Genomic DNA, 115,032 nt, shown 5'->3' with positions numbered 1-115,032 from the left:
CGGGACGATGTCTTGCCAAAGCTGCACGATCGCGGCGCTAGGTGAAACGACGTGCGCGGCGACAGTTCGGACGCGTCCAGGTCGAGCATGCGCGCAGACGTTTCTTCATGGCGATAGCGTGGCAGTCGTTCCGCTGCTTCTTTTCGCCGAGCGGCTTTGTTCGTCACGCGCCGCGTTCTGCAGACGGCCACGCTGAGTATCGGAGAGGGACCAGGGAATGTCTGGAAGCCAAACAACCGCCATCAAGCGACAAGCTTGGAATGCTGAAAGAGCCGCATCCGGCTCCCTCCGGCGTCTTTGGCTGGCTTTGCTGCCAAAGAACATTTACCAAGGCGCTCTCATGATCGACTCTGATCGGCACGGCCAATAACGCAGACGCGCGGCTTGTCAGCCTGATCCTTTCAGCTCGCAACGAACTCGAACGACCATGTAACGGACAACGCACCCGCCGCCGACGAGCGCCGCGAGGGGAACCAGGAGCATTTCGAGTGAACGGACCCGGCCGAACATCGCTTCGATGCCGTGCCCGAAAAGATAGCCCAACGTGACGAAGCACGTACCCCATAGCAAGGCCGCGGCTGCATTGATTATCATAAAGCGGGATGCGCGAAGCGTGGTCGTGCCTATTGCGAGAGGACTGACGGTGCGCAGGCCGTAAAGAAAACGGAAAACGAAAACGAAGCCCACCGGATGCTGCTCGAATACCACTAAGGCGCGCCGGAAGGCCGGCTTTGCACTGACCCTGCGGACGAACCCGGCGTCGCGGAAATGACGCCCTATGGCGAAGAAGGTCTGATCGGCCAGGAACGAACCCAGCGAAGCGGCGAGCACAGCAGGCAGGAACGGGAAGAGCCCATGATGGGCCATGATCCCGCCGAGGACCGTGGCCGTCTCCCCCTCAAGACCCGCGCCGATGCCGAGGGCCCAAAGGCCATATCGGGCAAGGAATTCCTCTAGGTACAACTGCGCCACCCGCTGGACGCAAGCGAACGCGTGCCTGCGTTTGAGACAGTTTTGACGACGTGCGAGGTTTGCCGGCGATCGGAACCGACCGGTTTGCCAAACAGTGCAGTGCCGACTTCTGACCTGGCAGCCAGCACGTCTGCGGCGGCAGTCCTCGCATTGCGACAGCTCATGCGCGAGAGAGACCATATCCGATCACCGCCCGCAATCAGCATGTGCTCCCGCTGATGACGCCAAATGGTCGTGGCTGGCCGCCAGGCCCGGCATGTGGATAGATCAGTCCGGACGAGATCACGTTCAGCCATGGGAGGGATTTCTATCCCGGCTTCGTCGAAGCGCCGCTTGATCTGTTCAAGCAGATCATATTCGACCGATTTGCAAGTTGCCGCGTCCGTACACCAGGCGCGAAGCGAGAGGTCGACGCCCGATCCGCTCAGGCTGGTGACCTGGCAACCGACAACTTCCGCGATGTCCTGCCGGGCTTGTACCAGTTCGAGCAGGATGGCGCGTGCTTTGTCGATGTCGGACGTGTAGCCGATCGAGACCGTCAGCGACATCATGCCCCTGAGATCGGCAGTCGAGAGGTTGATCATGATCTGGTTCGCGATCGTGCCGTTGGATAGGACGATCCGGCGATTATCGGAGGTGCGCAGCACAGTGTAACCAAGCGACAACTCCTCCACGATACCCGTCTCCAGCCCTGCCGGCGTCGTCAGTTGCAGACGGTCGCCGCGACGAAATGGCTTGTAGATTACCAGACTGATGCCGGCGACTAGGTTACCCAGCGTAGACTGGGCAGCAAAGCCGATCACGATCGATACGATGCTGACCCCAGCGAGCAGCGATGTGGTCAGCTTATTGAGCGAAGGCACGGCATGGCAGAATAGGAGCGCAAGGACGACCCACATGATGAAGGTAGCCAGATGCTGGATGAAGCCGATCGTCATGCGGTCGATACGTTCGTTCGGATCATGATCGATCAACGCTGACAGTGCGCGCCGGAGCAGCCAGCTCAACGCGAGGCCGAACAGCAGGAAAATCATGCCGAGCGCGAACGCGCCCCAGAAATGGCTCGGATCGAAATAGGCGATCAGATCGGCCAGCGCCCTTGCCGAACCCGATCCCACCGGCGCGGGGGAAACTGACTCAGCCGGGAGGTTGTGGGTCGATGTCGCTAGCACGGTCATGTCACGATCCAATATCCGTAAGAGGCGCCAGCGCCAACCTGTTCCGACTATACCCGTGCTATCGACACGGGTCGGAACGTGCCTGCCCGCCCCCGAAGCGGCGGTACAGGTCCAAGACCAGCTTTCTCGCAAAACCGATTCAGAACACTGCCCCGATTATTGACAGCAGATTGTCAAAGAGGCGCCGGGGTATCGGGCGACTGGTGGCTTCGCGCCGGTCAATCTCGACGGCATCCCTGAGCCAGCGCCTCTGAAGATCATGCAACTGCGCCGCAAGTAGTTGCGACTCGAACAGGATGTTGTTCTCGAAATTCAGATCGAGGCTGCGGCGGTCCATATTGGACGATCCGATCAATGCCAGGAGATCATCTACCACGATCGTCTTGGCGTGAAGCAGTCCGCCGCCATATTCGAAGATGCGAACCCCTGCTCGTGCGAGTATCGGATAATAGGCTCGGCTAATCGCGCCGACGATCCGACTGTCATTGCGACGGGGAAAGATGATCTGGACCTCAACTCCGCGCCGCGCTGCCGCAACGAGCGCGCCGATCAGCGGCGGATCGGGCGCGAAATATGGCGTCGTAATCGTCATGCTGGTCTGCGCTGCTGCGATTATGGACACGAACATGTCGGTCATCGTACCGCGCGGCGAGAGAGGCCCCGTTCCGGCAGCGATTGCGGCGAAACCATCGTCGGAGGGCCGTGGCGGATCCACGGCCATGACGAAGCGCAAATCCTCGCCCGTCTCATGCGTCCATGCCGAAGCGAAGATAATGTCGGCCTGGCGTGCCACGGGCCCTTCAAAGCGGATGAGGATATCGATCCACGGCGCGAAGCGATGTTTGACGAGAAATGCTGGATCGGCGCAATTCTGGCTGCCGCCATAGGCGATCCGTCCGTCGATGACGGCGATCTTGCGATGATTGCGCAGGTCGGTTCGATGGCCCACGAGAAAGCCTAGCCCCAGCGGCGCCTTTAACAGGCTGCATAGCCTGGCACCGGCTTCGCACATCGCTATCCAGTGTACGGATCGGATCAGCGCGCGCGATCCGATCGCGTCGGCGGCGATACGGCAGGTCACCCCGCGCCGAGCGGCCCGGCATACAGCCTCAATGACCTTCGTGCCATTATTGTCACTCAGCCAGATGTAGAAGGACAGGTGAACTGAGTGCTGTGCAGCGTCGATATCCGCCACGAGCATCGCAATTGCGGTATTGGAATCAGGCGCGATACGGCCCAGGTTCCCGATCGAGACCGGCCAGCGCGATGCCGCCTCGAATGTCCGGAAGGCGTTGGCGATCAGGCCAGCGGGCTCCATGTGTTGATCCGGGCGAGACGCGAATGGACGCAACTCTTCAAGGATGCGGCGTTCTCGCGCCTTAAAGCCGTTCGAAATCCAGGGTTCGCCGAACAGGAGGTACAGAATTACGCCGATCACGGGCAGCGCGATCAACAAAAGCAACCATGCCGCCCGCGCATTTGAATCGCGCCCGTCCAGGAGAATCGCCCGGATGATGATGGCAAGGTGTAGCGACGCGACGATCAGCCATGTGGCCGTCTTGAGATCGATCAATTGACCTTCTACCTTGCAGCCTTAATTCTCATCACAATGCCTCTTTCGCAGCTCAGTGGTCAAACCCCCATGCTTGGCGACGACGACGCCATCAGCCCCATCGCTGTCACAGATTATGAACGAACCAGACGACGCTGACCGGCCCCCACTGAGTGGTCCGGTTTGATCGTTAGTGCATTGTTGCCTCCGGTGCCATGGTTGTTCGCAGGCGTCGCACTGCCCACTCAGCTGAATCCACCTGAACAGGCGCACTCACGACTCGAACCATCGTATCTGAGGACGTCCGCCCGTCTCCAGGAACCCGGATCGTGCTATTCATGCCCGTGACGACTTCATAATTCTATGATTTAGCGGAGAACTCAATCACTTAGGTCGCCCGCGGAAAGCTCTTCTGAACCCGCGTTCATCTGTCAACGGCGGTCAGATTCCAGGCCATCGGGGCGGAGTAAAAGCAGGCCACTGCGATGCGGGCCTGACGATATGAAGAGGGCTCCGATCGGGGCCCTCTTCATATCATTGTCGTCATTGATCAGGTGGCGGTGATCTCGCCAGTGTCGCGGTCGACGACCGGAGTGGCCTGGTTTTGCTCCACCCCCGCAGCACGGCAACGGGCGGACTGCTTAAGGCGGTAGCTATCGCCGTTCATGGCCAGAATGCTGACGTGGTGCGTGAGCCGATCGAGCAGCGCGCCGGTGCGCCGCTCGGATCCCAGGACCTGCGTCCAGTTCGGCATTTACTGCGATGGGAAAATGATCGCTTTGGTCTGCGACGGACCAGCTATTCGTCAAGCCCATGGTTGGCGGGCGGTTATTGGCTTCAGGTGCGGCAGAAGCCTCTCCCTATCCCGGTGCAAAGCCCTGTCTACTGATCGACGCGGAAAATGGGAAGACCGTGAGGGGCTTGCCCAGATAGTCCGTATCACATCAGAGGAATTGCCGGCTTCCAAGGTCAGGGCCAAGCGCAAATCCGGTTGATGCAACGCCTGGCAAAGGTCCGTGTTCGCTAAACGAATATTCGTCGTGGGGACGTGCAGGTGGATCGTTGAATGTCCAGAAAGGATAGGATTTAAAAATTCACCCATTCACGATTGTCCCGCCATTTGGATGCAACACCTGGCCTGACATGTAGCTGGCATCCTCGCAGGCGAGGAACAGGAAGGCCGGTGCGACCTCATTGGGCTGGCCGGGGCGGCCCATCGGTGTTCCTTCGCCAAAATTCTCCAGTTTTTCAGGGCTGGCGCCACCGCAAGGGTTGAGCGGAGTCCAAATTGGCCCGGGCGCGACGGCATTTACCCGTATCCCGTCGCCCACCAGATTTTCGGACAGAGACCGGGTAAAGGCGGTTATGGCGCCCTTGGTCGCACTATAGTCCAATAATTCCGAGCTGCCCTGGTACATGGTCACGCTGGTACAGTTCACGATGGCCGCGCCAGCCTTCAGATGGGGACGTGCGGCCTGCACCAGGAAGAACATGCCGAAAATGTTGGTCTGGAAGGTGCGGCGAAGCTGATCTTCGCTGATGTTTTTGATGTCCTTGTCAGGATGTTGCTCGCCGGCATTGTTCACAACGATGTCGATCTTGCCGAACGCCTCGATCGTGCGGGCGACAATCTCGTCTGCAAAGGCGCGCTCGCCGATATCACCGCAGATCGTGATAGCCTTGCGCCCCTCGGCTTCAACGATGCGCTTTGTTTCCTGTGCGTCGTCCTCTTCGAGCAGATAGACTATGGCGATGTCAGCGCCTTCGCGCGCGTAGAGCGCAGCGACCGCCCGTCCTATCCCGCTGTCGGCACCTGTGATGACGGCGACTTTCCCCGCAAGGCGGTCCGAGCCCTTGTACCGGGGTTGCCATTGCGGCTCTGGGGTCAGCTTGCTCTCATGACCAGGCAGGGCATCCTCGTGGATCATTGGAACGGTGTCGCTCATCGCATTATCTCCTTTGCTTCAAGAACCCATTGGGGCCCCGGGAGTTCTCTGCGTGACAAACGGGTGGTCGCATTTGGCGCGCACCCGGACATTGTTCCTGACCCTATGGAGGTGATCAATGACCCTTAAAGCTCTTGCGCTCAACTGCACGCTCAAAGCGGATGTCCAGGAAGAGAGCTCGACCGATGCGATGATCGCGGTGCTTGCAAAAGCCTTCAAGCGGCATGATGTCAGCGTGAGCGAAACCGTTCGGGTTGCAGCGTTCGATATCAAGCCCGGCGTCACCTCCGATGAAGGCGATGGCGACGCATGGCCAGCCCTTCGCGAGAAAATTCTCGCCCATGACATATTGATCTTGGGCGGACCGATCTGGATGGGCCAGATCAGCAGCACGGCCAAGCGGGTATTGGAGCGGATGGATGCCTTTCTTTCCGAAACCGACGACAAAGGGCGGATGCCGAGCTATGGTAAAGTTGCGGTCGCAGCGATCGTGGGCAATGAGGATGGCGCACATTTCTCCTCCGCTCAGCTATTTCAGGCTTTGAACGATGTCGGCTGGACGATCCCTGCCGTTGCCAGCTGCTATTGGGTTGGCGAAGCGATGGGGTCTGTCGACTTCAAGGATCTGGACAAGACACCGGCCGTGGTGACGAAGACCGCAGACATGGTCGCTGCAAATGCTGCGCATCTGGCAGGATTGCTCGCGTCCAGCCCTTATCCTGGCTGAGGGGCATGGCTGACCTGTCGAGCACGCTCCGTGAGAATATCGTTCTGTATGGGGCGCTCTTTGCCAATGTCGGGATCGCCATCGCCAAATTCGTGGCGGCCGCCATCAGCGGCTCTTCCTCCATGCTCACCGAAGGCGTCCACTCGCTGGTTGACAGCGGCAATCAAATCCTGCTCCTCTATGGCCAGGCCAAAGCCAAACGCCCTGCAGACGCTACGCATCCCTTTGGCTATGGCCGCGAACTCTATTTCTGGGCTTTTGTCGTCGCGATCCTGATATTTGCGGTCGGCGCCGGTGTGTCGATCTACGAAGGCTGGCGGCACATCGCCAAACCCGAACCGCTGCGCGACGCCGGGATCAATTATGTTGTGCTGGCGGTCGCCATGCTGCTGGAGGGAACAAGCTGGGCCATTGCGGTACGCGAGTTCAACGCAAAGCGCGGCGCAAGCAGCTGGTGGCAATCGATCCGCCGATCCAAGGACCCGGCAGGTTTCATCGTCCTTTTCGAGGACAGCGCGGCGTTGATCGGCCTTGCCATCGCAGGCCTGGGCGTGTGGTCCAGCCATCACTATGGAGACCCGCGGATTGATGGCATCGCTTCGATCGCGATAGGGGTTATTCTGGCCGGGGTGGCTATTCTTCTCGCGCGCGAAGCCAAGGAACTTTTGATCGGGGAAAGTGCCGACCCAGCGCTGATATCGGCGATATGGACGATCCTCGACAAGCGGTCGCAGATTAGCGCGGTCAATCATGTCCGCACGATTCACACGGCTCCCAATGCCGTGTTCGTTGCGATCAGCGCGGATTTTGACGATGATCTGCCAATGGGAAGGGCTGAAGCCCTGATTTCAGACATCGAGCGCGAAATGAAAGCCAGCATCCCGCAACTCACCTCCATCTACATCAGACCCGAGAAGCAAAGGGATTCAGTGCGACAGCCACGGCCATCCTAAAATTTGCCATTCTCTCCAATGGGGGGGATGAAACTGACCTGCGCCAGTCGCCAGGCTCTGTCCTCATCGTCAGGCCAGTAATATCGCGGGTGACGGGGTTGCGGGGGAGGGCACGCATGATGGACTTCGGCCCTGATCAGCCGACCGGTTTCCCGCAGTCGAATGGTGGCATCGGGAAACTCCGCCTTAAGGCGGTCACAGAGATTTTGCGCCTCTTGCGACAGTTTAGCGCTCGAAAGTGCCCGCGGGGCGCCGTCCACCAGTTCAGCAGTCGAGGACCGCAGGGCCTTGATGCCATCATTGAGTATATCGAGGGAAATGATGGCAGCCGCCACCGCATCAGCCCACCACCAGCCAAGACCAAGGCCAACAATGCCGGCAAGCCCTGCCGCGCCGGTGAGCCAGTTGGCCTTGTTCATGAGCGCGTCGGTATGGAGCAGCTTGTCGTTGAGCGCCCGCGCCAGCGGGAGTTCCTTGCGTCCGATAAGGAGCGGCGGGATAAGCGAGTAAATCTGCGCAGCGATCATCAGCCACCCGAGCCAGATGTCGTGGCCCAGAATGACGATCGATCCGACAGTCGCATGTTCCGCCGTGGCGAGCGCCATCAACGCATTGTAGAGCAGCAGCGCGCCGACAGCCGTCAGGGCAACGGCCGCGACAAAGAAGCCTAGACCATTTACCCGCTCGAAGCCGAAGGGGAAGCGGCGGGAGCGTTGGACGTTGCACTCCATATGCGCGGCGACCAGGAACATGATGGGAGGCACAAGGCCCAGGGAGTCCTCGATCCAGGCGGTCTTCATCGTCTGGCTCTGCCCCAGCACAAGTCCCATCGTCCCGATGACCGTGAGCGTCCAGAAAATATTCCAATATTCGAGACGTATTGCGCGAGCCATTGTTTCGCGCAGCTCTTCAGGCAGGCTCGTTTCGCTCATTCTTCCCGTGCCTCCCGCGATACTGCGCGGCTTGCACGCTCTACGGTCATGATCCATCGATTTGGACTTGTAACGGTTTTGCGCCGGTCACCTGAGCGATTAGAGCTCGCAACAGGAGACCGACGAGATGATCAAGCATACAGAAGAGTTCAAGCAAGAGGCGGTACGGATCGCGCTGACCAGCGGGTAGCCGCGCGATCGGGTTGCATCGGAGTTGGGGATAGGGAAGTCGACGCTGGGCAAGTGGGTATCGCCTGTCTCTTATACACATCTAGATGTGTATAAGAGACAGGCTCTGCCGTGTCATGGATGTCAGTGAACGCGGCTATCGTTCCTGGCGCTCGCGCCCGATCAGCAGGCGGGAGCGGACAGATATGAAAGTGCTGGCCCATATCCGGGAACAGTACAGGCTGAGCCTTGGCAGCTACGGCCGTCCTCGCATGACGATGGAGTTGAAGGAGGTAGGGCTCGATGTTGGCGAGCGCCGGGTCGGGCGGCTGATGAAGATCAACGGGATCAAGCCAGTCCGCACGCGCAAGCACAAGGTTACGACTGACAGCCACCATCGCCTGGGTGTCGCAGCGAACTGGCTGGACGGCGATTTTGCCGCAGATGCGCCCAACCGTAAATGGGCCGGCGACATCACCTATATCTGGACGTCCGAAGGCTGGCTCTACCTTGCCGTCATTCTCGATCTGCATAGCCGTCGCGTCGTAGGCTGGGCAGTCAGCGACAGGATGAAGAAAGACCTGGCGATCAGGGCGCTGGATATGGCGGTGCGCCTGCGCCAGCCTCCCGAGGGCTGCCTTTTCCATTCGGATCGCGGTAGCCAATATTGCTCCTACGACTATCAGAAAAAGCTGCAGGCCTATGGCCTGCGTCCATCAATGAGCGGCAAGGGAAATTGCTACGACAATGCGTCCGTCGAGACCTTCTTCAAATCCCTGAAGGCGGAACTCATCTGGCGGCAGAGCTGGCCGACGCGGCGTCAGGCAGAAGCCGCCATCTTTCAGTACATCAATGGCTTCTACAACACCCGTCGCCGCCATTCATATCTAGGCGGCATCAGCCCGCTCGCGTTCGAAGCCAAGGTGGCATAATGAGATAGGTGACCGGCACAAAACCGTTACAAGTCCAATTCTCGCCACTGCGCATGGCTGCCCTGAGCTTGAGCGGTGCGTCCGTGGTCCCGCTTGTCGCAAGTGCCGGGCCAAAGGCCACGTCGCTCGCCCAGGGACTTTCGGCCGTGAAACGGCCGATGACGAGATCGATCGTGCCCTCATCAAGGTGCCGCAATAGCGCTTCCCCCGATCCTGGTAGCCATCGAGCCTGTGCACCGGTTCTCCGCTCGATCTCACGGACAAGCTTGGTGACTTCCGGCGCCCTGCCGACTGCGGGCTCTGCCAGTGCGACCGTGAAGCGCTGCTCTTGCGCGACCCGCAGCAACGTGCCGTCGGGATCGCGCGGCAATGCATCGCATGCCTCCAGCAGCAGGAAAGTAGTAAGGATCCCGAACTTCACCAGACACATTCCTTCTGCCAGATGGTTCTGTCGCGGTGATAGGGACCGATGGCGTCTCGATGCCCGGCGGCCTCTCCCGCTCGGTCATAGCTGAAGGCTCGTCCTGCCGAAGATGGGAAGGCGATACGATGTGCGCCAAGGTCATTGACGGGCCTTGCCACAGCATCGTTCCGGACGGTTGCTGGCAAATAATGCCTTACAGTGCAAAAGTGTCTTTGCGTCACTGTCGATAAGGTCGTGGAGATGATGTCCATGACCGCGATCATTGCGCTTGCCGCGGTTCAGCATGTCTTTGGACAGCGCTTGTGCGGTTGGCATTCACAAAATTCTCAAATTGCTTTCCACGCATCGGCTCGTCCTGCTGTTTTGACCCATCGCGCAGCTTCGATTTGGGCTGCCCGCCGCATCTGGCAGCGAGCGCCGCGCGCGCGACCTCCTGCTGCGCCTTGGATGTTGCAGGCAAAATCATTCTTCCCGGCATCGCACCGATGTCTTGAACTCGCGAGCTTTATAAGCGCTCCTCGAGCCACGTAGTTTTGAGGGGGCAGCCAGAGTCCGGGAATGCGGCCGATAAAATGCCTGGCGTTAAAACCAGCGGCCAGGCGTTCGATGAGGATCCGCCTTGCTGAACATGAGCGCAGACATGAAACATCGTCGCTGTTTCCTGTCGGTCGCCTTGCCACCGACCGTTGCGCTACGACAAAGCTGTGGGGCGGGGGCGCGTGTCACCCTATCGCCGCCGCCTTCAACCAGTTGGAGCGCCCGCTTAGCTTGCGTCAAAATCCAGCGACATCAGCTGTCCACTGGGTAAGGCGGGATCCTCTATGCGCTCACCAGATTGACAGCGATCGGCTTAGCTGCAGCTAGTCCTGACGTCTTGGCGAGGGTAATGAGCTCCGCCTTCCGGTGGGCCATCTGATCGCGCAGTGCGACCAGATCGACATCGGTTTTGCGACATTGGGCAAACATGCCCTCCGATGGCATTTCCTCTTCATGGACGTGATGTTTGATTTCTTCAGAAAGAACCTTGACCTTAGCGTCATAGAAATCGTCGTTAGGCGAACCAGCCTCGATATCGTTGATCAGGACCTTCGCGCCATCATGCTCGACATAGGCCTCGTCGAGCGTATCATCCTCGATCAGACCGCGGAAAGCGGGATAAAAGATTTCCTCCTCGATCAACGTGTGGACCTTGAGTTCAACGCAGATTTCCTGAGCCAAGGCCTGCTTCCGGCTGGTGGTGCTGGCTTTCTCGAATTTTTCGAACAGCTCTTCGACCTTTCGGTGGTCTGCTTTCAGCAAAGCGATCGCATCGGTAAACTGTGGCTCTACCATCTTCCTACTCCATTGGATGTGAAGTAGCCTTAAAATTCCGCACTTTCGCGTTGGTTCCCCCTCAAGGGCCTATCCCAATGCACTTGCGAGCAATAAATTCCCGATGTCGCTCGCTATTGGGCCGATACCACCATTTGAGGCAGACCTTTCCCTGCGCCTTCTACGGACTATCGATCTGGAATCGGGAAGCGCAGGCGCCGACTTACCAGGGATTTGGCGCTTATTGGGAGACGAGTTTGCCCGGACGCTGTCATGCAGCGTCCATCTGCTATTGACCGTGGATATGATGGCTGTGCTGTTCACGATGTGCAATGCGCATTTTCAAATGCGCGGGCTGCCCGTCAGGCTCCTGTTCAGATCGCAATGCCCTTGCCTCTCCAGACTATTGACCGGTAAGGCTACAAGCAGCTGGCATTTTCATGAAAGCACCGGATGAAGACGTCCACTGATCAGACAGGCAATCCAGCGAAATCCGCTGTGCAGGGGCAGCGCTTGCGAGCCGAGTTGATACGGTCAAGCCGATACTCCCCCCTTGCTACTATCGTAACGGACGCGAGAGCTGGAAACGCCATCATTGCGGTCAATGATGCCTTCGAGCGGCTGAGCGGCTATGTAGAGTCCGACATAATCGGACAGAACTGCCGTTTGCTCGCTGGGGCGGGGACCTGCCCTACATCCCGGGCCTTGTTGCGCCAGGCTATCGAAGCGGGACGTCCGGCACTTGTCACTCTGATCAACTACCGCAAAGATGGTCAAGCATTCCACAATGCCGTGATGATTGCGCCTGTTTATGACCAGAGCGGGTGCCTCGCCTTTTTCATTGGAACCCAATTGAAGGTAGATGGCGAAGTCCAAGATTCAGGCATCGCCAGGGCTAGGTTAGCCGACTTAACCCCCCAGCAGCTGAAGGTCCTTGAACAAATGGCGCGCGGCATCCGTCATGCCGAGATCGCAAAAAGCCTTTGTCTTTCCATCAAGACCGTCAAGATGCACCGTGGCGCCCTGGTGCAGCGCCTGGGTGTTCAGACGTCTACAGAGGCGATCAGGATAGCCATAGAGGCAGGTCTTTAACCTGGAGCAAGCGGCTTTGAATTGCCTTGCCAACCCCTGCGACTATCCGATATGGACTTAAGTCCGGGGTACCAGCCGGGGGGCTTGGTGAGGATGTCGCTTGACGAATTCTTATATGCCGGGCGAAGCCGACGCAAAATTCAAATTGCTCGTCGACGCAGTTATGGACTACGCCCTCTACATGCTGGATCCCGAAGGTCGGATTACGACATGGAACAGCGGTGCGCAAAAAGCCAAGGGCTACAGTGCTGACGAAATCATAGGGCAGCATTTCTCCTGCTTCTTCACTCAGGAGGATCGCAATTCCGGTCTGCCAGAGCAGGCGTTGCGCGTAGCAGCGCAAGAGGGTCGTTTCGAAGCTGAGGGCTGGAGGGTCAGGAAGGACGGCAGCCGCTTCTTTGCCAATTCAGTGATCGATCCTATCAGGAATGATGCCGGCGAATTGATCGGCTTTGCCAAAATCAGTCGCGACATCACCGAACGCCGCGAGAGAGAACTTGCTCTGTTTCAGGCGGAACAGCGCTTTCGGCTCCTCGTCCAAGGGGTCAAGGATTGCGCGATCTACATGCTGGATACCGACGGTATCATCACCAACTGGAACACCGGGGCCGCAACGATCAAGGGCTATGGTTCCGACGAGGTCGTGGGCAAGCATTTCTCCATTTTCTACACGCAGGATGACCGGGACGCGGGCGCACCCGAACGAGCGTTGGCGACGGCCCTCGCGGAGGGAAAATATGAGACAGAGGCCTGGCGCGTTCGCAAGGACGGCACGCTGTTTTGGGCAAATGTGCTGGTCGATCCGATTTATGACGAAGAGGGAAAGCATGTCGGCTTCGCCAAGATCACCCGTGACGCGACGGACAAACGCCAGGCACAGGAGGAGCTGGAAGAAACCCGCAGCGCGCTGCTTCAGGCACAAAAGCTCCAGGCGATTGGCGAACTGACTGGCGGGGTTGCCCATGATTTCAATAATCTTTTGACGGTCATCGGCGGTGCGGCCGAGATGCTCCGAAAAGTCGATCTGCCGGAGGAGAAGCGGGCGCGCTATATCGACAACATAGCAGCAACCGTTGAGCGGGCGTCTACCCTTACCGGTCACCTTCTCGCATTCAGCCGGCGCCGCGCCATCCGTCCCGAGGTTATCGACCTCAACGTCCATCTCGATGCCTGGGCTGATATTCTATCCCGGTCTCTTGGCAGCGATATCGTCCTGTCGGTGAAGACATCGGCGAAAGACGCCCGAGTGGAAGTGGACCCTACCGAATTGGAAACAGCGGTCCTGAACGCTGCGGTGAATGCCCGCGACGCGATGCCGGAGGGTGGGGATCTCCTCATCGAAACCCGGGACGTTGTATACGAAGGGCATGTCGCGGTAGCCATAGACGTCACAGATAGCGGCACTGGTATGACGAGGGAAACGCTCGCCCGCGTTTTTGAACCCTTCTTCACGACCAAACCTGTCGGGGCAGGAACGGGGCTGGGATTATCCCAGATCCATGGCTTTGCGGCCCAGGCCGGCGGCGTTGCCCGGATTGATTCACGATTGGGATCGGGCACCACCCTTACGATCATACTTCCCAAGGTCGACAAGACGCCAGCGGCGATCCAGCAGAAAGGCGAGCCGGCCTCCATACCTCCAGGCATCAGGGTCCTTCTGGTCGAAGACAATATCCAGGTTCTCCACTTCGCAGAACAGTTGCTGGACGATCTGGGTTGCCAGACGGTGTGCGCACGTGGCGCGACGGAAGCACTTGCGCTTCTTCAGGAACAATCGTTCGATCTTGTCTTTACCGATATCGTCATGCCGGGACTGAGCGGCATCGATCTTGCGCGACAATTGCACATTCGCATGCCCGGTCTGCCGGTCCTCCTCGCCACAGGACATAGTGAACAGCTTGTTGGCGAAGGACAAGCGCATCTGCGTGTTTTATCAAAACCCTATGGCGCTGCGACATTGAGCGCAGCGATAAGTGAGCTTGTCACCGCATCCCTTGTCGTGTCAGGATCAAATGTCAGAGCCATGACTTGCCCACGGTAAGGCGCGGTCACGCGCCCCCTGGGGCGACAGAGTTTCATCGATCTTGATCTTGCATTTTTAAGGTTTGCTGTGAAATGCGCGTCTGGCGTCAGCGCGTAGGCAAGGCACGCTGACGCGGTCCTTTCATTACGCAGCGTCGACAAGTATGATTTCGCTGTTTTCGATCGCTGTCACGCAGATCATGTCGAGGTCGCTGATCGCAGCGCCATCGCGGGCGTTGACGCGGACGTCATCGATCATGATCGCGCCGGTGGCGGGCACCAGATAGGCTTTGCGGTCCCGGCCCAGCGGATATTCGGCGCTTTCACCGGCCTTCAAAGTCGCCGCGACGATTCGGGCATCGGTGCGGATCGGCAGGGCGTCGTTATCCTTCTCATAGCCCGACGCAAGCGTCACGAAATGGCCAGATCGTTCGTCTTTGGGGAAGGGTTTCGCACCCCAGCTGGGTGCTTCACCAGCGCGGGTGGGGACAATCCAGATCTGGAAGATCCTGGTGGTCACGTCCTCCAGATTATATTCACTATGGCGCACACCGGTGCCCGCGCTCATGACCTGCACGTCACCGGCTTCGGTCCGGCCCTTATTGCCCAGGCTATCCTCATGAGTGATCGCGCCTTCGCGGACATAGGTGATGATTTCCATGTCACGATGGGGGTGCGGGGGAAAGCCGGTCTGGGGCGCAATCGTGTCGTCGTTCCACACGCGCAGATTGCCCCAGTGCATCCGGGCAGGGTCGTGATAACCCGCGAACGAGAAATGATGCTTGGCGTCGAGCCAGCCATGATTGGCACCGCCAAGGCTGTCAAAGGGGCGTAGTTCGATCATATCGGTATCTCCAATGTGGGTGGCGATGGCCGCCCTGTTGGGGAGGCTTTTACCGCTTGCGAACATCTGTGCTCAGAGGGATAAAAGCGGACGAAACGTTCGAGGAAATCGAAAAGTGAACAGGCCAGGCACGCCAACCTTCGACCAACTGCGCATATTTCTGACGATCGTGGATACGGGTAGTTTTGCCGCTGCCGGGCGGCGGCTTAACCGCGCCGTGTCGGTCATCAGCTATGGCATCGCCAATCTGGAGGCGCAGCTTGGCCTGATGCTGTTCGAGCGGGAGGGCACGCGCAAGCCCGTACTGACGGTCGCTGGCCGGGCGTTGCTGGCGGAAGCACGCAGCATATCGCACGGCATGGACGGGCTGCGGGCGAAGGTGAAAGGCTTGCTCGATGGGCTGGAGGCGGAGGTCGATCTTGCCGTCGACGTGATGCTGCCGTCCGAGCGGCTTGGCAAGGTGCTGCGCGCCTTCGCAGCCGAATTCCCGACGGTGCAGTTGCGCCTGCATGTCGAGGCGCTGGGCGCGATTACGGCGATGGTGCTGGACCGGCAGGCGGTCGTCGGCATTTCGGGGCCTTTGGCGGCCGGTGTCGAAGGTGTGGAATGCGTCGCGGCTGGGTCCGTGCCGATGGTGCCGGTCGCAGCACCCGATCATCCGCTAGGCCGGATCGAGCGGATACCCCCCGGCGCGGGACGCGAATACACGCAACTGGTGCTGACCGACCGTTCCCGCTTTACCGAGGGACAGGATTATTCAGTGATGAGCCCCAAAACGTGGCGTCTGGCGGATTTGGGTGCCAAGCACGCACTGCTGCGCGAGGGGATTGGTTGGGGCAACATGCCGCTGCCGATGATCGAACCGGACCTGATCGACGGATCGCTGACACGGCTCGCCATGCCCGATCACACGGGCGGCATGTATCGGTTTGCAGGCGTGTGGCGTCGGGATACGCCGCCGGGGCCAGCCGCTTCCTGGCTGCTCGACCAGTTCGTTGCGCTGGGAGAGAATGACAAAGCGCTGGAGGGTATGGGCGATGTCTGAGCAGCGCAGCGGTGGCGGTATGTCGTCCGGTCGGCTGGAGGCCTTCACCGACGGCGTCGTCGCCATCATCATCACGATCATGGTGCTGGAACTGAAGGTGCCGCGCGATGGCAGTCTGGCCGCGCTGTCAGACAGTCTGCCGATCCTGCTCGCCTATATCCTCTCCTTCATCAATGTCGGACTTTACTGGAACAACCATCACCATCTGCTGCACGCGGCCGACCGGATCGATGGCAAGGTGCTGTGGGCAAATCTGTTCCTGCTGTTCTGGCTCAGCCTCGTTCCCTTCGTCATTCGCTGGCTCGATGCGAGCGGCTTTTCCGCGATGGCCACGGCCTCCTATGGCGTAGTGCTGGCAATGGCGGCGATCGGATACGAAATGACCGAGCGGGCGATCATCGCTTGCAACGGCGCGCAATCGGCGCTGGCGCGCGCGGTGGGGTCGGATCGCAAAGGCAAGGTCACGCTCGCCCTTTACGCCGTTGCCGTACCGGCCGCCTTTTTCGCGCGGCCGGTGGCGATTGCGCTCTACATCATCGTCCTGCTACCCTGGCTTGCGCCCGACCGGCGGATCGAGCGCGCTTTGGGCGATTAGGTGGCAGCGCTTTCGCTCGCGGCGGGATGCATCATGCAGGCCAGCGTTCCCGCGAGGACAAGGAAGCCAGCCAGCAGCAGCGGCAGGACGAGGCCGCCATGGGTGACAAGCCACGCGCCGATGGCCGCGCCCAGGAAGATCGCCGTGATGCTGCCGACGCGCCGCGCCCAATTGGGGTTCGCGCCGCCCGCCAGACTGGAATCGGCGGCAAGGCCGGTGATCGTCAGCGTCAAGACTGTGGTCGTCAGGTCCGGGACCTTCAACTGCCGGATGGTCGCGTTGCGAAAGCCCATGGCTAGGCCGGTCAGGGCAATAATCGCAAAGACCTTGTAGCCCGGCGACTGGCTGGCAACATCAAAGCCGACAGCGACACCGGCTGCGATCCACAGCAGCGCCGCTTCCACCAGCGCGGCGACCATCAGCCAGCGGCGCAGCGGCAGTCCGGCATGATGCTTGCCCACGCGCCCGGCCACCAGCGCGCCGATCATAAAGGAAGCGATCGCAGCCAGATAGGGAGCAACGCGGAAGCCTGCCGTGCCCGCCGCAGCGAAGCCCAGGAACACGATATTGCCGGTCATATTGGCGGTGAACACCTTGCCAAGGCCAAGCACCGAAATGGCATCGACAAGGCCGGTGGTGACGGAGAGCAAAAGCAGCAGCCAGGGCAAGGGGGAGACGGTGGGCTTGGACGGGGTCATGGCGGTCTCCTGCAACAGATATTCGGTTGAGAGGGGCGTAACGGACCGGAAGCTGCCGTGTCAGTCGAATAAGATCGCTCGATATGTTCGATAAATCGGAAAAGATCAGAAGCGGAAATTGCTTTCCAGCCCCAGCATCAGGATCGTGCGCGCTGGGCCGGTCTGCCCGATGAAGGCACCCGGCGCGAAGGCGGAAACCGACGTGGACAATTCCCATTCCGGGCTGGCTTGCCAGGCCAGTGTTGCTTCGGCCTCCTTGCCGATGAAGCGCGCGTCCCTGTCCCCTGCCGCACGGATCAGGTTGCCGGGTATATCGTAAACGCCATCGCCCCGGCTGTAGCGCCAATAGGCCATGGCCGCGACGCTAGCGCACACGCCGCCGCCCAGATCGAAGCCGACACGCGGATTGACGCTGACGATGTTGGTCGGACCGACCGGCGATAGTTCGCCGAAATATTTGCCCTTGGGGAACAGCGCGTTGAAGGTGCCGAGATGACCATCCGCCGGATCGCGGTCGCCGCTGACAATGTTGAAGCGCAGGGTGGCGGCCGGCGAGAGCGGAAGTGTCGGGAAGTCACGACCGATCTCGGTGCCAACCGTCCAGGCGGCAATAGGCTGCCCGTCATATGCACCGAACTGATAGACAGCCTCGACATTCCAGCGCCAGTTGCCGCGCTTGCCGTGAGAACGCAGGCCGATGCTGTGCCGACGCTCGTGCCCGCTTGTCCCACCAAAACCGGCTACCCGATTGCGATAGTCCAGATAGTAAACGTCCAATCCAGGGAGCGCGGCATAAGCGCCCCTCAAGGCCTTCTTTCTGGAGGTGGCATCATCGAAACTGGCGAGGCCGGGCTGAACCGGCCTCACCGTCATCAGGCTGATAATCGCCCGGCCGATCCGCACATCGGCGCGCGCACCATCGAAGGCGAGCGGGACGTTGGGACCGTAACGTGTGCCCACGATCCTTTCCGTGCCGAGCGAAAGCATCTGCCGTCCGGCCCGCAACGTGACCGGGCCGATCTGCGCCTCCGCAAATCCCTGTAGCAAATCGACGCGGCTCTGGTCGATCGGGCCGGCGGAGGGGGCCACGCCGACGGCATAAGCTGCGATCGGCTGAACGAAGGCCCGGAGTTTGCCGACATGCAGGTCGGCATAGGGCATGGCGCGCAGCCAGAGATAGCTGTTGTTCGGCGCATCTGCCCCACCCCATAAATTGTCGCGATAGCTTTCGCTGCGGGCGCGCAGTTCGATGCCAGTGGAGAGCCAGGCATCGCCGCCCAGCGGGATATATTTGAAAGCCTCGGTCCAGCGTCCGTCGCGGTTGGCGGGATCGGCCAGCCTGCCCCAATCCTCCTCATAGCGGGTATTGGTGAGCGTGGGCGGCTGCCACGGCTCACCCGATTGCGCGAACGCAGTTGTCGCGACGCAGGCCAGCAGGAACAGCAGACTACGCACGCGCACGCCGCCGGGGCGAGAGGATGGCGACCAGCACGAACCCGCCGATCAGCCCCATATGTTCGAAAAAGGCATTGGTCGCCATGAAGCGATCCTGCCCGTCCATCCCCCAGAAGGCGTTGGCGACCATCGCCGCCAGCAGTGTGAACATGCCCAGCATCCCGGCACCCAGCCACGCCAGTCGATCGGCGAGGATGAGGACTGGGCCGACCAGCTCCACGGCGATCGTTGCGGCGGCGAAGAGCGCTGCGGGTTGCATCCCGAAATACGCCTGCTCCGCTACCGCGCCCGGCCAGTCGGCGAGCTTCATGATGCCGCCGAGCAGATAAGGGCCAGTCAGCGCAAGGCGGGCGAGGAAGGCCGTGCCGGGCCAGTCGAGCAGGACGGCGACGAAGCGGGGATTGTCGAGGGACATGGCAATTCTCCTCCGTTCGCGCGGTGTCGATCACAGCGCGTTGACGGGAATGGGTTGGCTTCCTTGGCCCCTCCCATTCCGGGGAGGGGCGCGTCAGGCGTTCAGACAGCCCAGCAGCCGCAGCCGAGCGATCCCCAGAAGCTCTGTACATCGGCGGCTGGGACGTTCGTACCCAATGCGGCGGCATGGTCGTGGCCATGGACATGGCACGACGAGGCGCAACCGCAAGCCGATGCCAGCTTCTGCGCCGTTTCGTCGCGGCGATAATGGCCGCCGAAGGTGGCGACTGGCGACCAGTCTGGCATCGCCTTGGGTGCGGGCGGTGCCAACGGGCCAAAATCGCCCTCGCCATAGACGATCTTTCCACCCAGCACGGTCAGGACCGAACGCAGATGCGCGATTTCATCCTCTGCTACCGAGAAATAATCGTCCGATAGCAGCGCGAGGTCGGCCAGTTGCCCGGTCTTGATCTGCCCCTTCTTGCCCACCTCGTTGGAGAACCATGTGTTGCGTTCCGTCCACAGCCGCAGGGCCGTTTCGCGGTCTAGCCGGTTGCGGACAGGATAGAGGGTAAGGCCGCCGACCGTTTTCGACGTTACCAGCCAGGATAGCGAGACCCATGGATTATAGCTCGCAACGCGGGTTGCGTCGGTGCCGGCGCCCACGAGTACGCCCGCTGCCATCATCTTCCTGATCGGCGGGGTGGCCTCGGCCGCTTTCGCGCCATAGCGTTCGACGAAATATTCGCCCTGGAACGCCATGCGGTGCTGCACCGCGATGCCGCCGCCCAAGACTGCGATCCGGTCGATATTGCGATCGCTGATCGTTTCGGCATGATCGAAGAACCAGTTGAGACCTGCGAGCGGAATATCCTTGTTCACCTTCTCGAACACGTCGAGCGCGCGGGATATCGTCTGGTCATAGGTGGCGTGCAGCCGCCATGGCCAGCGGCGCTCGGCCAGCAGTCGGATGACCGGCTCCAGATCGCCCTCCATCTCCGGGGCCATGTCCGGCCGGGCGACGCGGAAATCCTCGAAATCGGCAGCGGAATAGACCAGCATCTCGCCCGCGCCATTGTGACGATAGCTGTCGTCGCCGTCACCCGGCTTGATCTGCGTCGACCAGCTGGCAAAATCCTTCAGCTCTTCCTTGGGCTTCTGGGTGAAGAGGTTGTAGGCGATGCGCAGGGTAAGTTCGCCATCCTTGTGCAGCTTGTCGATGACTTCATAATCGTCGGGATAATTTTGCGACCCGCCGCCCGCATCGATGACGCTGGTCACGCCAAGTGAATTCAACTCGCGCATGAAATGCCTGGTGCTGTTGAGCTGATAATCCTGCGGCAGCTTCGGACCTTTGGCGAGCGTGGAATAGAGGATCGTCGCATTGGGCTGGGCCAGCAGCAGCCCGGTAGGATTGCCCTGCGCGTCGCGGACGATCTCGCCGCCCGGCGGGTTGGGTGTGTCCTTGGTATAGCCGACGGCGCGCAACGCAGCGGCGTTCAGCAGCGCGCGATCATAGAGGTGGAGAATGAACACCGGCGTGTCGGGCGCGGCGGCGTTGATCTCGGCGATGGTGGGCAGGCGCTTTTCGGCGAACTGATGTTCGGTAAAACCGCCGACGACGCGGACCCACTGGGGCGGTGGGGTATTTTCCGCCTGGCGCTTGAGCATCGCCATCGCCTCGGACAGGCTCGGCACGCCTTCCCAGCGCAGCTCCATATTGTAATTCAAACCGCCGCGGATGACGTGGATGTGGCTGTCGATCAGGCCAGGGATGAGGCGGCGGCCCTTCGCATCGATGACGGTCGCTCCGGCGGCCGCAGCGGCGCGAACCTCTTGCTCGCTCCCCACCGCCAGGAACTTGCCGCCCCTGATGGCGACAGCCTCGGCCATCGGATTTTCGCGGTCGAGGGTCGTGACCTTGGCGTTGATGAGGATGAGGTCGGTCGGGGTCATAGCAAAACTTTCGGTGACAGTGAGGACGGGGAGGCTGGCGGCGCTGGCAAGCGCCTGTCTGCGGGTCATCATGCATCGCGGCTCCGATTGTCGGGCAGATCGCCCAGCACATGACGGGCGCAGTCGGTCGCCACAAAGCGGGTCAGTTCGGGCAGGCTGGCCAGGCGCTTTCCGATCGGGATCAGCTGTTCGCCCAGCAATATCCCTGCCAGTCCGACCAGCGCGATAACCGGCGGAGCGGGAGAACGGACCCCCATCAGGCTATAGACGATGCCGACGATCAGCCCGGCGCCCAGCGCAAGACAATAGGCTTTCATGTCCGTTCTCCCTGGTCTTGGCTCAGGACTGGATGAAGGCGAGGATGTCAGCGTTCAGCACGTCTGCATTCACGGTCAACATGCCATGCGAATAGCCCTGGTAGATTTTGAGCGTTGCGTTCGGCAGGATTTCGGCCTGAAGCACTCCGGCGTTCCGATAAGGCACGACCTGATCGTCATCGCCATGCAGGACCAGCGTCGGCACGGTGATCGCCTTCAGATCATCGGTCTGGTCGGTCTCGGAGAAGGCCTTGATCCCTTCATAATGGGCAAGCGCGCTGCCCATCATCCCCTGACGCCACCAATTGTCGATGATAGCAGGCTTCACGTCTGCGCCTTCGCGGTTGAAGCCGTAGAAGGGACCGGCGGCGACATCGCGGAAGAATTGAGCGCGATTGGCGGCGAGGCCGGCGCGCAGGCCGTCGAACACATCCATCGGCAGGCCGCCGGGATAGCGCTCGGTCTTCAGCATGATCGGGGGCACCGCGCTTACCAGCACTGCCCTGGCGACGCGGCCCTGCGGCAAGCCGTGACGGGCGACATAGGCGGCTACTTCGCCGCCACCGGTCGAATGGCCGATATGGATGGCGTTGCGCAGGTTCAGATGCTGCGCAACTACATCGGCGTCGGCTGCATAATGGGCCATGTCATGGCCGAAATCGACTTGGGCTGAGCGGCCATGCCCGCGGCGATCATGCGCAACGACGCGATAGCCTTTCGACAGGAAGAACAACATTTGCGCGTCCCAGTCGTCCGACGAGAGCGGCCAGCCATGGTGGAACATGATGGGCTGGGCGTCCTTTCTGCCCCAGTCCTTGTAGAAGATGTCGACGCCGTCGGCGGTGGTCACGAAGTTGCTCATGGAAAATTCCTTTGCAGACATTGGGAAAGGGACGGCCCGGATTGGTCCCGGCCGTCCAGACTGGATCAGTATGCTTCGGATGCGTTGAACATCGTCTTGGCATAGGTGATCCCCAGCCCGTAGGCGCCGCCCCACTTCTTCGCGATACCGGTGGTCATGTCATAGGTTTCGGTCCGCGCCCAGTCGCGTTGCAGTTCGAGCAGATACTGGAGCGAGGTCATTGGCTTGGCGCCCAGCTGGATCATCCGCTCGACCGCGCGCTCATGCGCTTCTTCAGAGATATCGCCACAGGCGTCGGCGATGAAATATACGTCGAAGCCCTGGTCAATGGCCGAAGCGACAGGGCCGACGATGCAGACCGATGTCCACAGGCCTGCGAAGATCAAGCGCTCTTTGCCGATGCGGTTGACCTCGTCGATGACGGCAGCGTCCTCCCACGTATTCATCGACGTGCGATCGAGCAGCGTCTGGCCGGGGAAGGCGTCAGTAATCTCGCTGAACATCGGGCCGGAAAAGCTGTCGACAGCGACGGTGGTCAGGATGGTGGAGACCTTGAAGCCCGCAGCGGCGTTGGCGACCAGCGCGGCGTTGTTGCGCAGCAGTTCGGTGGAGATGGACTTGGTGGCAAAAGCCATTTGCGACTGGAAGTCGATCATGATCAGCGTATGATCATTGCCGGAAATCAGCGACTTGCCGGGGGTCGGTGTGGCGGTGAGGGTCATGACATGTCTCCGTTTTGAAGGGCAGCACCGGGTTGCTCCGGCCGTGGAAGAAGGATTAAGGCCCGGTATTGCATCGAAACAGTAGGATAAATCTGTCCCTACTTTTCTATTTTACAGAACGATGAAGGCTTGCTTTGCGCCGCTGAACGTATCGACGCCATGCATCTGCCGAGAATCGCATCTGATGCGCAATCAACATGGCTCTCAAACGTTCGTCCGTCGGCCATCCTGGCCATAGGAGAAGTGTCATGGGATTATCGGAATTTGATCCTGCGGCTCGCGAGCGAGTTTCGTGGAATGCTGGACGCAAGGTTGGCGCAAAGCGAGCGCTCAAACCTCGTCAGATTTGGGCAGTACGTTTCTTTCTTGATCAACACCGGCGGCTTCGAGATCGAGCGCTTTTTGAACTGGCTATCGATAGCAAACTGCGCGGTTGCGACCTGGTGAAAATCCGGATCAGCGACATTGTTTGCGATCGAAAAATCCGGACGAGGGCCACTGTCGTCCAGCAAAAGGCCGGTAGGCCTGTCCAGTTTGAGCTGATGGACGATGCTCGCGCCAGCCTCCTCAAATGGCTTGAATTGCGAGGTGGCTCGCTTGAGGACTATGCCTTTCCTAGCCGCACCGACCATGCCGCCCATATAAGCACACGCCAATACGCCCGCCTGGTCGATGAATGGGTCGCGGGAATTGGCTTGCCTAGCGAGGACTACGGCACCCATTCGCTGAGGCGCACGAAGGCATCAATCATCTACAAAGCGACCGGGAACCTTCGTGCTGTTCAGATACTGCTCGGGCATACGAAGATCGAAAGCATGGTCCGATATCTTGGCGTGGATGTGGAGGATGCTCTGACCTTGGCGGAAGGTACGGAAATTTAGCACTGGCTGGCTCTTTGCAAACCGGTAGCCAGCATTAACAAGTAAACGGAGTGGATCGGCATCAGCAGTGATTTAAGGGAAAGCTGTTGGTCCGCTCCTGGATGAGCAAAACCTTTCCTTAAAGGTCAGGGAAGGGTCGCTTCCTTCAACTCGCTCCCCCAATCGCCCCCGGCGTCAGGATCAGGGTGAGGAGAATGAGGGCAACGCCGACATATCCCCAGGCACCCATGCCATGCCAGGCAATCTTCAGGCTGCCGACGTCGGATCGCGACGATCTGGCCAGCCGCATTGCGTAGATCATCGTGCCGGTGACGGCCATCGCCGTCAGCAACGCGCCGAACAGGAACCAGATGACTTTGGTCCACAGGCCGCCGAAGGTGCCGAAATGCAGCGGATCGGCCATTTCGGAAATGCGCTGATGCGCGCTTAGCGTGCGTCCGTCCAGCTGCGCAACGACGCGCGACGTCGCGGGATCGACGACCACTGCATTGGCGCGATCGCGCACCAGCCAGGCGGATGACTGGCCCAGGAAGATTACGCCATTGTCGGGCGTGAAGCGGACTTCCCGAACGTCGAGCGCAGGATCGGCTCTGCGCGCTATGGCAACCAGCCGGTCCAGCGCAACGCCGGTCGGCATGGGACTTGCCTCGACGTCCGGCACTTTGGGCACCCTGGCGTTCCCGCCCAATGTCTCCACCAGATACCACAGGCCCGTGACCGCAATCAGCGCCACAAACCACAGGCTCCACAGCCCGATCAGGCGATGCAGGTCACCGGTCATCCGTCGGCCATCTCCGCCGCGCGGTGCTCGAAAGAAGCCGCGCCACCATTTCTTGTAGGTGATGATACCCGACACCAAAGATACCGCCAGCAGGAGGGCCAGCGAACAGACGATCGGTATGCCGATCTTCGTCGGCAGCATCAGGTGGCGATGGGCCTGCCGCAGGAAGCGGTGGACATTGGCCCAGCCATGCCGACCGGTGACCTTAGCCGTCCAGGGGTCGACATAGACCCGCTCCGGCGCGCCCTTGCCGCGACTGACCCAGGCCTCGACCGCGAACCAGGGGTCGATCGGCGCATAGAGGGTCTGGAGCCGGGCGTCGGGCGCGGCGCGGGCCGCCGCCTGCGCCAACGCCCCCCAGGACGCGACAGGTTCAGACCGGGGCGATACCCGCATGGCGGGCGTCGCCAGCCAGTCGATTTCATGCGCGAACACGGCGAAGGTGCCGGTCGCCAGGATGAAGGTCAGGAAGATCGACAGTTTGAGGCCAATCCAGCTATGCACCACCCACCACAGCGATCGGCCCTTTTTCACGCGCAGCTGATCCATGGTCAGAACTGAAAGCGCAGTTCGGCCAGGAATGTCCGCGGCTCGCCGGGAAAGTGCCCGCTCTGCGCAGAAAAGCCCGATGCGGCATAGACTTTGTCGAATATATTATCGACGCGCAGCATCAGTTCGGCAAAGCCAAGCCCCTTGATGATCGATGCGTCGAAGATCGTGTAGGGCTTGACGGTCTGCCCCGACAGGCTGATCCGCTTCGACACATGTTCACCGCCCACCGCAAAGGCGGCGTCGATCGTCGGCACCTGGTAGCGGGTCCAGAAGCCGACCTTATGCTTGGGCGCATTGGCGAAGCGATTGCCGACAGCATTGGTGATCGCCTGGCCCGCAATCGTGCCGGTGATCTTCGTGTCGTTATAGCCATAATTGACCAGCGCCACCCAATTGGCGGTTATGTCGGTTGACAGGTCGATCTCGAACCCCTTGCTCGTCACCTCGCCGATCGGGCGCAACTGGTCCTGGCCGTTGACGGGCGGCAGGCTGGTATCGGCCTGGAGGATATTCTTGCGCACGATGCGGTAGGCCGCCAGATTGGCCTGGAGCCTGCCGTCGAACAGGTCGGTCTTGATGCCGCCTTCGAACTGGTCGCCGGTAACAGGCGCGAAGGGACCACCGACATCGCCATTCTGGCTAGCGGCCGTCTGCGGCTCGAAACTTTGCGACCAGCTCAGATAGACGGACACATCCTTGCGCGGCTTGTAGATCGCGCCGGTGCGGAAGGTGATATCCTCATCCTCATAAGCGGCGGCGTTGACCACGCGATCCTCGAACTTGTCGTAGCGCACGCCGCCGACCAGCATGAAGGCGTCGCTCAGGCTGATCTGGTCCTGGAGATAGGCGCCCTGACGCCTGGTGCGTGTATCCGTGACGGTGAAGGGCAGCAAAGCGGCCCGCGCTACGTCACGTGCGCTGTTGGTATAGACAGGATTGCTGAGGCTGAGCGGCGTCACGCCCGCGCGCAAGATACGCGAATTGAGCACGCTCGTTTCGTCATACCAGTCCGCCCCGGTCTGGAACTTATGCTCCATCCCGAGCAGATCGACCCGCGCCGTCAGATTGGCGGAAAAGGACAGGCCATCGACATTGCGGATCTGGTCGCGAAACTCGCGCGCGACCAGATCGTCGCTACCTGCCACCAGTCCGCGCGGCTCATGATATTGCTGCGTCTCGGTCGCTTTGAAATAGCGGACACCTGCGTCGAACGTGACCCGGTCCCCGATCGCGGTGGTATACCGCGCCTGATAGGCCTGCGACTTGAGGTGTAGAAAGTCGGTGGGTTCGTTGGCATTCCAGCGAATATCGGTCAGAAAATTGCCGTCATTATCGGTCAATATGCCGCGCAGACGGTTGGCCTGAAGATCATTGTCATAGACCGTGGCCTGAAGCGTCAGCTTGCCGCCGTCGTTGGTCTTGATGGCGAGGCCGCCATCGCCGATCAGCGATACATTCTTCGTATTGCGCCGATAGGGATTCATCGCCTCGTAAAAGCCGCCGAGGCGGTAAGTGACGATTCCGTCCTTATCCACCGGGCCGGTCGCTTCAGCCGATATACCGCGACGATCATAATTGCCCGCCGTCGCCACCAGATGCATGGCGCTAGTGTCGCCGGGCATCTTCGACACATAATTGATGATGCCGCCGGGCGAACCGGGACCAAAGAAAAGCCCAGCCGGTCCCTTCAGCACCTCTACCCGTTCGATATTGAACAGCTGCGGCACGGAAAAGCCGATGAACGGATTGCCACGCATCCCGTCGTAGAAGGACTGGTCCTGGCGAAAGCCGCGGAAGGTGACGCCCGCATAGCTGAAGAAACTGACGCCAGAAATATTGCGATAGATGTCGGTCGCGTCGCGCGCACCCTGATCGGCAAACAGATCCTTGTTGATCACCTGCAAGGCCTGCGGAATGTCGAGCGGATCTTCGGCGCTTTTTCCGACGGTGGTGGTTTCTGTGCGGTAGAGGCGCTGGGCGCGGCCGGTTACGATGATCTGATCGCTCTCGGCCGTGCCCCCATCCGGCGCCAACGCGGGGGCGTCCTGCGCGGAAGCCACCGACGCGCAGAAAGAAACAGACACAAACAGCGCCGCGCGGAATATGGACAAGATAACCCCCTTATCGGCTTCGCTAATGATAGTGATTTGCGATAGAGAGTTTGAATGGTCAAGGCAAGCCGCCAAATTCTATTCTCGCTATTCACGATAGCGTGAGACAAACACGGCGCTAAGCTGGCAGCCTGTTAAGAGCGGACCTTCCGCACGCGGGATCGCTCATTTCGACGCTGAACGGCAAAGAAGAGTCGTTTTTTATGGGCAAAGTCTGGGACTTTTCAACCTTTCGCGAAAGTTACGATGAACGACGTGCTTCGCTAGAACCCGCCGTTCGAACGAACTTAGCTTTGTACGGAGTGAAGGGCGGTTAGCTTATCGTCATTGCCGGTGATCACACTCATGCTGCCATCCGTCTCAAGCACGACTGCTGCCACGGCATCGAGACGCCCGTGTCCCGCATTGCGCACCGCCGCATCGACCTCATCGGCAGTCACGCGCTCCTGTGCCATGGCGCTGTGCAAATATTCGCCGTTTCTAAATAATAAGCGGGGTTCGGCGCGGATCAGTCCCCGGAACCAGCGGCTCGATATTGAAACACGCGCGACCATCCATTGCAGTCCAGCAAGCATGCTGAAAGCCAAAACCCCCTCTGCCAGTTTGACGTCCTTGCTGAGAAGCACGGTCGCTAAAGTAGACCCGAGCGCGACGGTTACGACCAGATCGAACGCGTTGAGCTTGGCAAGCGATCTTTTGCCCGCAACTCGCAAGATGATGATAAGAGCGGGATAAGCCAGAAGCGAGACCGTCGCTACGCGGAGCAGCCCATAAAGATCCTCGAAAAACATGATAGGTGAACGTCGCCGGACGCCTTCGGTTTCCCTTTACTCCGCGTCATACTTGCCGGTGAAGGGAGCGCTCACGATCAGTACCATCAGCACTCCGGCGGCCAACACAGCTGCCAGCCACAGCAAGCCGACACCGCATATGAGGCCGATCGCGCCCGCGGCCCATATCGAAGCAGCCGAGCCCGCACCCTTCACATAGCTGTCTTCACGGAACATCGCGCCGGCACCGAGGAAGCCGATGCCTGTGATCACGCCCGAGAACACACGGCTCAGCCCCAGGTCGACATCCGGCCCGGAGGTTCGCGCAGCAAGTTCCATGATGGACAACGAAAGCGAACAGGCAGCTAGAGCAACGATCATGAATGGACGAAAATCAATCGGCTTTCGTCGAAGGAAGCGGTCAAGACCGATCAGCAATGGCAAGAGAACCGACGCGCCGATACGAAGCAGCGCTTCGGCCCAGGAGATATGGATGGGCGAGAAAGTGCCTGCCTCCATCAGCCGATAACCTCTGGGGCGCGATCAGGTTTCCCTGCCGACGATCTTCGATCAACCCAGTGCGCAAGATACGATGCTCGCACGCTTTCCAGATCAGCGCTTGACGTCATCGCGGCCTCGCGGCGGCTCAGCGCATCTGCCGCGCGGACTGCCAGCAAGCCGAACGCCGCCGGCGCTGCGGCAGCGATTTCGGCCAGGGACTTTTGAAGCCTGATGGCTACCTCTACGACTCCTGCGCCATCGCGAGCAATGGGGCGGAATAGGTCATCGAGAAGGCCGGCAATGCTGAGGTCCGGCAGCCGCACGAGATCACGGCCCAACACTTCCGCCGTGCCGCCGCTCAGCAATGCAGTCATTACCCCGACGCCCGACCCCAGAACGGCGATACCTGTTCCCGGGTCGTTCACAGCAGGCGACAATGCCCGTGACGCAATCTCCGATAGCACGACGAGGCCCAGTTGTGGATCGTGATCGAACTGGCGACGATGATACAGGGTAAATGCTGCACGGATGTCATGATCGCAATCCGAATCCTCGTGATCCAGCCGGACGATCTCCCGGCTGGCGGATACGAATGCTCCTGGCATTAAGCGCATCTCGATCGCGCAATCGAGACGGCAGGCAATTTCGTCGAGTGCCTTCATGTCGATATGGGTGACATAGCCGGTTTCATTGGCGAAAACCGCCCGCGTGCGAGCGGTACGGATTGCTGTTCGCGGTACAGCGGCGACTCCAAAACCGGATCGCTCTATCGAAGCCTTTGCCACCTTTTCGACGCGGTCTATCGTGTTGCCAACCTGACCAAAGCTGGAAAGGTGCCCAATCCAGCGCAGTAGCGTGATGATGACGATGACCAGGATCGTGCCGATGAACAAGATGACCCGGCCCGATTTCCCATGAATACCTGTCGATAGCGCGCAGATGCCAACGATGGAGAACAGAAACGCCCCGATGAATGTCGACAGGGCATTTTGCGCAGTCGAATCCTCAACCAAGAGCTGGGTCGCGCGCGGAGTAATGGCGCCACGGGCGGCAGAGTAGGCGGAAACCATAGCTGTAAGCGAAAAGGTCATTACCGCCAGCATCGACGAAGCAAGAATGCCGAGGATGTTGTCGACTGCGTCGGAGCCGATCTTGGTGCTGATGTCATAAGGAATAAAAGGCGCAACGAATGCCGCCAACAATGCCAACGCGACCGAGGATAGAGAGAACAGGGCTGCGCGAAACCATATCCGGCGGAGCAGCAGTCGTGCTACCCAGCGCCAGCGCGAGGCCATCCCCGTGACGTGCGTCGCGACCTCACTCATGGCGCGATAGCCTCACTGCATCCCAGGGGCGTATGCGTTCGGTGATAACAGCGATTTCGGGCAGCTGGCGTGTCATGGTCTTTCCCGTTTTTTTGGTACCGGCGAACGGCGCTTCACAGTCGATCAGGTTTCACCACGGCGCGATGGCGAGATGTGAATCACATCATCCGGTGGCGTAGATTAAGCAGCACGACCGAAGTACCCGCGACCATCAGCGCGATGATCAGCGTTGAGAACATAATCAGCTGAAGGTCTTCGCGTGCAGATTTCCGCAGGCTGACATGCAGGAAGCAGCGGAAATGGACCACGACTTGCAGCAGTGCGAGACCAAGGATGGTGCGGAGCGTCGTGGCGGCATTGAACGGTGCCCAGTGTACAAGAGCGAAGGAGCACACTGTCAGCACGAGCGCGGTGACGTAGCCGATGCCATAAGTGACAATCTCGGCAGCCGGGCCGCTGTTGGGATCGCTCATCGTGCCAGCCCCTGAAGATAGACCAGCGAGAATATCGCGATCCAGACAATGTCGAGGAAGTGCCAAAACAGACCCAGGCGCAGCATGTTGATCTTTATCCGTGGATCGCGACCGAAGACAGAAATTTGCACCATCATCACCACGATCCAAAGGCACCCGGCCAGGACGTGCACGCCGTGCAGCGATACCAGCGCAAAGAAGGACGATAGAAAGCCACTCCGGCTTGGCACTGCGCCGTTGGCAATCATGGTCGCAAAATCATGGAGCTCCATCGCGAGAAAAATGAGGCCGAGGGCCAGCGTTACTGCAAGCCACGCCATGAGCGGACGGACCCCGCGCGAATGTTTCAGCGTAATCGACGCCATGCCGAAGGTGAGGCTGCTGGTGAGCAGGATGACCGTTTCGATAAAGGCTGGAACGATCTTATAGACGTCGGCAGGTTCCGGGCCCCAGGAGGTTCCTGCTAGCATCACGCCATATGTCGCGAACAGCAACGCAAAGATCACTGCGTCACTCATCAGGAATATCCAGAAGCCGAAAACGTCATGCCCGGCCTGCGCGTGCGTCGATGCGTCGGTCTCGCCGAGATTAAGTCCGGGATGGCCGGCCCGCCGCGCGCTCATGCCGGAATGTGCGCCAGGCCGCGGTTGACCGACATCGTTTCGAGCTCGCGCGGGCATGACGCAACCCCTGCCAATGTGTCGTGCCAATCCGTCTCGATCCGCGCGACTGCTTCGGCTGGGATTATGCGGTTTACGTCGCGGATGAAGCTGCGCGCGATTACCGTCGCGACCACCGCGATCGACCCCACCACGGCAAGCCACCAGATATGCCAGACGAGGGCAAAGGCTGTCGCAGCGCCGAGGCCGCCCAATATCGGACCCACGGCGCTGTTTCGGGGCATCTCGATGGATTTATAAGGCCCTGGCGCGAAATAGGGGTGATCCTTGCGCTTTCCGTCGAAGAACGGATCGCGCCCGGCGACATGGGGTATCACCGCAAAATTATACTCCGGCGGCGGCGCTGATACCGACCATTCGAGCCCGCGCCCGTCCCACGGATCACCCACCGGCACGCTGTTCGCGTCCCGCTGCCGCACGCTCACCCAAAGCTGCACAAACAACGTGACCAAAGCGGCAAGCAACATCAGCGCGCCGACTCCAGCGACATAGAGCCACGGCCGGAATGCGGGCTCCAGCACTTCGCTTGCGCGCCGCGTCATGCCAGCTGCCCCGAGCACGTAAAGCGGCATGAACGCCAGATAAAAACCTGCCACCCAGCATCCGAACGACACCCGGCCCCAGCGTTCGTCGAGCCGGAAGCCGAATGCTTTGGGGAACCAGTAGTGGTAGCCCGCGAGCAGGCCATACAGCAGTCCCGGAATCAGCATGTTGTGAAAGTGTGCGACCAGAAACAGTGTGTTGTGGACGAGATAGTCGAGTGGTGGGAACGCCAGGATGATGCCGGTCAATCCGCCGAGTACGAAGGTCATCATGAACGCCAGCGCATAGAGCATCGGCACGGTAAAGCGCACCTCGCCCCGGAACATCGTCCATATCCAGTTGTAGATTTTGACGCCCGTCGGCACGCCGATGGCCATGGTCGCGATGCCGAAGACAGCGTTGACGTTCGCACTCTGCCCCATGGTGAAGAAATGATGGACCCAGACCGTGAACGACAGCACTGAAATTGCGATCGTGGCAATCGCGAGGGACGTGTAGCCGTACAGCTCTTTGGACGAAAAGGTCGAGACCACTTCCGAATAAATGCCGAATGCCGGCAGGATCAGGACATAGACCTCGGGGTGCCCGAACAGCCAGAACAGGTTGGCGTAATTCATCATGTTGCCACCAAGGTCATTGGTGAAGAAATGAAACCCCAGATAGCGGTCGAGCGCGAGCAGCGCAGTCGCCACGGTCAGTGCCGGCATCGAGAAGATCATCAGGATGCTGGTGCACAGCGACGTCCACACGAACAACGGCATCCGCATCGCGGTCATACCCGGACAGCGTTTTTTGTAGATGGTCGTGACGAAGTTGAGCCCGGTCAGCGTCGATCCTATCGAGCCGAGCGTGATTGCCCAAATCCAGTAATCGGGACCAACGCCTGGATTGAAGGCGAGCTCGGTGAAGGGCGGATAGCCGCTCCACCCGCCGGTCGAGAAACGGCCAACGACTAGTGACGCCATCATCAGTGCAGCAGCACCGCCAGTCAGCCACAGGCTGATTGAATTGAGCAGCGGAAAGGATACGTCACGCGCGCCGATCTGGAGCGGAAGAACATAATTGATGATGCCGGTCAGGAACGGCATCGCCATGAAAAAGATCATGATGGTGCCGTGAGTGCTGAACAATTGGGCGAAGTGCTCAGGATCAACGACGCCGGGAGCTTGTATGGCCGTCGCCTGCTGAACGCGCATAAGCACGGCTTCGGCAAGCGCACGTGACAGCATCACAAAGGATAGTAGCACATACATAATCCCGATCTTCTTGTGATCGAGGCTGGTGAACCACTCGCGCCACAGATATCGCCACTTTTCGAGCACGGTGATCATCGCCACGACCGCCACTGCGCCGACCACCACCAACGCCGCCGCACCCGCACCAATGAATTCGCTGAGCGACGGATTCTGCCAGGCGCGCACAAACGCCAGCGACTGCCAGTCGAGACCGCCGAGCAGAGCGGGCCGGATTCCGCCTGTCATCTCCGCGCCGCCGCTATCGACATCCGGCTGCGGTCAAGGATGCGACCGAACACGCCATCTGGGACCGCGGAATAATAGGCTGACTTGGGAAGCATCGACGGCTTGAACAAGTGGTCATAGTCTGCTCCATCAAATGCGCTGGCCTGCGTTTGCATGCGCTCTACCCAATGCTGATAGTCTGCTGGCGGCAAAGCCACGACGTCGAACTTCTGTCGCGCAAAGCCTTGGCCATTATATTGCGAGTTCTCACCCCGGTAGACGCCGGGCTTGCTCGCCGCGAGGTTGAGTTCGGTCCGCATCCCCGCCATCGCATACACTTGGCCGGCGAGCCTTGGAACGAACAGCGATTGCATGACGGTGCCGCTGGTCAGCTCAATGCGGATCGGCCGCCCTGCCGGTATCGGCATGCGGTTGATTGTCGCGATATGAGCGTCGGGGTAGATGAATAGCCATTTCCAGTCGAGCGCGACCGCCTGGATAATCATGGGCGATTGGGAGGATGAAATGGCCCGATAGGGATCCAGCCGGTGGGTCGATTGCCACAGCAATATCCCAAGTCCGGCCACGATTGCGGTGGGCGGAATCCAGATCAAAAATTCGAGCGGCCAGGCAAAATTCCACTCGGGCCTGAACGCGCTTTCTGTGTTGGAACGGCGATAATGCCATGCGATGATCGGGGCGAGTAGCAGCACCGGCCCGCCGACGAATATCAGCACGATGGCGACCACCGTATAGAGATTCCATTCTGCTTCGGCGATGGGTCCTGCCGCATTCATCGCGCCGAGCTTAAACGCGGCGCAACCACCAAGGGCGAGAAGCGGGCCAGATGCCGCAATTCTGCTTGCCAACGTCATCATCGTCCGGCTCCGCGATTCTTGTCGGATTCGGATGAACCCACAGTGTACCGGGTCGACTCCTGTGCGCTGGCTTTCCTGTTCGCCCTTGCAGCCAGCGCATCCTCCGATCTTTCCGGCCTTATGTATATCGAAGATAATTCCGTGAATTCTTCGCGAAGGCGCGCCTCGATCCGCTCAATCAGCGCTTCGCCCTCACCCATTGTAAGCGCATCGTCGAAATCAGCGCTAATCGCGACGAACACGGAATCCGGGGCTGTGTGGATCGTGCGGACATGGTTCACTGCTGTCAACCCGGCGCTACCTGCAACGAGCGTTCGCACCCGTTCCACGACCTGCGGGTCCGCGCGTTCCCCCATAAGAAGACCCTTGGCTTCTCGCGCCAACAGCACGGCAACAGCAGCGAGAATGACCCCTATCACAATGGATGCAACGCCATCGATCCGCGGATCGCGCCAGGCATGGCTCGCCCACACACCGGCAGCCGCCACTAACAAGCCAGCGAGAGCCGCCGAATCTTCGAACAGGACGATGAACGCTGCCGGGTCCTTCGATTGCTTCACCGCCTCCCACCAACCTAAATCGCCCTTGACGCTGGCAAATTCCTTGACTGCAACGGTCCACGATGTGCCCTCGAGCAGCGTCGCGATGGCCAAAACGACATAGTTGACGGTGGGATCGCTAAGCGGCTCGGGCGCGCGAATATGCTGCCAGCCTTCATAGACCGAAATGCCCGCGCCAAGCGCGAAACTGAGGATCGCGACCACGAACGCCCAGAAATAAAGCTCCCGCCCATAGCCGAACGGATGCCGCATGTCCGACGGTCGCTTGGCGCGATGCTGGCCGTAGAGCAGGAGTATCTGATTGCCGCTGTCGACGAGAGAGTGAACACCCTCGGAGAGCATTGACGAGGATCCGGTAATTCCCGCAGCGAGGAACTTCGCGATCGCGATGCCGACATTTGCAACAAGCGCGCAAATCAGCACGATGTTGGCCCGAATGCTGCTGCGCACGCCTGTTTCGCTTGCCCTTTCGGTCATTTAGGCATCACTGGATCGGTGCTAGCGTGTCGATCCCCGTGCTGGCGTCCGTTTGTGGCGGAGGGGGTGGGACATCACGATCCCGGTAGGACGGCAGGTCGTTTGCTCCAGCTCCGGCCGGTTGTGCCTCCAATCTCGCGATCATCTGTTTCATTTCGGCGATTTCGCGGATCTGTGCATCGATGATGCCATCGGCGAGACGTCGCACTTGCGGATCCTTGATGTGAGCCCGTTCGCTGGTCATGATCGCAATGGAATGATGCGGGATCATCGCCTTCATATAGGCGACGTCAGACACGGTCTCCTGGCTGCGAACCAGCCAGAGCGATGCTAGGGCCACGATCACGCTGCCAATGACGATCCCGATGTTGAAGCGTCGATTGGGATACATCCCCCACATGAATGCGATCATCAGGACGGCCATAACGGACCCCATCAGCAGAGCCATCCACATGCGGGTCTGACTGAACAGGACGTGCCCGAACACATAGGTGTTCAAGTACATCAAACCGAACATCACGAGCGTCGAGACCGCGATCATCGCGGCGAAGCGCGTGTATGACATCATGCCGCTCCTTTCCTCGGACTATAGCATCGCAAATTGATCATCGCGGAAGCGCGTAGGCGACAAGGGCATCGCTAACCGGCGTCTCCATGAAATGATGACCGCCAGCCATGATGACCAGATATTCGCGCCCATCAGCCCCCTGATAGACCATCGGCGTAGCCTGACCGCCACCCGGCAACACGTCCTGCCACAAGGTCTTGCCCGTGCGCATGTCGATCGCGCGGATGAGATTATCGGTCGCGGCCGCGATGAAGATAACGCCACCTGCCGTCACGACCGATCCACCATTGTTGGGCGTGCCGATCGTCAGTGGTAGCATGGAAGGTATGCCGAACGGCCCATTGGTGCGCGCGGTACCTAGCGGTCGGTCCCAGATGGTTTTGCCCGTTGCCATGTCGATTGCGCGAATCCCACCGTAAGGAGGTTGCTTGCACAGCATGCCGGTGAATGGCAGCCGCCACCCGGCATTGACGTTGATCGCATAGGGCGTGTTGGCTTGCGGATCACCGGCCCCTTCGGCGCCGCCGATCTTGCCATGCGCCTGATCACGCGGCGCCCATCCACGCTTGTTGGCTTCGGCGCGGGGAACGAGCCGGACATAGTTCGGCATGTCGTTATAATTGGCGACAATGACGCCGCGCGCGGGGTCTACCGCAACGCCACCCCAATCGGTGCCGCCATTATAACCGGGATATTCGATCGAATGCCTCTCGCTGGTTGGGGGCGTGAAGAATCCCTTGTAACTGGCACTGCGGAACTGGATGCGGCATATCATCTGATCGATCGGGGACATGCCCCACATGTCCCGCTCCGTCAGGTCGGGTTGCCGCAATGTATGCCATAGCGACACGGACTGTGTCTTCGCACGCTCAGCGGGCTCGACGCCGCCTCCTGGCGCCTTGATGGTCCCCACGGGAGTCAGTGGTCGGCCGGTTGCCCGATTGAGGATATAGATGTCGCCCTGTTTGGAAGGCAAAACAACGGCGGGCACGCCCTTATAATCAACCAGCGTGGCCTGCGCCCCGAAGTCATAGTCCCACACGTCCTTCCGCACCGCTTGGAAGCGCCAGCGGGGCTTGCCCGTGGTGACGTCAAGCGCAACCAGTGAAGTAGCGAACTGATTTTCCTGAGGCCTACGCGAGCCGGAGAAATAGTCGGCAGACGCATTGCCCATGGGCAGATAGACCAGTCCAAGCTGCTCGTCCCCACTCGCCATCGTCCACATATTGGGTGTGCCACGTGCCCATTCCTGGCCGGCGGGCGGATAGCCGTCCCACTCGGGATGCATCATGTCCCACGCCCAGCGCAGCTTGCCTGTAACAACGTCGAATCCCTGGATTACGCCAGAGGGTGCCCAACGGTTCTGCCCATCCAGAATCTGATGCCCGACAACGAGAACGCCCTTGACGAGCGTCGGAGGCGAAGTGATCGAGACATAACCCGGAGGCGTTTTACCCATGCCGATCTTGGTGTCGGTCTGGCCGTTCGTTCCGAAATCGCTACAGGGTTTTCCGGTCCGTGCGTCGACGGCGATCAAGCGGGCGTCCAGCGTACCTTCGATAACGCGCGCTGCGCATGCGGCGTTGGATGACGCGCCCGTCGTGGTGGCGTAAACCACACCGCGGCATGCTGCAGTATAGGGGATGGCTTCGTCGGGAACTTGAGGATCGAACCTCCAGCGTTCCTTGCCGGTTACAGGGTCCAGTGCTATCATGATATTTTTGGGGGTGCACAGATACAGGGTGTTGCCGACCTTGAGCGGCGTCGTCTCTGCGCCATAGGTTCCCTCTGCGCGCGCCGAAGGCAAATCGCCGGTATGGAAAAGCCAGGCGCGTTCGAGTTTGCCGACATTGGCGGGGTTGATCTGGCTGAGCGCCGAATAGCGCCGCGCTGCGCCCGTACCGCCATAGGATGGCCAGTCGGCACCAGTTGCCTGCCCCGATGGATCGGCCATCGCATTGCTGCTGGCCGCTGGAAGCATGGCGACCGATCGCGGCCGCGTGCCCAGAAATGTAAACAATATAGCCGCGAGAACCACGGCACCAAACGCGCCAACCCCTGCAAAGCGCCAGCGATATCGCGTCTGCGTCAACGTCGGAATGATGAGGATCGTTGCGATCAGCAGCACTAGCGGTGCCACAACCCGCGGCACGAGTGCCCAGGCATTCCCTCCGACTTCCCAGAATGCCCAAAGCAAGGTGACAGCGAATATGGCGATATACAGCCATGCGCCTGTCACTCGCCCTCTGAAAAGAAGAACACCGGCCACGAGCATCGCCACGCCGGTTAGAAAATAATAGAGTGAACCGCCCAGAACAGCGAGCCAGATGCCACCGACAGCGAGAACTAATCCGATCAGACCAATCAGTGATCCTAGGATCGACGCTGGCCAGGAGCGTGGTCTAGTCATGTGCTGCCCTTCTTACGCGTTAGAGGCGTGGTCAGCAGCGCTGTCCGGAGCGAAAGCCCGATCCCATCAACTAAGTGTCAGCAGCACTGCTATACATTCCGGTCGACGAAAGTCATTTTTGGCGCGAAGGGCCAGGCATGGCCCGAGGGCCCTTGCTGGAGATGTTGGCGCGAACGCGGTTCTAATCCTTCCGACGATGAAAGGGAACGGGCGGGACTTGTGAAGGTTCCAGATTAGTTGGGTAAGACCGCAGGTCTTGCACTGAAAGCTAAAACGGGCATCCTCCACTGCGCACGCAAAGCGTAGCATGAACGATGGTATAATGGTCTGCGCCGGTTCTTGATCATACATGCTCCCATGGATCACGATGAGCAGCGAAGCGCTACACGCCATCATTTCGAAGCCGGATCGAGGGTCCAAGAGGCGACAATTGAAGGAACGCCATGGCTGAACAGGAAATTGCTAATCTTGGGTTGCTGCTCGTGGTTTGCATCGGTTGTAGCAATAGCCTCTCGTCGCATTGGTCTGCCATATACGGCAGGCCTTGTTCTCGCGGGGATCGCACTAGCCTTTCTGCCGATCGGGGCGGGTCTCCCGCTCACGCGTGAGCTGATCTTCAACTTGTTTCTACCTCCCTTGATCTTCGAGGCGGCGCTTCAATTGAAGTGGCGGCAGTTTCGCGCGCAGACGCTGCTCACTGTCGTTCTTGCCTTTGCAGGTGTCGCGATTTCGGCCGCGGTCGTCGCGATGGGGATGCACCTGCTACTGGGATGGGGCCTGCTCGGATCAGCATTTTTTGGCGTGCTGATCGCCGCGAATGATCCTGTATCTGTTATTGCTGCCTTCAAGGAGATGAATGCTGAACCGCGATTGCGGCTGGTCGTGGAGTCAGAGACCTTGCTCAACGACGGCGTCGCTGCAGTCGCTTTTGCTGCTCTGGTCGGAATTGCGGGAGGCGGTGTTTTCACGCCCGTGGGCGCAGCTGGACACCTCGAAGAACCATCGGATTATGTCTTGATGGACGCAGGAGAAGGCTCCAGCGGGCGGGTAGTGCCGATTCCGATGCATCGATCCGCTGATTGTCTGGACGGAGCCGATCGTTGGGTCCGGTTTTCGTGTCATGCAGGCACAGCGCGGCCTTCAAGCCATGCGAGGCGCTGGAAATTATAGACCAGGTTGGCCCTGTCTCTTATACACATCTAGATGTGTATAAGAGACAGGGTCAATTCCGATATGGTTTTTGTAGCCGAACATCGGAATGGCCAGATCGACCGGCTTGGCCGCCCTGGGATCGGTGCCTTCCTGGACCTTGGCCCCTTCGACAGGCTCAGGACACGCTTGCTATATTTGATCGACCAGCGTGCATCGCGGTCTTTCAGCCCGACCTTGGCAGGTGTCCATTCCTGGGGGATGCGGCCTTCCTTGACTGCCGTCTTTTCCTCCTGTCTCTTATACACATCTAGATGTGTATAAGAGACAGGGTCAATTCCGATATGGTTTTTGTAGCCGAACATCGGAATGGCCAGATCGACCGGCTTGGCCGCCCTGGGATCGGTGCCTTCCTGGACCTTGGCCCCTTCGACAGGCTCAGGACACGCTTGCTATATTTGATCGACCAGCGTGCATCGCGGTCTTTCTGCCCGACCTTGGCAGGTGTCCATTCCTTGGGGATGCGGCCTTCCTTGATTGCCGTCTTTTCCTCCTGGGTGTTGCGCTGCTTGGGGGCGGGCACGACGGTGGCATCAATGATCTGACCGCCCATGGCCAGATATCCCCGGTCCTTGAGCGCGGCATCGAAGCGCGCGAACAAGCGGTCGATCGCCTTGGCCTTCACAAGCCGTTCGCGGAATAGCCAGACCGTGGTGGCATCCGGCACAGTGCCTTCCAGCCCCATGCCCAGGAAACGCTGGAACGATAGCCGGTCCTTGATCGGGAACTCGGTCGCCTCGTCGGACAGCGAATACAACGCCTGTAGAACCAAGATTTTGAACATCAGCACCGGATCGAACGGCGGTCGTCCGCCCTTGTTACGAGGACCACGTCGCAGCGCGGCCACAAGCGATCCCCGGAATAGCTCGAAGTCTACCACCGCCGATAACCGCTCCAGCGGATCGCCTGCCGCGCTCAGCGCCTCATATCGGTCCGAAAGATCTAAGAAACCCGGCTGTCCTGCCATCTCTGCCTCCGCCACAGCGTCGGCCACGTGAATCAAATCTACCCCTCAAAGGCCAGCGTTTTTCGAGGCGTCCAGCTGATCGCGATCCGGGCCGACGTCGCCAGCGAGCGCGACGTGGAAAAGGCGTTCGATAAGATTACAACCTGGAATAAGGCGGCGGAAGAGGTCGAGGGCATCGATCTGCTCGTCTCCAATGCGGGCCTTGCCAATCCGGTCAGTGGTCCGATCGAAAGCCTGGAGGTTAAGAAATGGCAGGTGTGGCAGGACAGCCACGTGACTGGCGCTTTTCTGATGGTGCGCGCTGCCGTCCCGCTCCTGCGCCAGCGTAAAGGGGCGATCGTCATCATGGCATCGACCCGCGCGATCCAGTCAGAACCCGACACGGAGGCCTATGCGGCGGCCAAGGGTGCGCTCTGCGCCCTGACCCATGCGCTGGCGATTAGCCTTGGCCCCGACATCTGTGTCAATGCCATCTTACCCGGCTGGATTGAAACGCGTCCTTGGGCCAAAGCACAGGTGCGCGAAGCGGTGGAACATAGCGCAATCGACCGGGATCAGCATCCTGTCGGCCGGGTTGGCGAACCGTCTGACATCGCGGCTACGGTCCTCTTTCTGGCGTCCTAGGGCGGAGGATTCATTACGGGCCAGCAGATTGCCGTCGATGGCGGCATGACCCGAAAGATGATCTATGCGCATTGACGGTTCGCTATAGCACGCGGCATTGATCTTGTGCGTCAGCGCGCTGGAGGTCGATCATGCGGGCGGCATCCTCAGGCGTCCCAAGGACCAGTGGTTGCCGCCATTGTGCCATCTGCGCCAATTGGCCGCCAAAGCTGGCGAACGGCGCCCAATTTCCATCTTCCCCCTGAAACACCAAGGCGCCTGACGCGCGCGCAAGGGCTATCCCCCCGGCGACATCCCAGATGTTTGGCGTTGCGAACCTGGCGACTTGCAGAAGGCCTGCCGCGACGAACGCACATTCGATCGCGGCCGACCCTGTCTTGCGCGCATCCCAAGGTCCGATGCGAGACTGGCCATGCGGGTCGCCCGCGAGCCGTTTGCGGACGGCGGGATTGGGCATGCGGGAGACGTGTTCGCCCTCAAACTGCAAACCCGCGCCGCCGCTATGATAGACACCTGGCGCCAGCAAATGACTTGTACTGCACCAGGATGCGCCAACGACTGGGACGCCCCGGTAAAGAACGCCAACGGATGATGCGAATAAGGGAAAGCCGTTGATGAAGTTGCTCGTCCCATCAATCGGATCGACCGCCCAGACGAAATCGCTGTCGCGCGCCGGCTGAATGGCCATCTCTTCGCCGATGATGCCATGGTCTGGGAAATAACTGGCGAGATGGCTGCGGATCTTCGCTTCGACCCGGCTGTCGACCTCACTTACCGGATCGCGCATCAAGGCAATGGCGTTGTCGTCCCCTTTATAGTCCACGGCTATAAGGCTGCCCAGCGTAGCCATGATTTCCCGACCGCCAATCGTGGCCAGTTCCACCGCCACAGCTTCCATGCGGGCAAGTAAGTCGGGCGTTGGCATCGGCTCAGCAGGCGTCATCGTCATGCCCCGTCATGCTGGCGGGCACCAATATCGTCACCGGCTCGTCGTCCAGCCGGACTTCGACCATCCATGCCTCGTCGGGCATGTCGATGGGGCGATCGTCGATCCGCGGGCACAGACCGCTGGCCTCAAGCGTGACGACGCAGCCGGTTTCCAATCGCGCCGGTGGCGGGCCGGAGAAATGTTCGGCCCAGCCGACCATGGCGTCGCGATCAATCTCGCCAACGAGCAGGATGTCAAGCAGTCTATCCTGTGTGTTCGCCCTTGGTGCGAAGGGGAGCCGTGGCCCGATTGCGCCGATGTTGAGAATTTCGACAAGCAGCCACGGCCCTTCGAAACGGCGGCCATCAATATCTACGGTGCATGCGACCGGCTTGGCCGTGCGCAGCGTCTCGCGAAAAGCCGCGCGGCCATTTTCACGCTTTTCCTCCGGAGTATCGGGCGACTCATCTACAAGTTCGATGGATTGATTGAGCGCACCAAGACCTACCGCTTCCAGAAAGCCTTTCCGTCCGAACGGCCCGGTGACGCTGCCTACGGTAAGCCTCTTGTCGCACGCCTTGTCGAGACCAGCAATGACGGCGTCGATCGATTGCCGAATGCCCAGCGCCCTTGCGACATTATTGGATCCGCCCATGGGCAGGATCGCAATGGGAACAGACCGGTCGGGTATCTCGGTTGCCACCGAAGCTACGGTCCCGTCACCGCCTGCGGCGATCGCCATCTCCACGCCGTCCATGCCAGAGCAGATGTCGTCGCGTCCATGTTCGCAATAGCGGATAGCAAAGCCAGCCTCTTTCAATTGACCCATGAGCGACCGGATCGGCTCGGGCTTTGTTCCCGCATTGGGGCTATGGACGAGGAGTGCCTTCACAAGAAATATCTGCTATTCAGCCTGTACATCCTCGCCAACATGCTACTCATAGTTGCGCCCCGAATTCTTCTAACAGGCTGCGGAAAAAGGCGCCGCAGTGGTCACCGTCGATCTGCGTTCGAAGGAGGGGGACTGGTCTGTCGCTCGTTTCAGGGTGAAATTCGGAGATACCGGCCACGTTGGCGCGGTCGTGGTGACGTGAGCGACACGATTAGGCCGCGGCCAGAAGTTTTGGCAGTCTGATGAGGTTGTAGGCGGCAGCGGTGAGCGTAAAGGACCATCCGACGCGGTCCTGGCCTCGATGGCGGGTCTTTCGCATGGTGCCGCAGGTCTTCGTCCATCCGAACACCTCCTCGATCCGCTTGCGGATTTTCTGGGAGAGGCCGTAGCCGGGATGGCGTGTCGTGCGCCTGTCGATGGCGGAGCGCCGGTTGGTGTTGTTCTGGGCTACGTGCGGGGTGACCTCCATCTCGCGCAGCGCCGCGACGAAGGCGGCGGTGTCGTAGTTCTTGTCCGCGCCCAGTGTAATCCGGTGGCGTCCTTCCATGCGGCCCAACATGGTCAGCGCGGCCTCGCGTTCGGCGGTGCCGGTGGCGTGGGTGAGGATCGCATCGACGACGAGGCCGTTGCGGTTCTCCATCAGGACATGGCCCATGTGGCACAGCTTCGCTGCCTGGCCGCGCGCCTTCTTGAATAGTCGGGCATCAGGATCTGTGGTCGATGCATGGGTTGCATTGCTGCGCTTCTCGCCGCGAAAATCGCGTTCGGCATTACGGTCGGTCGGCGCTGCTGCCTGCTCGCTGCGGCTGGAAGCCAACCCGGCGTCATCGTCATCTCCGGGGCCGCCTTCATCCTTGGGTCTGAAGCTTTTCGCGCTTGCCCACGCTTCGATCAACGTGCCGTCCACCGAGAAATGATCGTCCGAAAGAAGAGCTTGCACGCGTGGCTGGTTGATGATGGCCGACAGGAGCTTGGCGGCAACGTCCCCGGACAGCAGCCTCTCGCGGTTCTTGGTGAAGACCGTGACATCCCAGATCGGCGCATCCATCGCCAGGCCGACGAACCAGCGAAAGAGCAGGTTGTAGTCCATCTGCTCCATCAACTGGCGTTCCGAGCGGATCGAATAGAAGGCCTGCAGGAGCAAGGCCCGAAGAAGTTTCTCGGGTGGGATCGACGGCCTCCCGATACGAGAATACAGGCCGTCGAAGTCCGCGGACAGCACTTCGAGCGCTTCATCGACAATCGCCCGGATCGCGCGAAGAGCATGGTTCGCCGGCACCCGAGCCTCGCAACTCACGTACGAGAACAGCCCCTCGCTCCGTTCATCACCGCCGCGCATCCCGATCCCTTCAACATCCCTCTACGGGATCCTGGAATCAGCAATGCCACATCAAGGCAAGCGCCTTTTTCCGCAGCCTGCTAAAACGGCCGTGACGACTTCGACCTTGGCATCGTCGTGCAAATCAATCGAAACCATGATCCCGCCAGCGAGAGGAACATCATCCCTTTCGTTCTGATCGACCGCCTCGCTATCTGCGCCTCCGGTCCGGTTGCCCGCGCTGTTGTCTGGCCCGGATGCCGCTACGAAAATGTCGGTGCGTTCGATACCGACTTCCTGGACCAGCCGTTCTACCGCCATTTCCGTCTGATCCCGGCTATCGAATGTGCCTATCAATGTGGTACTCATGGTGATCCTTTCATCGGGGCTTGGCATCGGTGCGATCGGCCTCTGGATAACCTTCCGGTTCTACCATGCCCACAGAGGGACGATCCTCCACATCCTCCTGCGACTTGCCGCCGCCTGCGCGGAGATCGGGATCATCGCCACCAGGTCGGACGTCGCCGGCAAGCTCGCGACAGGGCAACTCGTCCCGCTGCCCTTTTTCCGGGTCGAGACCATTTTCGTTTCCAGGCATTCATCCAGGCCTTCCGTAGCATGGGGCGAAATCCTCGCCGCTATTTGTATGAAACGCTTTGTATGAAGCGCTGATCGCGCGATCGGTTGCATGCCATCTTCCGACTTTCTTCAAGGAACGACATGCGTTGTGCGCCGTTATGCAGAACATATAAAGAACGTAGAGGCTATCATGAGCAAACTGCATAATCCCAAACTTGACGAACATCCGGTGTCGAATGCTGAAAAGGACCCTGCCAATTGGGAGTCGGGTGATGAGCCCATCACCGGCGCGCAGGCTTCATATCTGGCTACTTTGTGCGAGGAAGCAGGCGTAACACTACCAGATGGTGACCTGACCAAAGCGGAGGCGTCGGTGAAGATCGACGAGATGAGGCTAAACTTGGTCGAGAATGACAATGGAATAACGACGTGGCTATGTCGCGCTTGTCCAACATCACTCATGAATATGGGGACGCCCTCATTATGATGTCCTATCCGTTGAACTTAACGTCGATCAGCCAGAATTCCCAATAGGCTATTGGACCCATCCGACATTCGTGCGTTGTCCGCTCATACCCACAGGCAGTCTCCGAACGATCGGACTGCTTCATGCGGACATCATATGGACGGCTGGAGAATGCCCATGACTATGGCGACAGACGATGCCCCACCAACGACATCGAAATTGAATGAGGAGCGCGTGAGTGGGATCGCGGCAGTGTCCCAATTCAGGGAGGGCGACCTAATCAGGCGCTCGGTCACGATCAACCGCCCTCGCGACGAACTTTTTGCCTATTGGCGCGATTTTTCCAATCTGCCTTCGTTCATGGACAATGTCGAACGGATCGACATAGTGTCCAGTACCACATCGCATTGGGTGGTGAAGGGTCCGGCCGGGCGCACCGTAGAATGGGACGCAGCCATCACCGAGGAGAAGGCCGGCGAGTTGATCGCCTGGACGTCCGCAGCAGACGCTGACATCCCCAATAGCGGGCGCATCGAGTTTCGCGATTCTGGCGATCGTGGTACCATCGTCACGGCAACCATCGCCTATGATCCGCCCGCAGGAGTGGTGGGCAAGGTGATCTCCAAACTATTCCAGCGCGAACCAGCCATCCAGGCACGGCGCGATCTGCGCCGTTTCAAACAACTGATGGAGACAGGCGAGGTCGCAACCGCGGCCTTTACCCAAAAGCAACGCGACAAGGAGACAATCTGATGCGTGCGCTCACATGGCACGGCAAGCATGACGTCCGCGTGGACACCGTTGATGACCCAGAACTCCTCAATCCGCGCGATGCGATAATCAAGATCACGTCGACAGCGATCTGTGGGTCCGACCTGCATCTCTATGATGGCTATATTCCGACCATGCAGGCAGGTGACATACTTGGCCATGAATTCATGGGAGAAGTGGTCGAAACCGGTCCCAAATCGACCCTGCAGAAGGGGCAGCGGGTCGTTGTTCCTTTCACCATAGCCTGCGGCAGCTGCTATCATTGTGGAAAGCATCAATATTCTGCCTGCGACAATGGCAACCCGGCCGACAATCAGGATCTTGGCCAGGAAATGTACGGCCAGCCGATGTCGGGCCTGTTCGGATACAGCCATCTGACTGGCGGCTATGCGGGGGGCCAGGCTGAATATGTCCGCGTTCCGTTCAGCGATGTGGGACCGATCGTGGTGCCAGATGGCTTGGAGGATGACGAGGTACTGTTTCTTTCGGATATCCTGCCTACCGGCTGGCAGGCGGCAGAAAATGCGGATATCGAACCAGGCGATACGGTCGCTGTATGGGGCTGCGGTCCGGTCGGGCTGTTTGCGGTCCAGTCCGCCTTCCTGATGGGCGCCCACCGCGTCATCGCGATCGATCATTTTCCGCATCGGCTGGAACTGGCAAAGAAATTCGGGGCTGAGACGATTAATTTCGAGGAATCGAAAACTTACGAAGCCTTGATGGAAATGACCGGCGGGATCGGGCCGGACGCGGTAATTGACGCGGTTGGCCTGGAAGCCCATGGCTTCTTTGTCGACAATGTCATCGATCAGATCAAGGCGTCGCTGTTTCTAGGGACTGATCGCACCCATTCGATCCGCCAGGCGATCCACGCCTGCCGCAAGGGTGGCCGCGTCTCGATGCCAGCCGTCTATGGCGGCTTTGTGGACAAGTTTCCCCTGGGCGCGTTCATGGAGAAAGGTCTGACCCTCAAGACCGGTCAGACAAGCGTGCAGCATTATATGCCGGCCCTGCTCAATGCTATTCTCGAGGGCAAGATCGATACGACCTTCCTGATCTCGCATCGAATGGGTCTGGAAGATGCGCCCAAAGGCTACAAGATGTTCCACGACAAACAGAATGAAGTCACCAAGATCGTGCTGAAGCCCGGTCTTTCCGCCGCCGCGCAATAGGAGGGAAACACATGGCCAACAAATTTGCGATCGTCACCGGCGCCTCTACCGGCATCGGCTTCGAACTTGCCTCCATAGCAGCCGAAAACGGGTATGACTTGCTGGTCGTGGCTGATGAACCGTTGATTGAGGCTGCGGGACAGCATTTCAAGCAGCATGGCGTCGAAGTTATTGCGGTCGAGAGCGACCTTTCGCTACTGCAAGGCGTAGATACGCTCCTCGCTGCGGCCAAGGGCCGGCAGGTCGATTTGCTATGCGCCAACGCCGGGCGCGGCCTGGGCCACGCTTTTCTTGATCAGGAGGTGAGCGACTGGCGGCGTGTCATTGATACCAACATCACAGGTACCCTGTATCTTCTCCAGCACGTGCTGAAGGCCATGGTGGCGCGTGATGACGGCAAGGTGCTGATCACCGGTTCAATCGCTGGCTTCATTCCTGGGAGCTTTCAGGCGGTTTACAATGGCAGCAAGGCGTTTGTGGACAGCTTTGCCGATGCGATCCGGAACGAGATCAAGGGCAGCAAAGGGGTCACCATCACGACCCTGATGCCAGGGCCAGTGGAGACGGAGTTTTTCGATCGTGCTGGCATGCTCGACACCAGCGTCGGATCGTCCGACACCAAGAGCCATCCTGCCGACGTCGCGCGCGATGGCTGGGAAGCACTGATGAAGGGCGAGGCGCATATCGTGTCCGGGTGGAAGAACAAGGTACAGGCGGCCCTAGCGCATGTGACGCCCGCAGCCGCGTTGGCGGAACGACATCGAAAAATGGCGGAGCCCGGGTCAGCCAACAAAGGCTAGAATGCCTGTGCCAACCTATCGTCCGGAAGCGGCATGGCGTGCCGAGGAAGCAGCAACCGGACGCCCGTGGGGAACGGGAAGGGCGCGTTGGGATTTGGGGAGGCCCGTAGTGCCGAGGAAGCCGGGTAATGCCGGTGGAGGGAAGGAGCCTTCAGTTCAAGACGAGCGCAACAAGCGGTAAGGCGTAGGGGATTGGGAAACCTATCCACTTCAAAAGCGTCCGGAAACGGCAGGCGGCGGTGCAGGCGAAAGCGTAGGCGGAAGCCGACTATCGTTTCTATGGGCTTTACTACAAGATCAGCCGCGAAGACTTTTTGACCCAGGCTCATGCCCACATAGGCGCACCAGGCGACACTGCGGCACTTCCTCACTCTACCAGGAGCCGTCGGCGGTTCATAATCTCCCTTTTGGTAATCAAGATTGATCTATAGTCGGGGCGTCGGGACTCCCGAGGCAGTTTACACTGGCAAAATAGGAAATTGCGCGAGATGAAGGCCTCGAGGGCATCATGATAAACGACGTGCGATTGACATTGGACAGGCTCATCTGTCAACGGCGGAGCAAAATCCGGCCACACGGCGGCGTAAAAGTAGGCCACTTGGCGGCGCAAGCGGGGAACGTCGGGAGGGCGTAGCCCGACCAGAGTTTCCCGCTTGCGGCGTCGGCGATTTTGGTGAGGGTTTCAGCCTGCCTTTCGGGCGCGGCTTTGGGCGAGACGGTAGCTTTCGCCGTTCATCTCGAGGATGTTGACATGGTGGGTGATACGGTCGAGCAGCGCGCCGGTCAGGCGCTCGGACCCGAGTGTTTCCGTCCACTCGTCAAAGGGCAGATTGCTGGTGATCAGGGTCGCGCCGCGCTCGTAGCGTTGCGAGATCAGCTCGAACAGCAGTTCCGCGCCGGTCTTCGAGAGCGGCACGAAGCCCAACTCGTCGATGATGAGGAGCTTGTAGGCGGCCATCTGCTTCTGGAAGCGTAACAGCCGCCGCTCGTCGCGCGCCTCCATCATCTCGCTGACCAGTGCGGCGGCGGTCGTGAAGCCGACGGCCAGGCCCCTCTGGCAGGCGGCCAGGCCGAGCCCGAGGGCGACATGAGTCTTGCCCGTGCCGCTGGGACCGAGCGCGATGACATTCTCGCGCCGCTCGATCCATTCGCAACGCGCCAGTTCCAGCACCTGCATCTTGTTGAGCTTCGGGATGGCGGCAAAGTCGAAGCTGTCGAGACTTTTGACGACCGGGAACTTCGCCGCCTTGATGCGGCGTTCGACCTTGCGGCGGTCGCGCTCGATCATCTCCCGTTCGGCAAGCCGGGTCAGATAGCCGATATGATCGACGCCCTCGGCGGCGCATTGCCGGGCCAGCTTCTGGTACTCGCGCTGGAAGGTCGGCAGCTTCAAGGTTTTGAGATAGTGGGCAAGCAGGATCTCGGGGGCCTCGGTGCTCATGCCGCTTCCTCCCCCTCAACGTTACCGAGCAGGCGCATGTAGGCCTTGACCGAGGTCGTCTCGACATTCGCCCTCGGCAGGTATGGGTAGATCGACAGGTCCAGTCGCGGCGGCCGGCGCTCCACCTGGCACAGGACCAGATGCTTGACCGCATCGAAGCCGATCGCACCGAGATGCAGGGCCTGCTTCACCGCCGCATGCAGATCGGCGAGGTCGAAGCTTTCCAGCAGCCGCAGAACCTGCACGTACTCGCGCCGGCCGTGCTTGTTCATCCTCGCCTCCATCAGGCGGCGCAGCGTGGCGAACTCGCCGGGCAAGTCCCAGCCCTGGAGAGGAGCAGCCTGATCCAGCGCGTTGATCTTCTGCTCGATCAGCGGCAGGTAATGCAGCGGATCGAAGACGACGTCTTCGCGTTCCCAGCACCGCGGATGGCGGGCGATGATCTCGCCGCGGCAGCCGATCACCACCGCGTCGACGTAGCCGCGAACCCAGACATCCTGATGCCCGTAGGCGACCGGGACCGAATAGTCGTTGGTCTTGTAGCGCACCAGCGACTGCGCCGTCACTTTGGCGCTGGCCTGGTCGCAGGCATCGAAGGGTGCCGCCGGCAATGGACGCATGGCGGCAAGATCCCGCTGCAGCCGTTCCCCGATCGTCTCGCTCTCGCCGCGCAGCCTGTCATGCTGACGCTTGCGGCATTGCTCTTCCAGCCAGGCGTTGAACGCATCCCATGTCGCAAACCGCGGGATCGGCACCATGAAGTTGCGCCGGGCATAACCGACCAGCCCCTCGACGTTCCCCTTGTCGTTGCCCTTTCCCGGACGGCCATAGCGATCCCGGATCAGGTAGTGGGACAGGAAGCCACTGAACAGTGCCGCACGCTTGCGTGTCCCGTCGGGCAGGATCTTCGCCACAAGGCAGCGGTCATTGTCGTAGACGATCGATTGCGGCACCGCGCCGAAGAAGGCGAACGCATGGATGTGGCCATCCACCCAGGCCTCGGCCACCGCCGCCGGATAGGCTCGCACATAGCAGCCGTCGCTGTGCGGCAGGTCGAGCACGAAGAAGCGGGCCTTCTGCTCCACGCCGCCGATCACCACCATCGCCTCGCCAAAGTCGGCCTGCGCATGGCCCGGCGGGTGCGACAGCGGCACGAACACTTCCTGTCGGCGCTGCTCGCGCTCGCGCATGTAATCCTTGATGATCGTGTAGCCGCCGGTGAACCCGCATTCGTCGCGAAGCCGGTCGAACACCCGCTTGGCCGTGTGCCGCTGCTTGCGCGGTACCTTCACGTCCTCATCAAGCCAGTGATCGATCGTTGAAACAAACGCATCCAGCTTCGGCCGGCGCACCGGAGCCTGCCGCCGGTAGCCGGGTGGGGTCGAATACGACAGCATCTTGCGAACACTGTCGCGCGATATGTTGAAATGCCTCGCCGCCTCGCGCTGGGTCATGCCGTTCCCACAGGCGACGCGGACCTCCCGATAAAGTTCCACGGTATAGATCTCCCGGCCCTCCCTGCACGCTGCAGACAGGACATAGGTGGACGACTTTTACGCCGCCCGAAGCGGGACTATCCCGCCGCTACCGTGGTAGGTTTTTGCACCGCCGCTCTCACATGCTCATTGAGCAAATCTAATAGTGGCTTGTTCAGGGCTTTGGCATTTAAAGCAGCCCTTCGTCGCAGTGGGTCAGATAAACGATCAAGGGTTTTGAGGGCTGGGCCGGGTTGGGCTGAACGACCAGAAAAACAAAATCTGCTGATCTTGCGCTTTGAACGTAAGCGTCCGCTGTGGACCGTTTGCGTGATAGCGGTTTGGTGCTTCATCCATTAGGCCTGTCTCTTATACACATCTAGATGTGTATAAGAGACAGGCGTATCCTGGGCGACGCCGGGTTGATGTCTGCGCCGCTTGAGCATTTCGATGCAGAGATGTGTATAAGAGACAGGCGTATCCTGGGCGACGCCGGGTTGATGTCTGCGCCGCTTGAGCATTTCGATGCAGAGATGTGTATAAGAGACAGGCGTATCCTGGGCGACGCCGGGTTGATGTCTGCGCCGCTTGAGCATTTCGATGCAGAGATGTGTATAAGAGACAGGCGTATCCTGGGCGACGCCGGGTTGATGTCTGCGCCGCTTGAGCATTTCGATGCAGAGATGTGTATAAGAGACAGGCGTATCCTGGGCGACGCCGGGTTGATGTCTGCGCCGCTTGAGCATTTCGATGCAGAGATGTGTATAAGAGACAGGCGTATCCTGGGCGACGCCGGGTTGATGTCTGCGCCGCTTGAGCATTTCGATGCAGAGATGTGTATAAGAGACAGGCGTATCCTGGGCGACGCCGGGTTGATGTCTGCGCCGCTTGAGCATTTCGATGCAGAGATGTGTATAAGAGACAGGCGTATCCTGGGCGACGCCGGGTTGATGTCTGCGCCGCTTGAGCATTTCGATGCAGAGATGTGTATAAGAGACAGGCGTATCCTGGGCGACGCCGGGTTGATGTCTGCGCCGCTTGAGCATTTCGATGCAGAGATGTGTATAAGAGACAGGCGTATCCTGGGCGACGCCGGGTTGATGTCTGCGCCGCTTGAGCATTTCGATGCAGAGATGTGTATAAGAGACAGGCGTATCCTGGGCGACGCCGGGTTGATGTCTGCGCCGCTTGAGCATTTCGATGCAGAGATGTGTATAAGAGACAGGCGTATCCTGGGCGACGCCGGGTTGATGTCTGCGCCGCTTGAGCATTTCGATGCAGAGATGTGTATAAGAGACAGGCGTATCCTGGGCGACGCCGGGTTGATGTCTGCGCCGCTTGAGCATTTCGATGCAGAGATGTGTATAAGAGACAGGCGTATCCTGGGCGACGCCGGGTTGATGTCTGCGCCGCTTGAGCATTTCGATGCAGAGATGTGTATAAGAGACAGGCGTATCCTGGGCGACGCCGGGTTGATGTCTGCGCCGCTTGAGCATTTCGATGCAGAGATGTGTATAAGAGACAGGCGTATCCTGGGCGACGCCGGGTTGATGTCTGCGCCGCTTGAGCATTTCGATGCAGAGATGTGTATAAGAGACAGGCGTATCCTGGGCGACGCCGGGTTGATGTCTGCGCCGCTTGAGCATTTCGATGCAGAGATGTGTATAAGAGACAGGCGTATCCTGGGCGACGCCGGGTTGATGTCTGCGCCGCTTGAGCATTTCGATGCAGAGATGTGTATAAGAGACAGGCGTATCCTGGGCGACGCCGGGTTGATGTCTGCGCCGCTTGAGCATTTCGATGCAGAGATGTGTATAAGAGACAGGCGTATCCTGGGCGACGCCGGGTTGATGTCTGCGCCGCTTGAGCATTTCGATGCAGAGATGTGTATAAGAGACAGGCGTATCCTGGGCGACGCCGGGTTGATGTCTGCGCCGCTTGAGCATTTCGATGCAGAGATGTGTATAAGAGACAGGCGTATCCTGGGCGACGCCGGGTTGATGTCTGCGCCGCTTGAGCATTTCGATGCAGAGATGTGTATAAGAGACAGGCGTATCCTGGGCGACGCCGGGTTGATGTCTGCGCCGCTTGAGCATTTCGATGCAGAGATGTGTATAAGAGACAGGCGTATCCTGGGCGACGCCGGGTTGATGTCTGCGCCGCTTGAGCATTTCGATGCAGAGATGTGTATAAGAGACAGGCGTATCCTGGGCGACGCCGGGTTGATGTCTGCGCCGCTTGAGCATTTCGATGCAGAGATGTGTATAAGAGACAGGCGTATCCTGGGCGACGCCGGGTTGATGTCTGCGCCGCTTGAGCATTTCGATGCAGAGATGTGTATAAGAGACAGGCGTATCCTGGGCGACGCCGGGTTGATGTCTGCGCCGCTTGAGCATTTCGATGCAGAGATGTGTATAAGAGACAGGCGTATCCTGGGCGACGCCGGGTTGATGTCTGCGCCGCTTGAGCATTTCGATGCAGAGATGTGTATAAGAGACAGGCGTATCCTGGGCGACGCCGGGTTGATGTCTGCGCCGCTTGAGCATTTCGATGCAGAGATGTGTATAAGAGACAGGCGTATCCTGGGCGACGCCGGGTTGATGTCTGCGCCGCTTGAGCATTTCGATGCAGAGATGTGTATAAGAGACAGGCGTATCCTGGGCGACGCCGGGTTGATGTCTGCGCCGCTTGAGCATTTCGATGCAGAGATGTGTATAAGAGACAGGCGTATCCTGGGCGACGCCGGGTTGATGTCTGCGCCGCTTGAGCATTTCGATGCAGAGATGTGTATAAGAGACAGGCGTATCCTGGGCGACGCCGGGTTGATGTCTGCGCCGCTTGAGCATTTCGATGCAGAGATGTGTATAAGAGACAGGCGTATCCTGGGCGACGCCGGGTTGATGTCTGCGCCGCTTGAGCATTTCGATGCAGAGATGTGTATAAGAGACAGGCGTATCCTGGGCGACGCCGGGTTGATGTCTGCGCCGCTTGAGCATTTCGATGCAGAGATGTGTATAAGAGACAGGCGTATCCTGGGCGACGCCGGGTTGATGTCTGCGCCGCTTGAGCATTTCGATGCAGAGATGTGTATAAGAGACAGGCGTATCCTGGGCGACGCCGGGTTGATGTCTGCGCCGCTTGAGCATTTCGATGCAGAGATGTGTATAAGAGACAGCCTTATGGAGTCCAGAAGGAGACGCCTATCGACCCTCCCTCGCCAACAGGGGCGGACCGCGCAACGCGCCCAAGGCCGGACGCTTACCTTTGAACGGTCCGATTGGAGGTTGCTCAACAAGGCGGGCCGTCGACTGCCAAAGACAAAGTGAATGACCGACGTTAGTTGCGGTCTGACGCCGCGCGAACGAGCCAGCACCAGAACCCGACGTTCGGCTATCGACCAAAATTTGCCTCTTGAGCTTGGGTCATCACTGACGATTCCGGAAGGCAAAGCGGAACCATCAAGCGGGCGGCGCGTCGACCAAAAATGGCAGGACCAACGATCATTGAAATTCCGCATGATCTCGGCCGTGAAGAAGCAAGGCGCCGCATGGCGATAGGGATAGGCAAGCTCGCCTCCCACATTCCCGGCGGCGCGGCGACCGTCACCCATAGCTGGCTCAGCCAGGATCATTTATCGCTGACCGTCGCGACAATGGGCGTCGAAGTGCCCTGCACGGTTCATGCGCACGAAACTTCCCTGCACGTCACCGTGCAATTGCCGGCCATGGTCTGCCTCATGTCAGCACCGATCAAGGCGATCATTCAACAACAGGGCGAGCGACTGCTGCTCGACAAGAAGCCCGACCAAACGGCCTGACTCGCGCCATAGCGCAGCCAGACCGTCATGTTCATATTCAGATGCGTCGTTGCCGCGCGTAAAGAAGCGCTGCGACAATAGCGGCTGACCCTATCCCGACTGCGGCACCCAAAAACTTCGCCGGGCCAGATAGGTGCACATCCTGTTCGCCTTCGCTCGAACCGGTCGAGGGATGATCTGCCTGTATGCTTTCGGCATGCGGCGCCGGGTGTGCGGGATAGGGTGCCCTGCTACCTGGGGGCACGGAAGGCCGATATGTCATATATTCTCTCCTCGAATGGATTTAACGCGCCGGTGACGGGGCGGTTGCGCTCGAACCCAGATCGTCCGGCGACAGGCACGCCAAATAAGACAGCCTGCGCCGGCGACGGTCCGGTCTAGTCGTCGAGCGGCAAAATCGTACCGCTCCTGATCCTTATCTCCGCCCCTTCAGGCTGCGCCACAAAGTCGCGATGCTCGTCAGCACCGCTGCGATCCCAAGAAGAAATGATCCGTCGATTATCATCACTGCCGACTCCTTTCCTGACCTATATGTTCGCTATATGTTCCCATGTAGGAAAGAGAAATTTTTGTGATGTCCGGTTCCCTCACTCCTTTTCCAGATAGCGTACGCCTTCAGGTTGCTGACGATGTCGAGACCATGCTGACGGCACCCTATGACGATCAGCGGTTTTTAGGGGGTCTACAGCGACAGCAGCTTGCTCATGGGCTATTATGATCAAGCCATGCAGTGTCGCTGGAAGGTGGCGCACGACGGCACCGGCATTGTCCGCTTCGATAGCAATGTTGCCTAGATCGAGTGGCCCATTGAATGGCTGACTGTCGCGATATTTGACGCCCATGTGTTGGAGCCTGGCCTCCCGCTAGACCGATGATACTAACTTCGCCCATGGACGCCTTCTCTTCTGCTATGATGTTTGGAAACATCATTTTGGCACAGTCGATGCCGTCGGGAGGGGGCAGCCACTCCAGCACTGCTCAGCGCCAATCAACAGAACCCTGGCATTTGCCGGTTCACAACGATGCTTTTTCGTAGGCGTACTCGACAGCGTCATCACCGCGTGTCATCACGTTGCGAACAAGATGGTCGCATCCTCAATAGCTGAGTTGCTCTATGGCTCAACCACGCAAGGAGGTATGGATGGACCGTCGTCATTTTTTGGGCGCAACCGCTGCACTTCTTGCTGCTGGAACTTCAAAGATGGCATGGGCCCAAGCCGACCGGCCGCCGCTCGCCAAAATCGTCAACATTGCTGACGGTCGCTTCGGCACGATCATTCCCGATCCGTATCGCTGGATGGAAAATCCCACCGATCCTGACTGGCTGCCTTGGATGAAGGCGCATGCCGCTTACGCGCGGCGGATGCTCGACGCCATGCCAGGACGGGACGCGCTTGCCCGTCGCATAGGCGAGCTTACCGGGGACCTCCCGGTCGCCAGCCGCGTCAAGCGCTCAGGAGAACGAACATTTTTAGAGTTCCGCCCCAGCGGGGCGAACGTTGCAAAGCTCTATTTGCTCGAAAGACCGGGAGGCGAGCAACGCCTGTTGATCGATCCCGAAGCGATCAAGGATGCCAGCGGCGCCCATACCAGCCTCGACTGGTGGAGCGTCTCTGATGATGGGTCGCTGATCGCTTATGGCATCTCGCCAGCTGGCTCCGAAGAATCGGTGATGCGGATTATGCGCGTTTCCGATACGTCGCATTTTCCTGAAACGATCGATCGCGCCCGGTTCGGCAATCCCAATTGGCTGCCCGATGGTTCCGGCTTCTTCTACGTGCGCTTGCGCGAAGGTGCGGTGAAGGGCTCTGCGGACTATTTCGCCAACGCCGTCGCATGGCTTCACAAGCTGGGCACCGATCCCAAGCAAGATGTACGCATCGCGGCGGGTGGTGACGTAGTGGACGGCTACACCATATTGCCGATCGATTTTCCGTTCATCGTCACCACGCCGGGGTCGGATATCGCGCTGCTCCTTCCCTACGGCGGCGTGCGCCGCGAAAATGCTCTGTTCGCAGCGCCACTGGCGCAGGTCATGACAGGGGACGCCAAGTGGCAGACGGTGGCGCGCATGGAGGATCAGGTCACCAGCTTCGCATTGCGCGGGAAAGACGTCTACCTGGTGCAGGAGAAGGGTGCGCCGCTTGGCCAGATCGTGAAGGTGAATGCCACAAATCCGGACTTGACCCTACCGCAGATAGTGGTGCCCGAAGGCAAGACTCCTATCGAGACGGCCGATACTGGGCTCGTCGCCACGAAAGACGGCGTGTATTTCGCACGGCAGAATGGCGGCCCTATGACGCTTCACCGGCTGGATCCGCAAGGCAATGTCACGAATATCACAATGCCGTTCGGCGCGGGCATCTACGGATTGTTCGGTTCTACCGAAGCAGACGGCGTGGATGTGCGCATGGCGGGTTGGGTGCAGCCGTTCGGCATCTATAGGTCAAACGCCGGTCGCGCACTTGTCGACACCGGATTAAGCCCAAGGCCTGCCTTCTCCACGGCCGACTATGAATCGACGCAGATCATGGCGACCTCACGCGACGGCACCCAGGTGCCAGTGTCCATCATCGCCAAGAAAGGTTTGTGCCGGGACGGGTCGGCACCGGCGCTTGGCCAATGCTATTCCAGCTATGGTATATCAGCAGCGCCTGTATTTTCGCCGCGCTACCTCGCGTTTCTCGAAAAGGGAGGCGTGATGTTCGAGGTGCACGCGCGGGGCGGCGGCGAGTTCGGCGCGCCGTGGTGGCGAGCTGGACAGAAGGCCAATAAGCCCAACACATGGCGAGACTTCATTGACGGCTGCGAAGCGGTGATTCGCAACGGTTGGACGTCTTCTGCCAAACTGACGATCATGGGCACGTCCGCAGGCGGCATCGCTGTCGGCAATGCCATGGCCGAGTGGCCTGACCTGTTTGCAGGTGCGATTGACAATGTCGGCTGGACCAATACCACGCGAGCGGGCGTGGAGCAAAACTCCGCGCCGAATTTCCCGGAATTTGGCGATCCCTCCAACGAAGTTGAGTATCGTGGCCTCGTTGCCATGGATGCGATGTCCAAGATCAAGGACGGGGTCCGCTACCCGGCCGTGCTGGCGATGACGGGTATTACGGATCCGCGCGTGGCCCCTTGGCATGTCGCCAAATTCGCTGCACGATTGCAAAAGGCGTCGACAGGCGGTCCCGTCCTTCTGCGCGTCGACTTCGATGCAGGCCACGGTGTCGGCTCTACACGTCAGCAAGTCGATGCCCAGTTCGCCGACGTCTTTGCCTTTGTCCTCAACAACGCGGGTGCACATGCGGGCTGAGCCAGTGGGTAGGCATCCGCATGAGAGCGCTTGCCCGCCAAAGTCGGCTCAGGGCAATGGTAGCCGCGAGACACCAGTGCCGATGGAGCACCCATTGCAAGATTTTTTCCATAAACGCAGCAGTACACTCTGTGTGGTGTGCCCAATCGGAGCTGTTCAGGCCGAGGTGCACGGAGCGCAACAGCTAATCTTGGGAAGACAGAGCGCCGTTCGTAGGAAGATGCCGGGGTCCCGGCGGGATCGACGCTGAAAGCGTTTCACCGGCGTAAATCTGCGCCAGTCGATCGAGCAGCCCTTCGACTGCCGCGCGGCCTTCAGGCGTTAGGCACACCTGAATTCGGCGCCGGTCCCGGCCGGTTTTTTCGCGGATCACCATTCCTTCCTGTTCCATCGTTTCCATCTTGCGAAGAGCTGTGGAAATCGGGACGTGCGCGAACATGCAGAGTGACCATGAATAGACAGGTCGCCGTTCATGCGTGGTGACGAACAGCTCCAGCAGCATGTCAAGGATAGGGCTGGGACACAAGCCATAGCCCAGCCGATCGCCCACGATTTTGCGGCACGCGATCAGTCTGTGGCACATCTCCAAACGAGTGCGCGTCAGTTGCGGCATCGATCTTACTCCTATCGTCAAAGTTCGAAGACGCATCCTGGCTCCGGCGATCCTGACGCGTTTGCTCCAGGGCGTGGCAATGTCACCCTCGCATCGACTCATGGAGGCCTAGGACGAAAACCGATGGATGCAAGACGCCTCGACAGATGTGTGCGCCCTTTCGGTCGCGTCCGTCAATGTGGTGTAAATTCTGTCTCTTATACACATCTAGATGGTGTATAAGAGACAGGCCCACGAGGGCCTCAAGCTGGCTCTTATACACATCTAGATGGTGTATAAGAGACAGGCCCACGAGGGCCTCAAGCTGGCTCTTATACACATCTAGATGGTGTATAAGAGACAGGCCCACGAGGGCCTCAAGCTGGCTCTTATACACATCTAGATGGTGTATAAGAGACAGGCCCACGAGGGCCTCAAGCTGGCTCTTATACACATCTAGATGGTGTATAAGAGACAGGCCCACGAGGGCCTCAAGCTGGCTCTTATACACATCTAGATGGTGTATAAGAGACAGGCCCACGAGGGCCTCAAGCTGGCTCTTATACACATCTAGATGGTGTATAAGAGACAGGCCCACGAGGGCCTCAAGCTGGCTCTTATACACATCTAGATGGTGTATAAGAGACAGGCCCACGAGGGCCTCAAGCTGGCTCTTATACACATCTAGATGGTGTATAAGAGACAGGCCCACGAGGGCCTCAAGCTGGCTCTTATACACATCTAGATGGTGTATAAGAGACAGGCCCACGAGGGCCTCAAGCTGGCTCTTATACACATCTAGATGGTGTATAAGAGACAGGCCCACGAGGGCCTCAAGCTGGCTCTTATACACATCTAGATGGTGTATAAGAGACAGGCCCACGAGGGCCTCAAGCTGGCTCTTATACACATCTAGATGGTGTATAAGAGACAGGCCCACGAGGGCCTCAAGCTGGCTCTTATACACATCTAGATGGTGTATAAGAGACAGGCCCACGAGGGCCTCAAGCTGGCTCTTATACACATCTAGATGGTGTATAAGAGACAGGCCCACGAGGGCCTCAAGCTGGCTCTTATACACATCTAGATGGTGTATAAGAGACAGGCCCACGAGGGCCTCAAGCTGGCTCTTATACACATCTAGATGGTGTATAAGAGACAGCGCTAACGCCCTTTCGCGCCTTGGGTCATAAAATCAGCTGGCCCGGTCGCGGCTCAATCACTCGGCGATGACTAATCTGGCCATCGACAAGCGATGGTCAATCTGCTCGCCAAGCCGCATCGGTACCATTTCGCCGCAGGCGGTTTCGATGTCGCCACGTCGCCGCAATCAAAATCGTCTGGATTGCCCAACTCCACAGACCAGCGGCATCGACATAGGCTTGCGGTACGACATGGGGAACCATCGCTCGCGTGATGTGAACGATCGTCTCCGCCCCAAGAATGCCTGCAATCCAAATCGGCCAGAATCGGGTGCTGCGAAACGACAAAGCCAGAAAAATGCCGACCATGACCAGATCCACCGCCAATATACCGGCTTCGAATTCGTGAAAGCGCAGCGGTGCATGATGGGCACTGGCGACGCTCGCCATGACGCCGAGAACAAGGGTGGCCGCCGCGATCTGTTCAGGCCGGCCACCCCGTGTAACGGCATAGAGCGTGCTCAGGATCAAAAGACACACGAAGATCATTTGCCTGGTCATCACCCACTGAAACAGAACATGTTTCGTTTCGTCAATAAATTAGCGACGACGATCAGGCCGCGAGACGGTGAACGTCGGCGACGCTCTGGCGGTTCTCGGCGACTTTGAACACGTCGCCATAGGCCTGCTGGCCAAGGCCGATATCGTCGCTGACCTGCTTGAGCATGTCGTGCGTGATGACGATCTTGTTGCGCGTCTTTGCGACCAGGACGATCGCATCTGCCGATGTTCGAAAGGCATCCTGGCCGATCGAAGCCGCGAGCCGGCCATCGAGCCGAGCCAGGGGCAAGGCGGCGTTCAGTTCTGCAATCCGCGCGGCGGCCAGATCCAGTGCTTCCTCGGCAGCGTAGAGGCGCTGTGCGATGGAATGGGCGATGGCGAGACGGTGTTTGGGCATGAGTGTTCCTTTCCTGCGTCCCCTGAGGGGCCGCATGGTCGAATGATCCGGAATGTGGAATGCTCTCTAGTCGCGGGCTAAGCTGCCCAGCGACGACAGAAGCGAAGCGGCCGAGCCGACGGAAACCAGGGACCAGGCGCTCAGAACCGCAAAGGCGATCAAAAGATAATATCGGTTCAGGTCATTGCTCTGCCTCCTGGAAGTGCGGAGAGGCAGCAGGTTGAGCAGGGTTGGCATCTCGCTGGTGAGCAGTTGAACCCGCTTTCCCAGAGTGGTGCCCCGATCCATTTCAGACTGTGCGTCCGCATCGTTGTCGCTAGGCCCAGATGGCGCAATTACGGAACGTGGAGACAGTCCGATTGATTGACTACCCAAATTTTGGGGGGGTAATCCGGCAGCCGCTACGGCCTCATCAACCGAGCGAATGATCCTGGCGACATCGAACCTGTCCATGTCCCCGAACATGGCCCGAACCGTCTTCACATGTTTGTCGACTGTATTGGGCGCGATTCCCAGCTCCTTACCGATCTTCTTGGAAGTGAGGTTTTCAGCGACGAGGGCCATGCATTCACGCTGCCGATCAGTCAGTTGTGCGACGGCGGCGCGATAGGGCTCCAGTTCAGCGGGGACGTTTTGCTCTGGCACGGTGATGCGACCCTTCACCATGGCGACCGTCGAGGCATACTTACAGGTGGGACGGTCAACCCGTTGCGATGAGAAACTAGTGTCTTCAAATTGAAATGTGAAAGCAACTGCTGCCCAAGTGTCTGCGGCGGAGAGTGACATTTCGGCAACGAGTTGAGGGACCATGCTTGCTCAGGCGGCTAACGACGAGGCCTCCTGTCTGTCCTGCCAAGCTGGAGCGATAGGAGAGGAGGGGGAAGCATAGGGGGCGCTTTTCTGACGCAATTTTTTCCTCCTTTCGGAATGGATCATAACCATGGCCGAATCCACGCCGTTTGCTCTGGCAGATTGCCAGTATCCCAGTGTGCCGTCTCTTCCATAATCGGGAAGTGGTTTTGGCAAAGAAGATGCAGGCTTATATGGCGAATCTCCCCGAGCCATCCTGCGATTCTTCCGATCGCAGCACTGAGCAGACTTGTTTTCAGTTGTAGCGACCCGGCCCAGCATCCCGCTTCCAGCTATAGGGTCAGCTCTCGCGCGCCTGACCTTGGGGAACCAACGCCTGGTTTACCCGCTGCCTTTCGTGCGATCGGTAAAATGGATACTCTCCCCGGGGGCGTTTTGATCCTCTGAGCGCATCACCATGTTCCACCCGGCAAGATCGCCCGTCGATTCGGGATAACCCGCAGCCGAGTGCACAATACTCTTCGCGTCGCCATTTCCACCGTTGCGGCGGCGCGGAAACAGGCGGAGACATGACAAATGACCTTGATCTTGCGGGCAAGGCCATCGTCCACCGCCCGGGTGTCCACTGATCCAACGGGCGGGGAATGTGGCGATGCCCGGCCAACCTTGATAAGACGCCAAGCCCGTCGGTGAGGACAGGGCATTTACAATATCTTCCTGCACGCGCAGTATCTGTTTTCGTTCTTACAGATCACAGGTTCACATAAATGGTCGATGAAACACCCAATGAATTTACAACACTCACCGTCCAGCTACTGAGTGCCTTTGTCTCCAACAATACGGTTCCCGCCGACGGTCTGGCTGATTTGATCAAGTCGACCCGTGCGGCATTGGCCGCGAATTTAGTCGCCAGCGAGGCCGAGCCGGAAGCAATAGTCTCTGTGCCCGCCGTGTCGATCCGCAGAAGCATTGCTTCGCGCGATTTCATTCTGAGCCTGATCGACGGAAAGCCCTATAAGACATTGAAGCGGCATCTGGCTCATCATGGTTTGACGCCTGACCAGTATCGCGATCGGTTCAATCTGCCCAAGTCCTATCCTATGGTCGCCCCGGCCTATTCTGATGCCCGGCGAGCCGTCGCCGAAAAGCTTGGTCTGGGTAGAAAGCCTGCGAAGATTGCCAAGAACGGCGCCGATGGCGCCTTGCCGAAGGACGCGGCTTCGAAGATCAACTCAGTTCCCTCTGGCATGAAGGACGCTGCTGAAACGGTCGGTGTAGGCGCAAAGGAAGGTAAGTCAGCTAGGGCAAAGACGGCATCAAAAACGACGAAGATGGCTGCTCCGGAGACTGTCTCGGCCAAGCCGGGAAAAATGGAACCATCGGCAGTCAAGAAAACATCGCGAAACCGCTTGTCGATGGCTACACCAACGGACGATAAGCAAGCGCCAGCGCCCAAAGCTGGCAGGAAAGCTCAAACGGTTTCACCAGGGGAAGAGGCTGAAACGATCAAGCCAAAGAGGACCAGGAAAGCTCCAGGCTCACAGAAGGTGGCCACGAAAGCGGCAAAACCGAAACCGGCGGTGCCGGCCGTGCAAGCAAGCACCGCGCCCGTCACGGAAAGTGGCGAATCGAAGCAAGCCGTAGCCGGGAAGGCATGAATAAACTGAGCGCGGCGCCATGTGCGCCGCACTTCGCTAATCATCTAGATGATTTAGCCCATCCGGGAATTTGGACCCGATCCGACGTTCATCCGCAGATGCTCTGCTGCAAGATCCGATTACACACTGATGTCGGCCCAGTTCACGTCGTTCCAACGCCGACGCGGGAACGACTGGTTACATTGAAAGCTAACCTATCAGATCTCGCCTGATTGTCAGGCGTCAAGGCAGTATTGCGCCTGAAACCCGCGCCCTGCGAAAGCTGCGCGTGCTCACCTTTATCGCGGCATCCCGGTTGGTCCGCGCTTCAAGAAGCGGGGTCAGATTGGCGGGATCATGAATCGCTACGCGCAAGGTTATCCGGTTATTATAGGGCGTCGGCCTACCCAGATAAGCACCCGCCAGGGCGAGGAGGGCGAGATCATGAGTGGATGCACACGCCGTCCAAAGCCGCCAGGCGCCGCTAGAACGCGCGTTCGATCCGTGCCAGTGATCGCTCGGACAAAATGAAGAATGGCACTGGCTCCCATGGAATAGCCGATCAGATGGTGCTTTCGATGTCTAACGTTTCGAGCAGGGTAGCCAGTCTGTCGGCAAAGAAGGATCCATCGTACGCCGCGTCGGGTCGCGAAGCTTCGCCAAAACCAGGCCAGTCGAACGCGATGACTCTGAGACGATCAGCCAAAAGCGTCTGTACCCGTTCCCAGATTTCAAGAGAATTGGTCAAGCCATGCAGGAGCGTGACCGTTTCGCCGTTCGCGCTGCTGTCCCAGATACGTGTCCGTTCGCCCGAGCGCAAAAGGATATGACGCGGGGACAGGATAATAGCAGGCCTCAAACCGAGGTCGAGATAGCTAAAGCGAATCTTTTACGGTTTTGCAAACGGAGTTCAAATGCGCCTGTTTGAAGCGGATCAGCGGCTCACCCATGTTGTGGATGAACGTAGGGTTCCGGGAATCGAACATCCAGTATTGAACGACTGGACATGGCGGATTGTGTTGAAAAAGCCACCCCACAGGAGCACTTTGTAATTTTTCCCGATCATTACCTACGCTGCGACATATCGATTCAAACTTGCGCGCGTCGCGATTCAAATCAGGCGACGGCAAGCACGAAAATTTCGCATTCGGAGTTTTTCAACACAATCGGGCGCAATGCTGCCGAAAAGCCGGATCACGCGTTACATCGTAATGACGGACACACTCGAGACGCTCAGGGCAAGAATGGACGCTGCTGCTCGCGCCTTGGACTTTGAGGAGGCCAAGCGACTCCGCGACATGATCAGTCTGATCCGGAACGGTGCCACAGCTGTCGACGCTGAGCAGGCTGACTTATCGGGCATTGAGCGTCAGCAGCCAGGAGCGATGGGCCTAGGAACAAACAGGCAGCGGGTCAGTCCCCTGCCGGGTTGGAAACCGCCACTCAAGCCAGACCCAATGACAAGTGGCAAATCCTCGCGTCGCGGGCGTCGAGGGACGTGACAGTGAGCGCGCGGGATATGACGCTGAGGCTTCTTGCTAAGCGCGCGCCTGGCGCTACCGTCTGCCCAAGCGAGGTAGCGCGTGCCATTTCGCAGGGGGAAGAGTGGCGAGGCGCGATGCCACACGTGCATGACGCTGTAGATCGTTTGCGCGCGGAAGGTCTCGTTACGCTGAGTTGGCAGGGCAAAGCTCTGTCAGCACGCGACGGGCCACACCGCATTGGTCGAGGTGACCGCAATTGAGCCGACACGCCCTGCTACAGCCGAGTAAGGGCCGCTGCTATGCCCGTCGAGAGGACGGGAATATCCCGCCAGGGAAGGCTGGCGCCTGGATACCCCGCGCCGCTGTTCGAAGGTCGTCGAGGACGGAAATAGAAGGAATTGCCGCTGCAAGCGGTGCCAGCAAATCAGCCCGGCGAGCAAACGCCTCCATCTCCTTAGGCAGTTTTGCGGACATGGTTTTGGCATTGGGGTCGACAGCGCGTCAAGATCGCCAAGCCTTACCAGCCAAGGCCTGTGGGGGTTCACCGGGAATTGATGACGGCCGCGGCGAGGTAGAGCGTGGCTTTGAAGCTGCGATGGTTTTGTAAGCCCCACCGCGATACTTCCTAACTCTCTGATTTAGCAAATTAATTTTTCGATGAGATGTCGCCCCTGGTACATCGTGGCGTTTAACGGGATGGGCATGGCCCCGCAAGCCCGCGACGCGGCTGGGCAAGTTAGACACGGAGGCAGAGCAGGGCATCGGGGGGCGCTATGGCAGCGGCGTTGACCAGTGTTGCGCGCTGGTTGCGAGCTGCTAGTGCTATTGGGGCGCGAGCAACGTGAGAGTGGCCCCGTCGCGCACTCCGCCGAACCATCGATCCAACGCGGCGCTGAACAGCGGACCGCCTCCAGCTGCCTCGAACAGGGTGAGGGACGACCGCAGCTTCATGGCGTCGACCTTCCCCAGCACGCCCGCAGCGCTGTTGCCGTATGCCAAGTTTTGCAGCGCTTGCAGGCAATCCCGTAGGCGTTGGCCCAGCGCGGGGTGCGCCAGATACGCGCATGCTTCATCCATGGACGCGATGGCGTAGTGCTGCGCTGCTGGACTGCGGCCCAGGCCCGCAAGCTGCGGAAAAACGAACCACATCCAATGGCTGGTCTTGCGGCCCCGGCGCAGCTCGGCCAGGGCTGCCGCATAAGTGCCCTGCTGCGCGTCGAGGAACCGCCCGAGGTTGTGTGGGTCGATGGTCATGTGGCTAAGACGTCGAAGGCAGCCCGTCGTTCCATATGGGTGGATTGCGCCAACCCTTACCGTTCGCTTGGAGTTTGGGAGCCGGTTCGTCGCCAATATCGGGTGCACGACGTTCGCCTCTCTGATCGCGCGCACCCAATGCAAGGGGCCGGAGGAAGTGTACCGCAATGACGCGCGCGATCAACAAGGCATCACCCCTGTCATCGGTCGTGCAATTCTCCGCAAAAGTGAGGCTGCTTATGGCATTGGCGCGCAGCGCATGGCGAAGGTCGGGGGTCAGGAGGATCATGCCGCCCTCCGGTCCAGCGCAGCCGCTTCGCCCTTTGTCGGTTCACATGGCGCTTGTCCGGCACTTGACCCGTCCCGACCTGCGTCGCTGCGCCCGCTCGTGTTGCCGGTGTCATTGTCCCGCCCGGCGTCGGGCAAGCACGACAGCAGCCAGTCGGCGGCCTTGCTGGCCGCGCCTGCGGCGCGGAAGATGGCGCGATTATCCTCGCGCAGCACGTCGAGCCATGCGCCGATATAGTCGGCGTGGCGCACGCTCGGCACGATGCCAAGCGCTGCGCACAGGAAAGCCGATCCCATTTCGGCAATCAGTTCCTCGCGCGCATAATCCTTGCTGTCAAAGCTGTTGGTCAGATTGCGGTCGAGACGCGAAGCATGTCCCGTCGCATGGGTCAGTTCGTGCAGGCAGGTCCGATAGAAATTGATCTGGTCGAAAAAGGCCGGTTGCGGCGGCACAGCTACCAAGTCCTGGCTCGGCACATAATAGGCCTTGTCGCCACCGATGCGGAAATCGACGCCGCTGGCCTCGATCAGTGCCTCGGCAACCGGCACGATCTCGCGTTCAGGCAAAGGCGCAGGTTCTGCCGCAAGGCCGGGTCGCAGCCTTTCGCATTGCGAGACATTGAAGACGGTAAAACGCTTGAGGAAAGACACGGACTTGGCATCGCCGCCCGTTTCGCGCGCTTTTTCTTTTTCCGCTTCGGGGGTGAAGCGATCGGCATAGACGACGCAAGTGCCCTGTTCGCCCTTGCGGACGCATCCGCCTGCGTCCCGCGCCTGCTTGAAGGTCAGCCAGCTTTGCGATGGATAGCCCTTTTCCATCACCGCGCCCCACAGGATCAGCACGTTCACGCCGGAATAATTGCGGGCGGTGAGCGCATTGCGCGGCAGACCGGGGGCAAGGCCGCCAAGGCGTGGGTCCGCGCTGGATGCCCAAGGCTGGATCCAGGGAATGCGCCCTTCCTCCACCTGGGCGATGATCTTCGCGGTCACCTCGTCATAGAGGTTGATCCGGTCGGGCTGCGCTGCATCGGCACCCTGCTGCCGACGCGCGCGACGTAAGGCATTTCGAGCCATGTCCTGTCCTCCAGCCTGCCCAAAAAACATGAGGCTCCCCGGAAGCGGGGGTGGGCGGCGAAACGCGACTGGAAAGGCCCGCCCCGGCGGGCGACGGCACCGAAGGGCGGAACGAAGTGAAGCACCCTCGAGCGCAGCGCAGACGGGTTGCCGGCGACCGCCAAGGGCCTAGCATGAGAACGGCGGAGCAATATTCGACCACGGTAGCGGCTGTCTCTTATACACATCTAGATGTGTATAAGAGACAGGTGCGCGGGCAGAGCGAGACGATCGGTGAGCGGCTGCAGCGCTGTCTCTTATACACATCTAGATGTGTATAAGAGACAGGTCGAATATTGCTCCGCCGTGCTCATGCTAGGCCCTTGGCGGTCCCCGGCAACCCGTCTGCGCTGCGCTCGAGGGTGCTTCCCTCCGTAGATGTGTATAAGAGACAGGTCGAATATTGCTCCGCCGTGCTCATGCTAGGCCCTTGGCGGTCCCCGGCAACCCGTCTGCGCTGCGCTCGAGGGTGCTTCCCTCCGTAGATGTGTATAAGAGACAGGTCGAATATTGCTCCGCCGTGCTCATGCTAGGCCCTTGGCGGTCCCCGGCAACCCGTCTGCGCTGCGCTCGAGGGTGCTTCCCTCCGTAGATGTGTATAAGAGACAGGTCGAATATTGCTCCGCCGTGCTCATGCTAGGCCCTTGGCGGTCCCCGGCAACCCGTCTGCGCTGCGCTCGAGGGTGCTTCCCTCCGTAGATGTGTATAAGAGACAGGCGCTTTCCTGTCACATTACGTGCTCCGCGACCGCTATGCTCGCCCGGGCAAGGGGAACGAGAAAGGCAATGTGGAGGGGCTGGTAGGCTATTGCCGGCGCAACTTCATGGTGCCGATCCCGAAGTTCCCGACCTGGGAGGCGTTCAACCTGTGGCTGGAGGAGCAATGCCGCAAGCGCCAGCAGGACAAGGTGCGCGGGCAGAGCGAGACGATCGGTGAGCGGCTGCAGCGCGATCTCGCGGCCATGCAGCCTCGGCCCGCTACACCCTTCGAGGCCTGCGATCAGAAAGGCGGGCGGGTCTCCTCGCAATCCCTGGTGCGCTACAGGACCAACGATTATTCGGTTCCGGTGGCCTGGGGCCATCACGAGGTCTGGATCAGGGCCTATGTCGATGAGGTGGTGGTCGGCTGCCGCAGCGAAGTCATCGCCCGTCATCCTCGTTGCTAGGCCCGCGAGGAGGTTGTCTTCGACCCGCTCCATTATCGCCCGCTGATCGAGCAGAAGATCAACGCATTCGACCAGGCTGCGCCTTTGCAGGGCTGGGACCTGCCCGAAGCGTTCACGACACGGCAGCGGTTGATGGAAGGGCGCCTGCACAAACATGGCAGGCGCGCATATGTGCAGGTACTGCGCCTGCTGGAAACGTTCACCCTCGCCGATCTCCAGGCGGCGGTCGAACAGGCCATCGATCTTGGCGCCATCGGCTTCGATGCCGTCAAGCACCTCGTCCTGTGCCGGATCGAACGCGTACCGCCCAGGCTGGACCTGGACGTCTATCCCTTCCTGCCACGCACCACGGTCGAGAAGACCTTTGCCAGAGCCTATCTGAGCCTGCTCTCCGACCGGCAGGAGGCCGCATGAGCGATCAGGCCCCGGAGATCCTTCTCGCTCACCATCTCAAGGCGCTCAAGCTGCCTACGTGCCTGCGTGAGCATCACAAGCTCGCGCGGCAATGTGCCGCTGAAGGCGTCGATCATATCCGCTTCCTCGCCCGCCTCGTCGAGATGGAAATGATCGACAGGGAGCGTCGCATGGTCGAGCGGCGCATCAAGGCCGCGCGCTTCCCCGCCGTCAAAAGCCTCGACAGCTTCGACTTCGCCGCCATCCCCAGGCTCAACAAGATGCAGGTGCTCGAGATGGCGCGCTGCGAGTGGATCGAGCGGCGTGAGAACGCCATCGCTCCTGTCTCTTATACACATCTAGATGTGTATAAGAGACAGTCTCACAGGCGCGCTCCTCGATCGCCTGACCCATCACGTCAGCATCCTCGAGATGAACGGCGAAAGCTATCGCCTGTCTCTTATACACATCTAGATGTGTATAAGAGACAGTCTCACAGGCGCGCTCCTCGATCGCCTGACCCATCACGTCAGCATCCTCGAGATGAACGGCGAAAGCTATCGCCTGTCTCTTATACACATCTAGATGTGTATAAGAGACAGTCTCACAGGCGCGCTCCTCGATCGCCTGACCCATCACGTCAGCATCCTCGAGATGAACGGCGAAAGCTATCGCCTGTCTCTTATACACATCTAGATGTGTATAAGAGACAGTCTCACAGGCGCGCTCCTCGATCGCCTGACCCATCACGTCAGCATCCTCGAGATGAACGGCGAAAGCTATCGCCTGTCTCTTATACACATCTAGATGTGTATAAGAGACAGTCTCACAGGCGCGCTCCTCGATCGCCTGACCCATCACGTCAGCATCCTCGAGATGAACGGCGGAAGCTATCGCCTCGCGCACAGCCGGGCCCGCAAGGCCAAAACCAGACCCTGAAAATTACACCAATGCCGGGGGGAGTGGCCCGCGGGCTACGCCCTCACGCCACTCCCCCGGCATGTAACACGATGGCCTGGTCTTACGCCGCCGAATGGCCGACTTTTGCTCCGCCGTTGACACCAGGATACCGGATCCGACCAGTTGATAGGTCGTTTCAATACCGTCGCGGTCATGACCTGCCGACGCGGCGGTCGCCGCCGCCTCGGTCATTAGCCATCCAATCGGTTGGCCGTCCAGGCCCTTGCCAGCCAGAGTCACCACAGCGAGGCTCGAGGCTGAGCTCGGACCCGCCATGTTTTCACGCGCGCTCGCCCCAGGCGATGCCGAGATCGCGAGGTTCAAAGCGCGCATTGCCACTTCCATTGCGGTCTGCCCGATGCCCAGATGCGGTCCGCCAATGGGAGCTGGCATTTGTGCATCGAGGATCGACCCCGGCTCGCACCTGATGGTAAAGGAGCGAAACAGGCCCTCATTCAGCGGCAGGGCCTTAGCGAGATAGGGGGCAAGTTGGACGCCGAGCAAGCTCTTCACGATATATGGTTTGGAATTGAAAAAATGCGTTGACTGCGGCGATGCGCCAGAGAAATCGAACGTTAGCTGATCTGCGGCCACCGTCAGTTCACATGGGATGTGGAACAGTTCATGCGACCATTCGGCCCAGGCTGCAGCGCGGTAGGTGCCCGGCTCAAGCTCTCCGATCCGTCGACGGACCTCTTGCTCGGTCAGTCTTGCCAACTTGGTTGTCGCTTCCAGGAACATCTCTGCCCCATGATCGGCGACGATCTTCTCGATCTCTGCTCGTGTGACATTCGCGCCTGAGATGAGCGAGCGCATGTCCATTTCGATCGTCGACGCCATGCGGATGTTATTGCGCAATATGCTCCAGACATCCCCTTGCTCTACGCCCGCGCGCGATAGCCGTACTGGCGGGAAGCGGAGGGCCTCCTGATAGGCTTCGGTCGCTGCCGTGCAAAAAGAGCCTGGGACCATCCCGCCCATGTCCATCATATGCGCCGACGCGCCAACCCAGGCGGCTAGGTGGTCCTGTTCGAAGACCGGCATGTGAATGAAGATGTCCTGCGCGTGCAGGCCCCCGCCATTGTAAGGATCGTTGACCAGGAAAATGTCGCCCGGCGCGATACTGTTGCCGTGCCTCGCCAGAATTTCGCGAATGCCGTTGCCACCTACATGAAAGTGTATTTGCACCATGCCACCGCCGACGACCAGGTCGCCTTCCGGGCTGTATATGGTGCAAGAGCAATCGCCCGCCTCCGCCACGAGTGGACTGATGGCAGTACGAATAATGGTTCGCGAGCCATCGCCCGCGACCGCCTCCAATTTGCAGCGAAGGACTTCGAGCGTAATGGGATCAACCACAGATGGGCTCCTCGAACTGGCAGATGAGTGTTCGGCCCGGCCCCATGCGGGTGATTGAACCAGCCGGGGCCCACAGGGTCGTATCGCCAGTATCGATGAGCAGCGGGCCGCGAAGGTCGTGGTGGGGCATGATGCGGTTGAAATCATGAACCGGCACCCGTTGAGGCGCGTCGGGTTCGAGAAAAATGTCGCGATGCCCGACCACAGTTATGGTGTCGGCCCCCATGCCAACATCGCTTTCTCGGGGAAGAACTGCCCGAAGGGTTTGGCCAACCCCAATCGCGCGGACGAGCGCGAGTTCGACCGGAGTCTGGCTCATGAGGCTATCGCCGCCATAGTGCTGCGCGTACAGGGCTCTGAATCGTTGCAAAAGCAATTCAGGGTTGAGGTCTCCGTCCTCCAGAGCCAAGGTCAGCGAAGCGCGCTGGCGTGGTAGTCTCAGATCGACTTCGGTCAGGATGCTACGCTCATGTGGTGCCACGCCCTGTCGGCCAAGTGCCTCATCAACCTTGACTTGGAGCACGGCCAATACTTCTGACGCGTGCGCGCTGGCGTGCGGCAGCAGCGCATCGATCGCTTGCGCAGCCTCTACACGAACATCGGCGCTGGCGGCACCGTAAGCCGACAGAACCGAGGCAGCGGCGGGCATGGCTACCCAAGGCAGCCCGAGATCGCGTGCCATGGCCGCAGCGAATAGCGAGCCTGAACCACCATAGGCGATCACGCCGTAGCGTCGTGTATCGATGCCACTTGACGAGATGCGCGCGCGCATCGCCTTGGCCATTTCAGCGAGCGCAATTTCACGAATGCCGTGCGCTATTTCCATTGCGGTGAGACCAATGCGATCTCCCAGACGTGCACATGCTTCTCGGGCAGCGGAGACATTGAGAGGCATGGCTCCCCCCATGAAGCCGTCCGCATCAATGAAGCCGAGCAGCAAGTTCGCATCCGTCACGGTTGGCTCGGTGCCGCCACGCCCGTAACATACAGGGCCAGGTGTTGCCCGGGCAGACTGCGGGCCAACGCGCAGAAGATTGCGGCTGTCTATCCAGGCGATCGAGCCACCACCGGCGCCGATCGATTCGACGTCAATTGCCGACTGGCCGGTTATCATACCTCCAATTTCGGCGCTCTGGCATCGCTGGGGAACCCCATCGATTATGACCGCGACATCGATGCTGGTACCGCCCATGTCGCAGCAAAGCGCATTGGGGCGGCCGATCGCACTGGCAACTTCGCTTGCAGCGACGGCGCCGGCGGCGGGCCCCGACGATGCAAGGCCAAGAGGCGTGGCACGCGCTTCGGCGGCACTTATCGCCCCGCCCCCGGAGTGTAGAAGCAGAAGTGGAACCCGCATGCCGAGTTCGGCAAGTTCCAACTGAAGCTCATCCACGCCGTCAAGAGCATCTGCGGCAAATGCGTTAAGCACGGCCAGCGTGGTACGCTCGAATTCCCGGACGACCGGATGGAGTTCGACGCCGCTGAAGACGGGACAGTCAGGGTAAAGTTGGCGGATGAGGCCCGCTGCTGCCTGCTCATGCGCCGGATTGCGAACCGACCAGAGGAAAGAAACCGCAAAGGCGTTGACGCCGCGAGTCTCAACCAGTTGTTTGGCAGCCTCGGCGACCTCGCTCAAGTCGAGGTTGCGGCGTACCGCGCCCTGCCTGTCGATGCGCTCGTCGATACCGCGTACGGCATGGCGATCAACCGGGTTCCAGTTCATGGTTAGCCACCCATCCACCACCTGCCGATGATTGCGCATGGAATGGAGATGATTTTCAAAGCCTGCCGTCGTTATCAGCCCGACCGTCCGGCCCTTTCGGGTCGCTATCACATTTGTCACCGCGGTGGTGCCGAGCCCGAAGCGCGCGGTGCGCGCCAGCAGTTCGCTGGCGGAGAGGCCGATATGGCCCGCGAGGAGTCCGCAGCATTCGATTACGCCGTCACGAAAACGCGACGGATTGGTCGGCGCCTTCGCGCGCCACGTCTCGGTTCCGTTGCTGCAGATTGCATCTGTAAACGTGCCGCCGACATCAATGCCGATGACGTAGCCGGTCGCTCCCTCCGACACGCGCGAGGCTTCTTGCTCCACTCAAATACCCCTCGAATCGCGATCGTCGCGCACATTATCGCAACGACAGAGTGACATGTTCGCCGACTATCTATAATGTCCGGACTTTAATGTGCAACAGTGGTTTTTGTGCGAGGTGCGAGCGTGGTTGATGAAATGCGTTTCGACGGCCGGGTCGCCGTCATTACCGGCGCGGGAAGGGGGCTCGGGCGGGCCTATGCCGAATTGTTGGCGGCCCGTGGAGCCAAAGTCGTGGTAAACGACACTGGTGCGGCATTGAATGGGGGGGGGGCACGACGACTCGCCCGCTCAGTCGGTCGTCAATGCGATAGAAGCGGGCGGCGGCGACGCGGTGATGTGCACGGCGAGCGTCGCGACCCCTCAAGGCGGTGCCGCGATCGTTGCGACGGCTCTGGATCGCTGGGGACGGATCGACATTCTCATTCACAATGCCGGCATTGTCCGCCGCGCGCCATTGACCGATATGTCGGATGCCGATCTTGAGGAAAGCTTGGGCGTTCACTTGCGAGGGGGGTTTCACGTTGTCCGTGCGGCGATGCCCGTCATGGCTCAAGCAGGCTACGGGCGGATTGTGCTGACAGGTTCCTGTAGCGGGTTGTATGGCAACTATCAGTCCGCCAACTATGCTATGGGCAAGATGGGGCTGGTCGGCTTGTGCAATGTCGTCGCTCTTGAGGGGAAATCTTTTGGCATTCGCTGCAATGTGATCGCGCCCGCTGCTGCGACTCGAATGTCTGATGGCGTCGATACCAGCCAGTTCCCGCCGATGGATCCAGAGTTGGTCGCGCCGATGGTCGGATGGTTGTCGCACGAGGCATGCGACGCCACTGGCGAAATCTATATTGCCGCGGCCGGGCGCATGGCACGCGCTTTCATCAGTGAGTCGCGAGGCGTGTTCCGCAGCAATTGGACCATGGAGCATGTCGCTGCTGCGATGTCGGCCATCCAAGATACGGCGCAAGCCGTGACGTTCGACGTCTCCCCGACTGGGCAATTGGACCATCTGCGCTACAGTTTTGCGATGGCGCGCGAAAGCTGATGGCGGCCAAAATTCCGACAACGTTCTAGCATGTAGAGTCGACCGATAGAGGAATGAGGATGGACGCAATGACGATATTGGATCGGCTGGCAATCCGGGAACTGACCGAACGCTATGCGGCATATGCAATGCGGATCGATCCGCTCGGCTGGGGCAAATGCTGGGCGGAAGATGGAGCATGGCAGCTTTCCTCGATGGATGAGCCAGTCACCGGTCGGGACGCGATCATTGCTGAGTTCGCCAAACGGATGGAGTATGTCGGCAGCCTGTGGCTCAGCGGCTTCCCCATGGATCTCATAGTCGATGGTGAGATGGCTGCCGGTAAAACCTACACCCGCGAGGAAGTTTTGCCCAAGGCTGGTGGTCGAATTTCCGTCAATGGTTGCTTCCACGACACCTATGTCAGGCATAGCGGCCAATGGCTGTTCAAATCGCGCCGCTACGAGGTCCTGGACATAAAACGTGAGCCTTGAGGTCTTGCACTATGGGCACAGCAAATGATTATCCGGACAATAATCGGTTGCGAATCCGGGGCCGGACTGCGATAGTCCGTACAAAAGCCGGTCGGGATGGGCCGTAAAGCGTGATGACCAAAGCGGAGAGTTATGCATGAACGATCTTTCAGGCAACCCACAGGTTCACTATCAGCCGAAGTTGCTGGAGACAGAGCCATATCTCTCCCGAGAATATCTGAAGCTTGAACGTGATCGCCTGTGGCGCAGAGTGTGGCTGCAGGCGGCCAGGCTCGAAGAAATTCCCAATGTCGGGGATTTCGTCACTTATGAAATTCTGGACGACTCGGTCATCATCGTTCGATCAGGCACGGATCAGGTCCGGGCCTTTCACAACGTCTGCGTGCATCGCGGCCGGCGGCTGATTGACATCCCCCCTGGCGCGCGTAACGCCACTGGCAACCGTAACCGCTTCATCTGCGGATATCATGGCTGGAATTTCGGTCTGGATGGAGCTGCGAGCAACATCGCCTGCAGGCAGGACTGGCAAGGCAAGCTGACCCCGGAAAATACCGCCCTGGGCCAGGTGCGGGTGGATTGCTGGGGTGGATGGATCTGGATCAACCTGGATCCCAACTGCGAGCCGCTGCGGGATTATCTGGAGCCGGCCGCGTCTGTACTCGATCATTTCGAGTTGCAGAATCTGCGCTATAAATGGCGACGCTGGGGGGTGTTCGACTGCAACTGGAAGGTCGCGATCGAGGCCTTTATAGAAACCTATCACGTTCCCGCGACGCACCCGGAATATATGAAGTTCGGGGTCTATCAGGGGTGGGGCCGGCAGGAGGGTCTGCACAGTTCCCTGGGGTATGACGCAAAGGGCGAGAACAAGGGCAGGCTCCGCCTTGGTTCAGGCAAGGACGCCCGCAAGGCAACCGCCGAGATGGTCGCCTATACGATGGAGCATGTGAATTCGAACTTCTCGCAGTCGCTACTCGACGCGGCGATGCGGCTGGAGGACGAATTGCCCGAAACCGCCACCGAAGAGGAGGTGTTGAAACACTGGCTCAGTTCGGCGCGCCAGGCCGATGCGGCGCAGGGCGTCGTGTGGCCGACCGTTGCGCCCGAACTCGTGGCGCGCAGCGGTGTGGCCTGGAACATCTTCCCGAACTTCAGACTGGGGCACGCCGTCAATAACGGCCTGTGCTATCAAGCGAGGCCTTATGGCGACGATCCAGACAAGTGCATCTTCGAAGTTTCGGTGTTCGAACTATACCCTGAGGGCGCCGCGCCCAAGACTGAGTGGGTCCATACGCCGCTGGGCGATCCCGGCTGGGGATCGGTGCTGTCACAGGATTTCTCGAATATGGCGGCTGTACAGCAAGGCATGAAATCGACCGGCTTCGCTGGACCGCGTCCCAATCCAAAGGAAGAAGGTGCAGTCGTTGCGCTTCATGAGACCTTGGCGACCTATATGGGGTTGGGGCGGCCGCAAACGATCTAGGACAGGGCGCCGTAGAATAGATGGCCCCGTCTATTGCGCGAGGGACGAAGCAATCCATCGAGTGTATCCGCGACTCGCCACGCTAAGGTCGTAGTGACGATCGACAAATTTAAGGCCTTCTCAAATTAGGGTGCAGTCGAGATTGGGGAGGAGGGGAGGGTTTTCATCGCCCCCCCCCTCCAATTCCCCGCTTCAGTAGGACCGCGGCATGCCAAGCTCATGCTGACCGATATGTGCGAGTACAAGATTATTGGAAATCGGGGCAATGCGGAACAGGCGCGCTTCCTTCCACTTGCGTTCCACGTCGAACTCACGCGCGACGCCATAGCCGCCATATGTCAGCATACATGCTTCGGCCGCCGCCCACGCGCCTTCCGAAGCAAGATATTTGGCCATGTTCGCTTCTGCGCCACAGGCCAGCCCGGCATCGAGCGATGCCGCCGCCTTGTTTCGCATCAATTCTGCGGCCTGCACCTCGATATAGGCCTTTGCAATGGGGAATTGTACACCCTGATTTGCACCGATAGGCCGACCGAAGACCACGCGTTCGCTGCCATAGCGAGCCGCCCGGTCGCAGAACCAATATCCATCGCCGATCGATTCACTTGCAACCAGCAACCGCTCTGCATTCAGACTGTCGAGCAGATAGTGGAACCCGCGCCCCTCCTCTCCGATCCGGTCGTCGTCCGATACCTGCAAATCTTCAATGAAGACCTCGTTGGTGTGATGGTTGAGCATGGTCGGTATGGCTTTTCCCCGCAAGGCATCACCAGCCTTTGCGATATCGACCAGGAAAAGGGACAGGCCGTCCGTTTTCCGCTTTACCTCCTCCAATGGCGTGGTTCTGGCGATGAGCAGATAATAATCAGATTGGAAATAGCGTGATGTCCATATCTTCTGGCCATTGATGACATATCCCCCCGTTACGCGGCGGGCGAAGGTCTTGATGTTCAGTGTGTTCGAACCAGCGTCCGGCTCGGTTACGCCGAACGCTTGCAGCCGAACGCTGCCATCAGCAATGCCGGGCAGCAACCTTGCTTTCTGCTCTGGACTGCCGTGCTTAAGCAGCGAAGACATGGTATACATTTGCGCGTGGCAGGCCGCTCCATTTCCACCCGAGCGATTAATCTCTTCAAGGATCACGCAGGCATCAAGCATGGTAAGGCCTGACCCGCCATATTCCTCGGGAATGAGTGCTGCCAGCCAACCGGCTTTAGTCATGGCATCGACGAATTCGCTGGGATAGCGCTCTGTCTGTTCGCAGTCCTGCCAATATTGTGAGCCGAAGTCGGAGCACAACCTTCTCACTGCTTCACGAATGGCCTGCTGCGTTTCTGAATATGCAAAATCCATGGTGATCCCTATGATTCAGCCGATCACGCCGGCGGCCATGAGCCGCTCGATCGCATCGGGGGATTTGCCCAGGGCGCTGAGCACGACATGCGTGTCTGCACCCAGTGACGGGGGAGGCGAAACGGCCGCCATTCGGCCCCGGTCCAATGTGACCGGCAATCCGATCACACGAAAGTTCGGAGCATTCTCCAGCGGCATGGCGACAATGATGCCGGTCTGATCGACCTGTGGATCGGGAAGCGATTCCGCGATCGTGCGTAGCATGCTGCAAGGAGCTCCGGACCGGCGCAAACGCGCGACGACTTCCTCTCCCGGGAGCGTCCTCGTCACAGTTTCCAGTGCAGCGTGCAACGCATCGCGGTTGCGCACGCGTTCGGGGTTGGAAGAGAAACGTTCATCATTCAAAAGGTGGAGACAATCGAGCCCCTCGCATACCGCGCGAAAAAGATTGTCATTGCCTGCACCGATGAAAACCTGCCCATCGCTACTGAGAAACAGTTCATAGGGCGCGGACATGGCCATGGCCGATCCCATCCGGCCGGGCGCAACGCCCGTGGCAAGATATGCAGCAGCAGGAACCGTCATCCAGGCCATGCCAGTTTCCAGCAGACTTGCCTCGACAAGGCCTCCCACGCCCGTGGTGGCTCGGCGCAACATAGCTGCCATGATCCCGAGCGCCGCCCACATGCCGGTTCCCATGTCGATCAGCGAAACGCCGACCCGGACGGGATCACCACCGGCCGCTCCGGTCACACTCATAACGCCGGTATAGGCCTGTAGCAGGGGATCATAGCCCGGCAGCGAGGCCATGTCGCCGGTCTGTCCGAACGCACTGATGGCGCAATAGATGAGATTGGGGTTATGGGCATGTAGATGCTCAAAGCCCAGACCGCGCCGCTCCATGCTCCCCGGCTTCAACGAGTGCACCACGATATCTGCGTTGGCTGCAAGTTCACGGATGAGTGCCTGACCGTCTGACTGGTCGATGTCGATGGCGATGCTTCGCTTGTTGTGGTTCAAGGCCAGAAACGTGGACGATTGTCCGTGAATTTCAGGTGGCCGCCAGTTGCGCGTATCGTCCCCTGATCCGGGACGCTCGACCTTTATCACGTCGGCGCCGAAATCACCCAGTATTCGAGTGCAGTAGGGCCCCGCAACATTCTGTGTAAGGTCTAGAACCCTGCAACCCTTGAGAATATTTCCAATCAAGATCACCTCCCAGCCTGCGCTTCCTGCATTCCCCGAAGTCATCAAGAAAAACAAGCCTTATTGTACGGTCAATTCAAACATTCCACCTCCGGAAGGCTAGCTCGGGGGCAAAATGGCCCTTGCGCAGCACCGTTCGGAGGTATAGTCCGTACAAACATTTGATGATCGAGCGGAGTCATTCACGATGAAGGTTAATCTCGGCGTGTTCGCCCACAATTCGCACGATTGGGATCGGCTCCAAGCTGGCCGTTATGACGAACTGCCTGCCGAGCCCGACTGGAAGTTTGTGCAAGCGGGTTTTGAGCTGGGCAAGTTGGCCGAGCCCTTGGGGTTCGACGGGATCTGGGCGCCGGAGCATTTCGGGACCCCTTATGGCATGTCCCCCAACCCGCTACAGATGCTGACCTATTTTGCCGGATGTACCGAACGCATCACATTTGGAACGATGGTTGCCGTCGCCCCCTGGTGGCACCCCGTGCGCATGGCGCACCAGATTGCGTATCTCGACATCATCTCGAACGGTCGGCTCGATACGATCGGTCTGGGCAGGGGGGTCGCAAAAAAGGAATTCGATGCGCTGGGCATACCGCGTGAGGAGGCCAGACAGCGACTGGATGAGACGCTCGACATTCTCGAACTCGCATTCTCGCAGCAACGCTTCTCCTATGATGGCGAAATCTTCAAAATTCCAGAAATGGAACTGCGACCGGCGCCTAAGAGCAATGATTTGCACAAACGTCTGTTCGGATCGGCATCGTCGGCCGAATCGGCAGAGATGCTCGCACGCCGCGGGCTCACGCCGCTTTTCGTCGGCAACAAGCCACTCGAAGATGCCGGTCGCGAGACGTTGCGCGTCAATACAATTCGTATTGAAGAAGGGTTCGCTCCCGTTCAGCCCAAGAATGTGATGATGCTGTTTTGCGCCAGGGATCCCGACGAGGAACAGCGCGCTGACGAATGGCTTCTGACCGCCAATCGCGACGTGAGCCTCCACTACGGATTTGCTGACCCGTCAAACTTCGCGGGGGTGAAAGGCTATGAGGCTTATGCTAACCGGCAGGCTAACGCGACCGCCGTACTTGACGCTGTATCGGAGGCGGCGCTGAAGGACAAAAGCAAGCAAGGCGGACCGAAGCTTCCGGGCTATCATCCTTCCAACCTGCTCATCGGCACGCCGGATGAAATTGTAAGGCGGATCGAGGAGGCACAGCGTGTTTGTTCGTTCTCGGAAATAACGGTGCTTCCGCAATTTGGCACCATGCCTTATGCCGTGGCGGCCGAGAGCATGAAGCTCTTTGCTGAAGAAGTACTGCCCCATGTCCAAAAGATGGCCGCGCCTCTTCACCCAACGGTAGTGCCCAGCCTGGACACGGCCGAGTGATGATGGCTGATCGAGGCGCGGTAACCTTGGTCGAGGTTGCGCCACGTGATGGATTCCAGTCGGTAGGCCGGATTATATCAACGGGAAAAAAGCTGGAGGTTATCCGCCAACTTCATGCCGCTGGTCTCCGCCGCATCGAAACAACATCTTTTGTCAGCGCGCGTGCGGTTCCGCAGATGGCTGATGCCGCCCAGATCGCGGCGGCTACTGCCCGAATGGTTGGGCTGGATGCGCAGGTACTGGTGCCTAACGCTGCCCATGCGCGACGAGCCATGGAGTCTGGTGCGGAGCATTTCAGTTGCTTCCTGTCAGCCAGCGAACCGCACAACCTTGCAAATATCAAGCGAACACGGGCGCAATCGCTGGCGGACTATGCAGAGATCATCGCGCTGATTCCGGTGTCAGCTCGCGTTCGATTCAACGTCTCGACGGCGTTCGATTGTCCCTTTGCCGGACGTGTTGAGGCGGCCGAGGTGATTGCCACCATCGAAGCTGCACTCACGGTCCGCAACGATGTCGAGGTGGCGCTATGCGATACAACCGGTCGCGCTGAACCGGCTCAAGTCGATTCCCTGTTCCGGCAAGCTGCAACGCGCTTTCCCGGCGTTCGATCCTGGGCCTTCCACGCGCATGACACCTACGGGCTTGGATGCGCTAATGCCTATGCCGCCTATCTCGCCGGCGTCCGCGTTTTCGATGCGTCGGTGGCAGGCATTGGCGGATGCCCGTTCGCGCCCGGTGCAACGGGCAATGTCGCAACCGAGGACCTGGCCTGGATGTTCGACCGAATGGGTGTGTTGCATGGTCTCGACTGGGCGGCACTGGGACGTGCCGGAAATGTTGTGGCGGCGATCGAAGGCGCGCGATCGGGTGGGCGTGTACGGGTTGCGCTAGCTGCACGCGAGCGGGCCATGGCTGAAGTGGCTTTTCAATGACGTGCAGGCCGACCGAAGTGGCGCCGATGAACGACGCGCGCATGGCCGTCTTGCAGGAGCGATACAGGGTCGAACGCGACCGTCGGCTAATCGATCGGGCTACCGATCAGTTCATTCACGCGTCCGATCGGCGGGCGCCGATTGATCTGTTGGCCGATCCGCATTGTCCGGTAACGGTGCGCGAGCCGCTGCATGTCGATATCGAGGTACTGGTTCTGGGGGCAGGCTGGGCCGGCATTCTGGCCGGCTGGCATCTTCGGCAGGCTGGTGTTGCCGATGTGCGCATTATCGATATGGCAGGGGATTTCGGGGGAGTATGGTATTGGAACCGCTATCCGGGCATCCAATGCGACAACGACTCCTGTTGCTATCTGCCGTTGCTTGAGGAGACCGGGTTCGTCCCGTCCCGCAAGTTCGCGGATGGGCCCGAGATCATGCGGTATGCACAATCGGTGGCGCGCCAAGCAGGTCTTTACGAAGGCGCGCTGTTTCATACGGCATGCACTGCCCTTCGTTGGGACGAACAAGGGCGTCGATGGCATGTGACAACAGATCGCGGCGACCGGATTCGCGCACGCTTCGTTATCATGGGCAATGGCCTGATCACGACGCCGAAACTGCCAGGTCTCCCAGGGATCGACCTGTTTCGGGGCAAGATGTTTCACACCAGCCGCTGGGACTACACCTACACGGGCGGTAGTTGTGAAAATCCGGTCCTGCACAAACTGGGCGACAAGCGCATTGCGATCGTTGGTACTGGCGCAACGGGAGTTCAGGCGATCCCCTATTTGGGCAAATATGCTGAAAAGCTGTTCGTGATCCAGCGCACGCCCTCTACCGTCGATGCACGCGCTAATGCACCGGTCGATCCGGATTGGATCGCGAGCTTGCCACCGGGCTGGCAGCGCGAGCGCCAACGCCAGTTCCAGATGGGGGCAATCGAAGGTCTGCCCCCGGGCGGCCTTGATGTGATTTGTGACATCTGGACCGAAATCAACCGCAACTTGGCAAACGAACTTGGCGCGCTTCGCGACCAGCCAAGCCAGCAGGATGTTATGCGTCGCCGCGAAGCGATGGATTATCGCGTGATGGAGCGCCTCCGTAAGCGCGTCGACGATTTAGTAGACGATCCGGCCACCGCTGAGAGCCTGAAACCATGGTATCGCTTCATGTGCAAGCGGCCGGCGAGCAACGATGACTATTATCCGACGTTCAACCGGCCCAATGTGGAGTTGATCGACGTATCCGGCACGCGCGGGGTCGAACGCATGACCGCGACAGGATTCGTGGCTAACGGCGTCGAATATCCGGTTGACTGCGTGATTTTCGCAAGCGGATTCGAGGTGACGAGCGATCTTATTCAGCGCTGGAATATCCCGGTCATCGAAGGGATCGCTGGTCAGTCACTGTACGAGCGCTGGGCGGATGGCTATCGGACGTTGCATGGCATGAGCGCGCACGGCTTTCCCAACCTGTTCTTCACCGGTTTCCTGCAAAGTGGCTTCAATGCGACAACAACCGAGATGATCAACCGTCACGTCGAGCATATTGCCTACATCATAGGTCAGTGCCAAGGCCTCGGCTACGAACGGGTCGAGCCGACCGTGGAGGCCGAGCAGGCGTGGATTGATCATATTCGCGATACCCGCATCGACCTCAACGACTTTGCCGATGAGTGTACGCCGAGCTATTTCAACGGCGAGGGCGACCGGAGCAAGAAGCGATGGTTTGCTGGCGAGCCCTATGGACCGGGCTGGGCCGCTTTTGAAGCATTGCTTCGGAAATGGCGCGCTCAAGGCGATATGCAGGGTATGAATATGGCGTGATAGTTCTACCTGTTACAGGTCAAAACTTGAGTTGGCGGCGGGTCAGCTGTGTTGAAGCGACGTAGCGGTCCGACGGATGGTAACTCAAGCTTATTTCAAACGGCTGGCCTTTGGCATTCATATAGCGTCGATGAACCAACAGGGCGGGCGCCCCCTCAGAGCAGTTGAGTAGGTTGGCGAATTTGGCATTTACGACAATTGCGCTAATCCGCTGCTCGACTGTCTCGGCCTGAAAGCCTTTGATCCGTCGAACGCGGTCGAAAAAGGGGCCAGTGTCGGAGATGAGCGCTTGGCGATGCGGGATTAACTCCTTGCCGAGCAGTACCTCCGTCCAGCACAGCGGATTGCTGTCGCCTTCGCGATAGCGCAGCCCGGCGAACCGCAGCCACCTTGAGCCAACCTTGCAGAGCAGTTGCTTGGCCATTTGCTCACGTGCAACGATTACGCCCTCTTCGAGCATTTCGAACCGCGTCTCTGCCGCGTAATTGTCGAGCTCTGAAAGCGTGGCGACAGTTTGTACATAGGGGGGGAGGGGCAGCGCGGCGACAATTGTGCCAGCGCCCCGTTGACGATCAAGTACACCGCTCTGTTGAAGATCGCGCAGTGCCTCGCGCACTGTATGGCGACTGACGCCAAAGCGTTCGCACAATTCCAGATCGGTCGGGAAGCGTTGCCCTACTGGATATCGCCCGTCCGCGATCTCTTTCGCCAATGTTTCCCGCAGTCGAATGTATCGGACCATTTTGACGGCTTGCAGATGTGTGAGAGCAGTGTCAAGCGAGTGTGCATCGTTGTGCTCGCCGCTACGGGCCGCTGACGAAATATCCGGACAAATTGGCGGGATCTTCCTCCCTCACCGCCATGAGCCGGAAGTTGCCATGGACATTGGCAAAAAAAAGGGGATTATGAGGAAATATCCGTACAATGATTCGATAATGAGATGCGGGCATGAGAGGGAGGGGATTATGTGCAAGACGATGTTGGCAGTTTTGCTTGCGGCTGTGAGCCAGCCGGGCATTGCCTGGGCTCAGATGGCGGCGTCGCAGCCGCTTGCCGATGAGGCGCGCGAAGAACCAACAGCTGATGGGGATATCATTGTAACGGCGCAGCGTCGTTCCCAGAGGCTGCTGGAAGTCCCGATGTCGATCACTGCGATTCAGGGAGAGGCGATCGTTAACAACGGCATCACTTCGACGGTTGCGCTCGCGCAGATTTCGCCGGGCGTGGTAACTGTGAACAATGGGTTTGGTTTTCTGCCTGTCATTCGCGGCATCCAGTCGACGGGAACATCTCCAGGTGACGAGACGAACGTCGCTGTCTACATCGACGATGTTTCGATCGGAACGCCGATTGCTGGTTTCTTCGATTTGGCCGACATTGCGCAGATCGAGGTGCTCAAGGGCCCCCAAGGTACGCTCTATGGACGCAATGCCACCGGCGGCGCGATTCGTATTCAGACACGCAAGCCGGAGTTCGAAACAACCGGCAGTATCTCGGCCGACTATGGGTTCCACTACAAGGATTTCCGTGCGGCGGGTTTTGTGACTGGCAAGCTGGCCGATGGGGTTGCTGGTTTGCTCAGCGCGACATATCGCCGCGGGGGCGGCTTTATCAAGGGCATCGCGGGCAACGAAGGACGCACCTACGGCAAGCCCAACAATTATGTACTCCGTGGCAAGCTACTGGTTCAACCGGTGTCATCCGTCGAGGTCGTGCTGGCAGGCGACGTCTGGTCCCAGCAAAATGATTCGGTGTTCATTTCGAACATCAAGGGTGGCGCCAATCCATTTCCGCTTATCCTCGGCACGATTCCGAGCCGCCCCTACACCCACGCCGGCGTTACGCAGCCGCGCGCCGACCTTAAGGGTTGGGGCACCAGTGTGGACGCGAAGTTCGATTCGTCGGGCGGAGTATCGGTACGGTCCTTGACTGCGTATCGCCACGTTGAGGTTCAATCGCAATCGGATACAGATCGTACAAGCGCCTCGATTGGTTCGAACCAGATTTCGCAGAGACAGGATGCTTTCAGCGAGGAACTGATCGTCGCAAGTCCGGGGGGTCAGATGCTGGATTGGATCGTGGGGGCTTATTATCTCAACAACAAGGCTTCCAATCCCTATTTCCGTAATATCGTCGGCGATTCACCAGGTGGCGCACCGAACGTCGCGTTCACCAATCACATGTCTGTCGAGGCTGTCGCTGGATTTGGCGAGGTCACGCTCAACCCCACGCCCAAACTGCATTTGACTGGAGGTCTGCGCTACAATTCGGAGACCAAAAAGTTCATGTGGCGAAACCTGCTCAACGCGGCGGCCTCTGTGACCAACAGCCAGAGGACCTGGAACAGCACGACTTGGCGCGCGGTGGCTCGCTATGACCTTAGCGACTCGGCGAATTTATACGGATCAGTCAGCACGGGCTTTAAGAGCGGCGTCTACAACGCTTATTCCGCGCTGGATAAGCCGGTAAACCCGGAGAAGATCACTGCGTTCGAAATTGGTTCAAAGGCGCGTATAGGCGGCATTAATCTCACCGCCGCTGGCTATATTTACAATTATCGCGATATTCAGGTCAGCTCCTACACCTATTTCGGAAATCCGCCGGCGCTCCAACTCACCCTGAGTAACGCTGCCTCGGCGCGGATGAGCGGTGTCGAGTTCAGTGCGGATGGCTCTTTGGGTGGTGGCTTCGGCTTTAGCGCCGGCTTTGCTTGGCAACCGCAGAGCGAATATAAGCGATTCACGTCGGCTCAGGTTACTATCCCGTTGCAGCCGTCCGAAGTGAAGGTTCCGTTCGATGGCGTGATTGCGAAGGTAGTGGTTCCTTTCGATGCTTCGGGCAGCCGCACCGTTCGATCGCCCGAAGTAACGGCCAACGCGCGGCTGACCTATGAAGCCGATCTGGGTGGCGGCCGACTGAACGCGTCGGTGAACGGTGCCTACACCTCATCCTTCTTCTGGCAACCGGGAAATTACTCCCGAGAAGAACCCTATGTCGTGATCAATTTCCGGCTCGGGTGGGAAAAGAACGGCATTACCTATTCGCTCTTCGGCACCAACCTCACTGGCTCCGATTATCACACAGACTATGTACCCAATGTTCGGGGCGACAGCGTCAAGTTCATACCCCGACACGAGTTCGGCATCGGCGTAAAATACGCCTTCTGACGCAGTTTGTGCGCCCTCACACGGTTCAATCGCGTGGGGGCGTGCTCGTACAGGCCCGTAGGACATGCAGTATGGACAATCCCTTAACCTCGATCGAAACAATCCTGGCCGAAAGCCGGGCTGGAAGGATTGTCGTCCTAATCGATGATGAACGGTCAGTCGGGATGGGCATGGCAATCATGCCAGCCAGTTTTGTCACGGCAGAGAAAATCACATTCCTCGCAGTCCATTGTCGAGGGGTCATCTGCCTTGCCTTAGCGCCAGAGCGCGTCGCGCAACTCAATCTAACGCCGATGGTCGCGCAAAACGGATCTGCGCGTCAGTCAGCTTTCACCGTGTCGATCGAGGCGAGGACAGGCGTTACCACGGGCATCTCCGCAGCGGATCGCGCCAGAACGATCGAGGTTGCGATCGATCCGCATATGGGCGCGAGCGAAGTTGTTTCACCAGGTCACATCTTTCCGGTGGCATCGCGAGACGGCGGCGTACTCGTGCGTGCGGGCTTTTCGGAAGCGGCAGTCGATCTTGCGCGGCTCGCAGGGCTAAACCCAAGCGGCGTGCTGGCCGCGATCCTGGGTGAGGACGGCGATGTTGCCTCAGCCGACCAGTTGATCGAATTCGCCAACGCGCACCATTTGAAGATTGGAACTATTCGAGATCTCATCGCCTACCGCCGCGCGACGGAAATTCTGGTTGAACGTGTTTCATCAGAAACCATTGACAGCGCGCATGGAGGCCTGTGGCGCACACATGTGTATCGGAACCGTACGGATGGAACCGAGCATATTGCGCTGGTTAAGGAGGGATATGACAAGCGCGGTCCCGTTCTCGTGCGAATGCATACCTTCCTGGCACAGGATGACGTGCTTGCCCGCAAAGGGTCGCGAAGGAAGCTTATTCCCAGCGCCATGGATGCTATTGCTGAGGCCGGAGCCGGCATTGTCGTCTTGATCCGTGGATCGATTTTACTTCATGAACAACCATCCGCGCCCCAAACAACCTTGCGCGAATTTGGAATAGGAGCGCAAATTCTGCGTGATCTGGAAGTAACCCAGATCGAACTCCTGAGCAACACGCTTGAACTGCCTTTAGCAGGCATCAGTGCATATGACCTTGAGGTCGTCGGCATCAGGCGGCTGGGAACCTGAAGGCATATGAACGGCTATGGATCGAGACCGCGACATAGCGCGATACTCCTTCCCAGTATCATCCGCGCAAGAAATGACCGGCAAAATGTATCGGGACCGAGGACCGGGATACTGCTGACCAAATCATGATCTCATGGTCAAAATAGTGTGGCGTCGTTTTCCGGTATATATGGCAGAAATTCCCGCCGGGAGCGAAACTTGTCCGCCCACAGCGGATCGCCGATCATTCCCCGGCCCACGGCGACGAGATCGAACTCTTCCTGCTTGAAGCGCTGAATCAACGGCTCAAAATCGTCCGAGGCTTTCGCGCCATCACCTTTGTCATACATGCCGTGATTCATACCGACACCACCGACTGCCATGGACAGTTTTCCAGTAATGCGTTTCGCCCATCCCGCCAGATTGCCGGGATGGCGTTCGAAAGCGGCGCTATTAAAATAGCGGACGCTGGCGTCAAATACGTCAACGCCGGCATCGGCTAGCGGGCAAAGCACTTCGGCAAGTTCTTCGGGCGTGTCGGCAAGCTTCGCCCGGAAGTCCTGCTGCTTCCATTGCGAAAAGCGGAAGAATATTGGGAACTCTTCACCGATAGATGTTCGGATGCGCCGCACGATTTCGGCACCGAACGCTGAGCGCCGTGCCCGATCACCGCCCCAACGGTCCTGACGTCGGTTAGTGCCCTCCCAGAGAAAATTGTCGATAAGATAGCCATGGCCGCCATGGAGCGCGATACCGTCGAAGCCCGCTACCAGTGCATTTTTGGCGCAACGCTCGAATGCGGCAATGGCATCCTCGATGTCGCACTCCGTCATCGGTTCTCCGATGTGGGGATCTGATGGTATGAAACTTGGCGCAATGGACGTCATACGTCCCAAAGGCCCCCAGATACCGGATGGACTGACAGTAGCGCTCTTCGGGAAAGGGCCTGTGCCGGGTTTCCGCATGGCACCTTGATGCCATAGCTGCGGTATGATTTTTCCGCCGGCCGCATGCACCGCATCGGTAACCATGCGCCAACCGGCGATCGCCCGGTCCCCCGCCAGAAGCGGGATGTTGTTCTCGCCCAAGCCGGCATCTCCCAAGGCCGCGGCATGATCGACCGCGACGCCTTCCGTGATGATAAGACCAGTGCCGCCTTCAGCCCGTCGGCGGTAATAAGCGAGAACGGCCTCGTCGGGAATGCCGTCAGGACAGTAACCCCGGGTCATCGGCGACATGACAATACGATTTCGGAATGTAACGCTTCTTACGGTCAGGGGCGTGAACAGAGCCGCCCGCTCATCGCGTTCGAATCGTCGGTCAACAACCATGGGCTCGTCCCTTTTCGCAGGAATGCGCTGCATTGGATGGAAGTCACAGGGATCGAGGATGCTCGATGCCCCGCAGTGAGTCTTGTCATTTTGTCCGGACTATCTTGAATCTGCGACGTTGCGCAATATCGCATTTCGGCCACACTCAAAGTTATGATGGTGAAGCGGATTCAGCCATTCGATGATGTGCCTGTGCAAGAGAGGGAGAAACGCCCGTTTCCCGCTATCGTCCCAAACTTTGCGGGCAAGGCAATTGCACGCCGAAGCGTCGGTCCTGCTGGAAAGGCGTGTCCGGGGTAGCAATTACATCCGGACTATCGCGCTACCGTCATTCCGCATAGCCGGGGCATTTTATCTGGCTTGCTTTACCGATTTAAAGTACGTACATTTTCATGGAGCGATAAGACGTGCAGGAAGATTGACCGAACATATTGACACATCGAAAGATGTGGCAGGTCAAATCTACCGCGACACTCTCGGGCTCCCGGCATGTCGAGCGTTCTATTTCTTAGAAGCCGAACGCGAAGGTGGGCCGGCACAAATTGAGAAGGAGGGGAAAATGGCAAGACTTTTGCTCTGCGCACTGCTCAGCGCTACGAGTTCATTTTACGCGATAGCGGCGCATGCACAGGCAGCAGCGTCTCCGGCAGAAGCGGCAAGCGACGTAGGCAACCGCCTTCAGGACATCATCGTAACCGCACGAAAGCGGGAGGAGACGTTGCAGGACGTGCCGGTCGCTGTGTCTGCGGTCGGTGGCGAGCAACTCCGGCGCGCCCTTGCAAATGACCTCAACAAGATGGCTGAACTGGCGCCTCAGGTCAGCATAGGTCAGGGCGGCACTGGGACAGGCGCCGTGATTACCGTTCGCGGCGTCAGTTCCGGTTCTAACGATGCGGGTTTGGATCAATCCGTGGCGATCGAGTTCGACAATGTGCCCCTCAGTCGCGGCCACATCCTCGCGGCCGCGTTGTTCGACATTGAGCAGGTACAGGTCTTGCAGGGCCCCCAGGCACTGTTCTTCGGCAAGAATTCACCGGCGGGCGTTATCTCCATCAGTTCGGCCAATCCGACAGACAGGTTCGAAGGTTATGTAAACGCCGGTTATGAGTTCGAAGCTCGCCAAAAATATGTGGAGGGCGCCGTATCGGGCCCCTTCTCGAATAGCTTGCGCGCTCGCGTGGCTGCACGCATTTCCGATATGCGTGGCTGGCTCAAGAACGTCGCGCAGTCGCGACCGGATATCCTCAACCCTGCCGTTACGATTCCAGCCCCCTCCCATCGGTGGGGTCCTGCGAATCAGGACGTAGCCATCAGGGGCACGCTCGTCTGGGCTCCATCGACCGATTTCGAAGCGAACCTCAAGGCCACCTACAACACGCAGAAGCGCACATTCGCGTCCAGTGAGCCGTTCTGCATAGCTCCTACGACATCGCCCGTATTCCTGGGCACCCGTCCTCTTCCCGATTCCGACTGTAAGAAGAACCGAGAGACGACAGTCGGCTCGGTCCCGGCACAATATCGCGTCAACGCCCCTTATACGCGGAACGGCGATCCTTATTATAGCGCCAAGATCGCGCTTCTAGCCTTGACGATGAAAAAGGATTTCGATGTCGGCTCCATCACATCGACTACCGGTTACTATGACCAGATCACTCAGCAGCTCAATAGCGCCGATCAGACATCCTATGCCACGATATGGTTTCCTCAGCGCGACCATTATAAAATAACGACTCAGGAGCTACGTTTCGATACTGAACTCGATGGGCCACTCAACTTTATGATTGGCGGATATTACGAGCATTTTTCTCGTAAATTCTACAATGCGCCGGACTTGTTTCACACGTTCAATCCGCAAGCTGGGAATTATTTCGCAGTAGAAATGGAATCCTTGTCGAAAGGAACTTACATTTCCGCCTTTGCACAGGCTCGATGGAATATCCTCGATAATCTGGAACTATCAGGCGGCGCACGGTGGAGTTCGGACGAAAAAACCCTAGATGCTGTCAATACGCAGGTCGGTCCTGGCCAAATTGCTACTGTGTTTCCGCGCGGCGTGCATTTGAAGTCAAAATTCAAGGATCAGCATATTTCACCGGAGGTGACGCTGACGTGGCACCCAGCCCCCGGCCAGACACTTTATGGCGCCTATAAAACGGGCTACAAGGGAGGCGGCATCTCCAACGCATTCCTCATCCCAAAAAGCTCGACGCCGGAGAATATCCAGTTTCAGCCGGAGACTGCCGAAGGTTTTGAGGTTGGTTACAAGGCGACCGCGATGGACCGCAGGTTACGCTTCGATGTGACTGCCTACAATTACAAGTACGGCAATCTTCAGGTCGTATCGTATAATGCCTCGACTATATCCTTCGTTTTGCAGAATGCCGCATCTGCCCGGATCAAGGGCGTTCAGGGATCGGTCGCCTTCCTGGCCACCGAAGGTCTGACTTTGCGCGGTAATCTCGGCTATAATTCAGCGAAGTACATCAATTTCGCCAACGCCCCCTGCTATTTGGGCCAAACGGCTGCGACAGGCTGCTCTGGCACGCCGGCCGCTCAGAATCTAGCGGGCAAAGCCCTTCTTCGCGCACCGAAGCTAACCTACAGTATCGGCGCTGATTACAAAGCCCCCCTGTCCAATACTGTCGAACTCAACCTTGGGGTGCAGGGGACGCACACAAGTTCCTATCAGACCGCTACCGATTATGCGCCTGCCGGCTTTCAAAAGGCCTACTGGATTTTGAACGCTTCAGCCGGTTTGGGCTTCGGCGAGGGCAAGTATGAGATCGCCGTGATCGGGCGCAATCTTACCAACAGCTATTATATGCTCAACTCCAACGGTCAGTCCGGGTCCGGAAACCCCAACCAGCAAGTCGGATTTTTCAATCGCCCGCGTGAAGTCGCGCTCCAGGCCAGCATGCGGTTCTAATATGCCGTTCCTCCCGGCGCGGCAGGCCGGGAGGAGCATGGTAAAGAGACGGCTTGAAACACGAGCAGGGGGAGAAGGCGTGCATGATTTCTACAGGCCGACAGGCGCACATCGCGATGGATTACATCAGCGGCCTTGGCAGGGGCGAGATAGACCTTGGTCATCTTGCTGAGGACATGACCGCCTGGTCTCCTGCGATGCGGATGGTGAGCCGTAACGAATTTCTTCCAAGGCTCCCCGTTATGTCGAAGGTGTTTATGACGCCTTTGACGTTCACGTTCGACAGCATCACCGCTCAGCCCGGGCGCGTCGCGGTGCAATGCCGCTCGCATGGGGTGCTCTATAATGGCGAAGTTTATAGCAACGAATATCTCTTTCTGATCGAGTTCAACGATGAGGGACGAATCTCTCATGCGCGCGAATATTTCGATATCGACCGGCTTCGCGACATTCTGAAGCCGGCAATCGCAGCATGGCATGCAATGCACGCGATATAGTAGCGCTGCCGCGAGACTTTCGAGCAGCTTGGCGGATCAGGCAAAGGTGCCGTCTTTGAGAAGGCTCATGGCTATCTCACTGAGCCGCGCCGAGAGTGCCAGAGACCACAACTCCCAAGAGGGAGGGATATGAGCGAGCCGACGAACAAGTCTTGCCCCGGGGTTGGCGAGCGGGTAGTGCGGATGATGCTGGATCGCGAGAAGGACTGACCCTCGCGCGGGCAGCAGTGATGGCGATCGCGGTGAACATGGGGATGACGACCACAGATGCATCCCGTGGCCGTTTTTCCGCTCAGGCCGCGTCGGCTCGCAAAAGCAGACCGGCCGGCGAGCGGCTCGGCCATCACGGTTTCGGCATCCGCCACGATGCGGTCGATCAGTTCCGTACAGGTCGGAATACGCATGATTACAAGTCCGCCAAGCGGAAAACGCCCGCCCAAGAGGGGCGCTGTCAGCCCCGTGCGTTCGGATCAAGGCTCCAGCGTGGTTCCCGATTTTCGGCAAAGGCGGCCGGTCCTTCGGCAAAGTCCGGATGACTCCAGTGGGACTTGAGCAGTTCCCACCCCAAATCGCTGCTCGACGGTTCGGCCATTTCGACGGTTGCCCAGATCGCCCTCTTGGTAAGCGCAACGGCCTGAGGTGAGTTCGCCGCGATCATGGTCGCGATTTCGCGGGCACGGTTCATGACCGCCGCCGCGCTGTTTTCCAGAAGATCGACCATGCCCAGGGTCCAGGCGCGTTCCGCACACATGCGGTAGGAGCGACCGGCGAGCGCCAGCAGCAGGGCTGCTCCTACCCCCGCGCGCCTTGCAATCCCCTGGGTTTCCAGCGCCGATACCTGTCCGACTGAGACATGACTATCCATGAAGTAGCTCGTGGCGGAGGCGATCACGATGTCGCAGTCAGCCACGAAATGCAGACCACCGCCATTGCACAGACCGTTGACCGCACAGATCACTGGCTTGCTCATCCGGACCATTCTAGGCGTGAAGCGGTTGACCTCGGCGTTGGGGCGGTTGTGCAAGGTGCCTGTGCCCACTTGCAGGGCACCGACGTCTGCGCCGGTGCAGAAGTGGCGATCGCCCGCGCCGGTGATGATCGCGACCCGAATGGCGGGATCAGCCTCGACCCGGGCCCAGGCTTCCTCCAGCGCGGTCAAAACCGAGGGATCGAGCGCATTGCCTCGATGGGGTCGGTTGATCGTCAATGTAGCGACGCTGCCATCAATTTCGAATAGAAGCGATTGCTCGCCGTCACGGCTGATCGTCATTTTCGCTACCCCGACTCGTTGTCTCTGCATCTGGTGGACTGCCACCGGTTCTATCTCCCCGCTCGCAGCGACCGCTACGACAGAAGATTGACAGGGTGCGACAGGTGCTCGGCTGCGATTATAGTCCCGACATGCACAGATATTTGAGCTCGGTATAATCGTCGATGCCATGGCGGCTGCCCTCGCGCCCCATGCCCGACTGCTTGACCCCTCCGAACGGCGCAACTTCAGTCGAGATCAGCCCAGTGTTGATACCGAGCATTCCGACTTCCAGTGCCTCGCCGACCCGCCATGCGCGCGCAAGGTCGCGGGTGTAGAAATAGCCCGCCAGGCCTACTTCTGTGTCGTTAGCGACGGTTACTACCTCCGCCTCATCGTCAAACAGGAAGAGCGGCGCGACAGGGCCAAAGGTCTCCTCACGCGCGATCGCCATGTCGATTGTGCAACCGGCCAGGATCGTCGGTTCGAAAAAGCCATGTCCCAGCGCGTGCCGGCGCCCCCCCATGACAAGGCGCGCGCCCTTGGCCAGCGCGTCGGCGATATGCTCCTCCACCTTGCCGATCGCACTCTCGTCGATCAGCGGGCCCTGCACCGTCGCTTCGTCGACGCCCGCCCCCACGCGTAGCCTGGCAACCGCTGCAGCCAGCTTCGTCTGGAATGCGTGCGCAATCTCCCGAGCCAAGAAGAAACGATTTACGCAAACGCAGGTCTGCCCTGCATTGCGGAACTTCGACGCGATTGCCCCCTCCACCGCGGCGTCCAAATCGGCGTCGGCGAATACGATGAACGGCGCGTTGCCGCCCAGTTCCATCGATAGCTTCTTCATCGTCGGCGCGCATTGCGCCATCAGAATCCGGCCAACCTCAGTCGATCCAGTGAAGCTAAGTTTACGCACCAGCGGACTACCTGTCAGTTCGCTACCAATCGCCCCGGCAGATCCAGTGACCACGTTGAATACCCCAGCCGGGACGCCCGCCCGTTCGGCCAGCACAGCGAGTGCCAGCGCGCTCAGCGGCGTCTGCGTAGCTGGCTTCACCACCATTGTGCAACCGGCGGCCAGCGCGGGCGCCGCCTTGCGCGCGATCATCGCAGCGGGGAAGTTCCACGGCGTGATCGCCGCCACTACGCCTACTGGCTGGCGGATGACGACAATTCTGCTGTCGGCACGATGGCTGGGGATGGTTTCACCGTAGACGCGCTTGGCCTCCTCGGCGAACCATTCGATATAGGATGCGGCATAGGCAATTTCGCCCTTTGCTTCGGCCAGCGGCTTGCCCTGCTCGCGGGTCAGGATCATCGCCAGATCGTCGCTATGCGCGATGATGAGGTCGTACCAGCGCCGCAGAATTCGAGCGCGCTCCGCCGCCAATAGCGATCTCCAGGCAGGCAGCGCCGAATGCGCGGCGGCAATCGCCGCACGCGCCTCTGCAGCACCTAGGTCGGGAACCGAGGCCAGCCGCTCTCCAGTGGCGGGATCCATCACGGCGATTTGTCCCTCGCCGACCCAGCGGCCGTCGATCAGGCATTGCTCGCGCAAAAGTCCGTTATCGTCGATGGCAATGGTCATATCTTGACACTCCTGGAAAACCGACGCGATGCAGCGGCGGTCGTGATGGCCCTATGCCAAGCTGGCGAACGCCTCAGCGCGGGCCTTTGGGCAGATCCAGCAGTCGCTCGCCTATGATGCTGCGCTGGATCTCGGATGTGCCCCCGGCGATCGTTTCTGAAAATGCGTCGAGATAGTCATGGCCCAAGCCATGCTCCCCGATCACCTCTGGCGCATCGATGCCATACAAGTCGATCGCCGCTGCGGTGGCGCGCTGGCTGAGCTCGGCGAAGCTGAGGCGGACGATCGACCCTGACGCATCGGGCACGCCTTCCTCGCTGTCGAGCGCGACCCGATAGGCGGTAGCGCGGACGGCGGCCGCCTCGGCGCGGAGGCGGGCGAGCCCGTTCCGCAACCCTGCACGATCCGCCGGGCAGTCCAGTAGCATCGCGTCGATCCGCATGGTCAGCGCAATCAGCAGGCCAAGGCTGGCAGTTCCGCGTTCGAAGGCGAGGGTTGACATCGCAGTTGCCCAGCCATTGTTGAGACCGCCCACCACATTACCAAGCGGGATGCGCACTGCGTCGTAAAAAACCTCGCAATATTTATAGGCGCCCGCCATGGTTTTGATCGGTCGAACGGTGATGCCGGCAGCATCCATCGGGCAGATCACCCAGCTCAGCGCCGCGCCGGTCCTGGCCAGCGGGTCGGTGCGTATCAGCAGTTCCTGGACGTCGGCGATATCGGCATAGCTTGACCAGATTTTCTGCCCGTCGACGATCAACTCATCCCCCTCCACCCGGCCGCGCATCCGCAGGCTGGCAAGGTCGGAGCCTGCATTTGGCTCGGAAAAGCCCTGACACCAGATAACCTCGCCGCGCAGGATTGGCGGCAGATGGTCCGCACGCTGTTCATCAGTGCCACAGGTGATCAGGGTGGGGCCGGCATGGTTGAGCGCGACGAACAGCGGATTGAGCGGATTGGGTGCGCCCGCACGAGCATATTCCTCGCACCAGATGATCTGTTCGGTCACCGACAGGCCACGACCGCCGGCTTCACGGGGCCAGGACAGGCCAGCCCAGCCGCCCTCATATTGAACGCGTTGCCAGTCAAGCGCGAAAGCGCGGGCGCCGGCGCGATCGTGGGGAGGCTTGACGATCGGGACGTTTGCCGACAGCCAATCGCGAGCTTCGCAGCGAAAGCTATCGAGGTCCGTCATGCAGCAACGCCCCAGGTCGCATCGGCCGCAGCGAGCGCCTGACCGCTCGAACCGCCCAGTTCGCCCGCCAGCGCGCGCAGCCGATACGTCCAGAAATGCAGCGGGAATTCGAGCGTCAGCCCCATTGCGCCAGCAAACTGGTGTAAATCATAAGTAAATCCCGCGATCCTCATCTGGACGAAGCCGGCCGCGATCGCGGCCTCCGCGTCATTGTCGGCCCACGCGGCGCGCATCGCCAGCCAGCGCGCGGACTCGACGGTCTCCGCCGCCATCGCCAACCGGTGTTGGATGGCTTGCAGCGAGCCGAGAGGGCGGCCGAAGGCGTATCGGGTGGTAACATGCTCCACTATCGTGTCGAGCGCCGACGCCATGCAGCCGGCTGCTTCGGCGGCGATGCCGACCCGCCAGCGCCGTCGCACCAGTCCGGCATCCTCGAAGCGCTCGACAGTGGCGCCATCCAAGGAGAGCAGACGGCCATAGGGATAGGCGAGCAGGCTGTCGACCAGCGTCACCTGAGCTGGGTCGGGTGTGATGATGTCGGCATGATCGTTCTGCAAAACGACGAGATGCCCCGCCAGAGGGAGGAAGCGGGCGGGGGCCAGGGCGTCGCCCGATGCGAGCGCAATCGGTTGCCCGTTTGGGACAAGGCCGATCGCGCCGGCGACGAGGGTGCTTGCAGCGATTTCAATGACTTGGGGTACCCGAGCGACCCGCTCAACGATCAAAGCTGCATCGAGTGGGCCGAAGCCCTCTTCATGGGCTATGCCAAGGAAGCCCGACTCGGCGAGCGCATGAGCGAGAGCGTCGGCGTAGGCATGGGACACCGGTTCGACCGGACTGTCCTTGAAGGACGCCAGGATCGAGTCCAGCGCTGACATGACGCTGGCCTGATCTTCGGACAGTTCGAAATTCATCGTCTCTGTTCTCCGGGCTTCGGTTCGCCTGGCAGCGCAAGCCATCGCCGGGCTATTGCGTTGAGCTGGATCTCCGCGGCACCCGAGGCGATGCCGGCGGCGATGGCGCGCTGATGATGCGCCACCTGTACCGGATCGGTCCCGATCAACCCTTCGGGCAGAAACTCGAGCAGGAAATCGTTCACGCCATTGTCGGCCTGGACCACCGCCCACCGGGCCACGCTGGGGTAGGCGTCAGCCGGTTGTTCATGCGCTTTCGCATCGACCACGCGATAGACCAGCATGCGGGCGGCCTCGCACAGCATCAGCGCGCGCGCCGCCCGGTCCCGGACGATGGGATCGTACCAGCGCCCCTCCGCCTTCAACCGCTCGACGGCGCGGTCGAGCATGCGGCGCGAGAATTCATAGCGAGCGATGCCGGTGCGTTCGTTCTGCAGGGCGTAAGAAATGATGTCCCACGCCTGCCCTTCTGCCCCCAGGCGGTTGGCGGCGGGAACGAAGACGTCATCGAAGAACAACTCGTGGATGTCGCCCTCACCTATGAGTGCCGGTATCTGTTTCACTTGGATTCCGGGTGAGGCCATATCGACCAGCAGGATGACGATCGCCGCCTTGCCGACTGGCCCGCCCCCGCCAGCGGGCACGCGCGCAAGCAGGAAGCAATTGTCGGCACGGCCAGCATAGGAGGTCCAGACCTTGGCACCTGTCACGGAGTAACCACCCTCGACCGGAACTGCCTGGGTGCGCAATGCCGCCAGGTCCGACCCCGCGCTTGGTTCGGAGAAGCCTTGGCACCAGACGGCACGTCCTTCACGGATCGGCGGCAGGTATCGGTTCATCTGGTCGGGGCTACCGAACTTCATCAGCGCCGGTCCGATCCAGTTGACATTCATATATTGGGCGCCGCGCGGCTCGCCCGCTGCCCACATCTCTTCGCCTAGGATGAATTGTTGCCAGACTGGCGCGTCCTCGCCACCATGCGCGGACGGCCAGTTCGGCACCAGCAGTCCGCGTTCCGCCAGCATCGGGCAGAAACGCATTGCGAAATCGGTTTGGAAATCGCTGCCCGGACCATGCGTTGAACGCGCTTCCCAGTCTTCCGGCAGGGTCTCTGCGAGAAGGTCGCGGATGCGCTGCCGATGGGCCTTTTCATCCGCGGACCAGCCAAATTCCATAATATCAGTCCTTGCTCGCATCCGCGATCAACGCGGCGCGGATTTCGTGCTTCAACACCTTGCCGGTGGCGTTTCGGGGTAGGGTATCCCACAGGGCTATCTGCTCAGGCCGCTTGAATGCGGCGATCGATTGCTCAGCGAGAAAGGCCGACACCGAAGCCAGGTCCGGCCGTGCATCGCCCGTCGGCACGATCACCGCGAAGGCGCGCTCGCCCGATGCGGAATCAGGAACGCCGACGATCGCGACGTCCGCGATATCAGGATGTTCGAGCAGGACATCCTCGACCTCCTTGGGAGAGATATTCTCGCCCTTGCGGATAATGATGTCCTTGGCGCGACCCGACACAACGAGGTAACGATCGTCCACCCAGCGACCGAGGTCGCCAGTGCGATAATAGCCCTCCCTGTCGAACACCGTAGCCTCGTCTGCGCTGTGGACATAACCGACCAGCATTTGCGGCCCGCGCGCTCGAATCTCGCCTTCTCCGACGCAGCCTGCCGCAGGATCGGTTGCGAGCCTGACGTCGGCAATCCCTGGGCAGCCATCGGTCTCGGCGGCATGCTCGACGTCGGACCGGTCGAGCACGCCAACCGTTGTTACCGGCACCTCGGTGGATCCGTAGACTCTGGTGACAATGGCCTTTGCGAAATAGGCGTTCGCTTCCTTGATAAGGCCAGGAGGGACGGCTGCGCCGCCGCAGATGAAGACCTTCAGGCTGGGCAAACGGGTCCCATTCGCACGGGCCGCGGCCAACAATTGTTCGAGGAAGGGCGTGGCGCCCGCCATGTGGGTGCAGCCAGTGCGTTCCATGAGATCCACGCCAATCTGGGAGTCCCAGCGGTCCATCAGCACTGCCGTAGTGCCTAGGAGCAATGGAAATTCGAAGGCGTAGACGGAACCGCCGATGTGGCTGACAGGAGAGGGAACAAGGAACTTGTCTCCGCGAGATACAAGCCATTGATCCTCCAGCTGGCGAACCAGCGCATGGATCGAGTTATGGCTGTGCATGACGCCCTTAGGACTGCCCGTGGTACCGGATGTGTATAGGATCATCCGAACGGAGTCGGGATCGAGTTGGGGGAGCGTTCGGCTGGCTTCCTCGCTAAGAAGCGTCTCGTACCAGATGACGTCTGGCCGCTCCTCGTTTCGCTTTCCCCGTACGATCACTATGTCGGGCGGTCGATCGAGTTTTGCACATAGATCGATGAGCATCGCCGCATAATCATGGTCGCGCAATCGCTCGGGTATGAAGATCACCCGGCTGTCAACGTCGGGCAGCATGTGCCGCAGTTCGCGCTCGCGCAGCGACGGCAGGATCGGGTGAGCAACCATCCCCGCCAAGGTTGCGCCGAGATAGATCGTCGCCGCCTCTGCCCAGTTCGGGAGCATGAATGAGACGACCGACCCCGGTGCGGCGCGCCCGAGAAGCGCATTGGCGAGCGCGATTGCTTGGGTGAATAGAGTTGCGCAGGAGACCTGCCGCTCGCCGTCGATAAGGGCAACGCGGTCGGGCGTCTCGCGCGCCGCCTTTGCCAAAGCATCAGCAAGCGTCTCGCGCGACCACCAGCCGTCCCGATAGGCGCGTTCGGCTCGCGCGGCGTTCCACCGGATGGATCGGCCGGCAATCACGCGGCGCTGTTCTCCCGGTTCGGCTTCTGTCGTCCGGGTAGGCATCTTTCCCGCTGGCATCCTTTCGCTGAGGCGCAACTTAGTCAACTTTGGCGGCTTAGTCTTGATAATGGGCGACATCGGTCACACGATGGCCGACGCAAGGCTGCTTGTGGCTGCCTTCACCTTGCGGTCGTGCATTGGCGCAGGCAATATGGGCTAGCGAACCGCTATCGTGATAATATGGAGAGGCGTTGTGGAGCATTTGGCGATGAGCAGCCGGTCCGGCGTCGATTCCGGTGCGTCAGGCGAGGTCTTCGATATCGTCCATTCCGACGCGCTGCAATTCTTCGACGAACTCGTTACCGAGCTCGGCGGCAATACGCAGAGTCTTTTCGACGAGGCGCGCGTCAACCCCGCATCGGCACGCAAGGGTGCGACGCTGCTTCACTATCGCGAGTTCGTGCAATTGCTCGAACTGGCCGGCCGGCGGCTGGGTATTGCCGATTTTGGCCTGCGCCTCGCGCAGCGGCAACGCGCGGGCAAGGTAATGGGCCCTGTCGGCGTCGTCATGAAGAATTCCACCACCGTAGGTCAGGCGCTGGGCTATTGCGCCAAGCATATCCATGCCTACAGCTTGGCAACCAGAGTGCGCTTCAAGCCCAATCGCGCGCGGCACACGTTGCTTGTTTCGCTCGAGATATTGCTCGAAGGCGTGCTCGACACGCGGCAGGTGATCGAGCACGCGCTGTCGCTGGCCAATTTGAATGTCATCGACATCACCGGCGGGCGTGCGCGGGCGCGGCTTCTTTTGTTCAGGCATCAACCGCAGATGCCGATCCGCGACTATCAGATGCATTTCGGCTGCGAGGTCATGTTCGGTCAGACGTGCGACGGCTTAGTGTTTAACGAGAGTGATCTGCTCTGCGAGATCGCCGATCCGGACGAGCAGATCTACGAAATGGCGACGGACTATATCAACGCACGCTATCCGCGTTCGATGCCACCGCTTCATGCCCGCGTGCGCAGCTTGATCCTCCGTCATCTGGGAGAAGACTGTACCCACGAACGCATTGCTGGCGAGATGTGCATGCACCCGCGCACCCTGCAGCGCCGTCTCAAGGCCGAAGGGCGGTCCTTTGAACTGATTAAGGACGAAGTCCGCCGCGAGGTGGCTTTGCGCTATCTGGTGCAGCCAGACGTACCTTTGACTCGTATTGCCGAGAAGCTAGGCTACGCTGAGACGTCGGTGCTGTCGCGCAGCTGCCATCGCTGGTTCGAGGCGTCGCCTAAGACGATTCGTCGCGCTGCCGTGACACAGTTCGCTGCTAACCCTTGAACAACGGCGAGGGCTAGGTCTGTCTTCGCAAACCACGACTTCAGACGACAGCGTCCAGCACGCTGTCGTCTGAAGTCGTAGCAGCGTCCGCGTAGGTCAATACGCTGATAAAGGCGATTGATAGAATAGCGATTCGCGCAGGATGCGTGGGATGCAAGGAGTGCGTTGTGGTGCAGTATCAGCCTAGCCAAGAGCAACGCGACCTGATCGCGGACATTGATGGAGCGCTGACCGCCATCCTCCCGCTGTCGCGTCTTAATGAGAGCCCACAGGAAAGCGCCGCGACTTGGGCGGCGCTCGAGGATCTCGGCATCTTCGGTCTCGCTGCGCCGGAAGCCGTTGGCGGAGCGGCTCTAGGCGCTGTTGAAGAAGTGCTGCTGGCCGCGGCACTGGGGCGGCGGCTAGCCAGCCCGTCCGTGTTCGCGACCCTGGGGGCAGTTCACGCAAACATCCACGCGCCGACACCGGTCCTAAAGCGGACTTCCCCAGCCTATCAAAATCGCCGTGGAGTGGTGGTGATGGTCGACTGCGGCGCAACCAACGCGCTTTTGTTGCGGACTGCAGACAGCGCGACGATACACCTGATTGACACTAAACAGATGGAACTGGAGGGTAATCCCTGGCTGGACCGCCTCTGTGTGCGGAGCGATGCTGGTCCGCCAATTGCGACATTGGGTGCCGCCGGACTGCTGCGTCTGCGCCTGATTGATGCTGCCGCGCTTGCGGGGATCGCGGGCGCTACGCTCGATGCGGCGGCCGGATATGCTCGCATGCGCGAACAGTTCGGACGACCGATTGGCAGCTTCCAGGCGGTAAAACATCATTGCGCCAACATGGCGGTGGCGGCCCGGAAGGCTATCGACCTCGTCACTTACGCCGCAGTTGCAGCGGATCAAGCCCGCCCGGATGCGGCATTCTTGGCCGACAGCGCGTTCATCATTGCTGCACAAGGCGCAATCGACAATGCTGGCCGAAACATTCAGATACATGGAGGCATTGGCTTTAGTGATGAAGCCGATGCGCATCTTTTCCTGAAGCGGGGGCAACTCCTGGCAACGATCGGCGGCGGTGTCGAGGCTGCGCTGGAACGGATTGCGATCGTGGCGGCAGCCTGATGGAAGGAGTGGATATGACCACGCGCGTGGCGATCATAACGGGGGCGGGTAGCGGCATCGGACTTGGCACCGCGCGAAAGCTTTCCGGGATGGGCTATGCCATCGTCGGCACGGGTCGCGATATGGGCAAACTGGCCGAGCTCGAAGCTGCCGTCGGCCATCCCGAGCGGGTCGCGACCATCGCTGCCGACCTGACCGACAACGAAGCTCCGCAACGAATAGTCGCGACGGCGCTCGACCGTTTTGGGCGGATTGATTTCCTGATAAACAATGCCGGAATCGGTAGTCCCAAGCCGGTGCACGAGGCGGACGACGAAACGCTCGACCATGTACTCGGGCTGATGCTGCGCGCGCCGTTTCGAATGATCCGAGAGACCCTGCCGCATCTCGCTTCCGGCTCGGGGATCGTCAACGTGACTTCCACTTATGCCGCGATTGGTGGCTGGCGGGGCGGAGCCTATTCGGCGGCAAAGGCCGGGATGACCGGGCTGACCCTACACTTGGCCTGCCAATATGGGGCGCAAGGCATCCGCTCGAACGCGGTGGCACCGGGCGTAATCCCGACCCCGATGACCGAAGGTCGGTTCGACAACGAGGCGTTCTGCCGGATGAACAACGACCTTACACCCTATCCTCGCTTAGGTACGGTCGAGGACATCGCCAGCACGATCGCCTTCCTATGTTCGCCGGGAGCCGAATTCATCAACGGGCAGACGATCGTTGTCGATGGTGGCTGGAGCTCTACCAAATTTATGTCGGAATATGCGTTGACGTCGGAATGGTCGCCGAAGCGAGCCTGATAGTTCATTCGGCCCCCGGCTCGTTGCGCTCTTGTATAGATAGGGGTCAAATAGGAAATTTTCGGATTTTTCCTATCACTTTATTACGATGAGAAGTATCCGAAGTGGGGGGCTAACTGCGCGGTGGGAATCAAGTCGTAACGTCTTTCTCGCCAGTTCCATCCTGGAGGTGCGAATTCTATTTGCGCTCGAGAAGTTCGGCATGTGATGAGGCCGTGCGGGCCTTAAGAATATTGCGAAAATCGATATACCCTGGGACCCGACGGTCTCAATGACAGCTTGGCGTGTGTCGTCGTTCTGAGCCTTCCCCATTGACTGGTTCACTGCATAGAGCAGGTCGTCGCTCTGAAATTAGGGTTGGATTGGGATAGACATATGGCTCTGCTTCCGTGCCGATAGCAGTCAGCCAAGCTCTACGGCATGTGCTACGATAGCAACGCCAAGGCGCTCGCGCACCGCTCCGAAAATGGCTGCCAGATTGTCCATGCTGGGGTTTCCCTTCTCGGACAACATCCGGTGCAGGCTTTTGCTCGGCCGGTTCGTTTGAGCGGACAAGGCTTCAAACCCAACCGACGCATTTACCAGGTCACGAAGGATCAGGCGTGCAATATGGGGCTCACCGTTAAGGAATGCCGTCGCGGCCTCGTCGAGCATGGCTTTGGCAAAGGCAGGATCACGCGCGGCGCGCTCCTTCACCGTCTCCTTGAAATCGCGCGTCAGTACCATCTTTCTATCCCTTGGCTTTCTTCGCAGCTGCCTTACGGCTCTTATACTCCGTCAACAGAAGGCTGGCACGGTCGATGTCGGCCTGTTGTCGCTTCTTCGTCCCCCCTACAAGCAGGATGATCAGTTCATCTCCATCCTGTCCAAGATAAAGCCGATAGCCTGGTCCCCAATCGATCCGATATTCTCCGAGACCGCCGCCGATCCATTTGACGTTCGACAGATTGCCGAGCTCCAGCCTGACAATCGCCGTCGCCACCTTAGCCCCGGCCTGGGTGTCGAGATCGCCAAACCATGAACGGAACGGGCTGGAGCCGTCCTCACGGATATACTCCTGTACGATCAACTCATGGCCTTTCCGGTAACGTATATGTTACCATTTGTCTAGTCGTTTTTGTGGCTCAAGCAACCAGACGGAGGCGGTCCAGCTTCGCAGCCCCTTGGGCGAGGAGCTTGGCAATCTCGTCGGATGTCCGTCGTACGGCCAGCTTGAGGGCTTCATCGACGTGGATGTAATCCTGCGTCACATTTTGCGAAGCGTGCCCCAGCATCGCGCGGATCGTAAGTTCGGAGAAGCCCAGTTCAGCTGCGATGCTGGCGAAGGTATGCCTCAGAACATGGGGGGTAACGTCGGAAATTCCGGCAAACCCGCAAACCCGCTGCAGGCAGGCGCTGACGGCCGTGAAGGGGCCATCCCCGGTGGTTGCCGTGAACACATAAGGACTGCCTGCGATCTGCGGCTGCGACACGATCACCTTGATCGCTTCCGGCCCGATCGCTCGGATTTGTCCATCGGTCTTGGTATCAGGGAAAGCGACGAAGCCTCCCATCGGATTTACCCATGCCCGCTGCATGGCTTGTCCCTCTTCGCGACGATAACCTGTCAGCAGCAATAGTCTGATGACGGCAATGCCGGTCGGGCTGACGCCCTGCTGCTCGGCATAGACCATTGCCTTGCCCAGCGCTTCGATCTCGGCGACGCTGAGACGTCTCGTCTTTTTATTGCCAGCGAGCTTCTTGGCACCCTTTGTAGGATGCTCGGCGAGTAAGCCTTTATGCTTTGCATGGCCCAAGATAGCCTGAAGGGTCGCCAGGCAGCGTGCTGCAACACCGGGGCCCCCGGTCGCCTTGCCGCCCCGGCCGTCAGGTCGGGGCTTTTTCGTCTTTCCGGTCGCCACATCGTTTTGCATCGCCTCGACATCAGCAATGGTCAGATGACGGGCGATCCGTTTGCCGAGCAGCGGCTTGATGTGAGTTCGGATTCGGCTTTCATCCATCGCGAGTGAGGACTCCTTGATCGGCCGGTTTCGTCGACCAAGAATTCTGCCTGCCTGGGCTTCCGTCAGATACCAGTCGCACAGTTCAGCCACATTCATCTCGTTTCTGGCGCGACGAGCGTCATCCGCCGGGTCTTCCCCGGCGGCAACCGCGCCGAGCTTGATCTTGGCTAGATCGCGCGCTTGCTCAGCAGTGATCACGCCAAAGCGACCGATATTGACGCGGCGCTTGATGCCCTCGGCATTCCGGTACTGGATGATGAATGTCTTGAGGCCTGATGGAAGCACGCGAACGCCGAAACCTCGAATCTCACTGTCCCAAAGGACAAACTGCTTTTCCCCTGGGGGCTTAAGCGCATCGATCGAACGCTTGTTTAGCTTGGCAGTTGGCATCGCCACCTCCATTTGGAGACAAAGCTCCAAACGGTAGCCATTGTCTCCATATTGTCTCCAAAATACGCCGTTTCGTGGCGTATTGCAGGATATGACGTGGTAGGCGAAAATCAATATCTAATTGAAATATCGTACAAAATCGTACTACCGGAAACTGTGGCGTAGCGTTGGAATCAAATTACCAAGGTTGGGGTCAAGGGTTAGAATCCCTTCGCCCGCTCTAGTTTCCTTAGGGAAATTAAGAACTTAGGTCGAAAACTTCCATCAAGTTCACGGTTCGTCAGGTGCTGCGGGTCCACCACAAACCCTTACTCCAGCGTAGTCGATAGCATCTCGTCGGCTCGATCACCTATGCCTTCCGCGAGGGTGGTGGTGAACAGGTGCCTCTGCAGCGCGCGAAACCAAATATCGATGCGGCAGGGCCGCACTTTGCTAGGCTAAACCGGAGACGCTGTGGCAGCGTTGCCCAGTCGGCCTTCTTGCGGTCCAGAAGAGCAATCTTATCCGACATCACAGCGGCTGATTTTCCGGGCAAACTGGCGGCGGAAAATCACCAGCACCAACAATAACACCAACACGTTGGCTGGAAAAGAGTGCACGTCCGAACCCAAGCGTAAAGTCGCCTTCTAGAATCCGGCTTGTAGTGGTCGTGCGACGGACTAAAGGCGTGATCGTCGTTTCCGTCAACCAGCGCGCTTTTCGAGACGCTGATCGAGATCGTTAGCGGAAAGCGCCGTTTCGAGCGAGAACGACGGGCGCTGGGCGACCATCAGGAATTTTGATTAGCGCCGGCGCTTACCAACATTTTCAGATGGTGCCGGTCGATCAGTTATTCGACTGTCAGCCAGCTCGATCAGGCACCGCCCGGTGGCCTGACGCCCGAACTGTCACCGCTCGCCTTCATAGAGCGGAATGTTTCCAGGAAGGCCGGCCCCGGTAAAGGTCGCCGCCCAGCCGTCAGGTGTCGTGAATAAACGGATCGCTGTGAACGAGGGTTTTTCGCCGCCATTGAACCAATGTAGCGCTCCCGCCGGTACCGAGATCAGATCGCCAACGGTCACTTCCAACGCATGGACATAATCGCCAGTCCGGATGTAGAACTGGCCCTGGCCTTCGATACAATAACGCACCCCGTCATCCGAGTGGATATGCTCGGACAGGAATTTCTTGCGAGATTCAGCGCGCTCCGGGTCATCCGGCTTTAGGCGGATGAGGTCAAAACTTTGATAGCCTCCGCGCGTCTGAAGGAGGCGAATATCGTCGGCGTAGGCAGCCAATAACCCTCTGCGTCAGACATAGCGGGGAAGCGGGTGTCAGTGATCCAGCGCTCGAGATTGATACCAATGTTGGCCGTGGCTTCAACGATCTCGGCAAAGTCGCTGGTCTCATAGCTCTTGGTGTAGGGGGAATGGGAGTCGTAAGTCATCAAGCGGGTCATACTCACCCCTCCATGAGCTTTCTGCAGTTGCCTGCCTCAATCCTCAACTACTGCTAAAGATAGCTCGAATCACCGCAAAACGGATGCGCAAGCGAGACGTTTAGGAACGAGTGAATTGCCCACCGAGGTGCTAGATCGCTGCGCCGTTCCCCTCCAAAATCCCGCGAACGATCAGGCAACTGGTTACAGATGCAGGTGCGGCCATCGCACAAAAGCGAACGTTGAGGCGGGTGCCGGTCCGGAGAGAGGAGCAATGACAACGGAGTTTGCCACGATCCGCGCGCGGCCTGATCTGCGGTGCCCAGCACAAGTCACGGCTATGCGCGGCCTCAAGGCAATTCCGGTTTCCCGCGTGTGTAGCGGTCCTTCAGCATCTCCGATGCCGTCGGTGACGCGGCTAGCCATTTAGAAATCGAACAAATCAAAAAAGGGAGGATTAACTTAATGTCTGTTCGAACTATACTGTCCGTGTCTTCTGTTATTGTTGCAATTTCCACCGCGGCGCAAAGTGCTGGTGCTCAACAAGTTAACGATACTGTGAATGTAGCGGCTCCTAATGGAGAGCAATCCGATAATGGTCCTGGTTCTCAAGGGTTGAGCTTGGGCGATATCGTTGTCACAGCCAACAAGAAGGCCCAGAGCCTCCAAAAAACGCCTGCAGCCGTAACGGCCTTGGACAGCGAAATGATCGTTCAGAAAGGCGTTACGGACTTGCGCGCTGCACAGGCGTTCGTTCCTTCCGTTCGCTTTCAGCAGCAGGCTACCTCTACCGAGGTTTACATTCGCGGCATCGGCGCAACGCTCGATCAATCGCAGATCGATCCGCCGACATCGGTCAATTTCAACGGCATTTACATGCCTCGGGAAGTTACGAGCGCCGCATTCTTCGACGTGAACCAGATCGAGGTGCTTCCCGGACCGCAGGGCACACTTTACGGACGCAGTTCGCTCGGCGGCGTGGTGAACATCAACTTCAATCGCCCCACGCACAAGAATGAAACCAGCTTCAACCTCGAAGCTGGCAATTATGCTCTCTTGCATCTCACGGCCGTGGAAAATCTGTCGCTGACCGACAATCTGGCGATGCGCGCAGCCTTCGACTTTGCCCGGCACACCGGATACTTGAAGTCTGGTGCTGAGAGCAAAAACGGTTTTAACGGGCGTCTGTCCCTGCTTTACACGCCAACGGACCGTGTAAGCATCTACGCTTGGGGAATGGTCGGCGACGAAAAAGGTATCGCGTCGAACGCGGTGGCAATCGGCATACGCCCTGACGGCACGGTGAAGGCGGGTTCATTCCTGCAGGACGACCCCTGGAACGATCTGCTTCCGCCTTCCGTCCTAGCCCAATCACCTTTCGGCCAGCCCGCCGCCAAGCCCGTCAAAGACGAGAAAAAGATTTTCGGTGGTGAAGTTGAGATTGGACTATCCGACAGCGTCACCCTAACCTACATTCCGTCGTATCTGGATTATCACTCGGCCGTGGCCTTTACCTTGAGTGGCCTGCCTAACATCCAGACGACCAATTACAACCAGACTACGCACGAGCTTCGGCTTTCGGGTAAGGCGGGCTGGGGCGACTGGCTCGTTGGTGGATATGGCTATAGCTTGGAGAGTTCCGGCCAGTTCTATGTCGTGGACTTGTAACGGTTTTGTGCCTGTCTCTTATACACATCTAGATGTGTATAAGAGACAGGCTATGCAGATCGAGAATGACGGCAAGGTAGAGCCTGTCTCTTATACACATCTAGATGTGTATAAGAGACAGGCTATGCAGATCGAGAATGACGGCAAGGTAGAGCCTGTCTCTTATACACATCTAGATGTGTATAAGAGACAGGCTATGCAGATCGAGAATGACGGCAAGGTAGAGCCTGTCTCTTATACACATCTAGATGTGTATAAGAGACAGGCTATGCAGATCGAGAATGACGGCAAGGTAGAGCCTGTCTCTTATACACATCTAGATGTGTATAAGAGACAGGCTATGCAGATCGAGAATGACGGCAAGGTAGAGCCTGTCTCTTATACACATCTAGATGTGTATAAGAGACAGGGCCGATACTGCGATACCCACTTGCCCAGCGTCGACTTCCCTATCCCCAAATCCGATGCAACCCGAGCGCGCGGCAACCCGCTGGTCAGCGCGATCCGTACCGCCTCTTGCTTGGACTCTTCTGTATGCTTGATCATCTCGTCGGTCTCCTGTTGCGAGCTCTGATCGCTCAGGTGACCGGCGCAAAACCGTTACAAGTCCACGCTGTCGTATGCTTCTATGAGCCAAACGTCCTCGCTGCCATCGTCGGGTTGGAGGATTGAGTAGACCCGGGTGCCACGTTCGGGAGCAGCCGCGTTCACAAAGGGCTTTAACGCTTCGAGAAGCTCGCCTGATTTGCCGGGCAACGGCACGGCCTTGGCAACAAGGGCCATTCCGGCGAGCGTTTTGTCTCCACCATAGGGCCAGGCCTTTTCGTCAGGCGCGCGCACCCGTCCTGTAAGCAGCTCCGGCGGTGGGGTTGCGCCGTCAGCTGCGCGCAACTCGGGCTCCTCGGTAAACAGGTTGCGGACGCGCTCGGCCCACTCATCAAGGTAGCCTAGCCGGGTCTCGTGCGAAACATGTGCGACCGACCAAGCTACGAAGGGCGCCATCGCGTCGAGCCCGACGTAGTTCAAGGCACCGCTCTGAATGGCTTCGAGGCGTTCGAAATGGCGGCTGGGCCCGGCTCCGTGGGGTGGTTTCGGCGCTCCAAAGGTAATGCCAAGCAGTGCTCTCTTTCCCTTCAGTCCACCATTTCCATAATCGCCGATCTCCGGGTGGTCGTTGCTGTAATAGCGATCGTAGACGAGCACACGATCGACCCACCCCTTGAGGATCGACGGGAAATGGAAGTAGTAGTACGGAAACAGGAATATTACTGCGTCAGCCCAATCGAGCTTCTCCATCTCCTCAAGAATGTCGGTCGAGTACGACAGGTCCCGTGATGCAATGCGCTGGCGCGTTTGGTAATCTGTCCCTTGCCCAGGGCCTACATCAGGCCTCGGCGTCGCGAAGTCCGCATCGTCCGCCACTGCCTTGAATTTCATGGCATGCAAATCGGACACCCGGGTCTTGTGCCCTTCCGCATGCAGCACCTCCAGCGCTCGCGAAAGCATGGCGTTGGCAAACGAGTTGGGATCATGGTGAGCGTAAACGATAAAGACGTTCATCGAAGCCTCTGACTTTTTTGTTTGGTTGGCTGCTGACTATTCCCACCGGCGCGTGATCGGCAGCCTGCTTGTGGTCATGTCTGTCGTGCCGAAAGTTCATGAAACTAATGAGGTGCGCGCAGGCATTGAAGCCGATCAGGAATTACAGAACTGCCGTCTGCCTCGCTTTAACTTAAGCACCTAGTCCGTGATCAAAAAGGAGAAACACATAACCGTTGAAACTTGAGAGGCTCCGTGACCGTTCAAGACAGTCCAAACGGCTCGACGATGGCGGCGATCGCCACGTCAGGCATTCCGACCGCCCGCAGCGTTGACCACGTCGGTGTGAATGTCGCCGACCTCGGCGCAGCAATCACCTTTTTCACGGACGTGCTCGGTGCCCAGCTGTTGTTCGAGGCCGGCCCTTTCCAAGACCCCGAAGGGCAGTGGATGGCCGAGCAGCTTGGGGTTCACCCTCGCGCGGTTCTTTATTTGGCAATGATGCGCCTCGGACCGACGCTCAATATCGAGTTGATGCAATACAAAGTGCCAGGAGTCAGTGCCAGAGCAGCCGCGTTTGCAGATCCAGGTGCAGGCCATCTCGCTATCTACGTCGATGATATCGAACGGGCCGTCGCGTACCTGGCGGATCAACCGGGAGTCTCCGTTCTCGGCCAGATCACGAAGCTTGAAGGTGAACTGCCGAACGCCGGGACGTCACTGATTTTCGTATCCACCCCGATCGGCGTCCTTTTGGAATTGATCTGCCGCTCCGGTTCCCTCCCTTACGAGCGTACAACGAAAGCGAGGCTCGTCGGTCCGGCGGATAATTGGCACGAACTGAAGCAGGAGCCCCAAGCAAAATGAAGTGCCCAGACCTCCAAATTATGAAGGACGCGCCAATGGTGATCGTGTCCTACAAGGCTGATCCCGCCGCGATCCGAGAAATCCTGCCGCCTGGGCTGACACCTCACCCTGAGGGCCGCGTGGTTCTGAACATGTGGGACCAGAACGACGCTGGTTCGAGCAGCGGTTTCGGTAACCCTGGCCCCGTCAGTGTGACGTATCTCGCGATTGAGGTGGAGGGCCATGACACCTGGACCGCTGATGGCACAGTCTCGGCACCGGGACGCTATTTTGCCGGCCAATGGATAAGTGCCGAAGACAATGGCGGTTTCGCAGAGTTCGGAAGACTGTCGTGTGGTGTTGGGTCGGAGCCTGTCTCTTATACACATCTAGATGTGTATAAGAGACAGCAATGGCGGTTTCGCAGAGTTCGGAAGACTGGCGTGTGGTGTTGGGTCGGAGCCTGTCTCTTATACACATCTAGATGTGTATAAGAGACAGCAATGGCGGTTTCGCAGAGTTCGGAAGACTGGCGTGTGGTGTTGGGTCGGAGCCTGTCTCTTATACACATCTAGATGTGTATAAGAGACAGCAATGGCGGTTTCGCAGAGTTCGGAAGACTGTCGTGTGGTGTTGGGTCGGAGCTAGGTGACACCCGTTACCGGCGCACTGGAAACCGACTTGTGGCTGACCTGACGGTTGATGGGCACAAGTGCATCACGCTCGAGGCTGACATTGGAGAAGACAAGCTCGTCACGCTAGGTGGTCACCTCAACTATTTCTGCGACCGAAATGACGGGAATGACGGTCGTGAGATCGCTCGCATCGCGGTTCCCTTCGTATTCGAGATCTTCGATGCAGAAATTGCCTCCGTCCAGTTCGATGCGGTCACGGCCTTCCGCCTGCTCGGCGGAGCTCCGGCAGCAGCCCTCGCCCCGCTTACGCCGATCGACATCGGGTCGGTCATGTTCGGAAAGGCCACCTGGGCGCCATTTCAGGTCGCCGAAGCATGGCCGTCCGTAAGTAAACAATAATGGTGCATTCGTGCCGATAGTATCAAGACCAACTAAATAAGGATGCCCTGAATGGATATGGAACTTTCTGGCCGCGTGGCGGTCGTTACCGGTGCGGGGTCCGGGATCGGCTTGGCAACGTGCCGGCACCTGCTTGCTGAAGGCGTTCACCTGGTGGGTGGTGATATCAACGCGAGCGCACTCGCGGGCCTCGGGCCCGACGTCACTGCCGTCGAGGTCGACCTCGCTGAAGCGCGGGGAGCAGAGCACCTGATCCAGCGCGCAATCGAGACCCACGGGGGGGTAGATATCCTGATTAACTGCATCGGCATCGCGCCCGTCCGGGAAGGTTTTCTAGCACTGCAAGATACAGATCTGGCACGCACGATGGATGTTAACCCGCACTATTCATGAGGCCTCCGCTCCGGGTTCGTGCGAGCATGGTTTGTCGGTCGTCGGGTGATCAGAGCAAGCTCCTCCGGCGGTTTTTTTCACCGCGTCAGGATCGATGGGCTTTTCGAGGTTGAAGGACGAGGGCTCGGGCTTTGGGCGGCACTGCCGCGCTGGTTATGTGGGTGCCGGCCGGAGGCCGGTGGCAATGGTTCTGAACAGGCTGGCATCGGGACAGGCTGACGCGAAGGCGACGCGGATGCGCGTAGCGGTTTCGATGACGCGGGCGGCGACCTTGAGCAACCGCAGGCGCAGCGTTGCGAACTCGGCGGTGGCGAGCGCGGCAGCCTTCGGGATTTCCTGCTGGATGCGCCACACGAGCCAGTAGGCGGCGGTGTGCAGGATGAGGCGCATCTGGTTGGCATTGGCTGAGCGGCACGAGGTACGATCGCTGGCAAGCTGGGTCTTGTGGCGCTTGATCAGGTTCTCGGCGTTGCCGCGCGCGCAGTAGAGGGTGTCGTAGATATGCTCAGCCGAACCTTCGGCCAGCGAGGTGACGACATAGCGGATGTCCATGCCCAGCGTGCTGGCCTCGATCCGGGCGACGACGCGGCGCTGGCACTTCCAGCTCTTCGCGCCGTAGCGGGTCTCGGCATAGTTGCGCAGGACCGGATATTGGCGCTGAGCCCGCTTAACCGCGCAGGCATCGGCGGCAGCGACGATTTCGGGATCAGCACGCAGCGCGGCGTTGGTCGGCAGGCCGAACACGTAGTCGACGCCGGCCGCCTCGCAGAAGGCCATGACCTCGGGCCGGCCATAGTGCCCGTCGCCGCGGATGGTGATGTGCGTTTCGGGCCAGTGCCGGCGCAGATGGCGCACCAGGCGCCGGATGTGGCCGGCAGCTTCGGCGCCCGACGGTGTCTTGCCGGTGCGCAGCAGCATCGCCACCGGTCGGCCGGTGGCAGTGTCGTAGACATGGATCGGCAGGAAGCAGCGCTCGCCATGATGCCCGTTCCAGAAGGAGAGCTGCTGATAGCCATGAACAACGTCACAGGTGTCATCGATATCCAGCGTCACCGCCGCCGGCGCGGCGGGGTAGCTGGTGCAGTAGATGTCGATCATCGCGGCCATCATCCTGGCCAGTTCGCGTGTGGTCGGCGCATTTTCCCACCGGCTCATCGTCGGTTGGCTGGCCAGCCCCGCGCCCGATCCCGGCAGCTTGCCCAGCGCCAGACGGAAGCCCGGATCGTCGCGCAGAGCGTCGAGATCATCGGCGTCTTCATAGCCGCAGGCGATCGCGAACACCCGGGCACGCAGGATGTCATCAAGGCGATGGATCACCCGCACAGGGTCCCGCGGATCGGCAATGCAAGCCGCAAGCCGCCGGCAAAGCCCCATCGCGCGCTCGGCCTGTGCCAGCAGCAGAACACCGCCATCCGAGGTGAGCCGACCTCCGTCGAACGCGGCTGTGATCTTCTTGCGCCCGATCGCTGGAAACGAAAATCCCGGCGCGCTATCATCGCTCCCGGCGGGTGTGGCCCGTGGCATAAATTGCCTCGCTGCAGGACTGGTCTAGACACCCATTTTCCTACATCAAAGCAATCGCTTACACCACTCCCGCCAACCCTGCTGACTGAGCCCGATGAATAAGCCGGGTTAACTTCATGAGTATCCTGCGGGCATGCCGTGCTGCGATCCCGAGCATGATCGAACGCGGAAAAGGCGCCATCGTGAGCGTGGCATCGGATGCAGGAAGGATGCCTGATCCTTTCTTTATCGACTATTCACTTTCGAAGGCTGCAATCCTTTGCTTCTCTAAGACGATCGCCATGGAATTCGGGTCGAAGAACATCAGGTCGAATGTGGTTACCCCTGGCCCCATTCGCACGCCTATGTGGGATCGCCCGGGCGGCTTTGCGGACTCGCTTGCGGAAAGCTATGGTCTTGACAAAGAAGCCGCGGTCGAACGCTTCGCCAAAGTGGAGCGGAGGCTTGCCCTGCCACGGCTTGGCACGCCCGACGAAGTGGCCTCCCTGTGTGTATTTCTTGCTTCCGACAAGGCAGGTTTTGCGACTGGATCCGACTTTGCAATCAATGGTGGCTCGATCCACGTCATTTGACGATGATCGCCATTTACCTTGTGCTGGCTCCAGTAGCGCGCCACGCAGATAATGATGGGACGCCTCGGTAGTTACCGACATCCTCGGGCAAGCTGCTTCCTCCTTCCCTTGAACCGCGCCGTTCGCATGGATCAGGAAGCAGACTTGTTCGGTTGAGACATCACGCGACGCTCCCACAGGGGCCGGATGCAGTTTGGAGGCGCGGCGCTTCCCGTTGCGCCCTCGCTTTTAGGCGGGCTTGTCATGGTATAAATATAAGTACTGCGGGCCGATAATTGCCGTATTGGTCCCGGAATTACGAAAAAATACTCAAAAGCGGGGATGTAAAAAGCTGTGGTTACAGAAAATTTTTCTAGAAGGGAAACAAGTGTAGTTATCATTTTGGGCGCCATCGCTGCCGGTATCCCGGCTTTGCAGCCGTTTCTTCTTGGTTCTATACTGGAAGAGGGTAGAATTAGTGCTTTAGTAATGGGACGCGCTAGCGCAGCCGAAGCGTTCGGCATGGTGATTGGTACTGCAGCTGCGGGAGCATCGGGGGCATCAATCTCGAAGACATCAAGGCCCCCAAATGTTTCGCAATCGAGGCAGCGCTTAAGGCCCGGATGAACATCCCAGTCTTCCACGACGACCAACATGGCACGGCCATTGTCGTCGCGGCGGCCGTGACGAACGGACTGGTCCTTCAGAACAAGACCTTGGCTGAGGTCAGGCTGGTGACCTCGGGCGCAGGTGCTGCAGCCCTCGCTTGCGTCGACCTTCTTGTTTGGAGTTGTGTCGATTTAGCCGCGCCCTCCGTATCCATCCGGCTG

At 59.4% G+C, this 115,032-nt stretch carries 102 protein-coding genes and 13 pseudogenes; 50 read left to right on the top strand and 65 right to left on the bottom strand.

Features of this window, described 5'->3' with window-relative positions; genetic code table 11:
- Positions 1-387 precede the first annotated feature (387 nt).
- From FE851_RS18875 to FE851_RS18850, 5 genes and pseudogenes are all read right to left on the bottom strand, one after another.
- A complete protein-coding gene (locus FE851_RS18875) occupies positions 388-972 on the bottom strand; it encodes a DedA family protein (RefSeq protein WP_261371082.1) in 585 nt (194 codons plus the stop codon).
- On the bottom strand, positions 954-2,150 hold the full coding sequence (locus tag FE851_RS18870) for a mechanosensitive ion channel family protein (RefSeq protein ID WP_261371081.1): 1,197 nt from the start codon (positions 2,148-2,150) through the stop codon (positions 954-956). Before FE851_RS18870 ends, FE851_RS18875 begins: the two co-directional genes overlap by 19 nt.
- Positions 2,151-2,289: 139 nt before the next feature.
- On the bottom strand, positions 2,290-3,723 hold the full coding sequence (cls, locus tag FE851_RS18865; RefSeq protein ID WP_145205907.1) for a cardiolipin synthase: 1,434 nt from the start codon (positions 3,721-3,723) through the stop codon (positions 2,290-2,292).
- 529 nt (positions 3,724-4,252) lie between these two features.
- Positions 4,253-4,447 (bottom strand): annotated as a pseudogene (locus FE851_RS18860) (ATP-binding protein); the annotation flags it as partial.
- Between the two features lie 349 nt (positions 4,448-4,796).
- Positions 4,797-5,648, bottom strand: coding sequence for an SDR family oxidoreductase (locus FE851_RS18850; protein WP_145205904.1), 852 nt, complete (start codon positions 5,646-5,648; stop codon positions 4,797-4,799).
- A 118-nt stretch (positions 5,649-5,766) separates the two neighbouring features.
- On the opposite strand from FE851_RS18850, the gene FE851_RS18845 reads away from it, so the two are divergent.
- Together FE851_RS18845 and FE851_RS18840 are read left to right on the top strand one after the other, a co-directional pair.
- Complete coding sequence (locus FE851_RS18845; RefSeq protein WP_145205901.1) at positions 5,767-6,375, top strand: flavodoxin family protein; 609 nt, start codon at positions 5,767-5,769, stop codon at positions 6,373-6,375.
- Between the two features lie 5 nt (positions 6,376-6,380).
- Entirely contained in the window at positions 6,381-7,328 is a 948-nt protein-coding gene (locus FE851_RS18840; protein WP_145205898.1) for a cation diffusion facilitator family transporter, read from the top strand.
- Here the strand turns inward: FE851_RS18840 and FE851_RS18835 are convergent.
- Positions 7,325-8,260: a cation transporter gene (locus FE851_RS18835; protein ID WP_145205896.1), complete on the bottom strand. Its 936-nt coding sequence runs from the start codon at positions 8,258-8,260 to the stop codon at positions 7,325-7,327. The two genes, FE851_RS18840 and FE851_RS18835, sit on opposite strands and share 4 nt — an antisense overlap.
- A 127-nt stretch (positions 8,261-8,387) precedes the next feature.
- Here FE851_RS18835 and FE851_RS18830 point away from each other — a divergent pair.
- Positions 8,388-9,360 (top strand): annotated as a pseudogene (locus tag FE851_RS18830) (IS3 family transposase).
- On the opposite strand, the gene FE851_RS18825 reads toward FE851_RS18830, so the two are convergent.
- The 3 genes from FE851_RS18825 to FE851_RS18815 all read right to left on the bottom strand — a co-directional run bounded on the left by FE851_RS18825 (position 9,326) and on the right by FE851_RS18815 (position 11,116).
- On the bottom strand, positions 9,326-9,781 hold the full coding sequence (locus FE851_RS18825) for a hypothetical protein (RefSeq protein WP_186378914.1): 456 nt from the start codon (positions 9,779-9,781) through the stop codon (positions 9,326-9,328). The pseudogene FE851_RS18830 and the gene FE851_RS18825 overlap by 35 nt on opposite strands.
- Before the next feature lie 262 nt (positions 9,782-10,043).
- Positions 10,044-10,262 carry a DUF3008 family protein gene (locus tag FE851_RS18820; RefSeq protein ID WP_261371080.1) on the bottom strand — a complete coding sequence of 73 codons (219 nt, stop codon included), beginning with the start codon at positions 10,260-10,262 and terminating at the stop codon, positions 10,044-10,046.
- A 341-nt stretch (positions 10,263-10,603) separates the two neighbouring features.
- A complete protein-coding gene (locus FE851_RS18815) occupies positions 10,604-11,116 on the bottom strand; it encodes a hemerythrin domain-containing protein (RefSeq protein WP_145205893.1) in 513 nt (170 codons plus the stop codon).
- A 432-nt stretch (positions 11,117-11,548) separates the two neighbouring features.
- On the opposite strand from FE851_RS18815, the gene FE851_RS18810 reads away from it, so the two are divergent.
- Positions 11,549-12,187: a PAS domain-containing protein gene (locus FE851_RS18810; protein ID WP_145205891.1), complete on the top strand. Its 639-nt coding sequence runs from the start codon at positions 11,549-11,551 to the stop codon at positions 12,185-12,187.
- A 100-nt stretch (positions 12,188-12,287) separates the two neighbouring features.
- Complete coding sequence (locus tag FE851_RS18805; protein ID WP_261371079.1) at positions 12,288-14,228, top strand: PAS domain-containing sensor histidine kinase; 1,941 nt, start codon at positions 12,288-12,290, stop codon at positions 14,226-14,228.
- A 126-nt stretch (positions 14,229-14,354) separates the two neighbouring features.
- On the opposite strand, the gene FE851_RS18800 is transcribed toward FE851_RS18805, so the two are convergent.
- Positions 14,355-15,053 carry a pirin family protein gene (locus FE851_RS18800; RefSeq protein WP_145205888.1) on the bottom strand — a complete coding sequence of 233 codons (699 nt, stop codon included), beginning with the start codon at positions 15,051-15,053 and terminating at the stop codon, positions 14,355-14,357.
- Between the two features lie 115 nt (positions 15,054-15,168).
- Between FE851_RS18800 and FE851_RS18795 the strand changes: the two genes are divergently transcribed.
- Positions 15,169-16,098 (top strand): LysR family transcriptional regulator, encoded by a 930-nt coding sequence (locus tag FE851_RS18795; protein WP_107125257.1) that lies wholly within the window; start codon positions 15,169-15,171, stop codon positions 16,096-16,098.
- Positions 16,091-16,693, top strand: coding sequence for a TMEM175 family protein (locus tag FE851_RS18790; protein ID WP_261371078.1), 603 nt, complete (start codon positions 16,091-16,093; stop codon positions 16,691-16,693). The genes FE851_RS18795 and FE851_RS18790 overlap by 8 nt, the downstream gene beginning before the upstream one ends.
- Here FE851_RS18790 and FE851_RS18785 read toward each other — a convergent pair.
- From FE851_RS18785 to FE851_RS18755, 7 genes are all read right to left on the bottom strand, one after another.
- Positions 16,690-17,391, bottom strand: a complete 702-nt coding sequence (locus FE851_RS18785) for a YoaK family protein (RefSeq protein WP_107125255.1) — start codon at positions 17,389-17,391, stop codon at positions 16,690-16,692. The two genes, FE851_RS18790 and FE851_RS18785, sit on opposite strands and share 4 nt — an antisense overlap.
- Positions 17,392-17,496: 105 nt before the next feature.
- On the bottom strand, positions 17,497-18,837 hold the full coding sequence (locus FE851_RS18780) for an alginate export family protein (RefSeq protein WP_145206602.1): 1,341 nt from the start codon (positions 18,835-18,837) through the stop codon (positions 17,497-17,499).
- 1 nt (position 18,838) lies between these two features.
- The gene (locus FE851_RS18775) at positions 18,839-19,261 is read right to left on the bottom strand and encodes a DoxX family protein (RefSeq protein WP_145205885.1); all 423 of its coding nucleotides are present in this window, start codon (positions 19,259-19,261) and stop codon (positions 18,839-18,841) included.
- Positions 19,262-19,362: 101 nt separating this feature from the next.
- Positions 19,363-21,288 (bottom strand): amidohydrolase, encoded by a 1,926-nt coding sequence (locus FE851_RS18770; protein WP_145205883.1) that lies wholly within the window; start codon positions 21,286-21,288, stop codon positions 19,363-19,365.
- The gene (locus tag FE851_RS18765) at positions 21,285-21,533 is read right to left on the bottom strand and encodes a DUF1427 family protein (protein ID WP_107125252.1); all 249 of its coding nucleotides are present in this window, start codon (positions 21,531-21,533) and stop codon (positions 21,285-21,287) included. The genes FE851_RS18770 and FE851_RS18765 overlap by 4 nt, the downstream gene beginning before the upstream one ends.
- A gap of 22 nt (positions 21,534-21,555) precedes the next feature.
- On the bottom strand, positions 21,556-22,395 hold the full coding sequence (locus tag FE851_RS18760; RefSeq protein WP_107125285.1) for an alpha/beta fold hydrolase: 840 nt from the start codon (positions 22,393-22,395) through the stop codon (positions 21,556-21,558).
- A gap of 65 nt (positions 22,396-22,460) precedes the next feature.
- On the bottom strand, positions 22,461-23,117 hold the full coding sequence (locus FE851_RS18755) for an isochorismatase family protein (protein ID WP_145205880.1): 657 nt from the start codon (positions 23,115-23,117) through the stop codon (positions 22,461-22,463).
- A 248-nt stretch (positions 23,118-23,365) separates the two neighbouring features.
- On the opposite strand from FE851_RS18755, the gene FE851_RS18750 reads away from it, so the two are divergent.
- The gene (locus FE851_RS18750; RefSeq protein ID WP_107125250.1) at positions 23,366-23,998 is read left to right on the top strand and encodes a tyrosine-type recombinase/integrase; all 633 of its coding nucleotides are present in this window, start codon (positions 23,366-23,368) and stop codon (positions 23,996-23,998) included.
- 145 nt (positions 23,999-24,143) lie between these two features.
- Here FE851_RS18750 and FE851_RS18745 read toward each other — a convergent pair whose 3' ends face one another.
- The 12 genes from FE851_RS18745 to FE851_RS18690 form a co-directional block, all read right to left on the bottom strand.
- Complete coding sequence (locus FE851_RS18745; RefSeq protein ID WP_261371077.1) at positions 24,144-25,313, bottom strand: PepSY-associated TM helix domain-containing protein; 1,170 nt, start codon at positions 25,311-25,313, stop codon at positions 24,144-24,146.
- A gap of 17 nt (positions 25,314-25,330) precedes the next feature.
- Entirely contained in the window at positions 25,331-27,442 is a 2,112-nt protein-coding gene (locus tag FE851_RS18740; RefSeq protein ID WP_145205877.1) for a TonB-dependent siderophore receptor, read from the bottom strand.
- A gap of 287 nt (positions 27,443-27,729) precedes the next feature.
- Positions 27,730-28,233 carry a DUF421 domain-containing protein gene (locus tag FE851_RS18735; protein WP_107126042.1) on the bottom strand — a complete coding sequence of 168 codons (504 nt, stop codon included), beginning with the start codon at positions 28,231-28,233 and terminating at the stop codon, positions 27,730-27,732.
- A 36-nt stretch (positions 28,234-28,269) separates the two neighbouring features.
- Positions 28,270-28,731 carry an MgtC/SapB family protein gene (locus FE851_RS18730; protein ID WP_107126041.1) on the bottom strand — a complete coding sequence of 154 codons (462 nt, stop codon included), beginning with the start codon at positions 28,729-28,731 and terminating at the stop codon, positions 28,270-28,272.
- Positions 28,731-30,038: a DUF2254 domain-containing protein gene (locus FE851_RS18725; protein ID WP_261371076.1), complete on the bottom strand. Its 1,308-nt coding sequence runs from the start codon at positions 30,036-30,038 to the stop codon at positions 28,731-28,733. The genes FE851_RS18730 and FE851_RS18725 overlap by 1 nt, the downstream gene beginning before the upstream one ends.
- A gap of 158 nt (positions 30,039-30,196) precedes the next feature.
- Entirely contained in the window at positions 30,197-30,511 is a 315-nt protein-coding gene (locus FE851_RS18720; protein ID WP_145205874.1) for a cytochrome o ubiquinol/quinol oxidase subunit IV, read from the bottom strand.
- A complete protein-coding gene (locus tag FE851_RS18715) occupies positions 30,508-31,134 on the bottom strand; it encodes a cytochrome c oxidase subunit 3 (protein ID WP_145205870.1) in 627 nt (208 codons plus the stop codon). The genes FE851_RS18720 and FE851_RS18715 overlap by 4 nt, the downstream gene beginning before the upstream one ends.
- The gene (locus FE851_RS18710) at positions 31,131-33,215 is read right to left on the bottom strand and encodes a cbb3-type cytochrome c oxidase subunit I (protein WP_145205867.1); all 2,085 of its coding nucleotides are present in this window, start codon (positions 33,213-33,215) and stop codon (positions 31,131-31,133) included. Before FE851_RS18710 ends, FE851_RS18715 begins: the two co-directional genes overlap by 4 nt.
- Positions 33,212-34,072: a cytochrome ubiquinol oxidase subunit II gene (locus FE851_RS18705; RefSeq protein WP_261371075.1), complete on the bottom strand. Its 861-nt coding sequence runs from the start codon at positions 34,070-34,072 to the stop codon at positions 33,212-33,214. Before FE851_RS18705 ends, FE851_RS18710 begins: the two co-directional genes overlap by 4 nt.
- Positions 34,069-35,109, bottom strand: a complete 1,041-nt coding sequence (locus FE851_RS18700) for a cation diffusion facilitator family transporter (RefSeq protein ID WP_145205864.1) — start codon at positions 35,107-35,109, stop codon at positions 34,069-34,071. Before FE851_RS18700 ends, FE851_RS18705 begins: the two co-directional genes overlap by 4 nt.
- Before the next feature lie 7 nt (positions 35,110-35,116).
- Positions 35,117-35,677, bottom strand: a complete 561-nt coding sequence (locus tag FE851_RS18695; RefSeq protein WP_196871670.1) for a DUF305 domain-containing protein — start codon at positions 35,675-35,677, stop codon at positions 35,117-35,119.
- A gap of 37 nt (positions 35,678-35,714) precedes the next feature.
- The gene (locus FE851_RS18690; protein ID WP_145205861.1) at positions 35,715-38,087 is read right to left on the bottom strand and encodes a membrane-bound PQQ-dependent dehydrogenase, glucose/quinate/shikimate family; all 2,373 of its coding nucleotides are present in this window, start codon (positions 38,085-38,087) and stop codon (positions 35,715-35,717) included.
- A 357-nt stretch (positions 38,088-38,444) separates the two neighbouring features.
- On the opposite strand from FE851_RS18690, the gene FE851_RS18685 reads away from it, so the two are divergent.
- Positions 38,445-39,257: a cation:proton antiporter gene (locus FE851_RS18685; RefSeq protein WP_261371074.1), complete on the top strand. Its 813-nt coding sequence runs from the start codon at positions 38,445-38,447 to the stop codon at positions 39,255-39,257.
- A gap of 305 nt (positions 39,258-39,562) precedes the next feature.
- Here the strand turns inward: FE851_RS18685 and FE851_RS18675 are convergent.
- Positions 39,563-40,263 (bottom strand): annotated as a pseudogene (locus FE851_RS18675) (transposase); the annotation flags it as partial.
- Between the two features lie 27 nt (positions 40,264-40,290).
- Between FE851_RS18675 and FE851_RS18670 the strand changes: the two are divergent.
- Positions 40,291-40,887 carry an SDR family oxidoreductase gene (locus FE851_RS18670; RefSeq protein ID WP_261371073.1) on the top strand — a complete coding sequence of 199 codons (597 nt, stop codon included), beginning with the start codon at positions 40,291-40,293 and terminating at the stop codon, positions 40,885-40,887.
- Between the two features lie 82 nt (positions 40,888-40,969).
- Here FE851_RS18670 and FE851_RS18665 read toward each other — a convergent pair whose 3' ends face one another.
- The 4 genes from FE851_RS18665 to FE851_RS18650 all read right to left on the bottom strand — a co-directional run bounded on the left by FE851_RS18665 (position 40,970) and on the right by FE851_RS18650 (position 44,394).
- Positions 40,970-41,836, bottom strand: coding sequence for an inositol monophosphatase family protein (locus tag FE851_RS18665; protein WP_222422973.1), 867 nt, complete (start codon positions 41,834-41,836; stop codon positions 40,970-40,972).
- Complete coding sequence (locus FE851_RS18660) at positions 41,817-42,707, bottom strand: diacylglycerol/lipid kinase family protein (RefSeq protein ID WP_186378913.1); 891 nt, start codon at positions 42,705-42,707, stop codon at positions 41,817-41,819. Before FE851_RS18660 ends, FE851_RS18665 begins: the two co-directional genes overlap by 20 nt.
- Positions 42,708-42,918: 211 nt before the next feature.
- On the bottom strand, positions 42,919-44,046 hold the full coding sequence (locus FE851_RS18655; protein ID WP_103098074.1) for an IS5 family transposase: 1,128 nt from the start codon (positions 44,044-44,046) through the stop codon (positions 42,919-42,921).
- Positions 44,047-44,097: 51 nt separating this feature from the next.
- On the bottom strand, positions 44,098-44,394 hold the full coding sequence (locus FE851_RS18650; protein ID WP_145205855.1) for a hypothetical protein: 297 nt from the start codon (positions 44,392-44,394) through the stop codon (positions 44,098-44,100).
- Here FE851_RS18650 and FE851_RS26285 point away from each other — a divergent pair.
- The 5 genes and pseudogenes from FE851_RS26285 (at position 44,393) to FE851_RS18625 (ending at position 47,813) form a co-directional block, all read left to right on the top strand.
- Positions 44,393-44,689 carry a hypothetical protein gene (locus FE851_RS26285; protein ID WP_186378912.1) on the top strand — a complete coding sequence of 99 codons (297 nt, stop codon included), beginning with the start codon at positions 44,393-44,395 and terminating at the stop codon, positions 44,687-44,689. The genes FE851_RS18650 and FE851_RS26285 overlap by 2 nt on opposite strands.
- A 105-nt stretch (positions 44,690-44,794) precedes the next feature.
- Positions 44,795-44,998: pseudogene (locus tag FE851_RS18640) on the top strand (DUF3072 domain-containing protein); the annotation flags it as partial.
- A 249-nt stretch (positions 44,999-45,247) separates the two neighbouring features.
- Positions 45,248-45,823, top strand: coding sequence for an SRPBCC family protein (locus FE851_RS18635; RefSeq protein ID WP_145205849.1), 576 nt, complete (start codon positions 45,248-45,250; stop codon positions 45,821-45,823).
- The gene (locus tag FE851_RS18630; RefSeq protein ID WP_145205847.1) at positions 45,823-47,013 is read left to right on the top strand and encodes a zinc-dependent alcohol dehydrogenase; all 1,191 of its coding nucleotides are present in this window, start codon (positions 45,823-45,825) and stop codon (positions 47,011-47,013) included. Before FE851_RS18635 ends, FE851_RS18630 begins: the two co-directional genes overlap by 1 nt.
- Before the next feature lie 11 nt (positions 47,014-47,024).
- On the top strand, positions 47,025-47,813 hold the full coding sequence (locus FE851_RS18625) for an SDR family NAD(P)-dependent oxidoreductase (protein WP_145205844.1): 789 nt from the start codon (positions 47,025-47,027) through the stop codon (positions 47,811-47,813).
- A gap of 682 nt (positions 47,814-48,495) precedes the next feature.
- On the opposite strand, the gene istB (FE851_RS18620) is transcribed toward FE851_RS18625, so the two are convergent.
- Together istB (FE851_RS18620) and istA are read right to left on the bottom strand one after the other, a co-directional pair.
- Complete coding sequence (istB, locus tag FE851_RS18620; RefSeq protein WP_137114004.1) at positions 48,496-49,254, bottom strand: IS21-like element helper ATPase IstB; 759 nt, start codon at positions 49,252-49,254, stop codon at positions 48,496-48,498.
- The gene (istA, locus tag FE851_RS18615; RefSeq protein WP_145201800.1) at positions 49,251-50,750 is read right to left on the bottom strand and encodes an IS21 family transposase; all 1,500 of its coding nucleotides are present in this window, start codon (positions 50,748-50,750) and stop codon (positions 49,251-49,253) included. The genes istB (FE851_RS18620) and istA overlap by 4 nt, the downstream gene beginning before the upstream one ends.
- Before the next feature lie 362 nt (positions 50,751-51,112).
- Between istA and FE851_RS18610 the strand changes: the two genes are divergently transcribed.
- Positions 51,113-54,055 (top strand): hypothetical protein, encoded by a 2,943-nt coding sequence (locus tag FE851_RS18610; RefSeq protein ID WP_145205841.1) that lies wholly within the window; start codon positions 51,113-51,115, stop codon positions 54,053-54,055.
- A gap of 158 nt (positions 54,056-54,213) precedes the next feature.
- The gene (locus tag FE851_RS18605; protein ID WP_145205838.1) at positions 54,214-54,546 is read left to right on the top strand and encodes a polyhydroxyalkanoic acid system family protein; all 333 of its coding nucleotides are present in this window, start codon (positions 54,214-54,216) and stop codon (positions 54,544-54,546) included.
- 587 nt (positions 54,547-55,133) lie between these two features.
- On the opposite strand, the gene FE851_RS26550 is transcribed toward FE851_RS18605, so the two are convergent.
- A complete protein-coding gene (locus FE851_RS26550; protein ID WP_222422972.1) occupies positions 55,134-55,388 on the bottom strand; it encodes a hypothetical protein in 255 nt (84 codons plus the stop codon).
- A 272-nt stretch (positions 55,389-55,660) separates the two neighbouring features.
- On the opposite strand from FE851_RS26550, the gene FE851_RS18595 reads away from it, so the two are divergent.
- Complete coding sequence (locus FE851_RS18595; protein ID WP_145205832.1) at positions 55,661-57,856, top strand: prolyl oligopeptidase family serine peptidase; 2,196 nt, start codon at positions 55,661-55,663, stop codon at positions 57,854-57,856.
- 184 nt (positions 57,857-58,040) lie between these two features.
- On the opposite strand, the gene FE851_RS18590 is transcribed toward FE851_RS18595, so the two are convergent.
- The 5 genes from FE851_RS18590 to FE851_RS18570 all read right to left on the bottom strand — a co-directional run bounded on the left by FE851_RS18590 (position 58,041) and on the right by FE851_RS18570 (position 61,358).
- Positions 58,041-58,469 carry a MarR family transcriptional regulator gene (locus FE851_RS18590; RefSeq protein WP_145205829.1) on the bottom strand — a complete coding sequence of 143 codons (429 nt, stop codon included), beginning with the start codon at positions 58,467-58,469 and terminating at the stop codon, positions 58,041-58,043.
- An 82-nt stretch (positions 58,470-58,551) separates the two neighbouring features.
- Positions 58,552-59,586, bottom strand: coding sequence for a hypothetical protein (locus tag FE851_RS18585; RefSeq protein WP_145205819.1), 1,035 nt, complete (start codon positions 59,584-59,586; stop codon positions 58,552-58,554).
- A 121-nt stretch (positions 59,587-59,707) separates the two neighbouring features.
- The gene (locus FE851_RS18580) at positions 59,708-60,151 is read right to left on the bottom strand and encodes a hypothetical protein (RefSeq protein ID WP_145205816.1); all 444 of its coding nucleotides are present in this window, start codon (positions 60,149-60,151) and stop codon (positions 59,708-59,710) included.
- A 52-nt stretch (positions 60,152-60,203) separates the two neighbouring features.
- Entirely contained in the window at positions 60,204-60,548 is a 345-nt protein-coding gene (locus tag FE851_RS18575; protein ID WP_107126031.1) for a hypothetical protein, read from the bottom strand.
- Between the two features lie 66 nt (positions 60,549-60,614).
- On the bottom strand, positions 60,615-61,358 hold the full coding sequence (locus tag FE851_RS18570; RefSeq protein ID WP_145205814.1) for a helix-turn-helix transcriptional regulator: 744 nt from the start codon (positions 61,356-61,358) through the stop codon (positions 60,615-60,617).
- Positions 61,359-62,125: 767 nt separating this feature from the next.
- On the opposite strand from FE851_RS18570, the gene FE851_RS18565 reads away from it, so the two are divergent.
- A complete protein-coding gene (locus FE851_RS18565; protein ID WP_145205811.1) occupies positions 62,126-63,016 on the top strand; it encodes a MucR family transcriptional regulator in 891 nt (296 codons plus the stop codon).
- 541 nt (positions 63,017-63,557) lie between these two features.
- Here the strand turns inward: FE851_RS18565 and FE851_RS18560 are convergent.
- Positions 63,558-63,815 (bottom strand): alpha/beta fold hydrolase, encoded by a 258-nt coding sequence (locus FE851_RS18560; RefSeq protein WP_186378910.1) that lies wholly within the window; start codon positions 63,813-63,815, stop codon positions 63,558-63,560.
- Positions 63,816-64,170: 355 nt separating this feature from the next.
- On the opposite strand from FE851_RS18560, the gene FE851_RS18555 reads away from it, so the two are divergent.
- The gene (locus tag FE851_RS18555) at positions 64,171-64,497 is read left to right on the top strand and encodes a UvrB/UvrC motif-containing protein (protein ID WP_315850623.1); all 327 of its coding nucleotides are present in this window, start codon (positions 64,171-64,173) and stop codon (positions 64,495-64,497) included.
- Between the two features lie 17 nt (positions 64,498-64,514).
- Positions 64,515-64,739: a DUF3253 domain-containing protein gene (locus FE851_RS18550; protein WP_145205805.1), complete on the top strand. Its 225-nt coding sequence runs from the start codon at positions 64,515-64,517 to the stop codon at positions 64,737-64,739.
- A gap of 562 nt (positions 64,740-65,301) precedes the next feature.
- On the opposite strand, the gene FE851_RS18545 is transcribed toward FE851_RS18550, so the two are convergent.
- From FE851_RS18545 to FE851_RS18535, 3 genes are read right to left on the bottom strand one after another with little or no spacing between them, the layout of a single operon-like run.
- Complete coding sequence (locus FE851_RS18545; protein WP_145205801.1) at positions 65,302-65,733, bottom strand: DUF1810 domain-containing protein; 432 nt, start codon at positions 65,731-65,733, stop codon at positions 65,302-65,304.
- 4 nt (positions 65,734-65,737) lie between these two features.
- Complete coding sequence (locus tag FE851_RS18540; protein ID WP_145205798.1) at positions 65,738-66,022, bottom strand: hypothetical protein; 285 nt, start codon at positions 66,020-66,022, stop codon at positions 65,738-65,740.
- Positions 66,019-67,095, bottom strand: coding sequence for an ArdC family protein (locus tag FE851_RS18535; RefSeq protein ID WP_145205795.1), 1,077 nt, complete (start codon positions 67,093-67,095; stop codon positions 66,019-66,021). Before FE851_RS18535 ends, FE851_RS18540 begins: the two co-directional genes overlap by 4 nt.
- 173 nt (positions 67,096-67,268) lie before the next feature.
- Here FE851_RS18535 and FE851_RS26280 point away from each other — a divergent pair, with 173 nt between their 5' ends.
- The 8 genes and pseudogenes from FE851_RS26280 to FE851_RS26530 all read left to right on the top strand — a co-directional run.
- Positions 67,269-67,415 carry a hypothetical protein gene (locus tag FE851_RS26280; protein WP_186378909.1) on the top strand — a complete coding sequence of 49 codons (147 nt, stop codon included), beginning with the start codon at positions 67,269-67,271 and terminating at the stop codon, positions 67,413-67,415.
- A 437-nt stretch (positions 67,416-67,852) separates the two neighbouring features.
- Positions 67,853-68,713, top strand: a pseudogene (locus FE851_RS18530) (Mu transposase domain-containing protein); the annotation flags it as partial.
- Positions 68,710-69,033, top strand: a pseudogene (gene istB, locus FE851_RS18525) (IS21-like element ISSsp5 family helper ATPase IstB); the annotation flags it as partial. The pseudogenes FE851_RS18530 and istB (FE851_RS18525), both read left to right, overlap by 4 nt.
- 22 nt (positions 69,034-69,055) lie before the next feature.
- Entirely contained in the window at positions 69,056-69,166 is a 111-nt protein-coding gene (locus tag FE851_RS27335) for an ATP-binding protein (RefSeq protein WP_222422971.1), read from the top strand.
- A gap of 15 nt (positions 69,167-69,181) precedes the next feature.
- Positions 69,182-69,277: pseudogene (locus FE851_RS26545) on the top strand (ATP-binding protein); the annotation flags it as partial.
- Positions 69,278-69,292: 15 nt separating this feature from the next.
- Positions 69,293-69,388, top strand: a pseudogene (locus FE851_RS26540) (ATP-binding protein); the annotation flags it as partial.
- Positions 69,389-69,403: 15 nt separating this feature from the next.
- Positions 69,404-69,499 (top strand): annotated as a pseudogene (locus FE851_RS26535) (ATP-binding protein); the annotation flags it as partial.
- Positions 69,500-69,511: 12 nt separating this feature from the next.
- Positions 69,512-69,631: pseudogene (locus FE851_RS26530) on the top strand (ATP-binding protein); the annotation flags it as partial.
- Between the two features lie 3 nt (positions 69,632-69,634).
- Here FE851_RS26530 and FE851_RS18515 read toward each other — a convergent pair.
- Both FE851_RS18515 and FE851_RS18510 read right to left on the bottom strand, forming a co-directional pair.
- Positions 69,635-71,011, bottom strand: coding sequence for a hydantoinase B/oxoprolinase family protein (locus FE851_RS18515; protein WP_186378908.1), 1,377 nt, complete (start codon positions 71,009-71,011; stop codon positions 69,635-69,637).
- Positions 71,004-73,103 carry a hydantoinase/oxoprolinase family protein gene (locus FE851_RS18510; RefSeq protein WP_145205789.1) on the bottom strand — a complete coding sequence of 700 codons (2,100 nt, stop codon included), beginning with the start codon at positions 73,101-73,103 and terminating at the stop codon, positions 71,004-71,006. Before FE851_RS18510 ends, FE851_RS18515 begins: the two co-directional genes overlap by 8 nt.
- A gap of 135 nt (positions 73,104-73,238) precedes the next feature.
- Here FE851_RS18510 and FE851_RS18505 point away from each other — a divergent pair.
- The 3 genes and pseudogenes from FE851_RS18505 (at position 73,239) to FE851_RS18495 (ending at position 76,098) form a co-directional block, all read left to right on the top strand.
- Positions 73,239-74,142, top strand: a pseudogene (locus FE851_RS18505) (SDR family NAD(P)-dependent oxidoreductase).
- 68 nt (positions 74,143-74,210) lie between these two features.
- The gene (locus FE851_RS18500; protein WP_186378907.1) at positions 74,211-74,615 is read left to right on the top strand and encodes a nuclear transport factor 2 family protein; all 405 of its coding nucleotides are present in this window, start codon (positions 74,211-74,213) and stop codon (positions 74,613-74,615) included.
- 136 nt (positions 74,616-74,751) lie between these two features.
- Positions 74,752-76,098 (top strand): aromatic ring-hydroxylating oxygenase subunit alpha, encoded by a 1,347-nt coding sequence (locus FE851_RS18495; RefSeq protein ID WP_145205782.1) that lies wholly within the window; start codon positions 74,752-74,754, stop codon positions 76,096-76,098.
- Positions 76,099-76,290: 192 nt separating this feature from the next.
- Here the strand turns inward: FE851_RS18495 and FE851_RS18490 are convergent, their stop codons facing one another.
- Positions 76,291-77,451, bottom strand: a complete 1,161-nt coding sequence (locus tag FE851_RS18490) for an acyl-CoA dehydrogenase family protein (protein ID WP_145205779.1) — start codon at positions 77,449-77,451, stop codon at positions 76,291-76,293.
- 15 nt (positions 77,452-77,466) lie between these two features.
- Positions 77,467-78,714, bottom strand: coding sequence for a CaiB/BaiF CoA transferase family protein (locus FE851_RS18485; RefSeq protein ID WP_222422970.1), 1,248 nt, complete (start codon positions 78,712-78,714; stop codon positions 77,467-77,469).
- Between the two features lie 130 nt (positions 78,715-78,844).
- Here FE851_RS18485 and FE851_RS18480 point away from each other — a divergent pair, with 130 nt between their 5' ends.
- Genes FE851_RS18480 through FE851_RS18470 form a run of 3 tightly spaced genes read left to right on the top strand, consistent with a single transcriptional unit; the run spans position 78,845 to position 82,802 of the window.
- Positions 78,845-80,041 carry an LLM class flavin-dependent oxidoreductase gene (locus tag FE851_RS18480; protein ID WP_145205776.1) on the top strand — a complete coding sequence of 399 codons (1,197 nt, stop codon included), beginning with the start codon at positions 78,845-78,847 and terminating at the stop codon, positions 80,039-80,041.
- The gene (locus FE851_RS18475) at positions 80,041-80,976 is read left to right on the top strand and encodes a hydroxymethylglutaryl-CoA lyase (RefSeq protein ID WP_261371128.1); all 936 of its coding nucleotides are present in this window, start codon (positions 80,041-80,043) and stop codon (positions 80,974-80,976) included. The genes FE851_RS18480 and FE851_RS18475 overlap by 1 nt, the downstream gene beginning before the upstream one ends.
- A 26-nt stretch (positions 80,977-81,002) precedes the next feature.
- Positions 81,003-82,802 carry a flavin-containing monooxygenase gene (locus FE851_RS18470; protein WP_261371072.1) on the top strand — a complete coding sequence of 600 codons (1,800 nt, stop codon included), beginning with the start codon at positions 81,003-81,005 and terminating at the stop codon, positions 82,800-82,802.
- A gap of 19 nt (positions 82,803-82,821) precedes the next feature.
- Here FE851_RS18470 and FE851_RS18465 read toward each other — a convergent pair whose 3' ends face one another.
- Positions 82,822-83,544: a GntR family transcriptional regulator gene (locus FE851_RS18465; protein WP_145205769.1), complete on the bottom strand. Its 723-nt coding sequence runs from the start codon at positions 83,542-83,544 to the stop codon at positions 82,822-82,824.
- Between the two features lie 223 nt (positions 83,545-83,767).
- Here FE851_RS18465 and FE851_RS18460 point away from each other — a divergent pair, with 223 nt between their 5' ends.
- Both FE851_RS18460 and FE851_RS18455 read left to right on the top strand, forming a co-directional pair.
- Complete coding sequence (locus tag FE851_RS18460) at positions 83,768-85,969, top strand: TonB-dependent receptor (protein WP_186378905.1); 2,202 nt, start codon at positions 83,768-83,770, stop codon at positions 85,967-85,969.
- A 71-nt stretch (positions 85,970-86,040) separates the two neighbouring features.
- Positions 86,041-87,117: a 3,4-dihydroxy-2-butanone-4-phosphate synthase gene (locus FE851_RS18455; RefSeq protein WP_145205763.1), complete on the top strand. Its 1,077-nt coding sequence runs from the start codon at positions 86,041-86,043 to the stop codon at positions 87,115-87,117.
- Positions 87,118-87,254: 137 nt separating this feature from the next.
- Here the strand turns inward: FE851_RS18455 and FE851_RS18450 are convergent, their stop codons facing one another.
- Entirely contained in the window at positions 87,255-88,427 is a 1,173-nt protein-coding gene (locus tag FE851_RS18450; RefSeq protein ID WP_145205760.1) for an NADH:flavin oxidoreductase, read from the bottom strand.
- A gap of 418 nt (positions 88,428-88,845) precedes the next feature.
- Here FE851_RS18450 and FE851_RS18445 point away from each other — a divergent pair, with 418 nt between their 5' ends.
- Both FE851_RS18445 and FE851_RS18440 read left to right on the top strand, forming a co-directional pair.
- Positions 88,846-91,353, top strand: a complete 2,508-nt coding sequence (locus FE851_RS18445; protein WP_186378904.1) for a TonB-dependent receptor — start codon at positions 88,846-88,848, stop codon at positions 91,351-91,353.
- Between the two features lie 53 nt (positions 91,354-91,406).
- Entirely contained in the window at positions 91,407-91,850 is a 444-nt protein-coding gene (locus FE851_RS18440) for a nuclear transport factor 2 family protein (RefSeq protein WP_145205755.1), read from the top strand.
- Between the two features lie 451 nt (positions 91,851-92,301).
- Here the strand turns inward: FE851_RS18440 and FE851_RS18435 are convergent, their stop codons facing one another.
- The 6 genes from FE851_RS18435 to FE851_RS18410 form a co-directional block, all read right to left on the bottom strand.
- Positions 92,302-93,120 (bottom strand): enoyl-CoA hydratase/isomerase family protein, encoded by an 819-nt coding sequence (locus FE851_RS18435; protein ID WP_145205753.1) that lies wholly within the window; start codon positions 93,118-93,120, stop codon positions 92,302-92,304.
- A gap of 118 nt (positions 93,121-93,238) precedes the next feature.
- Positions 93,239-94,687: an NAD-dependent succinate-semialdehyde dehydrogenase gene (locus tag FE851_RS18430; RefSeq protein ID WP_145205751.1), complete on the bottom strand. Its 1,449-nt coding sequence runs from the start codon at positions 94,685-94,687 to the stop codon at positions 93,239-93,241.
- Positions 94,688-94,760: 73 nt separating this feature from the next.
- Positions 94,761-95,885 (bottom strand): acyl-CoA dehydrogenase family protein, encoded by a 1,125-nt coding sequence (locus FE851_RS18425; RefSeq protein WP_145205749.1) that lies wholly within the window; start codon positions 95,883-95,885, stop codon positions 94,761-94,763.
- Entirely contained in the window at positions 95,882-96,799 is a 918-nt protein-coding gene (locus FE851_RS18420) for an acyl-CoA dehydrogenase family protein (RefSeq protein ID WP_186378903.1), read from the bottom strand. The genes FE851_RS18425 and FE851_RS18420 overlap by 4 nt, the downstream gene beginning before the upstream one ends.
- On the bottom strand, positions 96,796-97,974 hold the full coding sequence (locus FE851_RS18415) for an acyl-CoA dehydrogenase family protein (protein WP_145205745.1): 1,179 nt from the start codon (positions 97,972-97,974) through the stop codon (positions 96,796-96,798). Before FE851_RS18415 ends, FE851_RS18420 begins: the two co-directional genes overlap by 4 nt.
- Before the next feature lie 4 nt (positions 97,975-97,978).
- Positions 97,979-99,649, bottom strand: coding sequence for an AMP-binding protein (locus FE851_RS18410; protein ID WP_186378902.1), 1,671 nt, complete (start codon positions 99,647-99,649; stop codon positions 97,979-97,981).
- Between the two features lie 190 nt (positions 99,650-99,839).
- Between FE851_RS18410 and FE851_RS18405 the strand changes: the two genes are divergently transcribed.
- The 3 genes from FE851_RS18405 to FE851_RS18395 all read left to right on the top strand — a co-directional run bounded on the left by FE851_RS18405 (position 99,840) and on the right by FE851_RS18395 (position 102,837).
- Entirely contained in the window at positions 99,840-100,922 is a 1,083-nt protein-coding gene (locus tag FE851_RS18405; protein WP_145205743.1) for an AraC family transcriptional regulator, read from the top strand.
- 167 nt (positions 100,923-101,089) lie between these two features.
- Positions 101,090-102,037: an acyl-CoA dehydrogenase family protein gene (locus FE851_RS18400; protein ID WP_145205740.1), complete on the top strand. Its 948-nt coding sequence runs from the start codon at positions 101,090-101,092 to the stop codon at positions 102,035-102,037.
- A 14-nt stretch (positions 102,038-102,051) separates the two neighbouring features.
- Entirely contained in the window at positions 102,052-102,837 is a 786-nt protein-coding gene (locus tag FE851_RS18395; protein ID WP_145205737.1) for an SDR family NAD(P)-dependent oxidoreductase, read from the top strand.
- 402 nt (positions 102,838-103,239) lie between these two features.
- Here the strand turns inward: FE851_RS18395 and FE851_RS18390 are convergent, their stop codons facing one another.
- The 4 genes from FE851_RS18390 to FE851_RS18375 all read right to left on the bottom strand — a co-directional run bounded on the left by FE851_RS18390 (position 103,240) and on the right by FE851_RS18375 (position 106,507).
- The gene (locus FE851_RS18390) at positions 103,240-103,563 is read right to left on the bottom strand and encodes a DNA-binding protein (protein WP_145205734.1); all 324 of its coding nucleotides are present in this window, start codon (positions 103,561-103,563) and stop codon (positions 103,240-103,242) included.
- 4 nt (positions 103,564-103,567) lie between these two features.
- The gene (locus FE851_RS18385) at positions 103,568-103,906 is read right to left on the bottom strand and encodes a type II toxin-antitoxin system RelE/ParE family toxin (RefSeq protein ID WP_145205732.1); all 339 of its coding nucleotides are present in this window, start codon (positions 103,904-103,906) and stop codon (positions 103,568-103,570) included.
- Between the two features lie 55 nt (positions 103,907-103,961).
- Positions 103,962-105,230, bottom strand: a complete 1,269-nt coding sequence (locus tag FE851_RS18380; RefSeq protein WP_145206592.1) for a tyrosine-type recombinase/integrase — start codon at positions 105,228-105,230, stop codon at positions 103,962-103,964.
- A gap of 887 nt (positions 105,231-106,117) precedes the next feature.
- Positions 106,118-106,507: a cupin domain-containing protein gene (locus FE851_RS18375; RefSeq protein ID WP_145205729.1), complete on the bottom strand. Its 390-nt coding sequence runs from the start codon at positions 106,505-106,507 to the stop codon at positions 106,118-106,120.
- A gap of 761 nt (positions 106,508-107,268) precedes the next feature.
- Here FE851_RS18375 and FE851_RS18370 point away from each other — a divergent pair.
- Positions 107,269-108,315, top strand: coding sequence for a TonB-dependent receptor plug domain-containing protein (locus tag FE851_RS18370; RefSeq protein ID WP_186378901.1), 1,047 nt, complete (start codon positions 107,269-107,271; stop codon positions 108,313-108,315).
- A 411-nt stretch (positions 108,316-108,726) separates the two neighbouring features.
- Here FE851_RS18370 and FE851_RS18365 read toward each other — a convergent pair.
- Both FE851_RS18365 and FE851_RS18360 read right to left on the bottom strand, forming a co-directional pair.
- Positions 108,727-108,861: pseudogene (locus FE851_RS18365) on the bottom strand (transposase); the annotation flags it as partial.
- 54 nt (positions 108,862-108,915) lie between these two features.
- A complete protein-coding gene (locus FE851_RS18360; RefSeq protein WP_145205723.1) occupies positions 108,916-109,875 on the bottom strand; it encodes an NAD(P)H-dependent oxidoreductase in 960 nt (319 codons plus the stop codon).
- A gap of 234 nt (positions 109,876-110,109) precedes the next feature.
- Between FE851_RS18360 and FE851_RS18355 the strand changes: the two genes are divergently transcribed.
- From FE851_RS18355 to FE851_RS18340, 5 genes are read left to right on the top strand one after another with little or no spacing between them, the layout of a single operon-like run.
- A complete protein-coding gene (locus FE851_RS18355) occupies positions 110,110-110,721 on the top strand; it encodes a VOC family protein (protein WP_145205720.1) in 612 nt (203 codons plus the stop codon).
- Between the two features lie 35 nt (positions 110,722-110,756).
- A complete protein-coding gene (locus FE851_RS18350; protein ID WP_261371071.1) occupies positions 110,757-111,194 on the top strand; it encodes an acetoacetate decarboxylase family protein in 438 nt (145 codons plus the stop codon).
- Positions 111,185-111,352, top strand: coding sequence for a hypothetical protein (locus tag FE851_RS26275; protein WP_186378899.1), 168 nt, complete (start codon positions 111,185-111,187; stop codon positions 111,350-111,352). The genes FE851_RS18350 and FE851_RS26275 overlap by 10 nt, the downstream gene beginning before the upstream one ends.
- 31 nt (positions 111,353-111,383) lie before the next feature.
- Complete coding sequence (locus FE851_RS18345) at positions 111,384-111,734, top strand: hypothetical protein (protein WP_145205714.1); 351 nt, start codon at positions 111,384-111,386, stop codon at positions 111,732-111,734.
- 51 nt (positions 111,735-111,785) lie between these two features.
- Positions 111,786-112,127, top strand: a complete 342-nt coding sequence (locus FE851_RS18340; RefSeq protein ID WP_145205711.1) for an SDR family NAD(P)-dependent oxidoreductase — start codon at positions 111,786-111,788, stop codon at positions 112,125-112,127.
- Positions 112,128-112,280: 153 nt separating this feature from the next.
- Here FE851_RS18340 and FE851_RS18335 read toward each other — a convergent pair whose 3' ends face one another.
- The gene (locus FE851_RS18335) at positions 112,281-113,651 is read right to left on the bottom strand and encodes an IS1380 family transposase (RefSeq protein WP_020817822.1); all 1,371 of its coding nucleotides are present in this window, start codon (positions 113,649-113,651) and stop codon (positions 112,281-112,283) included.
- A 116-nt stretch (positions 113,652-113,767) separates the two neighbouring features.
- Here FE851_RS18335 and FE851_RS18330 point away from each other — a divergent pair, with 116 nt between their 5' ends.
- Both FE851_RS18330 and FE851_RS26525 read left to right on the top strand, forming a co-directional pair.
- A complete protein-coding gene (locus tag FE851_RS18330) occupies positions 113,768-114,223 on the top strand; it encodes an SDR family NAD(P)-dependent oxidoreductase (RefSeq protein WP_145205708.1) in 456 nt (151 codons plus the stop codon).
- Between the two features lie 527 nt (positions 114,224-114,750).
- Positions 114,751-115,032 (top strand): annotated as a pseudogene (locus FE851_RS26525) (hypothetical protein); the annotation flags it as partial.

The sequence above is a fragment of the Sphingobium sp. B2 genome, assembly GCF_007693735.1.
GTDB classification, from domain to species: Bacteria; Pseudomonadota; Alphaproteobacteria; order Sphingomonadales; family Sphingomonadaceae; genus Sphingobium; species Sphingobium xenophagum.
Note: the sequence above shows the minus strand (reverse complement) of the source record. Positions and strands in the feature narration are given on the sequence as shown.

Bases quoted from the DNA above. Each gene is read 5' to 3' on its own strand.
- FE851_RS18460 (WP_186378905.1), top strand. From the start codon at position 83,768: ATGTGCAAGACGATGTTGGCAGTTTTGCTTGCGGCTGTGAGCCAGCCG.
- FE851_RS18415 (WP_145205745.1), bottom strand. From the start codon at position 97,974: ATGGAATTTGGCTGGTCCGCGGATGAAAAGGCCCATCGGCAGCGCATC.
- FE851_RS18710 (WP_145205867.1), bottom strand. From the start codon at position 33,215: ATGACAGGCGGAATCCGGCCCGCTCTGCTCGGCGGTCTCGACTGGCAG.
- FE851_RS18815 (WP_145205893.1), bottom strand. From the start codon at position 11,116: ATGGTAGAGCCACAGTTTACCGATGCGATCGCTTTGCTGAAAGCAGAC.
- FE851_RS18350 (WP_261371071.1), top strand. From the start codon at position 110,757: ATGGTGATCGTGTCCTACAAGGCTGATCCCGCCGCGATCCGAGAAATC.
- FE851_RS18425 (WP_145205749.1), bottom strand. From the start codon at position 95,885: ATGACGGACCTCGATAGCTTTCGCTGCGAAGCTCGCGATTGGCTGTCG.
- FE851_RS18455 (WP_145205763.1), top strand. From the start codon at position 86,041: ATGGACAATCCCTTAACCTCGATCGAAACAATCCTGGCCGAAAGCCGG.
- FE851_RS18800 (WP_145205888.1), bottom strand. From the start codon at position 15,053: ATGATCGAACTACGCCCCTTTGACAGCCTTGGCGGTGCCAATCATGGC.
- FE851_RS18665 (WP_222422973.1), bottom strand. From the start codon at position 41,836: ATGACGATGACGCCTGCTGAGCCGATGCCAACGCCCGACTTACTTGCC.
- FE851_RS18475 (WP_261371128.1), top strand. From the start codon at position 80,041: ATGATGGCTGATCGAGGCGCGGTAACCTTGGTCGAGGTTGCGCCACGT.
- FE851_RS18390 (WP_145205734.1), bottom strand. From the start codon at position 103,563: ATGGTACTGACGCGCGATTTCAAGGAGACGGTGAAGGAGCGCGCCGCG.
- FE851_RS18725 (WP_261371076.1), bottom strand. From the start codon at position 30,038: ATGAGTGAGGTCGCGACGCACGTCACGGGGATGGCCTCGCGCTGGCGC.
- FE851_RS18605 (WP_145205838.1), top strand. From the start codon at position 54,214: ATGGCAGGACCAACGATCATTGAAATTCCGCATGATCTCGGCCGTGAA.
- FE851_RS18690 (WP_145205861.1), bottom strand. From the start codon at position 38,087: ATGACTAGACCACGCTCCTGGCCAGCGTCGATCCTAGGATCACTGATT.
- FE851_RS18785 (WP_107125255.1), bottom strand. From the start codon at position 17,391: ATGACCCCGTCCAAGCCCACCGTCTCCCCCTTGCCCTGGCTGCTGCTT.
- FE851_RS18760 (WP_107125285.1), bottom strand. From the start codon at position 22,395: ATGAGCAACTTCGTGACCACCGCCGACGGCGTCGACATCTTCTACAAG.
- FE851_RS18810 (WP_145205891.1), top strand. From the start codon at position 11,549: ATGAAGACGTCCACTGATCAGACAGGCAATCCAGCGAAATCCGCTGTG.
- FE851_RS18770 (WP_145205883.1), bottom strand. From the start codon at position 21,288: ATGATGACCCGCAGACAGGCGCTTGCCAGCGCCGCCAGCCTCCCCGTC.
- FE851_RS27335 (WP_222422971.1), top strand. From the start codon at position 69,056: ATGTGTATAAGAGACAGTCTCACAGGCGCGCTCCTCGATCGCCTGACC.
- FE851_RS26280 (WP_186378909.1), top strand. From the start codon at position 67,269: ATGAGAACGGCGGAGCAATATTCGACCACGGTAGCGGCTGTCTCTTAT.
- FE851_RS18540 (WP_145205798.1), bottom strand. From the start codon at position 66,022: ATGATCCTCCTGACCCCCGACCTTCGCCATGCGCTGCGCGCCAATGCC.
- FE851_RS18340 (WP_145205711.1), top strand. From the start codon at position 111,786: ATGGATATGGAACTTTCTGGCCGCGTGGCGGTCGTTACCGGTGCGGGG.
- FE851_RS18850 (WP_145205904.1), bottom strand. From the start codon at position 5,648: ATGAGCGACACCGTTCCAATGATCCACGAGGATGCCCTGCCTGGTCAT.
- FE851_RS18790 (WP_261371078.1), top strand. From the start codon at position 16,091: ATGTCTGAGCAGCGCAGCGGTGGCGGTATGTCGTCCGGTCGGCTGGAG.
- FE851_RS18695 (WP_196871670.1), bottom strand. From the start codon at position 35,677: ATGATGTCATACACGCGCTTCGCCGCGATGATCGCGGTCTCGACGCTC.
- FE851_RS18870 (WP_261371081.1), bottom strand. From the start codon at position 2,150: ATGACCGTGCTAGCGACATCGACCCACAACCTCCCGGCTGAGTCAGTT.
- FE851_RS18555 (WP_315850623.1), top strand. From the start codon at position 64,171: ATGCTGCCGAAAAGCCGGATCACGCGTTACATCGTAATGACGGACACA.
- FE851_RS18395 (WP_145205737.1), top strand. From the start codon at position 102,052: ATGACCACGCGCGTGGCGATCATAACGGGGGCGGGTAGCGGCATCGGA.
- FE851_RS18775 (WP_145205885.1), bottom strand. From the start codon at position 19,261: ATGTCCCTCGACAATCCCCGCTTCGTCGCCGTCCTGCTCGACTGGCCC.
- FE851_RS18450 (WP_145205760.1), bottom strand. From the start codon at position 88,427: ATGGTTGTTGACCGACGATTCGAACGCGATGAGCGGGCGGCTCTGTTC.
- FE851_RS18480 (WP_145205776.1), top strand. From the start codon at position 78,845: ATGAAGGTTAATCTCGGCGTGTTCGCCCACAATTCGCACGATTGGGAT.
- FE851_RS18750 (WP_107125250.1), top strand. From the start codon at position 23,366: ATGGGATTATCGGAATTTGATCCTGCGGCTCGCGAGCGAGTTTCGTGG.
- FE851_RS26275 (WP_186378899.1), top strand. From the start codon at position 111,185: ATGTGTATAAGAGACAGCAATGGCGGTTTCGCAGAGTTCGGAAGACTG.
- FE851_RS18840 (WP_145205898.1), top strand. From the start codon at position 6,381: ATGGCTGACCTGTCGAGCACGCTCCGTGAGAATATCGTTCTGTATGGG.
- FE851_RS18470 (WP_261371072.1), top strand. From the start codon at position 81,003: ATGAACGACGCGCGCATGGCCGTCTTGCAGGAGCGATACAGGGTCGAA.
- FE851_RS18685 (WP_261371074.1), top strand. From the start codon at position 38,445: ATGGATCACGATGAGCAGCGAAGCGCTACACGCCATCATTTCGAAGCC.
- FE851_RS18335 (WP_020817822.1), bottom strand. From the start codon at position 113,651: ATGCCACGGGCCACACCCGCCGGGAGCGATGATAGCGCGCCGGGATTT.
- FE851_RS18380 (WP_145206592.1), bottom strand. From the start codon at position 105,230: ATGCCAACTGCCAAGCTAAACAAGCGTTCGATCGATGCGCTTAAGCCC.
- FE851_RS18845 (WP_145205901.1), top strand. From the start codon at position 5,767: ATGACCCTTAAAGCTCTTGCGCTCAACTGCACGCTCAAAGCGGATGTC.
- FE851_RS18715 (WP_145205870.1), bottom strand. From the start codon at position 31,134: ATGAGCGCGCGGCGGGCCGGCCATCCCGGACTTAATCTCGGCGAGACC.
- FE851_RS18410 (WP_186378902.1), bottom strand. From the start codon at position 99,649: ATGCCTACCCGGACGACAGAAGCCGAACCGGGAGAACAGCGCCGCGTG.
- FE851_RS18595 (WP_145205832.1), top strand. From the start codon at position 55,661: ATGGCTCAACCACGCAAGGAGGTATGGATGGACCGTCGTCATTTTTTG.
- FE851_RS18575 (WP_107126031.1), bottom strand. From the start codon at position 60,548: ATGCCCAAACACCGTCTCGCCATCGCCCATTCCATCGCACAGCGCCTC.
- FE851_RS18650 (WP_145205855.1), bottom strand. From the start codon at position 44,394: ATGAGTACCACATTGATAGGCACATTCGATAGCCGGGATCAGACGGAA.
- FE851_RS18535 (WP_145205795.1), bottom strand. From the start codon at position 67,095: ATGGCTCGAAATGCCTTACGTCGCGCGCGTCGGCAGCAGGGTGCCGAT.
- FE851_RS18490 (WP_145205779.1), bottom strand. From the start codon at position 77,451: ATGGATTTTGCATATTCAGAAACGCAGCAGGCCATTCGTGAAGCAGTG.
- FE851_RS26550 (WP_222422972.1), bottom strand. From the start codon at position 55,388: ATGGGCGTCAAATATCGCGACAGTCAGCCATTCAATGGGCCACTCGAT.
- FE851_RS18765 (WP_107125252.1), bottom strand. From the start codon at position 21,533: ATGAAAGCCTATTGTCTTGCGCTGGGCGCCGGGCTGATCGTCGGCATC.
- FE851_RS18755 (WP_145205880.1), bottom strand. From the start codon at position 23,117: ATGACCCTCACCGCCACACCGACCCCCGGCAAGTCGCTGATTTCCGGC.
- FE851_RS18550 (WP_145205805.1), top strand. From the start codon at position 64,515: ATGACGCTGAGGCTTCTTGCTAAGCGCGCGCCTGGCGCTACCGTCTGC.
- FE851_RS18465 (WP_145205769.1), bottom strand. From the start codon at position 83,544: ATGGTCCGATACATTCGACTGCGGGAAACATTGGCGAAAGAGATCGCG.
- FE851_RS18420 (WP_186378903.1), bottom strand. From the start codon at position 96,799: ATGAATTTCGAACTGTCCGAAGATCAGGCCAGCGTCATGTCAGCGCTG.
- istB (WP_137114004.1), bottom strand. From the start codon at position 49,254: ATGAGCACCGAGGCCCCCGAGATCCTGCTTGCCCACTATCTCAAAACC.
- FE851_RS18735 (WP_107126042.1), bottom strand. From the start codon at position 28,233: ATGTTTTTCGAGGATCTTTATGGGCTGCTCCGCGTAGCGACGGTCTCG.
- FE851_RS18545 (WP_145205801.1), bottom strand. From the start codon at position 65,733: ATGACCATCGACCCACACAACCTCGGGCGGTTCCTCGACGCGCAGCAG.
- FE851_RS18625 (WP_145205844.1), top strand. From the start codon at position 47,025: ATGGCCAACAAATTTGCGATCGTCACCGGCGCCTCTACCGGCATCGGC.
- FE851_RS18635 (WP_145205849.1), top strand. From the start codon at position 45,248: ATGACTATGGCGACAGACGATGCCCCACCAACGACATCGAAATTGAAT.
- FE851_RS18590 (WP_145205829.1), bottom strand. From the start codon at position 58,469: ATGCCGCAACTGACGCGCACTCGTTTGGAGATGTGCCACAGACTGATC.
- FE851_RS26285 (WP_186378912.1), top strand. From the start codon at position 44,393: ATGGTGATCCTTTCATCGGGGCTTGGCATCGGTGCGATCGGCCTCTGG.
- FE851_RS18430 (WP_145205751.1), bottom strand. From the start codon at position 94,687: ATGACCATTGCCATCGACGATAACGGACTTTTGCGCGAGCAATGCCTG.
- FE851_RS18630 (WP_145205847.1), top strand. From the start codon at position 45,823: ATGCGTGCGCTCACATGGCACGGCAAGCATGACGTCCGCGTGGACACC.
- FE851_RS18700 (WP_145205864.1), bottom strand. From the start codon at position 35,109: ATGACCGAAAGGGCAAGCGAAACAGGCGTGCGCAGCAGCATTCGGGCC.
- FE851_RS18495 (WP_145205782.1), top strand. From the start codon at position 74,752: ATGAACGATCTTTCAGGCAACCCACAGGTTCACTATCAGCCGAAGTTG.
- FE851_RS18500 (WP_186378907.1), top strand. From the start codon at position 74,211: ATGACGATATTGGATCGGCTGGCAATCCGGGAACTGACCGAACGCTAT.
- FE851_RS18435 (WP_145205753.1), bottom strand. From the start codon at position 93,120: ATGACGATCAGCCGTGACGGCGAGCAATCGCTTCTATTCGAAATTGAT.
- FE851_RS18565 (WP_145205811.1), top strand. From the start codon at position 62,126: ATGGTCGATGAAACACCCAATGAATTTACAACACTCACCGTCCAGCTA.
- FE851_RS18705 (WP_261371075.1), bottom strand. From the start codon at position 34,072: ATGATGACGTTGGCAAGCAGAATTGCGGCATCTGGCCCGCTTCTCGCC.
- FE851_RS18330 (WP_145205708.1), top strand. From the start codon at position 113,768: ATGAGTATCCTGCGGGCATGCCGTGCTGCGATCCCGAGCATGATCGAA.
- FE851_RS18720 (WP_145205874.1), bottom strand. From the start codon at position 30,511: ATGAGCGATCCCAACAGCGGCCCGGCTGCCGAGATTGTCACTTATGGC.
- FE851_RS18360 (WP_145205723.1), bottom strand. From the start codon at position 109,875: ATGAACGTCTTTATCGTTTACGCTCACCATGATCCCAACTCGTTTGCC.
- FE851_RS18570 (WP_145205814.1), bottom strand. From the start codon at position 61,358: ATGGTCCCTCAACTCGTTGCCGAAATGTCACTCTCCGCCGCAGACACT.
- FE851_RS18820 (WP_261371080.1), bottom strand. From the start codon at position 10,262: ATGCCGGGAAGAATGATTTTGCCTGCAACATCCAAGGCGCAGCAGGAG.
- FE851_RS18580 (WP_145205816.1), bottom strand. From the start codon at position 60,151: ATGACCAGGCAAATGATCTTCGTGTGTCTTTTGATCCTGAGCACGCTC.
- FE851_RS18610 (WP_145205841.1), top strand. From the start codon at position 51,113: ATGTGTATAAGAGACAGGCGTATCCTGGGCGACGCCGGGTTGATGTCT.
- FE851_RS18655 (WP_103098074.1), bottom strand. From the start codon at position 44,046: ATGCGCGGCGGTGATGAACGGAGCGAGGGGCTGTTCTCGTACGTGAGT.
- FE851_RS18730 (WP_107126041.1), bottom strand. From the start codon at position 28,731: ATGGAGGCAGGCACTTTCTCGCCCATCCATATCTCCTGGGCCGAAGCG.
- FE851_RS18835 (WP_145205896.1), bottom strand. From the start codon at position 8,260: ATGAGCGAAACGAGCCTGCCTGAAGAGCTGCGCGAAACAATGGCTCGC.